116 protein-coding genes, 1 tRNA gene and 2 pseudogenes (1 of these 119 cut by a window edge) are annotated in these 114,119 nt (G+C 52.4%); 52 read left to right on the top strand and 67 right to left on the bottom strand.

Annotated elements, in window-relative coordinates:
- Positions 1-376, bottom strand: partial view of a phthiocerol/phthiodiolone dimycocerosyl transferase family protein gene (locus J2125_RS21880; RefSeq protein ID WP_026111829.1) — the 5' end (the start) only. It extends 884 nt beyond the left edge of the window; the window shows 376 of its 1,260 coding nt (coding positions 1-376); it begins with the start codon at positions 374-376; its stop codon lies off the left edge, out of view.
- A gap of 1,187 nt (positions 377-1,563) precedes the next feature.
- Here J2125_RS21880 and J2125_RS25225 point away from each other — a divergent pair.
- Together J2125_RS25225 and J2125_RS25220 are read left to right on the top strand one after the other, a co-directional pair.
- Positions 1,564-1,782: a type 2 periplasmic-binding domain-containing protein gene (locus J2125_RS25225; protein ID WP_338063266.1), complete on the top strand. Its 219-nt coding sequence runs from the start codon at positions 1,564-1,566 to the stop codon at positions 1,780-1,782.
- Entirely contained in the window at positions 1,782-2,024 is a 243-nt protein-coding gene (locus tag J2125_RS25220; protein WP_338063267.1) for a LysR substrate-binding domain-containing protein, read from the top strand. The genes J2125_RS25225 and J2125_RS25220 overlap by 1 nt, the downstream gene beginning before the upstream one ends.
- 467 nt (positions 2,025-2,491) lie before the next feature.
- Here J2125_RS25220 and J2125_RS21870 read toward each other — a convergent pair whose 3' ends face one another.
- The gene (locus J2125_RS21870) at positions 2,492-4,111 is read right to left on the bottom strand and encodes a hypothetical protein (RefSeq protein ID WP_157819456.1); all 1,620 of its coding nucleotides are present in this window, start codon (positions 4,109-4,111) and stop codon (positions 2,492-2,494) included.
- A gap of 186 nt (positions 4,112-4,297) precedes the next feature.
- Here J2125_RS21870 and J2125_RS21865 point away from each other — a divergent pair, with 186 nt between their 5' ends.
- Entirely contained in the window at positions 4,298-4,498 is a 201-nt protein-coding gene (locus tag J2125_RS21865; protein ID WP_017802053.1) for an RNA polymerase sigma factor, read from the top strand.
- 213 nt (positions 4,499-4,711) lie between these two features.
- Here the strand turns inward: J2125_RS21865 and J2125_RS21860 are convergent, their stop codons facing one another.
- On the bottom strand, positions 4,712-4,921 hold the full coding sequence (locus tag J2125_RS21860) for a glycine zipper 2TM domain-containing protein (protein WP_026111828.1): 210 nt from the start codon (positions 4,919-4,921) through the stop codon (positions 4,712-4,714).
- Positions 4,922-5,321: 400 nt separating this feature from the next.
- Here J2125_RS21860 and J2125_RS21855 point away from each other — a divergent pair, with 400 nt between their 5' ends.
- The gene (locus tag J2125_RS21855; protein WP_017802051.1) at positions 5,322-6,215 is read left to right on the top strand and encodes a LysR family transcriptional regulator; all 894 of its coding nucleotides are present in this window, start codon (positions 5,322-5,324) and stop codon (positions 6,213-6,215) included.
- 71 nt (positions 6,216-6,286) lie between these two features.
- Here the strand turns inward: J2125_RS21855 and J2125_RS21850 are convergent, their stop codons facing one another.
- From J2125_RS21850 to J2125_RS21820, 7 genes are all read right to left on the bottom strand, one after another.
- The gene (locus tag J2125_RS21850; RefSeq protein ID WP_017802050.1) at positions 6,287-7,138 is read right to left on the bottom strand and encodes an aldo/keto reductase; all 852 of its coding nucleotides are present in this window, start codon (positions 7,136-7,138) and stop codon (positions 6,287-6,289) included.
- 19 nt (positions 7,139-7,157) lie between these two features.
- The gene (locus J2125_RS21845) at positions 7,158-8,222 is read right to left on the bottom strand and encodes an alpha/beta hydrolase (protein ID WP_026111827.1); all 1,065 of its coding nucleotides are present in this window, start codon (positions 8,220-8,222) and stop codon (positions 7,158-7,160) included.
- Positions 8,223-8,330: 108 nt separating this feature from the next.
- Positions 8,331-8,921 carry a flavodoxin gene (locus tag J2125_RS21840; RefSeq protein WP_026111826.1) on the bottom strand — a complete coding sequence of 197 codons (591 nt, stop codon included), beginning with the start codon at positions 8,919-8,921 and terminating at the stop codon, positions 8,331-8,333.
- Positions 8,921-9,697, bottom strand: coding sequence for a carboxymuconolactone decarboxylase family protein (locus J2125_RS21835; RefSeq protein ID WP_017802047.1), 777 nt, complete (start codon positions 9,695-9,697; stop codon positions 8,921-8,923). Before J2125_RS21835 ends, J2125_RS21840 begins: the two co-directional genes overlap by 1 nt.
- Complete coding sequence (locus J2125_RS21830) at positions 9,675-10,154, bottom strand: (R)-mandelonitrile lyase (RefSeq protein WP_017802046.1); 480 nt, start codon at positions 10,152-10,154, stop codon at positions 9,675-9,677. The genes J2125_RS21835 and J2125_RS21830 overlap by 23 nt, the downstream gene beginning before the upstream one ends.
- Before the next feature lie 56 nt (positions 10,155-10,210).
- Positions 10,211-11,674 carry a heavy metal sensor histidine kinase gene (locus J2125_RS21825; protein ID WP_017802045.1) on the bottom strand — a complete coding sequence of 488 codons (1,464 nt, stop codon included), beginning with the start codon at positions 11,672-11,674 and terminating at the stop codon, positions 10,211-10,213.
- Between the two features lie 13 nt (positions 11,675-11,687).
- Complete coding sequence (locus J2125_RS21820; RefSeq protein ID WP_017802044.1) at positions 11,688-12,377, bottom strand: heavy metal response regulator transcription factor; 690 nt, start codon at positions 12,375-12,377, stop codon at positions 11,688-11,690.
- Positions 12,378-12,637: 260 nt separating this feature from the next.
- Here J2125_RS21820 and J2125_RS21815 point away from each other — a divergent pair, with 260 nt between their 5' ends.
- Positions 12,638-13,690, top strand: a complete 1,053-nt coding sequence (locus J2125_RS21815) for an alpha/beta hydrolase (protein WP_017802043.1) — start codon at positions 12,638-12,640, stop codon at positions 13,688-13,690.
- Here J2125_RS21815 and J2125_RS21810 read toward each other — a convergent pair.
- Positions 13,687-14,901, bottom strand: coding sequence for a multidrug effflux MFS transporter (locus tag J2125_RS21810; protein ID WP_017802042.1), 1,215 nt, complete (start codon positions 14,899-14,901; stop codon positions 13,687-13,689). The genes J2125_RS21815 and J2125_RS21810 overlap by 4 nt on opposite strands.
- Before the next feature lie 549 nt (positions 14,902-15,450).
- Here J2125_RS21810 and treZ point away from each other — a divergent pair.
- The 3 genes from treZ to glgX all read left to right on the top strand — a co-directional run bounded on the left by treZ (position 15,451) and on the right by glgX (position 21,915).
- A complete protein-coding gene (gene treZ, locus J2125_RS21805) occupies positions 15,451-17,238 on the top strand; it encodes a malto-oligosyltrehalose trehalohydrolase (RefSeq protein ID WP_017802041.1) in 1,788 nt (595 codons plus the stop codon).
- Positions 17,235-19,769, top strand: a complete 2,535-nt coding sequence (gene treY / locus J2125_RS21800; protein ID WP_017802040.1) for a malto-oligosyltrehalose synthase — start codon at positions 17,235-17,237, stop codon at positions 19,767-19,769. The genes treZ and treY overlap by 4 nt, the downstream gene beginning before the upstream one ends.
- A 70-nt stretch (positions 19,770-19,839) precedes the next feature.
- Complete coding sequence (gene glgX, locus J2125_RS21795; RefSeq protein ID WP_017802039.1) at positions 19,840-21,915, top strand: glycogen debranching protein GlgX; 2,076 nt, start codon at positions 19,840-19,842, stop codon at positions 21,913-21,915.
- A gap of 84 nt (positions 21,916-21,999) precedes the next feature.
- Here the strand turns inward: glgX and J2125_RS21790 are convergent, their stop codons facing one another.
- On the bottom strand, positions 22,000-22,749 hold the full coding sequence (locus tag J2125_RS21790; protein ID WP_017802038.1) for an SDR family oxidoreductase: 750 nt from the start codon (positions 22,747-22,749) through the stop codon (positions 22,000-22,002).
- Positions 22,750-22,908: 159 nt separating this feature from the next.
- Here J2125_RS21790 and J2125_RS21785 point away from each other — a divergent pair, with 159 nt between their 5' ends.
- A complete protein-coding gene (locus tag J2125_RS21785; protein ID WP_017802037.1) occupies positions 22,909-23,844 on the top strand; it encodes a LysR family transcriptional regulator in 936 nt (311 codons plus the stop codon).
- Here J2125_RS21785 and J2125_RS21780 read toward each other — a convergent pair.
- Positions 23,796-24,782, bottom strand: coding sequence for a UV damage endonuclease UvsE (locus J2125_RS21780; RefSeq protein WP_026111825.1), 987 nt, complete (start codon positions 24,780-24,782; stop codon positions 23,796-23,798). The genes J2125_RS21785 and J2125_RS21780 overlap by 49 nt on opposite strands.
- A 185-nt stretch (positions 24,783-24,967) precedes the next feature.
- On the opposite strand from J2125_RS21780, the gene J2125_RS21775 reads away from it, so the two are divergent.
- Positions 24,968-26,410 (top strand): MFS transporter, encoded by a 1,443-nt coding sequence (locus tag J2125_RS21775; protein ID WP_017802035.1) that lies wholly within the window; start codon positions 24,968-24,970, stop codon positions 26,408-26,410.
- Positions 26,411-27,040: 630 nt separating this feature from the next.
- The gene (gene proX, locus J2125_RS21770) at positions 27,041-28,039 is read left to right on the top strand and encodes a glycine betaine/L-proline ABC transporter substrate-binding protein ProX (RefSeq protein WP_026111824.1); all 999 of its coding nucleotides are present in this window, start codon (positions 27,041-27,043) and stop codon (positions 28,037-28,039) included.
- Positions 28,040-28,090: 51 nt separating this feature from the next.
- Here the strand turns inward: proX and J2125_RS21765 are convergent, their stop codons facing one another.
- The 3 genes from J2125_RS21765 to ascF all read right to left on the bottom strand — a co-directional run bounded on the left by J2125_RS21765 (position 28,091) and on the right by ascF (position 32,259).
- The gene (locus J2125_RS21765; RefSeq protein WP_017802033.1) at positions 28,091-29,173 is read right to left on the bottom strand and encodes a hypothetical protein; all 1,083 of its coding nucleotides are present in this window, start codon (positions 29,171-29,173) and stop codon (positions 28,091-28,093) included.
- A gap of 177 nt (positions 29,174-29,350) precedes the next feature.
- On the bottom strand, positions 29,351-30,781 hold the full coding sequence (locus J2125_RS21760; RefSeq protein ID WP_017802031.1) for a 6-phospho-beta-glucosidase: 1,431 nt from the start codon (positions 30,779-30,781) through the stop codon (positions 29,351-29,353).
- 14 nt (positions 30,782-30,795) lie between these two features.
- Positions 30,796-32,259: a PTS cellobiose/arbutin/salicin transporter subunit IIBC gene (gene ascF, locus J2125_RS21755; protein ID WP_017802030.1), complete on the bottom strand. Its 1,464-nt coding sequence runs from the start codon at positions 32,257-32,259 to the stop codon at positions 30,796-30,798.
- A 253-nt stretch (positions 32,260-32,512) separates the two neighbouring features.
- On the opposite strand from ascF, the gene J2125_RS21750 reads away from it, so the two are divergent.
- The 3 genes from J2125_RS21750 to J2125_RS21740 all read left to right on the top strand — a co-directional run bounded on the left by J2125_RS21750 (position 32,513) and on the right by J2125_RS21740 (position 35,689).
- On the top strand, positions 32,513-33,493 hold the full coding sequence (locus J2125_RS21750; RefSeq protein ID WP_017802029.1) for a GlxA family transcriptional regulator: 981 nt from the start codon (positions 32,513-32,515) through the stop codon (positions 33,491-33,493).
- Between the two features lie 77 nt (positions 33,494-33,570).
- Positions 33,571-34,581, top strand: a complete 1,011-nt coding sequence (gene gap, locus J2125_RS21745) for a type I glyceraldehyde-3-phosphate dehydrogenase (RefSeq protein WP_017802028.1) — start codon at positions 33,571-33,573, stop codon at positions 34,579-34,581.
- A gap of 85 nt (positions 34,582-34,666) precedes the next feature.
- The gene (locus J2125_RS21740) at positions 34,667-35,689 is read left to right on the top strand and encodes a LacI family DNA-binding transcriptional regulator (RefSeq protein ID WP_017802027.1); all 1,023 of its coding nucleotides are present in this window, start codon (positions 34,667-34,669) and stop codon (positions 35,687-35,689) included.
- Between the two features lies 1 nt (position 35,690).
- Here J2125_RS21740 and J2125_RS21735 read toward each other — a convergent pair whose 3' ends face one another.
- The 3 genes from J2125_RS21735 to J2125_RS21725 all read right to left on the bottom strand — a co-directional run bounded on the left by J2125_RS21735 (position 35,691) and on the right by J2125_RS21725 (position 39,294).
- Positions 35,691-36,713: a hypothetical protein gene (locus J2125_RS21735; protein WP_017802026.1), complete on the bottom strand. Its 1,023-nt coding sequence runs from the start codon at positions 36,711-36,713 to the stop codon at positions 35,691-35,693.
- Between the two features lie 160 nt (positions 36,714-36,873).
- The gene (gene exaC, locus J2125_RS21730) at positions 36,874-38,394 is read right to left on the bottom strand and encodes an acetaldehyde dehydrogenase ExaC (protein WP_017802025.1); all 1,521 of its coding nucleotides are present in this window, start codon (positions 38,392-38,394) and stop codon (positions 36,874-36,876) included.
- A gap of 189 nt (positions 38,395-38,583) precedes the next feature.
- Positions 38,584-39,294, bottom strand: a complete 711-nt coding sequence (locus J2125_RS21725; protein ID WP_017802024.1) for a glutamine amidotransferase — start codon at positions 39,292-39,294, stop codon at positions 38,584-38,586.
- 219 nt (positions 39,295-39,513) lie between these two features.
- On the opposite strand from J2125_RS21725, the gene J2125_RS21720 reads away from it, so the two are divergent.
- The 6 genes from J2125_RS21720 (at position 39,514) to J2125_RS21695 (ending at position 45,318) form a co-directional block, all read left to right on the top strand.
- Positions 39,514-40,410, top strand: a complete 897-nt coding sequence (locus tag J2125_RS21720; protein ID WP_017802023.1) for a DMT family transporter — start codon at positions 39,514-39,516, stop codon at positions 40,408-40,410.
- A gap of 180 nt (positions 40,411-40,590) precedes the next feature.
- Complete coding sequence (locus J2125_RS21715) at positions 40,591-41,067, top strand: NanQ anomerase/TabA/YiaL family protein (protein ID WP_017802022.1); 477 nt, start codon at positions 40,591-40,593, stop codon at positions 41,065-41,067.
- Between the two features lie 173 nt (positions 41,068-41,240).
- Entirely contained in the window at positions 41,241-42,455 is a 1,215-nt protein-coding gene (rbsK, locus tag J2125_RS21710) for a ribokinase (RefSeq protein WP_017802021.1), read from the top strand.
- A gap of 53 nt (positions 42,456-42,508) precedes the next feature.
- Positions 42,509-43,432, top strand: coding sequence for a dihydrodipicolinate synthase family protein (locus J2125_RS21705; protein ID WP_017802020.1), 924 nt, complete (start codon positions 42,509-42,511; stop codon positions 43,430-43,432).
- An 81-nt stretch (positions 43,433-43,513) separates the two neighbouring features.
- Complete coding sequence (locus tag J2125_RS21700; RefSeq protein ID WP_017802019.1) at positions 43,514-44,002, top strand: NanQ anomerase/TabA/YiaL family protein; 489 nt, start codon at positions 43,514-43,516, stop codon at positions 44,000-44,002.
- The gene (locus tag J2125_RS21695; protein WP_017802018.1) at positions 44,002-45,318 is read left to right on the top strand and encodes an MFS transporter; all 1,317 of its coding nucleotides are present in this window, start codon (positions 44,002-44,004) and stop codon (positions 45,316-45,318) included. Before J2125_RS21700 ends, J2125_RS21695 begins: the two co-directional genes overlap by 1 nt.
- Before the next feature lie 47 nt (positions 45,319-45,365).
- Here J2125_RS21695 and J2125_RS21690 read toward each other — a convergent pair whose 3' ends face one another.
- The 4 genes and pseudogenes from J2125_RS21690 to ghrA all read right to left on the bottom strand — a co-directional run bounded on the left by J2125_RS21690 (position 45,366) and on the right by ghrA (position 48,185).
- Positions 45,366-45,911 (bottom strand): TorD/DmsD family molecular chaperone, encoded by a 546-nt coding sequence (locus J2125_RS21690; RefSeq protein WP_017802017.1) that lies wholly within the window; start codon positions 45,909-45,911, stop codon positions 45,366-45,368.
- Between the two features lie 36 nt (positions 45,912-45,947).
- Positions 45,948-46,685, bottom strand: coding sequence for a phosphatase (locus J2125_RS21685; protein WP_026111823.1), 738 nt, complete (start codon positions 46,683-46,685; stop codon positions 45,948-45,950).
- 174 nt (positions 46,686-46,859) lie between these two features.
- Positions 46,860-47,015: pseudogene (locus J2125_RS25065) on the bottom strand (DUF29 domain-containing protein); the annotation flags it as partial.
- A gap of 228 nt (positions 47,016-47,243) precedes the next feature.
- Complete coding sequence (gene ghrA, locus J2125_RS21675; RefSeq protein ID WP_017802014.1) at positions 47,244-48,185, bottom strand: glyoxylate/hydroxypyruvate reductase GhrA; 942 nt, start codon at positions 48,183-48,185, stop codon at positions 47,244-47,246.
- Between the two features lie 242 nt (positions 48,186-48,427).
- On the opposite strand from ghrA, the gene J2125_RS21670 reads away from it, so the two are divergent.
- The 3 genes from J2125_RS21670 to J2125_RS21660 all read left to right on the top strand — a co-directional run bounded on the left by J2125_RS21670 (position 48,428) and on the right by J2125_RS21660 (position 50,799).
- A tRNA-Ser gene (locus tag J2125_RS21670) sits at positions 48,428-48,515 on the top strand.
- Positions 48,516-48,679: 164 nt separating this feature from the next.
- A complete protein-coding gene (locus tag J2125_RS21665; protein ID WP_017801994.1) occupies positions 48,680-49,651 on the top strand; it encodes a protein kinase domain-containing protein in 972 nt (323 codons plus the stop codon).
- A 383-nt stretch (positions 49,652-50,034) separates the two neighbouring features.
- On the top strand, positions 50,035-50,799 hold the full coding sequence (locus tag J2125_RS21660; RefSeq protein WP_017801993.1) for a COG4705 family protein: 765 nt from the start codon (positions 50,035-50,037) through the stop codon (positions 50,797-50,799).
- A 293-nt stretch (positions 50,800-51,092) separates the two neighbouring features.
- On the opposite strand, the gene phoA is transcribed toward J2125_RS21660, so the two are convergent.
- From phoA to J2125_RS21635, 5 genes are all read right to left on the bottom strand, one after another.
- Positions 51,093-52,499, bottom strand: a complete 1,407-nt coding sequence (phoA, locus tag J2125_RS21655; protein ID WP_017801992.1) for an alkaline phosphatase — start codon at positions 52,497-52,499, stop codon at positions 51,093-51,095.
- A 117-nt stretch (positions 52,500-52,616) separates the two neighbouring features.
- Positions 52,617-53,924: an MFS transporter gene (locus J2125_RS21650; RefSeq protein ID WP_017801991.1), complete on the bottom strand. Its 1,308-nt coding sequence runs from the start codon at positions 53,922-53,924 to the stop codon at positions 52,617-52,619.
- Positions 53,921-54,556 carry a DUF4286 family protein gene (locus tag J2125_RS21645; RefSeq protein ID WP_017801990.1) on the bottom strand — a complete coding sequence of 212 codons (636 nt, stop codon included), beginning with the start codon at positions 54,554-54,556 and terminating at the stop codon, positions 53,921-53,923. The genes J2125_RS21650 and J2125_RS21645 overlap by 4 nt, the downstream gene beginning before the upstream one ends.
- 36 nt (positions 54,557-54,592) lie before the next feature.
- Positions 54,593-55,942, bottom strand: a complete 1,350-nt coding sequence (locus J2125_RS21640) for an amidase (protein WP_017801989.1) — start codon at positions 55,940-55,942, stop codon at positions 54,593-54,595.
- A 10-nt stretch (positions 55,943-55,952) separates the two neighbouring features.
- The gene (locus J2125_RS21635) at positions 55,953-56,645 is read right to left on the bottom strand and encodes a DUF2848 domain-containing protein (protein WP_017801988.1); all 693 of its coding nucleotides are present in this window, start codon (positions 56,643-56,645) and stop codon (positions 55,953-55,955) included.
- Positions 56,646-56,775: 130 nt separating this feature from the next.
- Here J2125_RS21635 and J2125_RS21630 point away from each other — a divergent pair, with 130 nt between their 5' ends.
- From J2125_RS21630 to J2125_RS21615, 4 genes are all read left to right on the top strand, one after another.
- Positions 56,776-57,426: a GntR family transcriptional regulator gene (locus J2125_RS21630; RefSeq protein WP_017801987.1), complete on the top strand. Its 651-nt coding sequence runs from the start codon at positions 56,776-56,778 to the stop codon at positions 57,424-57,426.
- A gap of 165 nt (positions 57,427-57,591) precedes the next feature.
- On the top strand, positions 57,592-59,274 hold the full coding sequence (gene treA / locus J2125_RS21625) for an alpha,alpha-trehalase TreA (RefSeq protein WP_017801986.1): 1,683 nt from the start codon (positions 57,592-57,594) through the stop codon (positions 59,272-59,274).
- A gap of 92 nt (positions 59,275-59,366) precedes the next feature.
- On the top strand, positions 59,367-60,632 hold the full coding sequence (locus tag J2125_RS21620; protein ID WP_017801985.1) for an MFS transporter: 1,266 nt from the start codon (positions 59,367-59,369) through the stop codon (positions 60,630-60,632).
- Between the two features lie 258 nt (positions 60,633-60,890).
- A complete protein-coding gene (locus J2125_RS21615; protein WP_026111820.1) occupies positions 60,891-63,011 on the top strand; it encodes a TonB-dependent siderophore receptor in 2,121 nt (706 codons plus the stop codon).
- A gap of 33 nt (positions 63,012-63,044) precedes the next feature.
- Here J2125_RS21615 and J2125_RS21610 read toward each other — a convergent pair whose 3' ends face one another.
- Positions 63,045-63,659, bottom strand: coding sequence for a TetR/AcrR family transcriptional regulator (locus J2125_RS21610; protein WP_017801983.1), 615 nt, complete (start codon positions 63,657-63,659; stop codon positions 63,045-63,047).
- 216 nt (positions 63,660-63,875) lie between these two features.
- Here J2125_RS21610 and J2125_RS21605 point away from each other — a divergent pair, with 216 nt between their 5' ends.
- On the top strand, positions 63,876-65,033 hold the full coding sequence (locus J2125_RS21605) for an MFS transporter (protein WP_198510901.1): 1,158 nt from the start codon (positions 63,876-63,878) through the stop codon (positions 65,031-65,033).
- 78 nt (positions 65,034-65,111) lie between these two features.
- Here J2125_RS21605 and J2125_RS21600 read toward each other — a convergent pair whose 3' ends face one another.
- Both J2125_RS21600 and J2125_RS21595 read right to left on the bottom strand, forming a co-directional pair.
- Positions 65,112-65,360 (bottom strand): GlsB/YeaQ/YmgE family stress response membrane protein, encoded by a 249-nt coding sequence (locus J2125_RS21600; RefSeq protein ID WP_017801981.1) that lies wholly within the window; start codon positions 65,358-65,360, stop codon positions 65,112-65,114.
- Positions 65,361-65,370: 10 nt separating this feature from the next.
- On the bottom strand, positions 65,371-65,568 hold the full coding sequence (locus J2125_RS21595) for an ElaB/YgaM/YqjD family protein (protein ID WP_017801980.1): 198 nt from the start codon (positions 65,566-65,568) through the stop codon (positions 65,371-65,373).
- Positions 65,569-65,775: 207 nt separating this feature from the next.
- On the opposite strand from J2125_RS21595, the gene J2125_RS21590 reads away from it, so the two are divergent.
- On the top strand, positions 65,776-66,510 hold the full coding sequence (locus J2125_RS21590; protein WP_017801979.1) for a flagellar brake protein: 735 nt from the start codon (positions 65,776-65,778) through the stop codon (positions 66,508-66,510).
- Positions 66,511-66,555: 45 nt separating this feature from the next.
- On the opposite strand, the gene zigA is transcribed toward J2125_RS21590, so the two are convergent.
- Together zigA and J2125_RS21580 are read right to left on the bottom strand one after the other, a co-directional pair.
- Positions 66,556-67,779 carry a zinc metallochaperone GTPase ZigA gene (gene zigA / locus J2125_RS21585; RefSeq protein ID WP_017801978.1) on the bottom strand — a complete coding sequence of 408 codons (1,224 nt, stop codon included), beginning with the start codon at positions 67,777-67,779 and terminating at the stop codon, positions 66,556-66,558.
- 79 nt (positions 67,780-67,858) lie between these two features.
- On the bottom strand, positions 67,859-68,896 hold the full coding sequence (locus J2125_RS21580; RefSeq protein ID WP_017801977.1) for a LacI family DNA-binding transcriptional regulator: 1,038 nt from the start codon (positions 68,894-68,896) through the stop codon (positions 67,859-67,861).
- A 136-nt stretch (positions 68,897-69,032) separates the two neighbouring features.
- Between J2125_RS21580 and J2125_RS21575 the strand changes: the two genes are divergently transcribed.
- Entirely contained in the window at positions 69,033-70,046 is a 1,014-nt protein-coding gene (locus J2125_RS21575) for a Gfo/Idh/MocA family oxidoreductase (protein WP_017801976.1), read from the top strand.
- Positions 70,047-70,079: 33 nt separating this feature from the next.
- Here the strand turns inward: J2125_RS21575 and J2125_RS21570 are convergent, their stop codons facing one another.
- From J2125_RS21570 to iolE, 3 genes are read right to left on the bottom strand one after another with little or no spacing between them, the layout of a single operon-like run.
- Entirely contained in the window at positions 70,080-71,120 is a 1,041-nt protein-coding gene (locus J2125_RS21570; protein ID WP_017801975.1) for a Gfo/Idh/MocA family protein, read from the bottom strand.
- 28 nt (positions 71,121-71,148) lie between these two features.
- Positions 71,149-72,324, bottom strand: coding sequence for a Gfo/Idh/MocA family protein (locus tag J2125_RS21565; protein ID WP_017801974.1), 1,176 nt, complete (start codon positions 72,322-72,324; stop codon positions 71,149-71,151).
- On the bottom strand, positions 72,324-73,241 hold the full coding sequence (gene iolE, locus J2125_RS21560) for a myo-inosose-2 dehydratase (RefSeq protein WP_026111819.1): 918 nt from the start codon (positions 73,239-73,241) through the stop codon (positions 72,324-72,326). Before iolE ends, J2125_RS21565 begins: the two co-directional genes overlap by 1 nt.
- A gap of 162 nt (positions 73,242-73,403) precedes the next feature.
- Between iolE and J2125_RS21555 the strand changes: the two genes are divergently transcribed.
- Complete coding sequence (locus tag J2125_RS21555; RefSeq protein WP_017801972.1) at positions 73,404-73,703, top strand: Rdx family protein; 300 nt, start codon at positions 73,404-73,406, stop codon at positions 73,701-73,703.
- Positions 73,704-73,745: 42 nt separating this feature from the next.
- Here the strand turns inward: J2125_RS21555 and J2125_RS21550 are convergent, their stop codons facing one another.
- Positions 73,746-76,139: a TonB-dependent receptor domain-containing protein gene (locus J2125_RS21550; protein ID WP_017801971.1), complete on the bottom strand. Its 2,394-nt coding sequence runs from the start codon at positions 76,137-76,139 to the stop codon at positions 73,746-73,748.
- A gap of 261 nt (positions 76,140-76,400) precedes the next feature.
- Entirely contained in the window at positions 76,401-77,027 is a 627-nt protein-coding gene (gene emtA / locus J2125_RS21545) for a membrane-bound lytic murein transglycosylase EmtA (RefSeq protein WP_017801970.1), read from the bottom strand.
- Positions 77,028-77,316: 289 nt separating this feature from the next.
- On the opposite strand from emtA, the gene ldcA reads away from it, so the two are divergent.
- Together ldcA and J2125_RS21535 are read left to right on the top strand one after the other, a co-directional pair.
- A complete protein-coding gene (gene ldcA / locus J2125_RS21540; RefSeq protein WP_026111817.1) occupies positions 77,317-78,240 on the top strand; it encodes a muramoyltetrapeptide carboxypeptidase in 924 nt (307 codons plus the stop codon).
- A 28-nt stretch (positions 78,241-78,268) separates the two neighbouring features.
- Positions 78,269-78,931, top strand: coding sequence for an MBL fold metallo-hydrolase (locus J2125_RS21535; RefSeq protein ID WP_017801968.1), 663 nt, complete (start codon positions 78,269-78,271; stop codon positions 78,929-78,931).
- On the opposite strand, the gene J2125_RS21530 is transcribed toward J2125_RS21535, so the two are convergent.
- Together J2125_RS21530 and J2125_RS21525 are read right to left on the bottom strand one after the other, a co-directional pair.
- Positions 78,928-79,347, bottom strand: a complete 420-nt coding sequence (locus J2125_RS21530) for a GNAT family N-acetyltransferase (RefSeq protein WP_017801967.1) — start codon at positions 79,345-79,347, stop codon at positions 78,928-78,930. The genes J2125_RS21535 and J2125_RS21530 overlap by 4 nt on opposite strands.
- A gap of 75 nt (positions 79,348-79,422) precedes the next feature.
- A complete protein-coding gene (locus J2125_RS21525; protein ID WP_017801966.1) occupies positions 79,423-79,806 on the bottom strand; it encodes a hypothetical protein in 384 nt (127 codons plus the stop codon).
- 207 nt (positions 79,807-80,013) lie between these two features.
- Between J2125_RS21525 and J2125_RS21520 the strand changes: the two genes are divergently transcribed.
- A complete protein-coding gene (locus J2125_RS21520; RefSeq protein WP_017801965.1) occupies positions 80,014-80,226 on the top strand; it encodes a KTSC domain-containing protein in 213 nt (70 codons plus the stop codon).
- A gap of 230 nt (positions 80,227-80,456) precedes the next feature.
- The gene (locus J2125_RS21515; RefSeq protein WP_017801964.1) at positions 80,457-81,176 is read left to right on the top strand and encodes a dienelactone hydrolase family protein; all 720 of its coding nucleotides are present in this window, start codon (positions 80,457-80,459) and stop codon (positions 81,174-81,176) included.
- Between the two features lie 42 nt (positions 81,177-81,218).
- On the opposite strand, the gene J2125_RS21510 is transcribed toward J2125_RS21515, so the two are convergent.
- Positions 81,219-82,238 carry an alpha/beta fold hydrolase gene (locus tag J2125_RS21510; RefSeq protein ID WP_017801963.1) on the bottom strand — a complete coding sequence of 340 codons (1,020 nt, stop codon included), beginning with the start codon at positions 82,236-82,238 and terminating at the stop codon, positions 81,219-81,221.
- A 135-nt stretch (positions 82,239-82,373) separates the two neighbouring features.
- Between J2125_RS21510 and dld the strand changes: the two genes are divergently transcribed.
- Entirely contained in the window at positions 82,374-84,068 is a 1,695-nt protein-coding gene (dld, locus tag J2125_RS21505; protein ID WP_017801962.1) for a D-lactate dehydrogenase, read from the top strand.
- 53 nt (positions 84,069-84,121) lie between these two features.
- On the opposite strand, the gene J2125_RS21500 is transcribed toward dld, so the two are convergent.
- Positions 84,122-84,358, bottom strand: coding sequence for a YgdI/YgdR family lipoprotein (locus J2125_RS21500; RefSeq protein WP_017801961.1), 237 nt, complete (start codon positions 84,356-84,358; stop codon positions 84,122-84,124).
- 201 nt (positions 84,359-84,559) lie between these two features.
- Between J2125_RS21500 and J2125_RS21495 the strand changes: the two genes are divergently transcribed.
- Positions 84,560-84,883 (top strand): hypothetical protein, encoded by a 324-nt coding sequence (locus J2125_RS21495; RefSeq protein WP_017801960.1) that lies wholly within the window; start codon positions 84,560-84,562, stop codon positions 84,881-84,883.
- 8 nt (positions 84,884-84,891) lie between these two features.
- Here the strand turns inward: J2125_RS21495 and J2125_RS21490 are convergent, their stop codons facing one another.
- Complete coding sequence (locus tag J2125_RS21490) at positions 84,892-85,071, bottom strand: hypothetical protein (RefSeq protein WP_017801959.1); 180 nt, start codon at positions 85,069-85,071, stop codon at positions 84,892-84,894.
- A gap of 209 nt (positions 85,072-85,280) precedes the next feature.
- Here J2125_RS21490 and J2125_RS21485 point away from each other — a divergent pair, with 209 nt between their 5' ends.
- Positions 85,281-85,616 carry a hypothetical protein gene (locus J2125_RS21485; RefSeq protein WP_017801958.1) on the top strand — a complete coding sequence of 112 codons (336 nt, stop codon included), beginning with the start codon at positions 85,281-85,283 and terminating at the stop codon, positions 85,614-85,616.
- A 350-nt stretch (positions 85,617-85,966) separates the two neighbouring features.
- Here the strand turns inward: J2125_RS21485 and J2125_RS21480 are convergent, their stop codons facing one another.
- A complete protein-coding gene (locus J2125_RS21480; protein WP_017801957.1) occupies positions 85,967-86,398 on the bottom strand; it encodes an OsmC family protein in 432 nt (143 codons plus the stop codon).
- Positions 86,399-86,495: 97 nt separating this feature from the next.
- Complete coding sequence (locus J2125_RS21475; RefSeq protein WP_026111814.1) at positions 86,496-87,692, bottom strand: MFS transporter; 1,197 nt, start codon at positions 87,690-87,692, stop codon at positions 86,496-86,498.
- A 121-nt stretch (positions 87,693-87,813) separates the two neighbouring features.
- Here J2125_RS21475 and J2125_RS21470 point away from each other — a divergent pair, with 121 nt between their 5' ends.
- The 4 genes from J2125_RS21470 to J2125_RS21455 all read left to right on the top strand — a co-directional run bounded on the left by J2125_RS21470 (position 87,814) and on the right by J2125_RS21455 (position 91,473).
- Positions 87,814-88,764 (top strand): AraC family transcriptional regulator, encoded by a 951-nt coding sequence (locus J2125_RS21470; protein ID WP_198510899.1) that lies wholly within the window; start codon positions 87,814-87,816, stop codon positions 88,762-88,764.
- A gap of 288 nt (positions 88,765-89,052) precedes the next feature.
- Positions 89,053-89,463 carry a GNAT family N-acetyltransferase gene (locus J2125_RS21465; RefSeq protein ID WP_017801954.1) on the top strand — a complete coding sequence of 137 codons (411 nt, stop codon included), beginning with the start codon at positions 89,053-89,055 and terminating at the stop codon, positions 89,461-89,463.
- A 29-nt stretch (positions 89,464-89,492) separates the two neighbouring features.
- Entirely contained in the window at positions 89,493-90,182 is a 690-nt protein-coding gene (locus J2125_RS21460; protein ID WP_017801953.1) for a helix-turn-helix transcriptional regulator, read from the top strand.
- A 22-nt stretch (positions 90,183-90,204) separates the two neighbouring features.
- Positions 90,205-91,473 carry a cytosine permease gene (locus tag J2125_RS21455; protein ID WP_017801952.1) on the top strand — a complete coding sequence of 423 codons (1,269 nt, stop codon included), beginning with the start codon at positions 90,205-90,207 and terminating at the stop codon, positions 91,471-91,473.
- 44 nt (positions 91,474-91,517) lie between these two features.
- Here the strand turns inward: J2125_RS21455 and J2125_RS21450 are convergent, their stop codons facing one another.
- Positions 91,518-92,246 carry a YoaK family protein gene (locus J2125_RS21450; RefSeq protein ID WP_017801951.1) on the bottom strand — a complete coding sequence of 243 codons (729 nt, stop codon included), beginning with the start codon at positions 92,244-92,246 and terminating at the stop codon, positions 91,518-91,520.
- Positions 92,247-92,471: 225 nt separating this feature from the next.
- On the opposite strand from J2125_RS21450, the gene J2125_RS21445 reads away from it, so the two are divergent.
- Entirely contained in the window at positions 92,472-92,795 is a 324-nt protein-coding gene (locus J2125_RS21445) for a hypothetical protein (RefSeq protein ID WP_017801950.1), read from the top strand.
- A 4-nt stretch (positions 92,796-92,799) separates the two neighbouring features.
- Here the strand turns inward: J2125_RS21445 and J2125_RS21440 are convergent, their stop codons facing one another.
- Positions 92,800-93,033 (bottom strand): DUF1272 domain-containing protein, encoded by a 234-nt coding sequence (locus tag J2125_RS21440; protein WP_071590516.1) that lies wholly within the window; start codon positions 93,031-93,033, stop codon positions 92,800-92,802.
- A gap of 111 nt (positions 93,034-93,144) precedes the next feature.
- Here J2125_RS21440 and J2125_RS21435 point away from each other — a divergent pair, with 111 nt between their 5' ends.
- Together J2125_RS21435 and J2125_RS21430 are read left to right on the top strand one after the other, a co-directional pair.
- Complete coding sequence (locus J2125_RS21435; RefSeq protein WP_017801949.1) at positions 93,145-93,300, top strand: hypothetical protein; 156 nt, start codon at positions 93,145-93,147, stop codon at positions 93,298-93,300.
- 301 nt (positions 93,301-93,601) lie between these two features.
- Complete coding sequence (locus J2125_RS21430) at positions 93,602-93,793, top strand: hypothetical protein (protein WP_017801948.1); 192 nt, start codon at positions 93,602-93,604, stop codon at positions 93,791-93,793.
- Between the two features lie 29 nt (positions 93,794-93,822).
- Here J2125_RS21430 and J2125_RS21425 read toward each other — a convergent pair whose 3' ends face one another.
- A complete protein-coding gene (locus J2125_RS21425; protein ID WP_017801947.1) occupies positions 93,823-94,263 on the bottom strand; it encodes a cupin domain-containing protein in 441 nt (146 codons plus the stop codon).
- 583 nt (positions 94,264-94,846) lie between these two features.
- On the opposite strand from J2125_RS21425, the gene J2125_RS21420 reads away from it, so the two are divergent.
- A complete protein-coding gene (locus tag J2125_RS21420) occupies positions 94,847-95,386 on the top strand; it encodes a DUF2058 domain-containing protein (protein WP_017801946.1) in 540 nt (179 codons plus the stop codon).
- 118 nt (positions 95,387-95,504) lie between these two features.
- Here the strand turns inward: J2125_RS21420 and J2125_RS21415 are convergent, their stop codons facing one another.
- A complete protein-coding gene (locus J2125_RS21415; protein WP_017801945.1) occupies positions 95,505-96,203 on the bottom strand; it encodes an RluA family pseudouridine synthase in 699 nt (232 codons plus the stop codon).
- 332 nt (positions 96,204-96,535) lie between these two features.
- Here J2125_RS21415 and J2125_RS21410 point away from each other — a divergent pair, with 332 nt between their 5' ends.
- Together J2125_RS21410 and J2125_RS21405 are read left to right on the top strand one after the other, a co-directional pair.
- Positions 96,536-97,018, top strand: coding sequence for a cold-shock protein (locus J2125_RS21410; protein ID WP_017801944.1), 483 nt, complete (start codon positions 96,536-96,538; stop codon positions 97,016-97,018).
- 417 nt (positions 97,019-97,435) lie between these two features.
- A complete protein-coding gene (locus J2125_RS21405; protein WP_017801942.1) occupies positions 97,436-98,461 on the top strand; it encodes a glycosyltransferase family 9 protein in 1,026 nt (341 codons plus the stop codon).
- On the opposite strand, the gene J2125_RS25060 is transcribed toward J2125_RS21405, so the two are convergent.
- The 17 genes from J2125_RS25060 to J2125_RS21325 form a co-directional block, all read right to left on the bottom strand.
- Positions 98,462-99,706, bottom strand: a complete 1,245-nt coding sequence (locus J2125_RS25060; RefSeq protein WP_017801941.1) for a phage baseplate protein — start codon at positions 99,704-99,706, stop codon at positions 98,462-98,464.
- Positions 99,703-100,329, bottom strand: coding sequence for a hypothetical protein (locus tag J2125_RS21395; protein WP_017801940.1), 627 nt, complete (start codon positions 100,327-100,329; stop codon positions 99,703-99,705). Before J2125_RS21395 ends, J2125_RS25060 begins: the two co-directional genes overlap by 4 nt.
- Positions 100,313-101,539, bottom strand: a complete 1,227-nt coding sequence (locus J2125_RS21390; RefSeq protein WP_026111812.1) for a baseplate J/gp47 family protein — start codon at positions 101,537-101,539, stop codon at positions 100,313-100,315. Before J2125_RS21390 ends, J2125_RS21395 begins: the two co-directional genes overlap by 17 nt.
- A gap of 119 nt (positions 101,540-101,658) precedes the next feature.
- Positions 101,659-102,006: a hypothetical protein gene (locus tag J2125_RS21385; protein WP_017801938.1), complete on the bottom strand. Its 348-nt coding sequence runs from the start codon at positions 102,004-102,006 to the stop codon at positions 101,659-101,661.
- Complete coding sequence (locus J2125_RS21380; protein WP_017801937.1) at positions 102,003-102,707, bottom strand: hypothetical protein; 705 nt, start codon at positions 102,705-102,707, stop codon at positions 102,003-102,005. The genes J2125_RS21385 and J2125_RS21380 overlap by 4 nt, the downstream gene beginning before the upstream one ends.
- Positions 102,700-103,713, bottom strand: coding sequence for a hypothetical protein (locus J2125_RS21375; RefSeq protein WP_017801936.1), 1,014 nt, complete (start codon positions 103,711-103,713; stop codon positions 102,700-102,702). The genes J2125_RS21380 and J2125_RS21375 overlap by 8 nt, the downstream gene beginning before the upstream one ends.
- A 1-nt stretch (position 103,714) precedes the next feature.
- Positions 103,715-103,981: a hypothetical protein gene (locus tag J2125_RS21370; RefSeq protein WP_017801935.1), complete on the bottom strand. Its 267-nt coding sequence runs from the start codon at positions 103,979-103,981 to the stop codon at positions 103,715-103,717.
- Positions 103,978-104,640, bottom strand: coding sequence for a hypothetical protein (locus J2125_RS21365; RefSeq protein WP_017801934.1), 663 nt, complete (start codon positions 104,638-104,640; stop codon positions 103,978-103,980). Before J2125_RS21365 ends, J2125_RS21370 begins: the two co-directional genes overlap by 4 nt.
- Before the next feature lie 2 nt (positions 104,641-104,642).
- Positions 104,643-106,433, bottom strand: coding sequence for a transglycosylase SLT domain-containing protein (locus J2125_RS21360; RefSeq protein WP_017801933.1), 1,791 nt, complete (start codon positions 106,431-106,433; stop codon positions 104,643-104,645).
- Positions 106,434-106,527: 94 nt separating this feature from the next.
- Positions 106,528-107,112, bottom strand: coding sequence for a hypothetical protein (locus J2125_RS21355; RefSeq protein ID WP_017801932.1), 585 nt, complete (start codon positions 107,110-107,112; stop codon positions 106,528-106,530).
- Positions 107,112-107,552 carry a hypothetical protein gene (locus J2125_RS21350; protein WP_017801931.1) on the bottom strand — a complete coding sequence of 147 codons (441 nt, stop codon included), beginning with the start codon at positions 107,550-107,552 and terminating at the stop codon, positions 107,112-107,114. The genes J2125_RS21355 and J2125_RS21350 overlap by 1 nt, the downstream gene beginning before the upstream one ends.
- Positions 107,553-107,566: 14 nt before the next feature.
- A complete protein-coding gene (locus tag J2125_RS21345) occupies positions 107,567-108,895 on the bottom strand; it encodes a hypothetical protein (RefSeq protein WP_017801930.1) in 1,329 nt (442 codons plus the stop codon).
- The gene (locus J2125_RS21340; RefSeq protein WP_017801929.1) at positions 108,895-109,836 is read right to left on the bottom strand and encodes a hypothetical protein; all 942 of its coding nucleotides are present in this window, start codon (positions 109,834-109,836) and stop codon (positions 108,895-108,897) included. The genes J2125_RS21345 and J2125_RS21340 overlap by 1 nt, the downstream gene beginning before the upstream one ends.
- Positions 109,837-109,972: 136 nt before the next feature.
- Entirely contained in the window at positions 109,973-110,302 is a 330-nt protein-coding gene (locus tag J2125_RS21335) for a phage holin, lambda family (protein ID WP_017801928.1), read from the bottom strand.
- Positions 110,303-110,513: 211 nt separating this feature from the next.
- On the bottom strand, positions 110,514-111,092 hold the full coding sequence (locus tag J2125_RS21330; protein ID WP_026111810.1) for a DUF1133 family protein: 579 nt from the start codon (positions 111,090-111,092) through the stop codon (positions 110,514-110,516).
- The gene (locus tag J2125_RS25330; protein ID WP_017801926.1) at positions 111,092-111,328 is read right to left on the bottom strand and encodes a DUF1367 family protein; all 237 of its coding nucleotides are present in this window, start codon (positions 111,326-111,328) and stop codon (positions 111,092-111,094) included. The genes J2125_RS21330 and J2125_RS25330 overlap by 1 nt, the downstream gene beginning before the upstream one ends.
- A gap of 51 nt (positions 111,329-111,379) precedes the next feature.
- Entirely contained in the window at positions 111,380-111,586 is a 207-nt protein-coding gene (locus tag J2125_RS21325; RefSeq protein WP_017801925.1) for a hypothetical protein, read from the bottom strand.
- Positions 111,587-112,022: 436 nt separating this feature from the next.
- Here J2125_RS21325 and J2125_RS21320 point away from each other — a divergent pair, with 436 nt between their 5' ends.
- Both J2125_RS21320 and J2125_RS25325 read left to right on the top strand, forming a co-directional pair.
- Positions 112,023-112,388, top strand: coding sequence for a hypothetical protein (locus J2125_RS21320; protein WP_017801923.1), 366 nt, complete (start codon positions 112,023-112,025; stop codon positions 112,386-112,388).
- Positions 112,389-112,766: 378 nt separating this feature from the next.
- Positions 112,767-112,925 carry a DUF1482 family protein gene (locus J2125_RS25325; protein ID WP_157819454.1) on the top strand — a complete coding sequence of 53 codons (159 nt, stop codon included), beginning with the start codon at positions 112,767-112,769 and terminating at the stop codon, positions 112,923-112,925.
- 112 nt (positions 112,926-113,037) lie between these two features.
- Here the strand turns inward: J2125_RS25325 and J2125_RS25055 are convergent.
- Positions 113,038-113,181: pseudogene (locus J2125_RS25055) on the bottom strand (NADP-dependent isocitrate dehydrogenase); the annotation flags it as partial.
- A gap of 217 nt (positions 113,182-113,398) precedes the next feature.
- On the opposite strand from J2125_RS25055, the gene J2125_RS21305 reads away from it, so the two are divergent.
- A complete protein-coding gene (locus J2125_RS21305; protein ID WP_017801920.1) occupies positions 113,399-113,683 on the top strand; it encodes a BrnT family toxin in 285 nt (94 codons plus the stop codon).
- A complete protein-coding gene (locus J2125_RS21300) occupies positions 113,670-113,984 on the top strand; it encodes a BrnA antitoxin family protein (RefSeq protein ID WP_017801919.1) in 315 nt (104 codons plus the stop codon). Before J2125_RS21305 ends, J2125_RS21300 begins: the two co-directional genes overlap by 14 nt.
- The last annotated feature ends 135 nt before the right edge of the window (positions 113,985-114,119 follow it).

Below are 114,119 nucleotides of genomic sequence, written 5' to 3'. Positions count from 1 at the left end.
GATCTTCACTATAGAGAAGTGCGGCTTTTAACAAAGCAACATCGCCTGTGCCGAATGGCGCCGAGAATTCTCTTTTAATTTCATTTTCAACAGACACGATTTTATTCAGGTGAGCGATACGCAGCGGGATGTCGATAGCCTGGCCATGGAAAAAATGCAGTCGACCATCTTTGCCGGTATCAACTCTGGCGTTGATCAGTGGATGCCGTGATTGAACTTTTTTAAGCGCTGCTGACCATTCATCTAACGTCGTACTGCCTCCCACCTCAGCAGACATCGTAAAATGCTTAGGACTGGTAGTGTCGCTCTGCCATGCATAGTTTTCAAGCGCACCAAGAGCACGAAGAGTTGATTCTTTGTGTGATATATTTTCCATTTACCTATCCAAAATTAATGTTTATGAGAAAAAGTCAAACAACTATTCATTTAAATAATTGACATCTACGCAATAAACACCTCCATTTTAACTTCAACAGAAATTAATTTGGCGAAAGGTTCCACACACTATTCTGCAACAGAATATGCCAGAATTTATCTTTAAGTATTAGCCACCAACGTTAAAGCCAGTACATCACTATAATGGACTCGTTACTTTTCAAATAACAATCACACTTTCCTGCTGAAAAATCCATTCAGTAAGGGAAATATTTTAAATTGACAGCATTGCGGCCCTGATCCACGGCGAGAAGCAAAATAACAGCATCCTCTCCTCACCGGACATAAAAGAGACTGGCATATCACCGCCTTAAATAACATGCTGAAATATATATCCTTCTAAACCATAGCGCCTCCACCATTGACATTCAATAGTTTTATACGTTTTTATTTATCATTTAACTCTTAATTTAATGCAAGCAGTTTCGCTGGTTTCTGCAGTTTTATCTGAAGCAAGATTTTCGCTGCTCGAAGAAAAAACCAAACCATATTCATTGAATAATAAACTGTCTTACTGAATGAAAATCCAGCAATGAATTTATATATTACAAAAAGTAAAAAAACATCACCATCGATGATACCTGCATGGCACTTTTCCTAAAAAACACCATAAATCGACAGCATACTGACAGTCTTCTGTTTTGCTATACCACTCAGAGAATCCAGACATACAACATCCTTATTGATAATGCAGAACAGCGTTAAAAACAAATAATGACAGGAAATCATTATTTCATTACGTTATTAGTATCCACGCAAGTAAATATGCCAGCCCTCTGGACAAGGTTAACAATATATTAATTAATAGTTCAAAAAATGTGTGAATTCAATTAAATCTTAAAATTATTTTTTATTACTTTTTAACGACGTTCACTACAGGGCCTTTCGATCATGTTGTGGTCAATGATGAGCGTTATGGCGTCTGCCCGACAAGCAGCTTTACATGAGAATAAACAGTGCTGATTCTGCAATGTTGCAGAGTCATCCCTTCTTTTACAGCCACATACTTTCCGTCGACGATGGCGGGGACTACGGAAAGCTCACCGTTCTGAACGGGATCAACGTCACCACAGTCGGGTCGATCTTGTTCAGGAAGGATTTGATTGTGTTATCCGATTTGGGCCAGTTGTGGATGAAACCCTTATTGCGCGCCCCCTTGGGCAACTGCGAATGATAAATGTGGCAAGCCCTGAATATCTAAAACGCCATGGCATACCCCACGCGATTAACGATCTGATTAATCAAAAACATCAGATGGTTCATTACACACGACATTTGGCTCCAGACTTGCAGGATGGGAGTATCCCGAAGACGGTGGATATTCATCGATTCGGCTGTCTGGCGTGATGCAGGTTAACCGTGTTCAGACTTATCATGAGGCCGCTCTGGCAGGTATTGGTTTAATCCAGGCGGGTCACTGGGCACTAAGACACCATCCCGAACGAGGTACGCTGACAGAAATCTTGCCCGACCTGCGGCCGTCGCCTCTCACCGCATCACTTGTTGTCGCTCATCGGCGTAACCTTTCCTGTCGGGTACGTGTATTCACCAACTGGATTGAAACTGTACTGAAGCCCTGGTTAGATTGATGAAATGACAACCGGATTGTACAGGGCAGATCGTTGGTGTACATTGACTGGCGCTTCGCATCCATGCAGAACTGTATAAACTTACGGGCGGCCTCCTGCTTCGGACTGCCATGTGGAATGGTTAAGCCATCAATATTGTACAACCCTTGACCCCATGCGATGGAGGCTGGGTTACCGGCGTCAATGGCGGTCTGAGCACGGGTGCTTCAGATCCAGTTCACCGCTTTGCAGCATCTGCCAGTGGCTGAGGCTGGGTGGAGGGCAGCCTGTAAGAAAATGCGAAAAGTGTTTGTTCTGTGTCAGATTAACCAACTTATGAAACATTTATTTAAATAAGGTTTGCGAGCTCTAATCCTTTTCATGTTCTGACAGAACAAATATAAGCATAGAACTCAACACCAGCGATCTATCTATAAAGTAATTATTACCGCCGACTTAGATTATCCGCGAGCAGGATTGCGCGAGTATTACTTACACCGTTTAACATCTAAATTATACTCATCCGGTGAGACATCGCGCATGATATCCATTTTCTGACTTTGATTAAGTTTTAAAAATTTATTAATATATTCGCCTGCTAAAGATTCCAGCACTGAAATACACCCATTATCATGGACGCTAATTTCTTTGTGGAGTCCATAATGCATTATATGAAAGTTAATTTTTTTAAGAGAATCATAAATCGTTTCTTTAACACCCTGAACAGGCGAAACTTCAAGATTCTTACTTGTAAACTTTTTCGCCAAAAAATAAGACTTTAGTATTTTTTCTAATGGACGGAGCGGATTACAATATTCAGCATTTATTTTACCTTCGTCTACCGATCGGTTATAGCTTCGTATTGCTAATGCAAGATTGACTTCCCTTACTGTAAGATCAGATGGAATATAATTTTCAAATGGTGTTTTGAATTCGAAGTACCATATATTCCTTATATTTTGACAATCAATGTAATAATTAACCAGTGGTTCGAGTAAGTTATAGTTTACCGATTCCTGCTGCCTTAAGGTCAGTACAATACCAAACATTGCAATATACAGCCCATCCTCTCCAGATTGCCTGTCGCTAAGCAGCTCAATGATTCTTGTAAAATTACCAGCAGTACCATTTATTAACCTTCCTTTGTTAATATCGCTATACAACTGCTCACGCATGCAGTAGCTCAAAAAAACCTGATTATCATGCCCCCATAACGCTCTTGTATCATGCTGCTTAAGATAATTCACCGGGTCCTGCTGTTGTATTAAACGCAAAAAGTACTCTCTGCATGCTATATAATCATTATCATCTTCAATCGCTGAAAGATCAGCCCCAGCCTTTTCATGCAGAACAGTGTTATTAATAAAATCCGATGCTTTATTTTGAATAGCCAAATCATATAATGAAAGTTTCATGGGACTTTCACCCGCACCTTTTCTCAGGTGAAATATAACCCGACAAGCCAGCAGAATTGTATAAATTTTAGAAGCATAACATTCAGCTGACTTCTCTTTTAAGAAAACGGCCTCTCTGCAAAAATCTTCTTTCAGTTTTATTATTGAACTGACTTTCGGGAAGGAACGCTTATCAAGTCTGGCTAAATATACTGATAAGCTGCTTGCCAGCTTTCTATTTTCCAGTACATTGACAACTTCCTCTTTGATTATTTTCCTGGCATGTAATAAAAGCGCATCAACTGATATCGGCTTTGTAAAATCGCCCCCTGACATTCGGTGAAAATAATTAACGAAAGGGCTGGCGTTTTTATTTGCCATTTCAGATGCCAGATTAATAAAGAAAACATAAGTAAATAAATTAAAGAAGCTATTTGATGCCTGCGCAGGCGCTGTGGTTGAATAAACAGGAATATTTGCCAGAACAGAAAGAAGATTCTCCAGCCTTGATAAAACCCCTGACAGATAATTTTTTTCGCCATCAGTTATCTCTAACCGTTGCTGCAGGCGTGCTGAAAAATCCTGGTAGTAAATTTGTTTTTGATAAAAGGTTCTTGATTCAGAAAGTGCACGTTTTCGGCTTTGATCATGGAACAAATCAAGAACAGTCGCCAACTCATCTATGAAAGAATAGAACCTTGGAGTTTTATACATAAACAGCCCCACAGCTATTTTTAAAAGTGTATCTTATTGATTATTATACATTAAAAAAGAAGACAACAAAATCCACCCGCCTCCTCAAATTTCCGGTATAACCATTCAGCATCTCCAGGCACAATCAGTCTTGTTCAGCATACAGGCGAACATAGTATTCATCAGAGACGAACACCAGGAGAACATATGTTTGGTATTGGCATTCAAAAAACTATTAACCGTGGCAGCCTGAAAAACATGCCTCGCCGCGATCAGGACGCTTTACTGCAATACGTGTATGATCAAGGGTATTCAGTTAAAGAGATCAGCAATGAGTACGCTATTCCTGTGCAAACGCTGTATACCAGAATCACAGCACACCGTGGTCGTGGGCCGCTGCCTGCTTAATAAATTACTGTCAGACCTCTGACACCGCAGACTATGCAGCTTAACAAAGCCCCGCACCAGGGCGCGGGTAATAACAAAAAATCCACGCAATTGCGTGGATTTTTATTTTATAATACTTTCTGCTGGTGCGGCATAAAATAACTACGAAGGTGAGTATACTCTACCAGTTTCAACGCCATCGTTCAGGCAGGCAAAACTGATAACACGCTGAAATTAGCGGCTTACCTCATGTCCAATCAGGCCGCCGATCGCCGCGCCGCCCAGGGTGCCAAAGGTGCTGCCGCCGGTTAATACCGCGCCGCCGACGGCGCCGACACCCGCCCCGATGGCGGTATTCCGGCCACGATGGGACATCCCGCATGCTGAAACAGAAAGCGTGACCAGTAAAACAATAGCAACAGTACAACTGCGTTTTAAAAGCATCAAAAACCCCATCACCATTAATATTAATGGAATGTAATAGCGCAAACAGGATTGTATTTTTACACGCCAACTCCATGGCGTCTGGCCATTTCCTTCGCGGCAAATTTACTGTGTTTTCGCTTCTTTCAACAGGTAAAAATTCCTGGTTTAGTGCGACGCCATTAAAGATTTTAAAATGTTTACTGCTGATGCTTTTACCAGCAGTTTTGATTCAATCGTCTGCCCCGTCAAAGCCCGCGTTTTTCACCACAACCCGCGGTTGACTCACGCCCTTCCCGCTAAACTGGGCCGTTATAATTGCATTACCATTCATGCACCTTAACAGGCTAAAATAGCCCCATCTGTGAATAATATTCATCAGCGCTATCAGCAGTGACGATATCAATAAGGAAAACGCGCAATGCTTAAAGAAAATTTTAATGAACTTCAGATCTTTCTTGTCGTCGCGCGTGAACGCAGTTTTACCAAAGCCGCAGGTAAGCTCGGGGTTTCACAATCGGCGCTGAGTCACGCAATAAAGGCGCTTGAGGCACGTTTAAATCTGCGACTTCTGACCAGGACCACGCGCAGTGTCGCGCCAACAGAGGCCGGCGAAAAAATTATTAATTGCCTCGAACCCCGCCTTGCCGATCTTGAAGAGGAGCTGGGGGCCTTGCTGCAGCTGAATGGCACGACATCAGGCAATATCCGCTTGTCGGCCGGGGAACATGCTGCAAGCAGTCTGCTATGGCCAAAACTGAAACCATTTCTGCTTGAATACCCGGATATCAATGTCGAACTGGTGGTGGACAATGGTTTTGTTAATATCGTCGAGGGCCGTTTCGATGCCGGGATTCGTCTGGGAGAAAGCGTCGATAAGGATATGATCGCCGTCAGAATTGGCCCCGATATGCGGATGGCAGTGGTAGGCGCACCGTCATATTTCGCTGCGCATGGTACGCCGCAGACGCCGCATGAACTCCAGCACCACCGCTGTATTAATATGCGCCTTCCCACCGCTGGCGGGTTATATCACTGGGAGTTTGAAAAGGACGGTAAACCGCTGCGGGTTCGCGTGGAAGGACAGCTGATCTTTAATCATCTGGCAGAACGGATAGATGCCGTCATCTCCGGCTTTGGCATTGCCTGTATTCCTGAAGACCGGGTGGCGGCAGCCGTTCAGTCAGGCAAACTGATTCAGATCCTCGACGAGTGGTGCCCGACGTTTCCCGGCTATTACCTCTATTATCCGAGTCGCAAGCAACATCCACCCGCCTTTGCGTTAATGATTGAAGCGTTACGTTTAACCGCCTGACAAAGGTGCGCCCCCCGACGCCAGGTGCCGCATACCGGGATCACCCCAGTGCTGCGGCGCACTGCATCGGATTAAACATCAAGTTTACGCGCTGTCAGCCACTCAACCATCGCCGGGTTACGATGCGAGAAGAAGGCGCTGGTTACGGTATCTAAGGCGGTGATTTGCAGCATTTCATCGTCGCTAAGCGCGAAGTCCAGAATATTGATGTTTTCTTCCATTCGTGGTTTACGCACGGTTTTCGCCAGCGAGACAATGCCACGTTGCAGAATCCAGCGCAGTACAACCTGCCCCACGCTTTTGCCCTGTTTTTCGCCAATCGCGGCCAGCAGCGGGTGCTGGAACAGACCGTTCTTCCCTTCCGCAAACGGCGCCCATGCTTCAGGCTGAATACCTCTGCTCTTCATCCACGGCACGGCGTGCAGCTGCTGATTGAAGGGGTTAACTTCAACCTGATTGACCGCCGGAACAACGTGATTAAAAGCGATAAGATCGGCAAGTCTGTCAGGCTGGAAATTACTGACGCCAATGGCGCGGATTTTACCTGCCTGATATAACTCCTCCATCGCACGCCATGCGCCATGGACATCACCGTATGGCTGGTGAATCAGATAGAGATCGACATAATCCAGCTGCAGACGGTTCAGTGAACGTTCAAACTGCGCTTTGGCGCCAGCATAACTGGTATCCTGTAACCATAATTTTGTCGTCACAAATAACTGATCGCGTGCGATGCAGCTCTGTTTCAGCGCATTCCCCACCTGGGTTTCATTCTGATAAGAGGCCGCGGTATCAATCAGGCGATAACCGGTGTCAATGGCATCGATAACCGCACGCTCACATTCAGCGGCATCCGTCATCTGGAATACGCCAAACCCCAGCAGGGGCATTGCGATACCATTATTCAGTTTTACCGTTTGCATATCATGATCCTTGTTGGCGTTATTGCAGGTTTTTTTCTTGAATAAACTGGCTGACCTGATCGGCAATCTGAATATTGTTCAGATCGGAGAAAGGAAAATGCGTATTGCCTTTAATTCCGATTTCCGGCAGGTGGAGCACGTTGACATCACCGCCATGTTGATTGACGACATCGCGCCATTTACGCGCCATCGCCAGCCGCACGCGCCAGCTATCCTGGGCAGGCATTGCCACGGGTTTATCCGGAATGTTATCGCCGTAAATGATCAGAACAGGAATTCTGGTTAATGCCAAAAACTGCTCCATGGGCACCGGTTCACCTTTCAGCGTATCAAATGCGCTGGGCATCGGCGCCGGCAATTCATTCTCAGGAAAGACAAAGTTGCTGCCAGGCTCAAATGCGACTATGGCTTTCACCTTGCTGTTTCTTATTGCGGTGTACCAGCCCGGCCCGCCGCCCTGAGAGTGGGTAAACAGAATGGCCGGACCGGCTTTATCCACCACCGCCGACATGGCAGCGGCGATAACGTTAATATCAAAAGGCCCGGTATTGGGCGTCATCTGGCGGAAATACTGGTTAAGCGCCTGTTTATCATCAGAGAACTGCACGCCTTTAAAAAACGCTGGCCAGACGCCAAGACGGAACTGATTAAACCACATCTGCTCATCCGGTTTCGGCGTCACACTACTTTCGACCATACTGCGGCCCGCACTGGCCCGGCGTGGCTGATCGACCAGATAAGTGGAAAATCCCCGACGCAGAAAAATGTTCTGAAAGCCTTCCCGGCCATCCGCAGTGGTTTGCCAGCTGCGTGAAGACTGCCCGGCGCCGTGCAACATAATAATGGGATATTTATGTGGCTTCTGCGGCGTTTGCCAGAACACATTAGCATGATCGCCATGATAGCTCTGTCCGGCCGAATCCAGCGGTTTTTTGGCATCAAACTGTCCAGCCGCTGTCGTCACCGCGCCACCCGCCGCAAAGCTGCCTTGTTGCTGAATAACCAGCGGTTCACGCTCCGCGGAATGCGCAACAGCGCCTGCCGCCAGCAGCGATAAACTCAATATTTTTAATAGTAGCTTCAAGGATATTTCCTCTGTGATTTTCAGCGTTTAAATCATAACGCTATTTGCAGCAATAATTATGTAGTCAGGCAGATTGGCCTTATTTACCGGTTTCATTAATAACGCATATTAGCTACGAATCGCTTCCAGCCAGCTGGTTACAGCTTCCGTGGTTTTTCTTTCCTGATAGCACTCAATAACCAGTGGTTTCTCGCGCCTGGCGGCTGGCGCCAGACGGCTTAAAATCACCTCGCTGTCACCGATGCCATATCCGCCATGGGTAATAAAAGGAATCAGCAGCTTACCGGTGAGGTTACAGTTACTCAGAAAGGTCTGGACCACCGGTGGCACAGTGGTGCCCCAGATCGGAAAGCCTAAATAGATCGTCTGGTATTGTTCGATACTGGCGACCTTATTTTTTAACGCAGGTTTTACGCCACCATCGCGCTGATTTTTCGCCAGTTCTACCGTCCGGAAATAGTCTTGCGGATACGGCGTCGCGGGTTCAATTTCGAACAGATCGGTATGAAGGCTGCGATGGATCACCCCGGCGATCACCCGCGTATTGCCGCTTCTGGAAAAAAACACCACCAGGGTGCCGCGGTTATCTGCGGTGTTCAGCGTACTGGCCGCGGCAGGCGGCAGAATAACCTTCGACAGCGTTATGCCCGCCAGCGCGCTAAGCAGCATTCGGCGGTGGGAATCATGCGAGTCCGCCATCATTTACTCTCCTTATCGGCGCTGGCCTGCGCGCTAAGCAGTGCCTGTTCAGCGCGTGCCGCGGCCTGTGGTTCACCGTTATCACGCAAAATTTTCACCAGCTGTTGCAGTTGCCCGCGGCTGAGTCCCACGCGCAGACTGGCGCGGGTGTGGGACAGTAGCTGTGCTTCCACACCCGGCGTGGCGGCTAATGCGCCGACCGTTGCCAGTTCACGGCTTTGCCAGTCAAGATTGTCGCGGGCAAAAATATCGCCAAACAGATGGGTTTGCAGAAACTGATTGATCACCGGAACAAACTCGAAAAGCGGCCCCTGCACTGGTGCGCCAGAGATTCTGGTCTGGTTCTCCGTACCTGTACGGCGAAGTTCATCGCCAGCCGGAACAGGTTTTACTGGCTCTTTGCCCTGAATATCATGGATGCCGCGTTGCTTACGCGCCTGCGTAACCTGCATTAAGACATTCAGCGCATTCAGGCTGCGCGGAAAGCCGGTATAGGCGTAAAGCTGTACCAGAATTTCTTTGGCCTCGTTGACGGTTAATCCGGCATCCAGACCCTGATTAAGTGCTTTATCCAGTTTTTCCATCTGGCTGCTTGCCATAAATGCCGCCATCAACGGGATGGCCTGCTGGCGTGCCGTTAGCGTCTCGCCAGCCGCTTGCGACTGATTTATCGATGCGGTCGCCGCGTCACTGGTTGCCGCCTGCGACGCCAGGCTACAGCTACAAATCAATAAAATCGCCGGGGTAAGCTGCTTAATGCGCGTGATATTGTTCATCTGACACTTTCTCCATCCATTTTACGCTGTTGCCTGCCACCAGACCGGTCACGGCAAGATGCGTCATTGCACTGTCGGGGGCGGCGCCATGCCAGTGTTTAACGCCCGGCGGACAAGTGACCACATCTCCGGGGCGGATAATCTGCACCGACTGCCCTTCCTGCTGGGTTAAACCGACGCCGGAGGTGACGATAAGTCGCTGACCTGCAGGATGTGTGTGCCAGGCTGAGCGCGCCCCCGGCTCAAAGGTGACATAGGCTGCCGAAGCCGCAATCGCGTTATCCGCCACAAACAGCGGATCGACCCGCACGCGGCCGGTAAAGTTCTCAGCCGGACCGGCAACCGGTTTCTGACTGCCGGCGACTGCGATATGCCCTGAAGCGTGTTGCGGCTGCGCGACAGATGAGAAAGTGATAACCGCCAGCAACAGCCCCAGACAGCGTGGTTTTCCCGTCATACATTGCGTCCATGTGGTTAAAACGTGGCAATGATTGTAACCACCGGTCGATGTCGTCAGGCTGACGGTTTGCTGACAATCCTGTCAGTAAGTGCCTGAAACAGAGGTTGCGACTGCTCTGCTGTCGGGTGTTGCTGCTCGCTGGCGGAAGAGAGAGCAAAGCTCAGGCCAAAGGTATTGATGCCTCGCTCACTACGCGCGAAGACATTTCCCCGATGCATGATCGCCACCGCGCGAACAATCGATAACCCGAGACCGTGATGGGTATCGCTTCTGGCGCGCGAAGAGTCGACGCGGTAAAAGCGCTCAAACAGACGGTGTAAATGCTCAGGCGCAACCGGGGCGCCGGGGTTTGATACCGCTACCGTGGCATGGCTATGGGTTGCGCTTAAACTGACGGTCACCGTACTCTGCGGCGCAGAGTGGCGTGCACTGTTTTCCAGCAGATTGGCCAGCGAACGATGGAATAACCGCCGGTCAATATGGGCCAGCGCATCACCCTCAACCGCTAATAAAAGCTGCTTTTCAGCAAAAGAAGGCTCAACGTATTCAGCGGTTTTCAGGGTTTCTTCGCGTAAAGAAACCTGCGTAAGTTGTGACGCATGCTCGCCCGCATGCGCGTGCGACAGGAACAGCATATCGTTTACGATGGAGGTCATCCGCTCCAGCTCTTCCAGATTGGAACCCAGTAACTCTTCAAGCTCCTCCGGCGCACGGCGGCGGGATAATCCCAGCTGCGTCTGACCAATCAGATTGGTCAGCGGTGTGCGCAGCTCATGGGCGACATCAGCATTAAAACTCTCCAGCTGTCGCCAGGCGATTTCCTGCCGTTCCAGTACGCCGTTAAATGAGGAAGCCAGCTGCCTGAGTTCCTCCGGCAACGCACTGGTTTCCAGTCGCCGGGCGTGATCGCCGGGAGCCAGATGATGGGCCTGCTGGCTTAATGCCCCCAGCGGACGCAGACCAAAACGTGAGACGCCATAGCCAAGTAATGCGACAATAAATACGCCAAAGGCGGAGATAACCAGCAGCGCGCGCGTAAAAGCATCAAGCGTTCCCATATAGGGTGTTGAATCGATGGCCACCACATAGCGCAGCGCTGGCCGTTCTCCTCTGGCCGGAATGGTTTTTACCAGCAGGAACAGCGAGCAGGAGCCGTCAGACGCGCCAGGTACTTTATTTAATCCCTCGTGAAGCGAGGCCCAGTTCACCTCCATCGGCGGCGCGCCGCCGATATTGAAACGGGCGTCGTCACTCAATATCCAGTAACGCACCCGCTCGCCTTCGGAACTGGCCAAATCGGTAAACTTATTCGCCAGAACTGACCATCCCTCAGCTGAGGTCCGCGCGGTTATCCATGGGCTCATCAGTGACTCACGAAACAGCAGCTCGTTATGCATCTGCTTTTGCAATGAGTTGTGTAATGAACTGCGTAACAGCAGACCCAGCGTCAGGACAATCAGCACAATGCTCAGAACAAACAGCAAAGCAAGACGCCCGGAAATGGAGCGCTTAAACATAATCAGTCTCCGTTTATGGCTGCGAATGCGACCTGACTTCCAGTACGTATCCCATCCCGCGCACGGTGTGCAGTAATCTGACATCAAAGGGAGCATCAATTTTGGCGCGCAGGCGCTTAATCGCCACTTCGACAACATTGGCGTCGCTGTCGAAATTCATATCCCAGACCTGTTCTGCAATCATCATCTTCGACAGGATTTCTCCCTGGTGACGGGCAAGCAGGCTGACCAGCGCAAACTCTTTGGCGGTGAGCTCCAGCCGGTTGCCAGCGCGAAATACCCGGCGCGCCAGAAGATCCAGATGCAGATCGTGGATTTGCAGTTGTGTAATATCCACCCCATCTGTCGCACGACGACGAACCAGCGCCTGGATGCGCGCGACCAGCTCAATCAGTGAAAAGGGTTTCGGCAGATAGTCATCCGCGCCGAGTCGCAACCCTTTAACCCGTTCATCGACCGATCCGCGAGCAGACAGCATCAGTACTGGCGTCTGTTTACTGCCGCGAATCCCTTCCAGCACACGGTAGCCGTCGATACCCGGCAGCATGACATCCAGGATTACCGCGTCATAATCGAACTCCAGCGCATAGTGCAGACCTTCCGCACCGTCGGCGGAGACGTCAACGGTAAAGCCGGACTCTGCCAGCGCGCGGCTGACATAGGATGAGGTTTTCTCTTCATCCTCAACTAACAATAAGCGCATAGCGCGTACTTCCTTATCTGTAACGAGATTTTTAGCGCGCCAGGCGCTGAACAGCCTGTTGCGCTACCTCACTTTCTGCTCTGTTTGCCAACAGCAGGCTGACAATTTGCTGACAAAATTGTCAGAAAACCCCTGCTGCTGCTGGCGACAGCGATAACTGACAAAATTGTTACGCTCTGGTCATGATGCTGACAGACCTCTCTCCCTAAGCTAAGCGGGCACTATCACTGTCGCGCCGCGACGCTACCCCTGGAGATAACATGAAACTCAACGTTTTAAATGCACTACTGCTGACAGCAATGGCCGGACTGGCTTCAACCGCTCAGGCCGCGGATTACAAGCAGAACCCCTTTACCCTGGTGTATGACGGGGCGATTCGCGAAAATGTTCAGGGCAAGGTCAATATTCATCCGGTGAAATATGATCTGCACGGCATTCAAATCGCGGCCAATATCTATACGCCTGCCAGTTATGATCCGGCGAAAAAATACCCTGCGGTGGTGGTGGCGCATCCAAACGGCGGTGTTAAAGAACAGGTTGCCGGATTGTATGCACAGCGACTGGCAGAACATGGCTATATCACTATCACCGCCGATGCGGCTTATCAGGGCGCCAGCGGCGGCATGCCGCGCAGCGTGGACAAACCAGCTAACCGCATTGAGGATATTCACGGCATGGCCGACTATATCAGTCAGTATCCGGGCGTTGATGCCGGACGTATTGGCCTGCTCGGTATCTGTGGCGGCGGCGGTTATTCACTCAAAGCCGCCCAGACAGACAAGCGGTTTAAGGCGTTAGCCACCCTGAGCATGTTTGACTCCGGCCGCGTGCGCCGCAACGGCTATCAGGATTCCCAGCTGGCAACGATTCAGGATCGCCTGAAAGTGGCCACAGACGCGCGAATCAAAGAGGCCACGACCGGTGAAATCACTTACTCAGGCGATGCGAATCTGACAGATGAGCAAATCGCCAGACTGCCTTTTGATCTCTATCGTCAGGGCTATGAGTATTACGGCAAAACCCATGCCCATCCGAATTCTACTTTCCGCTATACCACCAGCAGCCTGCTCGACCTGATGCGTTTTGACGCCCAAAGCAATATGGCGTTGATCAATCAGCCGCTGCTGATGATGGCAGGCAGCAAGGCCGACTCACTCTATATGACCGAAAGTGCGTTTAAGCAGGCCACCGGCACCAGTAACAAAAAGCTGTATCTTATCGAAGGCGCGACCCATATTGAGACCTACTGGGTGCCTCGTTATGTCGATCAGGCGATGAGCCAGCTGGATCCCTTCTTCGATAACAATATTTAGCTAACGGGTTTAACCGTCCCAGGTGCCGTTAACGCCATTACGGCACTCGCCAGGGTAAATAGCGCGATTATCCAGCTCATGGTCCAGGGAGTGCCGTCACTTAATAACGCCAGCAGCAAAGAAGAGATAATGCCGCTGCCGTACTGAAGAGATCCAATTAATGCGGATGCGGAGCCAGCCATATCTGGCACAGCATCCATCGCCGCCGCCGTTGAAGTGGCGGCGATAATTCCATTCATGGCAAAGAAAATAAACACCGGGATAATAATCATCACTATCCCGCCGAAAGCCAGTTTTATGCTGATTGCCAGCGTGATGGCGGCAGCAGCGGCAATCACCGCCGCAAATTTAAGCAGTGACTCCAGCGGATAGCGATGAACCAGACGTCGGTTCACCATACTCACGGCCATTAAGCCCATCACATTGACCGCAAACAGCCAGCCATAGTGCTGCGGATCGATGCCGAAGTAAGAGATATAAACAAAAGGCGAACCGGTAATAAACGCATAGGCGGCGACGTAGTAGAAGGTCACACAGAGCGTAAAGCGCATAAACTGGCTAGTTTTCAGCAAGTGGTAATAGTTGCTGAATGCGCCAGCCAGAGAGGCTTTAACCCTTTTCTCTGCTGCTAAGGTTTCCGGCAGCCAGCACACCAAAACCAGCATTAAAGCGCCGATTCCCGCCAGCAACCAGAATATGCTGTGCCACGAGGTCACCCTGATCATCTGGCCACCCAGCAGCGGCCCGGCAATCGGCGCGATAGCCATAATCACCATCAGGGTTGAGAGCATTTGCGCGGCCCGGGTGCGGCCAAACAGATCGCGAATCATCGCGCGAGCCAGCATCGGGCCGGTACAGGCGCCCAGCGCCTGGAAAACGCGCCAGAAAACAATTTGCATGATATCCGTTGACAGCGCACAGCCTGCTGAGCCGACCATAAATAACACCAGACCAATAAACAGTGGCGTTTTACGGCCAAAATGGTCGCTGACTGGCCCCCATATCAACTGCGCGAGACAAAAGCCGATTAAAAATCCGGTGATGGTAAGTTCGGCATCACCCTGCAGCTCTTTTGCCATCACTGGCATGGCGGGCAGGTAAATATCGGTGGATAACGACGTAAAAGCCATTAATGCGCTAAGAATAAGAACAAAAGTAAACCCGCTCGATTTCACAGTGAAGGTGTTGATACGCTGGTGTGCGTTATCCATTATAATTTCCAGGCAGAATGAATGAGCTTATGTTATCAGCTGGCAGTCGCCGGATAATGCATGACAGAGCATTGCCGTTATGAGCCAGATTCATCAATAGGTGCTTATCTGTAAATCAGACAGATATCCCGATAACCTTGATGATCAGCCTGCAATAAGTAATCTGATATGTTGTTTTTTCTGCGCAAAGTCCCTTGAAGCGAGGGTTTTATGACCGTGACGATTGTCAGTTTACTTCGGTAGAAGAAGTGCTGAACACCTACCGCCAATCAGTTCACCGCCACCTGCCGGACAAAATAAACCCGTGCGTGTCGGTCACCCTCCGGAAGATCCCCTCCCGGGTCGGCGTGCATCTGCGATGCCGGTTCTGGTGAGTAGTGAGCAACAAGAAATGATAACCGATCAGCAGATGCAGGCTTGTCGATTTCTTAGTCTATGATTATTGGTGGTATGTCGCCTGAGGCCGGGCCACTTCGGCATCCGGATTACCGGAACCACTACCACGGGCTGTCATCCGTTGCTCACTGCTGGATTAAAAGAGGCCATTGCATGGAATCCAAAGCATTTCTGAAAAGCTGGGGCGCAGAATTCGTTGCCCCCGGTACGGTTCGCTTTCGTCTCTGGGCCACCGGCCAGCACAGCGTTACACTCCGGCTGTCCGGCGAAGATCTGCAGATGAACGCGAATGGCGATGGCTGGTTCGAACTGCAGGTAACCGACGTTTTACCTGACGCAGAATATAATTTCGTCCTCGCCGATGGCATGGTGGTGCCGGATCCGGCCTCCCGCGCGCAAAAAACCGATGTAAACGGTGCTTCGCTGGTTATCGACCCCAGCCGCTATCACTGGCAGCACAGCGAATGGCGCGGCCGTCCGTGGGAAGAAACCGTCGTCTACGAGATGCATATTGGCGCCTTTACACCGGAAGGCACATTGCAGGCCGCGATAGCAAAACTGCCATGGCTCGCTGAACTTGGCATCACCATGATTGAGATTCTGCCGCTGGCGCAGTCTGGCGGCAACCGTGGCTGGGGCTATGACGGCGTGCTGTTTTACGCGCCCCATTGCGCCTATGGCACACCGGATGATGTAAAAGCCTTTGTCGATGCCGCCCATGGTTATGGCCTGTCGGTGGTGCTGGATATCGTGCTCAACCATTTCGGCCCGGAGGGTAATTATCTGCCACTGCTGGCGCCGGACTTCTTCCATAAAGAACGGATGACGCCGTGGGGCGCAGGTATTGCCTGTGATGTCGATGCGGTGCGCCGCTATATCGTTGAAGCGCCACTTTACTGGCTGACGGAATTTAACCTTGATGGCCTGCGCTTCGATGCGATTGACCAGATCGAGGATCCTTCCGCTAAGCACCTGTTAATCGAAATCGCTGAACGTATCCGCGCAGCGATCACTGACCGGCCTGTCCATCTGACCACCGAGGACAGCCGCAATGTGATTTTCCTGCATCCGCGTGAACCGGACGGTTCAGTACCGCTGTTCAGCGGTGAATGGAACGATGACTTCCACAATGCCATGCATGTGTTCGCCACCGGCGAGACCCATGCTTATTACCAGGATTTTGCCAGCGAGCCGGAAAAGCTGATCGCCCGGGTACTGACGGAGGGGTTCGCGTATCAGGGTGAGGTTTCACCACACAGCGGCGAGCCGCGCGGCGTCAGCAGCGCCAGCCAGCCGCCGACCGCCTTTGTCGATTTTATCCAGAACCATGACCAGACAGGCAACCGCGCGCAGGGCGAAAGGCTGATTGCGCTGGCTGGCGTCGATCGCACCAGACTGCTGCTAGCCACGCTGCTGCTGTCGCCGCATATCCCGCTGCTGTTTATGGGCGAAGAGTATGGCGAAACCAATCCTTTCCTGTTCTTCACCGATTTTCATGGCGACCTCGCCCGCGCCGTACGCGAGGGGCGCGCCAGGGAGTTTGCGGACCATGCGGGTCACGAGGGCGAAAGCGTGCCCGATCCCAATGCCCGCAGCACCTTCGAAAAGTCGAAACTGGACTGGCGCAAGCCAGAGAGTAACGAGGGTAAGGCATGGCTGGCGCTGAGCCGTGAGCTGCTGGCGCTGCGTCAGCAATATATCGTGCCATTGCTTGCCAGCGCGGGCGGCAATGCGGGCAATATCGTCGCGACCGCGCCAGGCTTTTTTGCCGTCAGCTGGCGTTTCCCGCTGGGCACGCTGTCGATAGCGCTGAATATCGGCACCCACGCCCGACCGCTTCCCGACCAGCCCGGCGACATCATCTTCGCCTCGCCGCAGGCGACCGATAGCCTGCCGCCGAATGCCATTGTCGTCCGCCTTGCTTCAGGAGCCGCAGCATGAATATTCCTGGCGCCACTTACCGTATTCAGTTCCGCAACGGCATGACTTTCGACCGCGCGGCAGCGCTGGTGCCCTATTTACAGCGGCTTGGCATCACCCATCTGTATGCTTCGCCGGTTTTCACTGCCACATCAGGCTCCACCCATGGCTACGATGTGACCGACGTTAACCAGCTCGATCCGTCAATTGGCGGTCGCGCAGGCTTTGACCGTATGGTAACGGCGCTGCACAGCGCCGGTCTCGGTCTGATCCTTGATATCGTGCCAAACCATATGGCGGCCTCGCTGGAAAACCCGTGGTGGCGTGATGTGATCGAGAATGGCGAAAACAGCCGCTTTGCCCGCCATTTTGATATCGACTGGTCGCGCCGCCTGACCTTGCCGTTCCTTGGCGATACCTTTGCGGCGCTGCTGGAAAACGGCGAAATTACCGTTAAACCTGATCCGCACAGCGGCAAGCCCGCTTTCGCCTGTTACGACAACTTCTACCCGCTGACCCCGACCAGCTGGCAGGGTCGCGAAGCCGAAGTGCTGAATCTGAGCGACAACACGCAGATTGCTGAACTGCACGATCGCCAGCCGTGGCGGCTGATGTGCTGGCGCGATGCGTCGCACGACCTCTCCTATCGCCGTTTCTTTGAGGTGACCGGACTGGCTGGCATGCGGGTGGAGGATCGGGCCGTATTTGACGATACCCACCGGCTGATTCTTGAACTGGTGGATTGCGGCGCGGTCGACGGTTTGCGCGTTGACCATATCGACGGCCTTGCCGACCCGAAAGCTTACCTCGATCTGCTGCGTCAGCAGGCCGGGCCTGCCTGCTATATCACGGTCGAAAAGATCCTTGGCGAAGGTGAACATCTTCCGCCAGAGTGGCCGATTTCCGGCACCACCGGTTACGAATTTATGGCCGCGCTCACCGATGCGCTGGTGGATGGCACGAAGATCAACAGCCTGCGCAAAGCTTATGAGGCCGTGGTGGGCAGGCCGGTAGATATGAAAGCCGAACTGCGCGCGGCGAAGCTGCTGATGGTGGATAAGAATTTCGCCGGTGAATTTACTACGCTGCTAAAGCTGGCGACCAGAATTGCCAGCAGCGATACCCTCACGCTGGACGAGAACACCGCCCGTGCGGCTCTGCGCGAGCTGCTGATCGCCTTTCCGGTCTATCGCACCTATGGTACGCCGCAAGGGATGACCGCGGCTGACAATCAGCTGCTGCAAAAGGTGGCGAATAAGGTTAAAGCCAGCGGCAGTGCGCCGGATCCTGCGGCACTGGATGTTATTCTCCGCATTCTTCGCGGTGAAGTATCAGGCACGGCTGCCACTGATGCCGCCATCTTCCGCACCCGATTCCAGCAGCTGACCGGCCCGCTGATGGCGAAATCGGTGGAGGACACCCTGTTCTACCGCCAGAATATGGCGCTGGCGCTTAACGAAGTCGGCGCTGAACCGGTGCCGACTGCCTTCTCGCTTGATCGCTTTCATGCAGAGATGAAAACACGACTGCAGCAGCAGCCAGACGCGCTTTCCGGCACCTCCACCCATGATACCAAGCGCGGCGAAGATGCCCGCGCGCGGCTCTGTACGCTGACCGAAGCGCCGCAACGCTGGGCCGACTGTATCGCGCGCTGGCGCGAGATGAACCACGCCAGCGTCAGGGTGCTCGACGATGGCGTGGCGCCAAAACCGCAGGTCGAATGGATGCTCTATCAGGCGCTGGCCGGTGTCTGGCCGACAACGCTGCAGCCCATCGACGAGACGGGCCTGAAAGCGCTGGAAGAACGTTTTGTGGTGTATGTAGAGAAGGCACTGCGGGAAGCCAAGCAACGCACCAACTGGGGTGACAGCAACGACGCTTATGAGCAGGCGGTGATCGACTATGCCCGCCAGCTGCTGTCACCGGCCAACCAGACCTTTTTGCAGGATTTTGCCGCCGCATTGCAGCCGTTTATCCGCGCCGGGCTGGTCAACAGTCTTACCCAGACCATCGTCAAGTTAACCGCGCCCGGTGTGCCGGATATCTACCAGGGTAGCGAGGCGCTGGATTTCAGCCTTGTCGATCCCGATAACCGGCGTGAACCCGATTTCGCGGCGCTGGCCCTGCAGCTGGCTGAAAATGAAAAACCAAATTTCTCCGCGCAACCGAACTGGCTGAACGGTCGTCTTAATCAGCATATTATCGCCAGGCTGCTGCGCTGCCGCCAGCATGCGCCAGCGCTGTTTCGTCACGGTGACTACTTACCGCTGGCCGCCAGCGGCCAGCAAGCGGAAAACGTTATCGCCTTCGCCCGTGCAGAAAACGACGATGCGCTGATTGTTATCGCCCCTCGCCTGATGTTTGCAGCGCTTGAATCGAGTCCGGCCGGGCCTTATGCAATACGCTGGCCGCAGACAGAAATCCCCCTCCCCGCGCGGCTGGCGAATCGCCGCTACCGTGACATTCTTTCCGGAGAAGAGATTGTTACCGATGACCATATCAGGCTGGCGCTATTTGAGGGTAGTGCAGCAGTTATCCTGCTGAGTGAATGACACTATTGAAATAAAAACGTTATAAATCAAAGTATTTAGTGAACTTTCTTCATTTAATGGCGAGGGACGAATGTCAAATGATACTGTTTTCACCATCACCAGCGGGTCTGGTCACCCTCTCGGCGCCAATTTTGATGGCGAGGGCGTTAATTTTGCGATCTTCTCGGCACATGCGCAGCGGGTCGAGCTTTGCCTGTACGATCCGAGCGGCAAAATCGAAATCGCAAAACTTGAGCTGCCGGAGTACACCCATGAGATCTGGCATGGCTATATACCTGGTCTGCAACCCGGCGCGCTGTACGGCTATCGCGTGCATGGCCCTTATGACCCGGAAAATGGCCATCGTTTTAACCCGAATAAGCTGCTTATCGACCCCTATGCGCGCGAACTGGCTGGCGATATCGAGTGGGATGATGCGCACTTCGCCTATGACCTGCTGCATGAAGATAAAGACCTGAGTTTCGACACACGCGACAGCGCGCCGTTTATGCCCAAGTGCCGGGTTATCGATCCAGATGAATTCGACTGGCATGACGAGAACCGTCCGACCGTTGCCTGGCCGCAAACGGTGGTGTATGAGACCCATGTAAAAGGTTTTACCCAGCTTAATCCCGCTCTGCCGGAAGCGTTGCGCGGAACGTATGAAGGCATGGGTCACCGGGCGTCGGTTGATTATATTAAAAGCCTCGGTATCACCTCGGTTGAACTGCTGCCGGTTCACTGGTTCCCCGACGATCATCATCTGCTTGATAAGGGGCTGAAAAATTTCTGGGGTTACAACACCCTCGCCTTCTTTGCGCCAGCATCCCGCTATTTCGGTCCAAACGGTATCCAGGGCTTTCGCGATATGGTGCGGGCGTTCCATGATGCCGGTATCGAGGTGATCCTTGATGTGGTCTACAATCACACCGCAGAAGGCAACGAGCTGGGTCCCACGCTGTCGCTAAAAGGCATTGATAACTTCTCCTATTACCGCACTATGCCTGAGCAGCACCGCTACTATATTAACGATACCGGCACCGGTAATACCGTTAATACCTCGCATCCGCGCGTGTTGCAGATGATTATGGATTCGCTGCGTTACTGGGCGGAATCGATGCATATCGACGGCTTCCGCTTCGATCTCGGCACCATTCTTGGCCGCGAACCGGAAGGCTTTGATGAACGCGGCGGCTTTTTCGATGCAATAATGCAGGATCCGGTGCTGTCAAAGCTGAAGCTGATTGGCGAACCCTGGGATATCGGCCCGGGGGGCTATCAGGTCGGCGGCTTCCCGCCAGGCTGGGCCGAGTGGAACGATAAATATCGCGACACGGTGCGCGAATACTGGCTGGGAGACAATGTTTCCACCGATTTCGCCGCCCGTCTGCTTGGATCAGGCGATCTCTACGATCAGCGCGGGCGTCGGCCGTGGGCGAGCGTCAACTTTATTACCGCCCATGACGGCTTTACGCTTAACGATCTGGTTTCGTACAACGAAAAGCATAACGAGGCGAACGGCGAAGATAATAACGACGGTCATAACGACAATCGTTCGTATAACTATGGTGTCGAAGGCCCGACGACGGATAACGAGATCAATACGGTGCGCGAGCGTCAGAAGCGCAATTTTCTCGCCACGCTGTTCTTTTCTCATGGCACGCCGATGCTGCTGGCTGGCGATGAGTTTGGCCGCAGTCAGCTGGGCAACAATAACGGCTATTGCCAGGACAGCGAGATTTCGTGGATCCATTGGGATAATTTGCCGGAAAGCAGCGAGTCGCTACGCGAGTTCACCCGCCAGGTTATCCGGCTGCGGGCCGAACAGCCGCTACTGCGCCGCGAGAGCTGGCGCGATGGTATGGATATCAAATGGTTTAATGCCGGCGGCGGTTTCCAGCAGTCTGAACACTGGGATGAGGGATCGACACTCGGTGTCTATATCGGCCGCCCGGATCTGCAAACTGAAGAAGGCATCTGGCACGACGTTCTGATGCTGCTTAATCCCTTCGAAGGTACGGTGCCGTTCCGTATTCCCCAGTTTGGCGAGGGCGGCTGGGTGCTGGAACTCACCACCTGTGACAGCGCACAGCACGGCATGGTTATCACCCGGGAAAAGGATTTTGAGCTGGCAGGCCGCAGTATTGCACTGTTCAGGCGGCCTTAAACCAGACCCATTAAAAATCCACGCAAATGCGTGGATTTTTCTTTTCAGCGGCGTTCCCCGTTCACCTGCCCGGCTAAAGCAGATTCAGACCTGCGCCATACCACCATCAACAAACATTTCACTGGCGTTAATAAAGCTGGCGGCATCTGAAGCAAGAAATGCCACCACTTTGCCGATCTCCTGCGGTTCTCCCAGACGACCAAGCGGAACCTGCGCAGAGAGCGCATCGAACAAGCCCTGCCGTTGCTCTTCACTTACCAGGCCACCGAGACCAGGCGTGCGTACCGGGCCGGGACTGACCACATTGACGCGAATGCCGCGACCTTTCAAATCCAGCGCCCATGAGCGGGCAAAATTGCGCACCGCAGCTTTGCTGGCGCTGTACACGCTAAATCCGGCGGTTCCCTGAATCGAAGTGGTCGATGCTGTCAGGATCACCGAAGCACTGTCGCTGAGTAAAGGCAGCGCTTTCTGTACGGTAAACAGTACGCCACGGACATTAGTGGCAAAAATACGATCAAAGTGTTCTTCCGTAATTGCGCCCAGCGCCTGCATATCACCGCCACCGGCATTGGCGAAGAGGATATCCAGTCGTCCCGCCTGTCTGGCGATGTGGGAATAGACTTCGTCGAGGTCGGTGAGCAGCGAAGCATCGGCGCGAATGCCTGTTGCTGCAGCGCCGATGGTGGCGACGGCAGCGTCTAGTTCCTGCTGGCGACGACCGGTGATAAACACCTGTGCTCCCTGAGCTGCCAGTTCTTGCGCGCTTGCCAGACCGATGCCGGTAGTGCCGCCGGTGACAAGGGCGATTTTTCCATTCAGTGGCTGATTCATCGTGTTCTCTCCAGATAAAGTAGTGGGTCAGAATATTCACCCGGCGTATCGTGCCGGGTATGAAGCTAATGTAGCGTTAACTTTTTTAGGGAAAAATACGGTAAAATGGGAATCACTATTCACCTGCGTGGATAATCAACACGCCAGAGGAGGACGCCAATGGATCAGTTGCAGGCAATACGGGCTTTCGCCCGGGTGGTGGAAACCGGAAATTTTACGCGTGCAGCAGACTCGCTGAATATGCCTAATGCGACACTCAGTAAAATGGTTCAGGAACTTGAAGCACATCTGGGGATCAGATTGTTACAGCGCACCACCCGTCGTGTCACGGTGACGCCGGAAGGACATGAATATTACGAGAAGGCGACCCGCATTATGCGCGATCTGGAAGATATCGACGCCTCATTTACCGCGGTGCAGAGTAAGCCCCGTGGACAGCTTCGCATTGATATTGGCGGTTCGACCGCGCGCGACGTGCTGATTCCGGCGCTGCCAGACTTTTTTTCTCGTTATCCTGATATCCACATTGATCTGGGCGTATCTGACCGTCCGGTCGACCTTATCAGCGACAATGTCGATTGCGTAATCAGGGGCGGGCCGCTTCATGATTCCACACTGATTGCCCGCCATATTGGTGATGCCACGCTGATTACCTGCGCCACTCCGGCGTATTTAAAAGCATATGGTGTGCCAGCGTATCCGGAAGAACTTAAAAATGGTCACCGGCTGGTCAGCTACCTGTCGCCACAGAGTGGTCGGGCGTTTCCGTTTCGTTTCGAGCGTGACGGCGTAAAGAGTGAAATTAAAACCGGACACCGGATAGGGGTGAATGAAAGTAACGCCCACCTCGCAGCAGCGCTTGCCGGACTGGGGATTATTCAGACCTTTACTTACGCGCTGGATCCGCTGTTGAAAGACGGCTCAATAGTGGAGATTCTGCAAGCCTGGCGACCAGCCCCCTATCCTTTTCATGTCGTCTATCCGCAAAACCGCCATGTCACTTATCGTCTGCGGGTGTTTATCGACTGGCTGCTGGGGTGTTTTCCTCAGCGGCTGGCGAGCGCAGCGGACGGCAGTGCATGCAACCGTGCATAATCATATAAACGATCTCTGGCGATATTTTTCATTTTCACTTCACACATAATATCAAACTCAGTAAATGATAAAGCCCAGTCATTCAGCGTATCGTTAAAATAGTAATCGGAATGCGCCCTGAATTTGGTTTTAGATAAGCCGGATATCGTCTGGTCCGGGAACCCTTGTGCGGGAATCAACCCCTCCTGAGAGATCGAATAGTGCAGCACCGGCGTTACGCCGCGCCATGACGCTTTGATTAAGGCGATACGCGGATCATCAGGAAGGATAAATGTATTTTCCTTTACCCAGTGATGATGAATATCCAGCACCACCGGACATAACCCGGCGGCCTGTAACACGTCGTCCAGCGAACAGGAAATCTCATCGTTTTCTACCGTTAACATCCGCTTTGCTGCAGGGCTCAATTTAGCAAAAGCAGTGCTAAACCCGGCGAAACCCAGTTTGCCATTCATATGAATATTGATTTTGAAATCCTGAAAATGTTTCCCATAGCCCATAAGCTGTGCGCACAGCGCATGATACTCAACATCTTCAATCGCTCTTTCGACCACTAATGGGTTATCTGATGCCAGCACCGTATACTGACCAGGATGAAAAGAGAGCCGTATATTATGTTCGCGGGCAATATCACCACACTCGGCAAACAGGGGATATAACTCAGGCAAAAAGTCATGATATAAAATGGTGGCTTCCGGCACGGTATAGAGTGGCAGCAGATCACTGCCGATCCTCATCATCCTGAGTGCTTCCGGCGCTAAAGCCAGCTGTCTGAGAACCTGCAACAGGTTGGTCAAATTGAAGGCTGAAATTTCAGATATCAATGCCATCCGCTCTTGATTATTTAGTCCCAAAAACCTTTTACGCGTCGTCGCTCTGAAAGGAAAAGGCTGCGATAGTTCTGCATTCAGGAATTTACAAGCAAAGCCCAGTTTCATAACAACTCCCATTTAAAAACTCATATTAGTTTAACAACTAACTGAGATTTCGTGGGTTTTTATTAAACTGCTAATTATTTAATCGAGCGGCTACCGACGCATTTGCGCATTTTTTGGTGTAACAGGTTTTCAAACTTATCATACCTTTGTTGGCGCGCGGTTATTGGACAGGCAGAGGATGTGGAATGGGTTTAGCAGAAAGACCACCACACCGGCAGCAGCCGGATGCGGATGCGGGGCGTATTTCAGGGGTGGCGCTACTGGTTGCCAGCGCCTTTTTTATGGAGTTCCTTGATGGAACGGTAATTGCTACCGCCTTACCAGAGATGGCTAACGCCTTCGGCGTCAGCGCTGTCGATCTTAATATCGGCATTAGCGCTTATCTGTTAACGCTGGCGGTGCTGATCCCTGCCAGCGGCTGGGTTGCCGAGCGTTTTGGCGGCCGCAATGTATTCTGCCTCGCGCTGCTGATTTTTACCCTCTCTTCCCTGTTCTGCGGCCTGACGCATAACGTCAGCGAATTTGTGCTGATGCGCATTTTGCAGGGCATTGGCGGCGCGATGATGGTGCCGGTCGGACGGCTGGTGGTGCTGCGCACCACCAAAAAAGAGCATCTGATTAAGGCGATTGCCACCTTAACCTGGCCAGCGCTGGTTGCGCCCATCCTTGGCCCGCCGCTGGGTGGTTTTATTACCACCTGGGCCAGCTGGCACTGGATCTTCTTTCTGAATGTGCCGCTGGGCATTATCGCCATGATACTGACGCTGCGTATCATGCCGAACCAGAGCGCCGATAAGCAGCGCCCGTTTGATGCTATCGGCTTTGTCTCGCTGGGTATCACCATGCTCTGTCTGGTGGCGGGCCTGGAGATGTTTAGTCAGGAAAATTTGAACCCTGCGTCGGCAGTAGCGCTGATGGCGGCCGGCCTGCTGGCGCTGCTCTGGGCAGTCAGACATTTGCGGCGCAGCCAGTCGCCGCTTGTCCGTCTGAACGCGCTGGCGGTTCCCTCATTTCGCATTACGATGCGTGGCGGGTTTATCCTGCGCGCCACCATCAGCTCAGCGCCATTTATGTTGCCGTTAATGTTTCAGGTTGGTTTTGGTATGGATGCGTTTCAGGCCGGTACGCTGGTGCTGGCGGTGTTTGCCGGTAATCTGGCGATGAAACCGGCCACCACCCCGCTAATCCATCACTTTGGCTTTAAAAAGCTGCTGATGGTCAATGGCATTGTCTGCGTATTGTCGCTGCTGGGCTGCGCTTTTTTGACGCCTGACTCGCCAGAAATCATCACGCTGGTACTGCTGTTTATCGGCGGGCTAAGCCGTTCGATGCAGTTCACCGCCATCAGTTCGCTGGCGTTTGCGGAGGTGCCGCCGCAGGAGATGAGCTCGGCGAATACGCTATTCAGCACCTCGTTGCAGCTCGCCAGCGGCCTTGGCGTAACGCTGGGGGCGCTAAGTATTCGCACCGGTGCCTGGTTAACCAGCTGGCTGCAACTTCCCGCCGGACGCGGCATGGATTTCAGGCTGGGGTTTGTGGTTATCGCCGCGATCACCGCCCTTGCACTGTTCGATATCAGCAAACTTGCCGCGGATGCCGGGCGAAATATTTCCCGCAAGACGCCATAACTCACCACTCCCCTTTTGCAGAAAGAATTTACACGGCGGCTGCTCCGGCAGCGCCAGCAGGTTAATCACCTCCGCCTCACCTGCGGCGACCAGCGCACAGACAAAGACGCGTCCCAGCGGCGCGGCACGGTAGTCCGTTGCAGCAGAAATGATCATCGACTCTCCTGGCTATGATGCTAAACCGGAAGTGTAGCCGATAAAAAAGCTGATAAATCAAACCGGTATCGCAAGCTGGCAAAATTACGCGATGCCCTTTCAGACCATTACCCCACCGGATAATCAGCGCTATGGCGGCAGTAACACTTGCCAGCCCGGCTCAGTGTGTTAGGGTATAAACAAACCGATAACATATAACCAGGAAGAATAACGGTGAGTCTTACCCGCTAAACGATAACCCTGTAAGACAGCGCTCACCCCACATTACCCGCATGATATTTGCTAATAATCAGCGTTACCCTGACCCTCAGCTCTCACCGCATGCATTTCACTGTCTGCAACTTATCCTGTTGCTGATCAGATATACCCGTCTCGTCACTCCCCATTTTCAATTTTCATTCCCAACAAAACCACAATCCGGGAATATTCCTGCCACTACAGGCTTAACTTGTGAAAAATAATAAGGTTCTTATTATGCGCACCACTGGAATTAACGCCATCACCCTTGCCATTCTGTTTGCCGCTCCGGCCGCCTTTGCCGCCGATTTACCCGGGAAAGGCGTAACAGTCAATCCGGTGCAGAGCACCCTGCCGGAAGAGTCCTTTCAGACTGAATTAATTAATCATGCGCTGGTAAAACTGGGTTACGACGTACAACCCACTCAGGAAGTGGATTACAGCGTGGCTTACACCGCGATTGCCAAAGGCGATGCCACTTATCTGGCCGTAAACTGGGATCCGCTGCAAAAAGATATGTATGAGACCGCCGGTGGCGACCAGAAATTCTATCGTCAGGGCACCTATATTAGCGGCGCAGCACAGGGCTATCTGATCGATAAAAAAACCGCCGATAAATATCACATCACCGATATTTCGCAGCTGAAAGACCCCAAGCTGGCAAAGCTGTTTGATGCCGATGGTGATGGCAAAGCCGATCTGGCGGGCTGTAATCCGGGCTGGGTTTGTGGTTCGGTCATCGAGGCGCAGGTGAAAGCTTATGGTCTGAGCAATACCGTGCAGCAGAACCAGGGAAATTATTCGGCGATTATTGCTGACACCTTAACTCGCTATAAAGCGGGTCTGCCGGTGCTGTATTATACCTGGACACCTTACTGGGTCAGCAATGTGCTGAAGCCGGGTAAAGATGTGGTCTGGTTAACCGTGCCGTTTTCCGCCACGCCAGGCTCGCAAAAAGATCTCGATACCAAATTAGCGAATGGCAAAAATTACGGTTTTATCGCCAATAACGAACATGTGGTGGCCAACAAACAGTGGGCGCAGAAAAACCCGGCAGCCGCGAAACTCTTTGCGATTGTCAAACTGCCGCTGGCCGATGTAAATGCGCAGAACCAGCGCATGCATGACGGCGAATCCTCCGCCGAACATATCCAGCAGCATGTCGAAGGCTGGATTAAAGCGCATCAGGCTACCTTTGATGGCTGGGTGAAGCAGGCCGCCGCGGCCGCGAAATAACCGGTTTAATCCGCGCCACGGCGCGGATTTTTCTATCACCGCGCAACGCCACTACTGCTGGTTTTGATAGTGCTGCTTTGCTTTCTCAAGCAGTGGAAAATCAAAGATGGGAACTCCGTAGGTAAAACTTGGTTCAATCCGATGCTTCTTGCCGGGCTTTGGCGCGTAATGCTGATGATCGGGTCCCCAGGGAACGTCCGGATGGTCAGGAGCAGAATCTATTCGATGTCGCTGCTTGTCGTCGGCATCAAACAACATATATGCGTAGTCCATTAGTGAGTTAATGCGTAATCGCCATGACCAGCCATCTGCCATACAAAATTTCACATTCCATCCTCGTGACCTTTTCTCTGGCGGCGTAAAGGTGGCCTGTAAATTTGCCGCAATCAGCGCAAACATCGGTTCTGTCAGCGTCTCCGGAATATAATCCAGCTTAATAAGATCCGGGATATCCAACTTCAGAAAAAATAAACTCGCAAAAAAAGCCAGTACACAAGGATGTTGTTGCACGTCGTTTTCATGCTGCGCGCACAGCGAAACCGATAACATTACCGCCTGTTCAGCGCCCATGGTGGTTGAGGCGCGATGCGTTGCAGCATCACCACAAATAGCGCAGCCATTGCCTTTAGCAACAATTATAGCCTGAGAAACCGCGGTATTAGCCAGTCGTCCGCGGGCAAAATCAGCCGGGATACGGTTGACTTCCAGCTGATGTTTTTTCCATTGCTCAAACACAAATACCGTTGCTTCAGTAGCCAGCAGCGCAGCGAGTTCCGACTCACTCTTTATCGTCTGCCAGTTCCCTTCAGACCAGGGCGTGGTTTTAGTGTGGTCGGTAGTCGCAGATGGCTTAAACCGATATAAACGGATAAAACCGCAGGATGTGGTCTGGCGGTACACTGCCCAGCCATAACCTTTATCTTTAATCCACAACAATTGATCTGCAGAATGAATTAACCGCCTCCACCAGGCAGGATTATGCGTCACTAACTCCAGAATCTGCGCTGTTCTTTTCGGGAATTCGAGGAAGTTGAATGACATCGACTGGATATAAGCATCCATCACCGCCGCCGTCACTTCACTGTCGTTAAGGGTGGCAAAGTTACTGTCAATTGCCAGAAGAGGAGTGTCCATGTATGTCCTTTATTTCGATTATTAAATCGAACCTCACTGTCCCACTGGCGGTGATGCGGTTTAACGTGGAAAACGCAGTTCAGTCGATATTAATCACCTGATATCAGGCCATCTTAATCACAGAGCAAAGCAGATTACAGCGGGAATCTCACTTTTCAATGCGATCCCCGCAGCGGGCTAACCTAAATCCGCGCCATGACTGGCAATCACTTTCTGATACCAGTAAAACGACTTCTTACGCATCCGGTTTAATGTCCCCTGCCCCTGATCGTCACGATCGACATAGACAAAACCATAGCGCTTACTCATTTCACCGGTTGACGCAGACACCAGATCAATACAGCCCCATGAGGTATAGCCCATCACCGGAATACCATCCTCAATCGCATCCGCCATTGCTTTAATATGCTCGCGCAGGTAGCTGATGCGGTAATCGTCGTTGATTTCGCCCTGCGGGTTAATTTCATCTTTGGCGCCAAGTCCGTTCTCCACCAGAAACAGCGGCTTCTGATAGCGGTCATACATCATATTCATGGTAATGCGCAGACCCAGCGGATCAATGCCCCAGCCCCATTCGCTGGCCTCGATATGCGGGTTTTTCAGCGACTTGACGATATTGGCGGCGCTGCTGTTGTGTTCATTCATATCGGCCGAAGCGCAACGCGATGCATAGTAGCTAAAGGAGACAAAATCGACACTGTGCTGCAGGATTTCGTTATCTTCTGGCGCAGTAATCAGTGTCACGCCTTTCTCTTTGAATAACCGTCGGGTATAACCCGGATAAGCGCCGCGTGCCTGTACATCAATAAAGAACAGATTTTCGCGATCTTTTTCCAGCGCCGCCCAGACATCTTCCGGCTTGCAGGACCACGGGTAGAAATTCCCCCCCGCCAGCATGCACCCTACCTGATTATGCGGGTTCACCTCATGGGCAATTTTAGTGGCTAAGGCGCTGGCCACCAGCTCATGGTGCGCCGCCTGATATTTTACCTGCTGCTGATTCTCTCCCTGCTCAAAGACCAGACCAGCACCAGAGAACGGGCTGTGCAGCAGGATATTGATCTCATTAAAGGTCAGCCAGTACTTCACCAGCCCGTCAAAGGCTTCAAAGCAGGTGCGGGCATAGCGGGCGAAGAACTCCACCATTTTGCGATTGCGCCAGGAGCCATATTCGGTCACCAGATGCATCGGCACATCGAAGTGACACAGGGTGACCAGTGGCTCAATATTGTATTTCTTACATTCACTGAACATATCGCGGTAAAAAGCGATGCCTTCAGCGTTCGGCGTCAGTTCGTCGCCATTGGGATAGATGCGACTCCACGCAATCGAGGTGCGAAATACGGTGAAACCCATCTCCGCCATTAAGGCGATATCCTCTTTATAGCGGTGGTAAAAGTCGATTGCCTGATGGCTGGGATAAAACTCATCCGCCTGCAGCGCCACGCGCTTCTGCTGGCCAAGTTTTATTGCCAGACGCTGCGGCCCGTGAGGGATCATATCAACCGTGGTCAGCCCTTTTCCGCCTTCAAATGCAGCGCCTTCGGCCTGATTTGCGGCCAGTGCGCCGCCCCATAAAAATCCATCGGGAAATGTTGCTGTTGACATAAAGTCCTCTTATCTCAGTTAACTTTTACAACGTCTGGCGATGCGGCATAAGGGGCAGCCGGTACGCTGTCATTTGCTGGCTGTTCAACCGGAATATCCTCGAAGCCCAGCAGCAAGGTGGTGATAAAGGAGAGCACCACTGCCAGGATCATCACCGCAAACACCCAGACGATACTCATTGGATTTGTCGGATCAAAAAACTGCACGCTGGTAAACAGTCCTGGCGACGCCATTGAGTGGCTGGCCAGTCCGCCAATACCGGCGACAGCGCCGCAGATAAAACCACTGATCAGACAGGCAACCAGCGGACGTTTCAGTCTGAGCGCGACACCATACAACGCGGGTTCAGAAATCCCGGCCACAATCGCCGATGCCGCCGCGGCCAGCGCCGTCTGACGCAGTTCCGGGTTTTTAGTACGCCAGGCTACCGCCAGTGAAGATCCGCCAAGCGACAGGTTAGCGCCGATTTCCGATGGCATAACCATGCCCTCTTTACCGGTTTCCGCAATGGTCTGAATTATGGTTGGGGTAAATACGCGATGCATACCAGTCATGACCAGCAGTGGCCAGATGGCGCCCATAATCGCCACCGATAACCAGCCGAGATAACTGTGTACGGTATAGACCAGCGCCGAGATGCCGCTGCCAATCCAGATACCCAGCGGGCCGATAAACATAATCGCAACCGGCGCAGCAATCAGCACGATCAGCATCGGTTTCAGGAAGTTTTTGGTAACAGCTGGCGTAATACGGTCGACCCACTTCTCAATATACGACAGCAGCCAGGTCATGCAGAGCGCCGGAATCACGGTATAGGTGTACTTCACCGCGGTAATATCAAAACCGATAAATGACACCTGCTGCCCCTGCGCCGCTTTTGCCATCAGGTCGACAAAATTAGGGTGTACCAGCACGCCAGCAATCGCAATCGCCAGCGACATATTGGTTTTAAATTTCACCGCCGCTGAGGCCGCCACCATCACCGGCAGGAAGAAGAACGCGCCATCGCCGATCACATTGAGAATAATCAGCGTCGAAGCGCCCTTCTCAAAGATGCCGGTCATATCGAGGATCATCGCCAGCAGTTTAACCATCGAGCCGCCGATAATCGCCGGGATCAGGGGTGACATGGTGCCGATTAGCGCATCAAGAATGCCCGCGCCGATGCGTTTCAGAGTGATTTTATTTCTGCCATCCACGGCGGTTGCACGCCCGGCGACCGCGCCTGCCGGCAGCAGTATCACCACTTCGGCATACGCTTTTGCAACATTATTACCAATAATCACCTGACACTGGTTTTCATTATGTACAACGCCCATTACGCCTTTAATCGACTTCAGCCGGGCGCTATCCACCGCGCTGTCATCATGCAGTACAAAGCGTAAGCGCGTCATACAGTGCGTCACAGCAGTAACGTTTTCCACGCCGCCAATGGCATCGACAATCGATTTTGACACTTCAGTAAAATTCTGTGACATCAGTGATGACTCTCTGGTTAGTAGTATCAGCGACCGGAAAACCGCTGCATCGCAGAAAACATGAGCGAACCAGGTAACCGGTTCCACACGAGAATGTTTATATGCGATCAATAGTTCAAGATAATTAAAATGATATTTTCAATTTTGTGATAATGATCGCTATTGGCTGTGACACGCCGCTTTGCTTATCAATTGGTCAGCCGCTTAAGCGTTTGTAACTTGACTTATTTTGTCAGTTTTGTATTTTCAGGACATGAAAACCATTCTGATTATCGTCCCCGATGGGGGCATGCTATTTGAAGCGGCGGGTATCGCCGATATCCTGATGCAAGCCAACCGCCTGCGTGCGGAAAGCGCAAATCAGCCGCTGTATCAGCTGACGATTGCCACCACCCAACCCCATCATGTGATTCACGGCCAGTCGGGTCTCAATTTACTGGCGGACAACCGGCTGGCGGAACTCGATCCGACCCAGCCACGCGACACCATTATGATTACCGGCAGAGGCGTCAGCGCGGAGGAAGGTGACGCGGTGGTCGACTGGCTGCGTTATGCCGCACCACATGCGCGGCGGGTAGTATCCGTCTGCGGCGGCGCGATGCTGCTGGCGCAGAGCGGACTGCTGGACGGGCGTAACGCCACCACTCACTGGCGGTTACTGGAAACCCTGCAAAGCCGTTACCCGCAGGTGAAGGTCGCCAGCGGACCGCTGTATGTGCAGGATGGGCCGTTCTGGACGTCAGGAGGCGTCAGTACCGGCTTCGACCTGACCCTCGCGCTGGTAGAGGAGGATTACGGCTTCAGTCTGGCGCGCGATGTGGCGCAGGATCTGGTGATGTATCTGCGCCGCCCTGGTGGCCAGGCGCAGTTCAGCCGCTTTCTGCTGAATCAGGCGCGCAGACCCGGCCCGATTAACGATCTGCAAAGCTGGATCCTGGCAAATCTCGCCGGTGACCTGTCAGTTGAGAAGCTGGCGGAACGCGTCGCCATGAGTCCACGCAATTTTACCCGCGTCTTCACCCGTGAAACCGGCGCAACGCCCGCCAGATATGTGGCCGAAGCCCGTCTGGCCGCCGCCCGCCAGCGCCTGGAACAGAGTAGCGAAGGGCTGGAGCAGGTGGCGAGCGCCAGCGGCTTCGGCAACAGCCTCAATCTGCGGCGGGTGTTTGAGCGGAATCTGCAACTGACGCCCGGTGAGTACCGCGAACGCTTCTGCGCGCGCAGCCTGGCGTAAATTGATCCTTATTTGTCATTTACGCCAAACCTTTACCGGCCTAGATTGGTATCAGACAGCTAACAAAGGAGCTCATCATGGTAAAAGTAGGCATCAACGGCTTTGGCCGTATCGGTCGTAATGTGTTGCGCGCCGCACTGGGCCGCGACGACTTTCAGGTGGTGGCGATTAATGATCTGACGGACAGTAAAACCCTCGCCCATCTGCTGAAATACGATTCTCTGCTGGGTAAGCTACCCGCGCCGGTGGAAGCCGCTGAAGGTCAGCTGGTGGTTGACGGCAAAACTATTAAGGTATTCTCCGAGCGCGATCCGGCACTGATTCCATGGAGCAGCGTCGGCGTGGAGATCGTGATTGAAGCCACCGGTTTCTTTACCGAAAAAGCTAAAGCCGAAGTGCATATCAGCAAAGGCGGCGCTAAACGGGTGATTATCTCCGCTCCCGGCAAAGATGATGATATTACGGTGGTGATGGGCGTTAACCACCAGCAGTATGACCCGGCTCAGCATCGGGTAGTCAGTAACGGTAGCTGTACCACTAACGGGCTGGCCCCGGCGGCGCAGGTGCTGCATCAGGCATTTGGTATTGAGCATGGCCTGATGAACACCACTCACGCCTACACCAACAGCCAGGCGCTGCATGATCAGCCGGAGAAAGATCTGCGTGGCGCACGTGCTGCCGCGCTGTCGATTGTGCCCTACTCCAGCGGCGCCGCGAAAGCGCTGGGCAAAGTGATTCCGTCGCTCGATGGCCGCCTGACCGGCTATTCGCTGCGCGTTCCGGTGCCGGTGGTGTCGATTGTCGATCTGACGGTGACCCTGAAACGCGATGTCACCGTCGATGAGGTCAATAACGCTTTCCGTCAGGCGGCGGAATCAGGTCCGCTTCAGGATATTCTCGGCTACAGCGACGAACCGCTGGTTTCCAGCGACTATCGCGGCGATCCACGGTCATCGATTATTGATGGTCTGTCGACGCTGGTGATCGGTGGCAAAATGGTCAAAATCCTCGCCTGGTATGACAATGAGTGGGGGTTCTCAAATCGCCTGGTTGATCTGGCGCTGTGGATGGAAAAACGCGGGCTGTAATGGCTGCGGGCGGCGAAAAACGCCGCCCGTTACCCTGCTGAAATGTGTAGAATAACGCGAATATGAATCAATTCAGGAAGTAGCGATGTCTACCATGCAGCAAGTGGCAAAGAAAGCTGGCGTCTCAAAGGCCACGGTCTCCCGTGTGCTGTCAGGTAAAGGCTATGTCAGTGAAGCCACTAAACAGCAGGTATTTCAGGCTATTGAAGAGGCCGGCTATCGGCCCAATCTGCTGGCGCGCAATCTGGCCAGCAGCAAATCTCAGTGTATTGGCCTGGTGGTGACCAACACCCTGTATAACGGCAGTTACTTTAACGAGCTGCTGTCGCAGGCGGCGAGAAAGTTAGAAGCCAACGGTCGTCAGCTGATTCTGGTGGATGGCAAACACAGCGCCGCCGAAGAGCAGCAAGCGATTCAGTTTCTGCTCGATTTACGTTGCGACGCCATTATTCTCTATCCGCGCTTTTTAACCGTCGATGCCCTCGATCTGATTGTCGAACAGCATAAACAGCCGGTTATGGTGGTCAACCGCAGACTGCGGAAACATCAGAGCCACTGTATCTGCTGCGATCATCAGGGTTCCAGCGATCTCGCTACCCGCTATCTGCTGGAGCATGGCCATCGGCAAATCGCTTTTATTACCGGTTCACTGGATTCCCCGACCGCCATGGAGCGCCTTACCGGTTACAGACAGGCGTTAAGCAGTTATGCAGTGACGTTTCAGCCGTCGCTGGTCGTGGAAGGCAAATGGACTGCGGCCAGCGGCGCGGCGGCCGCCGAAGCGTTGCTGGCTACGCAGCAACCCTTTAGCGCGCTGATTGCCAGCAATGATGATATGGCGATTGGCGCAATCAAAGCGCTGAACGCAGCGGGCATTAAAGTGCCGGAGCAGGTGTCGGTGCTCGGTTTCGACAATATCCCCAATGCCCCGTTCCTTAATCCGGCGCTCTCCAGTGTCAAAGATCCGATCAGCGATATGATTAATGAAGTAATTAATCGTCTGATCTCCATGCTGGATGGCGGCTACTTATCCAAAGAGAATATCTTTTTATCGGATCTGATTATCCGCGATTCGGTAATTGACGGGCCCTTTCTGCGGCCCGCATAATTTAACTGCCATTGGCGGCCATGCGCTGATTAAGCCGCCGGATATCGCTGGCGTATCTGATGTCATTTAACTTATAGCTGCCATCCGGCTGACAGATCACCGTTTCTACGTAAACGCCGCCCTGTTTTTGATAAATCGCCCGGTATTCCCCCTCGGCCACTTTGATATAGCCAGCCTGGTCACCCAGACGCGGGATAATATGGTACTGCTGTTTACAGGAAAAGGTGGTGCGGGTATCGAAATGATAAAAATAGCCGGTCATGGCATTACCCAGCACCGGCAGTTTAGTGGTAATCAGCAGCAGTAGCGACATGCCAAACAGCAGCGTGGTGACGGTTACGCTATCAAACAGCGCCATCATCGCCTGACGCCGGCTGCGTCTGGCGACGCGCATAAAGGCGCCATGGATTAACAGCACAAAATAGCTTACCGGCGACATCAGCAGTAGCACCATAATCAGCGAAAACGACCAGCGGGTAAAATTCAGCCGTGCCGGTTCAATATCAAATGCCTCAAGAATAAACTGTGACGAAAGCATATTGGCGAAGAACAATATTGCAGAAAAACAGATCGCCAGTACTTTCCAGCTGCGGGCGCGATATTCCGCACCAATCTGCTGATAGTGCAGAAACCAGAAGTCTACAATCACCATCACGATGACAATGCTGGACAGCATTAATAGCGCCCGCGCCGCGGTATTATCCTGCGCAAGAAACAGCAGTGTTGCCAGCAAATACAGTATCAGTGAATAGCGTGAAGACTTAATGACGCCGTGCAGGCGTCCCTGTTTATGCAGCAGAAAAAAAGTGGCCAGTTTGTCGGCTTCGCGCTGTTTTCTCTCGCCGCTTGCCACCCCATAACTGACAATATAGAGCACCAGTATCAGCATGCTGGCAAATATTGCGCAGGGAATCAGTTCGTCAGCCGGTGATTTTTGCTGGATAACAATGGCGATAAAAGCCAGTGCATAAATAAATATCGCGATCCATATCAACAACGGCGCGAAAGATAACGCTTTTTTCACCCGTTACTCCTGTTTTTTGCCTGTATCCCTGATTATTGACTGGCAAAGTATCATATTTCTTAGCGGGTAATAAACCACCCATGCAATGTGCTAACGCACGGATATGATCGGCAAAAAAAACGGGGCGAAGATTCGCCCCGTGACTTAGCAACGCGCAGACTCAGAAGAAACCAAGCGGCTGCACGCTGTAGCTGACCAGCAGGTTTTTGGTTTGCTGGTAATGATCGAGCATCATTTTATGGGTTTCACGCCCGATACCGGATTTTTTGTAGCCACCGAAAGCGGCATGCGCCGGGTAGAGGTGATAACAGTTGGTCCAGACGCGTCCGGCTTTAATCGCCCGGCCGACGCGATAAGCGCGGTTAATATCCCGCGTCCAGACGCCCGCGCCAAGGCCGTAGATCGAGTCGTTGGCAATCGCAATCGCCTCCGCTTCATCCTTAAAGGTGGTGATCCCCACTACCGGTCCAAAAATCTCCTCCTGGAAGACACGCATGCTGTTGTTGCCCTTCAGCAATGTCGGCTGAATGTAGTAGCCGGTCGACAGCCCGCCTTCCAGCTTTTCAATGCCGCCGCCGGTGAGCACTTCCGCCCCCTCCTGCTGCGCAATCTCCAGATACGAGAGAATTTTATCGAACTGCTGCTGTGACGCCTGCGCGCCGACCATGGTTTCGCTATCCATCGGGTCGCCACGCTTAATGGTTTTCACCCGTTCCAGCACTGCAGCCATAAAGGGTTCGTAGATCGATTCCTGCACCAGCGCACGCGACGGACAGGTACAGATTTCCCCCTGATTAAGGAAACCGAGCACTACCCCTTCCGCAGCTTTTTCAATAAATGACGGCTCGGCCTGCATAATATCTTCAAAGAAGATATTCGGCGATTTACCGCCCAGCTCAACGGTGGAAGGGATCAGACTTTTCGCCGCCAGCTGCAGAATATGACCGCCGGTGGCGGTGGAGCCGGTAAACGCAACTTTGGCGATACGCGGATGCGACGCCAGCGCTTCGCCCGCTTCGCGACCGTAGCCATGCACCACATTCAGCACGCCCGGCGGCAGCAGATCGTTAATCAGTTCCGCAAACAGCGTGATCGACAAAGGCGTCTGTTCCGCCGGTTTCAGCACCACACAGTTACCGGCCGCCAGTGCTGGCGCCAGCTTCCATGCCGCCATCAGCAGCGGGAAGTTCCACGGAATAATTTGCGCTACGACGCCCAGCGGTTCGTGGAAGTGATAGGCGGCGGTAAACTCATCAATCTCCGCCACGCTGCCTTCCTGCGCCCGCAGGCAACCGGCAAAATAACGGAAATGGTCGACAGCCAGCGGCAGATCGGCAGCCAGGGTTTCGCGCACCGGTTTGCCGTTGTCCCAGGTTTCATTAATCGCCATCCGTTCAAGATTCTGCTCCAGACGGTCGGCAATTTTCAGCAGGGTTAACGAGCGTACCTGCACGGAGGTTTTGCCCCAGGCTTCGGCAGCGGCATGAGCCGCATCTACCGCGTTATCGACATCTTCCAGGGCTGAGCGGGGAAACTCGCCGATAGCTGAACCGTTGACGGGTGACGTATTGGTGAAATATTCGCCATTCACCGGTGGGACAAATTCGCCGTTGATATAGTTGCCATAACGTTGCTGGAGAGCGATCAGCGAATCTTTGTATCCGGGATATGCATAGCGCATGGCTATTCTCCTGCCTGTTGATTAGTGTTTTTATTAACAATCGAATAACGAATATTTAACACTGGCAGAGGGTATGGCGAATGTCAGTTAACTTGAGATAAAAATGTGAAGCAGGCTTTAATATTTCGGCAAAACGGTTATATAACCTGTGACCTTCAGCCATTGACTGAAGGTCACAGGATAAGCATATCAGCCCGTCTGCACCTGACGCGGCTGCGCGCTGCGGTAGAAGGTTTCCAGCAGGCTGCGCGCCCAGTCGGCGCCCTGCAACCCGACGCCATCATCACTGACTCCGGCGGGCAGGCAGGCGGTCATAATCTGCGCATCAAATTCCGGATGAAACTGCACTGACAATGCCGTCGGCGAGTAGCGAATAATCTGACACTCATCAAGCGCGGAGCGCGCCAGCACCTGCGCGCCGGCAGGCGGCTGTACGACCGACTGACGATGTGAGAGCCAGGCTTCAAACTGCGCTGGCAGTGCTGACAACAACGCATCGCCCGGCGCCAGATTTTCCACCGGCTTTAAGCCCCGCTCCCAGCCACGCGGATTGTCCGCCACTTCACCCCCCAGCGCATAGGCCATCAGCTGATGACCATAGCAGACGCCCAGCAGCGGCAACTGCTGCTCAATCGCGCCCTGCACCCAGGCCGCAGTGCGTTCACTCCAGTCAGCGTGGTCGGTCACCATCGCCCAGGAGCCACTCAGAATGGCGGCGGAGAGTTGATCAAAATCGGGAAGCTGTTCGCCCAGATGTGGACGCACCACAATATAGTCTTGCGGCTGTAACTGTAGCGCCTGCACAAACCAGTGGCTCTGCTCACCAACCTGCGCGCTGACATCGGCAGGAGGCACTTCCAGTTGAATAATAGCTAAAGGCGCTTTGGCTAAATAAGACATGCCGAATCAGGATCCTTGTCGGTTAACGCAAAATCAGCGTGCGGAGTAAGTCAGGTATCGGTAAACCAGTTTGCCAGCTGTTAGGCTGCGCGTCTCATAACTTTTTCTGAGGACCTTATGCCGCTGCGGTTAAAAAATTACTGTTTCGTTTGCCCCGTGCAACAAATATTCGTGTCATGATGAGTCGTGAGTTAACAACGCAAAACTAAGGACTGCGTCGTGGCACTGCGTCATTTTTTTCTGGTTTTACTGGTGGTATTTCTCTGGGCATTTAATAACGTCGCCATAAAGTGGGGCCTGCTGGATCTGCCGCCGCTGTTTATGACCTGCATGCGCTTTGTGGTGGTGGCTGTTCTGCTGATCCCCTTTACCCGGGTGACGCGCGAACAGCTGCGCTATCTGGCGCCGCTGGCATTTACCTTTGGCTTTCTGCACTTTTCGCTGCTGTTTGTCGGCATCAACTATACCGATGCCGGCACCGGGGCGATTGTGGTTCAGCTCGGCACGCCGTTTGCGATGTTGCTGGCGATGGTGATCCTGAATGAGAAGCTGACGCTGATGCAGATTTTTGGTATTGCCATTTCGCTGACCGGCGTGGTGGTGCTGACCGGCAGCCCGACCATTCCCAGCTGGTGGGTGCTGTGCCTGTTGCTGTGCAGCGCCGCAGGCTGGGCGATAAGTAATATGATTGTCAAAAAGTCGCCGCCGATAAAACCGCTCACCATGACCGGCTGGATCTCGTTTCTCGCCATCCCAATTGTCGGCCTCGCATCCTGGCTGATGGAGTCGGATCAGCTTAACGCGTTAACCCATTCCAGCTGGCGCGGCTGGTTCGGTATTTTATACAGCGCGATCGGCTCATCGATTGTCGCTTATTCACTGTGGTATGCGCTGCTGAAGAAATATAACGTCAATCTGATTATGCCCTACTCGCTGTTAACGCCGGTGCTGGCAGTGATTATGGGCGTGGTGGTGCTGGGCGACAGTATGAATCTGTTTAAAGTGGCGGGCGCACTGCTGGTGATTTTCGGCACGGCAATTTCGGTGATCAATCTGCGTAATCTACGTATGCATGCCCGCTTTCCACGTCTGCCGCGCCGACGTAAAACGGAATAATCCCGCGCGGCGCCTGCGGGTTCCGCGCACCGGCAATGGCTGCATAGCGGCAATTAATCACCCGGTAACCCCGCCGATGGTAATAAATATGATCGCAGTCATTATTTCCCGGCGGTCTCTCCCTTAGTCTCCTGATGATACAGACCAATAAACCATCAATCACTCTACGGGGACTGCCACATGATTATTTGCGATCGTGACGACTGGGCGCGCGAACAACACGCCTTTCATCCGGTGATAGAACAGGCAATCAGCTGGATTGCCAGCACTGATTTAAGCGCGCTGCCCACCGGCAAATATGACATTTTGCCCGACAATCAGATGTTCTGTATTTTGCAGGAGATGAATACCGAACCCGCCGCCGACCGTCCTGCGGAAGCGCATTTTAACTATGTTGATATTCAGTACCTGTTAAAAGGCAAAGAGAGTATCGGTGTGGCACGCGCGAATACGGCGAATGTAATTACCGAAGATTATGCGCAGGAACGCGATATCGTGTTTTACCAGCAGGTGGTAAATGAGTCGATGATTCACCTTGAGCCAGGCATGTTTGCAGTTTTCTTCCCCCATGATGTACACCGTCCCTGCTGTCAGACCCATGGCACTTCAGCCATCCGTAAAGCAGTGATCAAAATCAACCTGAACCTGTTCAGTTAAACCGCCACTTTGCCGGGCGGATCGACTGCCACCCGGCAAGGTGTGATCTACCCCTCATTTCTTCCACCTGGTTTCATTTTTGTTTCCTTCCGTTTTTCACCGCCACATATGATCGCTGTCACTTTTTACCCGCAAGCGCTCCCTTAGGCTTTAACTAACTTGCTGAGGTGACAATGTTTCTTGAAGAACGCCGCGAAAAAATTATCGATTATCTGGACGATCTGGAACGCGTCAGTGTGGCCTGGCTCGCCGCAACGTTTGCGGTCACCAAAGAGACCATTCGCAGCGATTTAGGCGCGCTGGCACGGATGGGTCTGGTCCAGCGTTGCCACGGCGGCGCGATTATTGTGCGCCGCAACTTGCAGGCAAAGTTAATTAGCGAAACCGGCGGCAATTTTGAAGTGCTGCTTAAACGGCTGGGAGATCAGCGTCAGAAAAACCAGCATCAGCGCAAACGGAGTAAAAGTATGAAGGGAAAGGTCTGTATTCTTGGCTCGTTTAACGTCGATATCGTGGCCAAAGTGGCGCGTTTTCCCAAAGGCGGTGAATCACTGCTGGCGCTCGGCAGCACTTTAGGTCCGGGCGGCAAAGGGGCAAATCAGGCGATGGCCGCCAGTCGCGCCGGTGCGCGCGTACATTTTGTCTCCAAAGTGGGCACTGATCAGTTCAGTCAGTTCGCCTTTGACCATCTGTCCGCATCCGATATTCACTCTTTTAAGCTTTATCAGACCGATGTCGAACCCACCGGCAACGCGATTATTTATGTGTCACAGGAGAATGGCGAGAACATGATCGCCATCTACTCCGGCGCGAATAAAACCATCACCGATGATGAAGTGGCGGAGCTGACCCACGAGCTGTCGTCCTCTGATGTGCTGCTGTTGCAGCTGGAGAATAACTTCTCCGCCACCCTTAATGCGATGAAGCTGGCGAATACCCTTGGCGTGCAGGTGATTATGAATCCGGCGCCATTTTCCAGCGACATCATCGCCTGTCTGCAGTATGCCGATGTGGTGACGCCCAATGAAACCGAAGCGTCGCTGCTCTCCGGCATTGAAGTTACCGATCTGGAGAGCGCAAAAGAAGCGGCGCTGGCGATTGTGCGCCAGGGCGCGCGCCGGGTGATTATCACCATGGGGTCGCGCGGCGCCCTGCTGTATGACAACCATCAGTTCCAGCATATTGCCGCCTTCCCGGCGCTCAGCGTCGATACCACCGGCGCCGGTGATGCCTTTAATGGCGCTTTCGCGGCGGCGATTGCCTCCGGCGACACCATTGCGCAAGCCGCCACCTACGCCTCGGCTTTCGCTTCACTGGCCGTCGAACGCGAAGGCGCATCCAATATGCCCGATCATCAGCAGGTCGCTACCCGTCTTGCCCAGCGCTGATAGCGTCACTATTTAACCATTTGCGGCAGAACCTCTGTCGCCAGGAGAGAACAATGAAACAGATTGAAGGCATTGTGCCGGTGATGTTGACGCCTTTTACCGATGATAACCAGATTGATTATCCCGGTCTTGAGCGCCTGATTGAGTGGTATCTGCAACAGGGCGTTGATGCGCTGTTTGCGGTCTGCCAGTCGAGCGAAATGCAGTTCCTTTCCTTGCAGGAGCGCGTGGAACTGGCGCAGTTTGTGGTGAAAAAGGTTGCCGGACGCGTGCCGGTGATTGCCTCCGGCCATATCAGCGATGCGATTGAGCAGCAGATTGCTGAGCTGACCGCAATGGCAAACAGCGGTATCGATGCGCTGGTGCTGGTGACCAATCATCTTGATGCGAGAAATGAAGGCAGTGAGGTGTTTTATCGCACCCTGAACCAGCTGCTGGAAGCGCTGCCATCCTCAATGCCGCTTGGCCTGTATGAGTGTCCGGCCCCTTATCGCCGTCTGCTCAGCGATGAAGAGTTTAGCTTCTGCGCCAGCAGCGGCCGCTTTGTGGTGCTGAAGGATGTCAGCTGCGATCTGCCGACGGTTGAGAAGCGCGTGCGCCTTGCTGAAGGTACTCCGCTGAATATTATTAACGCCAATGCCGCGATTGCCTGGCCCGCGATGCAGGCCGGTTCGAAAGGATTTAGCGGCGTATTTACCAATTTCCATCCGGAGCTGTATCACTGGCTGTATCACCACGGTGCTGAACAGCCGGAGCTGGCGCATGAACTGTCGCTGTTCCTCTCTCTTTCTGCGGTCACCGAAACCCTTGGCTACCCGAAAAACGCCAAGATCTATCACCAGCGTCTCGGCACCTTCGACAGTGAATTTTGCCGGGTAAACAAAGATAACGTGCTGGAGAAATTCTGGGGCCTTGGCGTGTTGCTGGAGCAAATCCAGCAGGGCACGGCGCTGTGGCAAAAGAAAATCGCGGGTTAACCCTGTGGAAGGATGGCGCAGCAATGCGCCGTCCGCTGTACCCAAATACCCGCTAACGATAACTATACGGGAATACAAACCATGATTATTTGTGATCGCCAGGATTGGGCGAGGGAAAAACATGCCCTCCATCCGGTCATCAGCCAGGCTATTAGCTGGATTAACAACACCGATTTTACTGCCCTGACCACCGGTAAATATGACATTTTGCCGGACAATAAAATGTTCTGCCTGCTGCAGGAGATGAATACCGTGCCTGCCGCTGAGATGCGCGCCGAGTCGCATTTTAGCTACGTTGATATTCAGTATCTGTTACAAGGCGAGGAGAGCATTGGCGTCGCGCGTGCCCATCCTGAACACCGTGTAACCGAAGACCGCGCTGCGCAGCACGATATCGTGTTCTATCAGCACACCATTAATGAATCGATGATTGCCCTCGAACCCGGCATGTTTGCCGTGTTCTTTCCGCATGATGTTCATCGTCCCTGCTGTCAAACCCACGGCGAATCGGCGATCCGCAAAGCGGTTATTAAAATTCACCTGAGCTTGTTCACCCACGAGAACCCATGATGAAAAACGGTCAATCAACTCTGGCTGCCGGCGCCCTGCCCGGCACAGCAGCAACAGCCGCGACGCCGGTGGTTACGCGTCTGCGCTGGGGCATTATTCTGATTCTGCTGACTGCCGCGGTGGTCAATTATCTGGATCGCGCCAACCTCAGTATCGCCAATACCACCATCGCTGCCGAATTTGGCTTCTCGCAGACTGAAATGGGATTACTGCTGTCGGCGTTTCTCTGGCCGTATGCGCTGGCAAACCTGCCCGCAGGCTGGCTGGTGGATAAATTTGGCCCGAAACGGATGTTCTCATGGGCGCTTGGCCTGTGGTCGAGTTTTACGGTGATGGCGGCGTTCGTTAACAGCTACTCGATGTTTTATGGCTTACGCATGATGCTGGGCATTTCCGAATCGCCATTTTTCACCTCGGGGATTAAGATCACCCACCGCTGGTTTGGCGATAAAGAGCGCGGTTTACCGACGGCAATTATTAATACCGGCTCGCAGATTGCCAATGCTATTGCGCCGCCGATTCTGACCGTCTTGCTGCTGACCCTTGGCTGGCGTGGGATGTTTATCGCCATCGGCCTGATGGGCATCCCGCTGATTGTGGCGTGGCTGAAGTTCTACCGCGACCCGACGGCGCGCGAAGATGCGCTGATCCATGCCGGACATCGCACCGTCGCCGAGCCAGATACGCAGGGCACGGTCAAAGTCAGCTGGGGCACGTTGTTTAAGCAAAGAACCACCTGGTTTATGGTGATTGGTAACTTCTCGATTATGTTTACCATCTGGGTATACCTGACCTGGCTGCCAAGCTATCTGGAAAAATCGCTCGGTTTCAGCCTGAAAGCCACTGGCTGGATTGCCTCAATTCCTTTCCTTGCCGGTATTCTCGGTGTGCTGGTGGGTGGTATGCTCTCCGACCGCCTGGTACGCCGTGGCATGGCAGCCATTGGCGCACGTAAGATCCCAATCGTGCTGGGTGCAGCGCTGGCGGCCTGTTTTGTTGCGCCGATCCCGTTTGTCAGCAGTACGCCGCTGGCGATTACACTGCTGTCACTGGGCTACTTCTGTTCACAGATGCCGCAAGGGGCAATCTGGACGCTGGCGACCGATATTGCGCCAAAAGAGCAAGTGGCGTCGCTGGGGGCGATTCAGAACTTTGGAGGCTTCCTTGGTGCGGCGATGGCGCCAATTGTGACTGGTATTATTCTGGATATGACGGGGAAATTTACTAACGTGTTCCTGCTGGGCGCAGCACTGCTGATGCTGGGGGCGATCAGTTATGGCCTGTTTGTGAAGAAACCGTTGCGGTTAACTAATTAACATTGCTACAGGGCGGCATAGCGTTATGCCGCCCTGTTATTACTCTTCTACTCTTCAGCTAACTCATCACGCATCGCCTGCACGGCTTCACGGCTGATTGCCGCCAGGGTCCGGTAAAAGACGCTGCTGGCATGGGCTTCCACTTTGCCAAGGAACTGACCGCACCACGGCATCAGATAGTCGTCAAACAGCGCAATCTGCGCCTGACTCTCATCCTCTTCCGACTGATCCTCCAGCCATGACGCCGCCAGCAGTAAAGCGCCAAAATGATCTACCGGCGCATCGCCGAGTGGCATGCCGCGCTGCTGTAAAAAAGCACGGACTTCTGCTTCCTGCGGGCCATTTTCCCACTGCGAAGCGTAAGGCGGCACTTTGCAGTCACTGCCGACAAACAGCGCATTGTAATCCGCAGCCAGCGCCTGTGGGTCGCTGTGCTGTTGCAGGCGGGTTAGCAGCTCATCCTGCTCCAGTGGCCAGTGCTGCTGCAACTTGCCTTCACGCAACATGGTAAACAGCGGCACCAGCAACGGATCCTGCGGCTGACGATTAAACAGCGAGCCGAGAATGCGGCAGATGATGGAAAACTCATTCATTGATATCAGTCCATTCAGAGGTTCAACGTGACAGCGTCACAAATTAGCGAATTCTTCAATATGCGAGCGCCCGCGCAGTTCAAGGAAATCCAGCAAGCGGCGCGGCGTGACATTTAACACGCGATCTTGCGGAAAATCTACTTCATGCATAATACGCAGGCAGTGTTCGAAATTACCGAGGGTAAACGCAGTATGGGAGTCAGAGCCAAAAGCCAGACGCCCGCCAGCATCACGCACTGCGGCGGCAATCGCCCGGCAGTTAGGTTCACTGCCCGCGCGCGAGGTGGTAAAAGAGGAGTTATTGATTTCCAGCGCCACATCATATTTAGCGGCAGCGGCGGCAATCGCCGGAATATCAACCGGGAACTTCGGGTTGCCCGGATGGGAAATAATATGCACATCGCCATTAGCCATCGCCGCAATCATCGCCTCGGTATGGGTGGCTTTATCCTGCGGTGGAAACACCGGCTCATGGAAGCCCGCCACCACCAGATCAACCGCGTCCAGCATCGGTCCGGTGCAGTCGATTTCACCGGCGGTGTTTTTAATATTGGCTTCAATACCGCGTAAAATCCCCACGCCATCCACCAGCCGCGGCCAGATACGCATATTAATAAAATGCCAGGCGTGCGGCGCATCGGCCATATCCGGGCCGTGGTCAGTAATGGCGAACAGTTTGATACCTTTGGTTCTGGCTTGCACCACGTAATCGTGCAGGGTGCTGTAGGCATGGGTGCTGGCAACGGTGTGCATATGAAGATCAACGGGGTACATAGTTATTTTCTCCTTACGGGTTAACGCAAGGATAGCATCTTTCAGTTACAGCCAGCTGAAAAACGCTGTCTCAGAACAGCGTTTTTGATATTCCAAATCTCTTACGATTCTGGATAGAAATCGTCCGAAAGTATCTTTTCCATAGACCAGATACACTTTTCGGGAAGAGCACTCAATCCGGCTTTCGAGTTCGCGCTTTTCACTTTTGCCCACGTCCTCTATCTCCTCGGCGATATGTTCAATATCGATCTGGGAGAATTTACCGGCACGTAGTAATGCCGCCTGTTCGGTTGACCAGGCGAGCACATCAGTTTCATAACGAGTTCCCACGGGAGCCTCCGGGATAGGGATAAAAGATAGCGATGATCTTCAGGTAGTTTGTCAGAGTATTTCATAGTCGTCAAAACCTCTGCTCAGCGCATCCACGGCCGGTTAAGCGGATATCTTTTAATCTTTCAATAAGGCTGTCAATATCGATACAGGTTACTGATTGGTATAATAAAAAAAGCGCCAGCAAGCTGGCGCCTTTGAAATCGCATTTACCAGGTTTTGCGCTAATTAATAGCCGCGTGCGAGATCAACCTTTCCTTCCGGCATCTCACCCGCTTCGCGTTGCAGAATCGATTTGGCGATATAATCCATCGCTTCATCCGGCAGGGTTACCGCCGCATTATGCGGGGTAATGGCTACACGCGGATGCGACCAGAGCGGGCTCTGTTCCGCCAGCGGCTCCTGGGCGAATACATCCAGCGCCGCCGCTTTGATCGCTCCCGCTTCCAGCGCCGCCAGTAAGTCATCCTCAATCAGATGCGCACCGCGCGCCAGATTCAGCACAAAGGCGCCATCATTCAGCTGGCTAAGCAACTGTCGGTTAATGATGCCAACGGTTTGCGGGGTATTTGGCAGCAGGTTAATCAGTACCTGCGTGCCGTTCAGGAAATCATTAAGCTGATCGTCGCCATGATAGCTGGTGACTCCGTCGATCTGCTTCGGCGAACGGCTCCAGCAGCGAATCGGGAAGCCCCAGGCTTTCAGGCTCTGCGCAACATTGCTGCCTAAAACTCCGGCGCCAAGGATACCGATAGTGAAGTTTTTGCGGCTGTAGTTTTCCAGCGGCTGCCATAGCGCCTGCTGTTTTTGCAGCTGATAGTCATCAAAGCGGCGGAACCAGCCAAGCACGGTGTAGACCGCATACTCCTGCATTTGCAGGCCCATACCGGTATCTTCCAGACGGAACAACGGCACATGTTCAGGCAGCATTTCAGGATGTTGTTTCAGCTGGGAAAGAATGTCATCCACGCCAGCGCCAAGGGCAAACACGCCTTTTAACTGATTGCGCCCCTGCAACATCGCCACGGGCGGCGTGCGGACTAATGCATAATCGGCCGGGGCCTCATCGCCCGGCAGCCATTTGCGGATAGTAGCCTGCGGCAGGCGCTGCTGTAACCCGTTGATCCAGGTAGTGGCGTTAAAGAATGGGTGATAAAAAATAATGTCCACAGTCGCTCCTCTTTTTTTCTCAAGGCTCAGGCAAAATCGTCGTGCTGGCAAGTAATAATTGATCTGAATCACACATTAAACGGCGAATGGCAGAACCGGGAAATCTGCGCTATTCGCTGAATTTCGCAACAATATGCTGCAAAACTGTCTGATCGCATCAGCAGATGAAGAAAGAATATTGACGCGATAAGCGGAAATCCCTACATTAGCGCCCGTCGACATACGGCTTGTTGACGACAAATGGTGAGGTGTCCGAGTGGCTGAAGGAGCACGCCTGGAAAGTGTGTATACGGCAACGTATCGAGGGTTCGAACCCCTCTCTCACCGCCATATTTAAGAGAAAGCCCGAACTCAGGTTCGGGCTTTTTTTGTGTTTCCCGCGAACGACGACTTGCCAGCGCAGGTTACCCCCGACAATAATTACCCGGTTTAAGCTGGGAGCGACGGGGAGCAAGGCTCCTCACTTCATTGGATATGATCCAGAGGTTGAACCTTTGAAAGTAAATCTCATTAAGCGAATTGGTGATGGCAGGTTTGGCGATGTCTGGCTGGGCAGCGATGAAATTGGCCGGCAGGTTGCAGTAAAAATATTGCGCGAAGAAGGGAAAGGTGTCTCGACTATATTGCAACATGCTCAGGCGCTGGTAAGATCCAAACATAAAAATGTTGTCGATATCTATTCTGTCGAAACATTGAAGATGCCAAAAGCTGGCGAAGATATTGGCACCCTCACGGAATATATTGAAGATACCTGTATCGTTATGGAACATATTAACGGTATAACCCTGCAGACGCGCCTCACACAAACGCTGACTAATCAGCAAGCATATAAACTGGGTCATGAGATCGCTGAAGGGGTTAAACATATCCATGCTCAGGGCCTGGTGCATATGGATCTGCATGATGAAAATATTTTAATTGATGCTAATGATAACGTTAAAATCATTGATATTATGTATCTTAGCTCATTAAAAGATGCTGCTGAAGCCACGCAGAAAACCCGGTTCAGCCATGATAAAACGCAATTAATGTTATTGTTAAGTGAGATTTGTAAACAATCCCCCCTCGGCGAAAGTGCTAATCAGGCGTTCCATAATCAGTTAAGCAACGATTCTGCTCTGCTGGAGATAACCCAGAGTTTTGAAAACGTCTTTACTCTGATTCGGTCAGACTTAGAGTATATGATTGAGGCCTTTGGTATTAATGGCGCTGCGGCCAGGCATTATAAATTCAGATCTGAATGTTCACATGATGTCGATGAACTGCGAAAATTAATGGGTGCGGATATAATAAGCATTCAGACACAAATGCAATACTTCCCTGATAATGATGTCGATTTAATCACCTCATTAAACCTTGATGAGGTTCGCGACAGAATGCGCCAGATAGTTGACGGGCATGTTATGCTGCAAACGGTTCAGTATTACTATAACTATACCGGCGAGAGAGATTATGAGCTGGAATAGAATAAATAACGTAAACAGCGCCAATATATTGACATGATTTCTCCCGCAGCGAGCCACTTTGAGCCAAATCTGCCAAACATTTGGCTCATGGCACAAGCGTTTTAACCAGATGCACTGTGTCAGCGAAGCACAAACATTGGCAACTGAAATTAGACTTAACATTCATCAGCCAGCTTCACTGTATTAAGAGATATTGCTCATAAGCTGGATGAATTCAACAGTACCTTAAGTTATTAATAGCAGCCAATGTGTTGACAGGAATGTACTTCACGTCATTACAGCAGCTTTATCCTGCCAGCAAAAATAAAGTTCTTCTTAAGTTTATCTTAATCCTGCGTGGTTATATTAGCCTTGACCAACCTCACCAGCGGAAGAAGAACATCATGCATTCAACACGTTTCGATATCGTCAGTAAAGTACCGGAAATCACCATGATGTTCTGGTTGATTAAAATTTTAGCCACCACGCTGGGAGAAACTGGCGGCGATGCGCTCTCCATGTCGATGGAGCTGGGCTACCTTGTCAGTACCATTATCTTTGCCGCCATCTTTATTGCCGCTGTCACCTTTCAGGTGAAAGCCACCGACTATAAACCAGCACTCTACTGGTTTACGATTATTGCCACCACCACCGTCGGCACCACGCTGGCCGATTTTGCCGACCGCTCAATAGGCATTGGCTATGCCGGGGGGTCAGCCCTGCTGTTAACACTGATGCTGATCTCATTTGGCGTCTGGTATGTATCAGTGGGTAAAATTGACTGCGATAATATCACTACCCCTAAAGCAGAGCGTTTCTACTGGCTGACCATTATGTTTTCTCAGACATTGGGCACCGCGTTGGGTGACTGGATGGCCGATGATGCAGGCTTTGGTTATGCGGGCAGTACCGTGGTCTTTGGTGGCGCATTAATCGCGCTGGCGCTGGCTTATAAGTTCACCCGTCTTTCCCGCACATTGTTGTTCTGGGCAGCATTTATTCTCACCAGACCACTCGGCGCCGTCATTGGCGACTTCCTTGATAAACCGTTAAGTAAAGGTGGATTAGAGCTAAGCCGCTATGGCGCATCAGCCACACTGCTGCTGGGAATTGTTGTGCTGGTGACACTGTCAGTGATGATGCAGCGAAGGAAAGCGATAACCGTTTAATCCTGTAAGTTTTGCTTCCTGCCGATTACAGAAGAGATCGCTGCAATGGCGATCTCAAATCATTTAGCTAAGTTTTATTTGACGAAAATATATTTCATCGCCGCAATAAATGCCGCCAGCCCTGGGGCGTCGAGGGGAATCGCAACCATCAGTAATACTCCCTTAATCTATGCATAGCGCAAATAATCAGCAAATTCGCCACGCAATGCAATATTCCTCCCGGATATTTCACTTATCTTTACTTATCTGTCAGAGACTTAACCCCTCCCACATTTCTGCGGGAGGGATCTGCATTACTTAATGCCCATTGCCGCACGCATGGTATAGAACAGGTCGGTCTGATCGGTCAGTCCCACCACATTCGCCGCATGCGGGCCGTAAGCCGCAATACGCAGCTGGGTGCCGGTGTGGCCCTGCGAATCCTCTTCCGAGTTACCGTAGCTGATGGTCATCAGGCCACCCTCTTTGGTATTCAGTGTCTGGGTCAGACCCGGCGCTTTGCTGTCATTGGCAATAATCTGGCTGGAGTGCGCATGATCAGCGGTAACAATCACCAGCGTATTGCCATCTTTACGCGCAAACTCCAGCGCCTTCTGCACCGCTTCATCCAGATCCACGGTTTCACCAATCTGACCACAAGGATTGGCCGCATGATCCTGCTTATCAATCGACGCGCCTTCAACCTGCAGGAAGAAGCCATTCTGATTTTTACTTAACAACTCAATGGCTTTATCCGTCATCTGCGCCAGCGTGGGTACAGCAGCCGGACGTTCAGCATTCACTTCGCAGCTCACAGGTTTACCCTCAAGATTCGCGTGATAGCTGGCTTTTGGTCCCTTCCAGCGCACCGGCATATTGCCCGCAGCGAACAGACCGAGCAGCGGTTTATCCTGATCTGCGACGCTGATGGCGTTCATTCCGTCAAGATCGTTGACCAGCTGATAGCCTCGCAGTTTAGCCTGCTCTTCCAGCGTTTTGCCCTGCCACTCCCCGGCTTTTGCTGTTTCGCCAAAGGTTTTCCCGCCGCCACCCAGCGTCACATCTGCGCGGGCATTCAGTAGCTGCTCAGCGATAGAACCTTTACCGCCTTTCTCCAGCGCATTAGTGGCGCAGACTTCGGTGGTTTTTTCCGGGCCATAACATTTGCGTGAGGTGACATGCGCAATCTGCGCAGCTGGCGTGGCATCTTCCAGTTCGGCAGTGGAGACATTGCCGGTCGCTTTACCTGCCGCTTTGGCCATCTCCATAATGGTCGGGTGATCTTTACCATTGACATCAACGCCAATCGCACCGTTATAGGATTTTACCCCGGTGCTCCAGGCGGTGGCGGAAGCGGCGGAATCGGTCACGTAATCAGGCTTGTGCGTTTTTTTATCCAGCGCGTAGTGGGTGTACTGACCGGTCAGCGGCAGCGCATCAATGCCTTTAAAGAAACCGCCCGCACCTTCGGCATAGTTACGGGCTGCAGTAATTTCAGAGTCGCCCATACCATCGCCAATCAGCAGAATAACGTTTTTCGCCGTGCTGTTTTTTAACGACGCCTTTAATGCCTCGGTCTGATCTGCCGTCAGACGACGCGCACCACCCGGCTGAGTGAGATCACCCTGCGCGGCACGGCTATAAGCAGCAACATCAGCATAACAGTGGGCGGAAAAAAGCGTGGCGAGCAGCGTGAGAGTAAACAGTTTGTTGTTTTGCATTACGTCGTATCTCCATGAAAAAGTTTTGCCAAAGGTTTCAGGGAGCCAGTTTGCGACACAACCATGACAGTTTTGTGTCATGGTTGTGTCAATCAGATGTCAGTTATAACAATGTAATTACAAGGGCTTATGAGCAGTCTCTTGCGCTTTCCATAACGCAACGAAAGTAATCAGCAGCGCCAGCACTACGTACAGCGATACCCACAGCGTGCTGCCCGTCTCTTTAAACAGCGTGGTAATAATCAACGGCGCGAATCCGCCACCAATAATTCCCGCCAGCGTATAGGCCAGTGAGGAACCAGCGTAACGTACATGGGTCGGGAACTGTTCGGTAACAAATGCCGCCTGCGGACCGTACATTATCGCGTGGATCAGCAGGCCACCAATCACGCCGAGGCAGATTAACCACGGCTGGGCGCTGTCGAGCAGGGCAAAGAATGCAAATGCCCAGATCATCGCCAGCACTGCGCCAATCATATACACCGGACGGCGACCAATACGATCCGACAACGCGCCAAACATCGGTACGGTAATCGCATTGCCTACCGCGCCGAGCATGGTGGCCAGCAGCGCCAGCGGACGCGGCAGATTAAGCACCGTGGTGACATAGGTCAGGGTAAAGACCACCACCAGCGCATACAGCACATCGGAACCAATGCGCGAGCCGCCAGCAATCAGCAGCGCCCGCGGATGCTTAACAAACACTTCTTTCAGTGGGGTATGAGTGGTTTTTTTGCTTTTCTCCAGCTTCAGGAACGCTGGCGTTTCGCCCACGCCACGACGCAGCCAGAGTCCAAACAGCACCAGCACCAGACTCAGCAGGAACGGGATACGCCAGCCCCACTGCTGAAACTGTTCGGCGGTCATCATCACGGTAATCAGGGTGATCAGGCCGGTTCCCATCAGCGTGCCGCATGACGGCCCGACCTGCGCAAACGAGGCGTTTCGGCCACGCTGATTCGGTTTACCGTGCTCCATAGATAGCAGTACTGCACCCGCCCACTCGCCGCCAAGGGCAATCCCCTGCACAAAGCGCAGCGCCACCAGCAGTACCGGACTCCAGATACCCCAGCTGGCGTAGCCTGGCAGCAGCCCCATCAGCGCGGTGGTAACCCCCATAATCACCAGCGTGGTCACCAGCACAAAGCGGCGGCCAAGCACATCGCCGAGATGACCAAATACCATGCCGCCAATCGGACGTGAGATATAACCAACTGCATAGGTAGAAAACGCCAGAATCGTCCCTACCAGCGGATCAAACGACGGGAAAAACACATGGTTGAAGATCAGCGCCGCCATAATGTTATAGACGGTAAAGTCATACCATTCGAGCGCGGTGCCAATTGAGCTGGCGGCGGCCAGCCGTCCGGTTTTCGGCGTAACTTGCGCTTCACGCTCGGGATTATCAGTATTTAACAGCGTCATGATGGCATCTCCTGCTTGGTCAGCTGCCAGCTAAGCGCGTAAAAACTGGCGTGGGCATTAAGTAACTCACCGGCAAGCGCGGCCAGACGCTGGCTGGCGTCGGCGCTGCTGCTTTCAATTAACATCATCGGTAATAACTGGCGGTTTTCGCGCGCCTCTTTCGGCAGCGGCGTGCTCAGTTCACTGTCCGGCAGCAGCAGGCTGGAGCTGATAAAACCCGCTTCGGCAAACAGGCGCTCTCCCAGATGGCGCACGCTGGCGCTGTCCTGCTCTGCTTTCAGCGTCAGAATGGCAAGATGACTGCCGCTGCCAAAACCAACTTTCGCCTCAATGGCGCACACCCGGCGCATCGGATCGATCATTTTATTCAGATTGCTGACCGACCAGGCGGTCTGGCGGGTAAAAGCGGCATGATAGGCATCGCTGGTGAAATCGGCCAGCGAACCCGTTTTATACAGACCGAGATATTTACGGCTGCCGTCAAGCGCCTGATAACGCGTGCCGCTTAAAAAGCCGCTGATCGCCACACGTTCTTCCACGTGTTCACGGTCATACCACTGGTTAAAGTCAGCTTCATCAGCCGGATTAACATCCGTTGCAACAAACAGCATTCCCTGGACAGAACGATTCATGATTTTTTCTCCTGCAATATGCCCGGTAAATAAAAATTACGCCCTTGTCAGGGCCTGTTCGATACTCAGCGCCCAGCCCATCAGTTCGCTGTCCTGCATCGGTAATGCGGAAACCATCAGACCAACCGGCGCTTCACCCGCTGGCTGACAGGGTAGAGAAATGGAACAACCGTCAAGGAAGTTGATAATCGACGGATTGCGCAGCATCGCGCCATTAACACGGAAGTAGCGCTCTTCATCGGCTTCCAGTTCGGCGATAGCTGGCGCAATGGTCGGCACTGTCGGCATCAGCAAGGCGTGATAGCCGCTGAGCTGAGCGCTGACGCGCTGCTGCCAGTCGGCGCGCTGCTGTTCAAGGGTGATGCGGTCGGCATCTGTCAGTTCAGCGCCACGACGGATCCGCGAGATCACCCGTGGATCATATTTTTCCGGCTGGCGGGCAATCAGCGACTGATGCCACTGCCAGGACTCCAGCGCGGTAAAACCGCCGCCTGCATTGATGGTCGCCAGCTCCGCAAATTCGCTTAATGGCAGGCTATCCACGGTAGCGCCCTGCGCTTTAAGCTGGTCAATCGCCTGATAAAACGCGCTGCTGACCGCTTCGTCCAGCCCATCCAGCGCCAGGGTTTGCGGTACAGCAAAACGTGCATGACGTAAATCCTGCGCCACCGCCGCTAATGGCTCACCGGCAATCACGGCATCCAGCAGCAGGCAGCTGCTGACGTTATGCGCCAGCACACCGATGGAATCGAGTGACGGCGAGAGCGGTTGCAGACCGGCGGCATCAATACGGCGCGCCGTCGGTTTAAAGCCGGTCAGTCCGCATAGCGCCGCAGGAATACGCACCGATCCCCCGGTATCGGTGCCCACCGAGCCGAGACACATGCCGTCGGTCAGCGCCACCGCCGCACCGGAAGAGGAGCCGCCAGGAATACGACGGCTGGCGCGATCGAAAGCATTGGCTGGCGTGCCGTAATGCGGGTTGATGCCCAGACCCGAATAGGCGAACTCAGTCATATTGGTTTTGCCGACAATCACTGCACCGGCCTGCAACAGGCGATCAACCACTGCCGCATTGGCGCTGGCGGCGTCTGCCGTTGCAAGGATCACTGAACCGCCGGTAGTGGCTTCGCCCGCGACATCAAACAGATCTTTAATGGATACCGTAATGCCATCCAGCGCGCCGAGCCGCTGTTGTTGCGCATGGCGCGTATCGGCGGCCAGTGCCTGCTGCGTGGCGCTTGCGGCATACACGCGGGTAAACGTCCGCTGGCCTTCGCCATCCGGCGCGGTAATCCGGCTCAGCGCCTGCTGCAGTAATTCGCTGGCTTGCAGGCTGCCCTGCGCCAGCTGTTCACTGGCCTGTTTCAGAGTCACTTTTTTCATATGCGGCTCCTCAGGCGACAACCGGCAGCACAGTGCTGCGGTACTGATGGCTGATGGTGCGGCCAAGGGTTTCATCCACCAGCTCCATACGGAACTCGCTGGCCGGACGGATACCGCCGATAGCGCCAAGGGTGCCGCAGGTCATCGCCAGACCATTGGCGGGGATACCACCGGTCGCCGCTGCGCTGGTGTAACGATCCAGCAGATCCAGCGGCGTGCGCAGCGTGGCCAGCGTGCCGTCCTGATACAGTACCCATTCGCCCTGCTCACGGATCCAGGAACGTAAAATCAGGCTATCCCAGTGACCGGCCACCTCTTTCATCGCCCAGGCCTGCTGCGCCACCGGCTTAACGCAGACCTGTTTGGACATCGCCACGCTGTAAGTTTCCAGCTGACGATCGGTGTGGTCGGAGGCCAGTGAGACATACAACTCGCCCTCAACGGTAAAGATCAACGGTTCCGCTTCGCCGGAGGTGTGTTCACCCACAACTTCTATGCAGTCAGCCTGCGTCAGCTGATTACTTGCGACACGATAAAACAGCGGCACTGCACCAGGACGGGGCACGCCAAGCGCCTCCAGCTCACTGATATGGTGCATAATTGCCTGATGGTCACGACCGGTCCAGCCAGCAATAACCAGCTGATTTACATCGGTATTTAGTGTATCAGTCTGATTTGCAGGTAAACTAAAGCTCAGTTTCATCACATCTAATCCTTATTTGAAATCACTGTGAAATTTCACACTAACCTTAAATAAGCGATTTTCATGCCATGTTTTTGTGTAGAATGTGAAAGAGTTCAAATCGTCGGAGTGAAATGTGAGCAGCGACACTATGCAATTGGGTGAAAACCCGCGCGCATTATCGTTAAATGAACTGGCTTATTTACGCTTTAAGCAGGCGCTAATCACCCTGAGCTATAAGCCTGGCGATTACCTGAATACTGCGCAGGTGATGGCGGATCTCGAAATGGGTCGTACGCCGGTTAACCAGGCGATTCATCGTTTAGCCGGTGAAGGACTGCTACAGGTGATCCCCCGTAAAGGGGTGATGGTGGCACCACTGTCGATTGATGACGCACTGGAGCTGATTGAAGTCCGGCTGGCCAATGAGTCTCTCTGTATCGCCCTCGCCTGTCAGCGCATCACCGACAGTGATATTGCCGCGCTGCGCGCGATTAATCAGCAGATTGCCGCCGCCAGTCAGCAGCGCGACCGCATCAGTATGATGCTGCTCGATCGCCAGTTCCACCATCTGCTGGCCAGCATCGCCGGCAACAGCCGGTTGATTGATATTCTTAGCGTTATCCATGCCCAGGCGCAGCGCTTCTGGGCGACAACCCTGTCGCACGAAAGCCATATGCAGGAAGTGATTGCCGAACATGAGGCGATCATTGCTGCGCTGGCGTGTCAGGATCGTCAGGCCGCCGAAGCCGCAAATCGTGAGCATGTTTTGTCGTTTAAACGTGCGTTACTGACCGGCTAAACACCGGCGCCGGGCCTGGCAACCCTGCGCATTGCGAAACGCTAAATTCATTAGCTACCTCACACTTCACACCCTCATTACAGCCAGTTGCTCAAATTTCGTCTAAAGTTTTTCGCATGGTCAATAACTTACAGATCATGCTGGTCTGGACAAGGAGAACTGCCGATGATGAAACGAGTTGATAGCCGTCAATGGAGAGCGGCATTAGTCGTACCACTGATATTAAGCGGTGCGCTGGTAGGCGTTACGTTAACTGCCCATGCGGATGGGGAAAATAACCAACAACGCATGTTAAGTAGCGTGCCGCAACCCCCTGATGTGCGACTTGGCCCGCTGTATCACGCGGTGCAATCGGCCAAATTCTTCCCCGATCAGAAGACCTTTGCAGATGCAGTACCGAAATCGGATCCCGCGTCGATTGTCGCCGACTGGCAGATGCAGAAATCGCAGCGCAATTTCGATCTGCGCCGTTTTGTGAACACTAATTTTACCCTGCCCGCAGAGGGTGAAAAATATGTTCCACCGGCAGGACAGAGTCTGCGTGAGCATATTAATGGCCTGTGGCCAGTACTGACACGCACCACCGATAAGGCCAGCCAGTATGATTCGCTGCTGCCGCTACCGAAACCCTATGTGGTGCCCGGCGGACGTTTCCGCGAGGTCTATTACTGGGACAGCTACTTCACCATGCTCGGCCTTGCCGAAAGCGGGAACTGGGATCGCGTGCAGGATATGGTCGATAACTTCGCCCATGAGCTGGATAAATATGGCCATATTCCCAACGGCAACCGCAGCTACTATCTCAGCCGCTCCCAGCCACCGTTCTTTAGCCTGATGGTTGAGCTGCTGGCGAAACATGGCGGCGAACAGGTTTACAGCAAATATCTGCCGCAGTTGCAGAAAGAGCATGATTACTGGATGGCGGACGCCGCGACGGTAAAAGCCGGTGAAGCCAGCAAGCGGGTAGTAAAGCTGCCAGATGGCACCCTGCTTAACCGCTACTGGGATGCGCGCGATGTGCCGCGTACCGAGTCGTATATGGACGATATCGCCACCGCCAGCAAAGCGCCGGATCGTAATAAAGCGGAGCTGTATCGCGATCTGCGTTCCGGTGCGGCATCGGGCTGGGATTTCAGTTCGCGCTGGTTTGATAAACCGGGCGATCTGTCAACCATTCACACCACGCAGATTATTCCGGTCGATCTTAATGCGCTGCTGTTCCAGCTGGAAACAACCCTCGCCCATGCCAGCAAAGTGGCGAAACAGGATGACGCCAGCCAGCGCTTTACCGATCTGGCGAAAAAACGTCAGGCAGCGATAAACCACTATCTGTGGGATGAGCAGGATGGCTGGTTTGCTGACTACGACTGGAAGAAAAACAGCGTGCGCAAACAGCTGACCGCCGCCACGCTGTTCCCGCTGTTCCTGCAGGCGGCTGATAAAGATAAGGCTAATCGTACTGCCACGGCGGTAGAGAAGCAGCTGGTCAAAGAGGGCGGACTGGCTACCACCAATGTGAATAATGGCCAGCAGTGGGATGCCCCCAACGGCTGGGCGCCATTACAGTGGGTAGCGGTGGAAGGTCTTAATCACTATGGTAAGCAGACGCTGGCAAAAGATATCGGCATGCGCTTCCTGAATAATGTGCAGGGCACTTACGATAAGCAGCATAAGCTGGTAGAAAAATATGTGGTGGAAGGTAAAGGCCTTGGCGGCGGCGGCGGCGGTGAATATCCGTTGCAGGACGGCTTTGGCTGGACCAATGGCGTCACCCTGAAACTGATGGATATGTATTGCCCGAAAAATGTCACCTGTAATAACGTGGGTGATATCACTAACACACGGTAAATGTTGTGGGCGGCGTTATCGACGCCCTGTATCAGCTTTGTCGTAGGGGCGGCGTTATCGCCGCCCGCCTTTTTATAAACCGTGGAGCAAACATGCAAAGCTCAAACCGCCGCGCGCTGGTCGCCGGTTCGGTCGGTAACTTTATCGAATGGTATGAATTTGGTGTTTACGGCTTTCTTGCCACGGTGATTGCCGGTAATTTCTTTCGGCTGGAAGGTGAAAGCGAAATCACCAGCCTGATCCTCACCTACGCCGCTTTTGCCCTTGCCTTCTTTTGCCGCCCCATTGGCGCGATTATTTTTGGTCGTATCGGCGACCGCATTGGCCGCAAGCCAACGCTGATCGCGGTATTAATTATGATGACGCTGGCGACCGCCGCCATCGGTCTGATGCCGACCTATGCCACGCTGGGCGTTGCCGCGCCGCTGTTGCTGACACTGCTGCGCATGTTGCAGGGGCTGTTTGCTGGCGGCGAATTTGGCGGCGCGGTGGCGCTGATGACCGAATTTGCGCCGCGCGGCAAACGCGGCAGTTACGGCGCCTGGCAATCTTTTACCGTGGCGCTGGGTTTACTGGCCGGGGCCGGGATTGTTGCGCTGCTGGGAGCTCTGCTCAGCAGCGCGCAGCTACATAGCTGGGGCTGGCGCATTCCGTTCCTGCTGGCGTTGCCGCTGGGTCTGGTCGCGCTGTGGCTGCGATTGCAGCTGGACGAAACGCCAACCTTTAAGCAGGCGCAGCAGCAGACGGCCAGTGCGCCGCTGCCTGGCGTATTCAAAGCCATTGTGCTGGGGATTGGCCGCATGATGGGCTGGTCAGCGGCAGGCTATACCTTTCTGGTGGTGATGCCCTCGTGGCTGCAAACCTCGCTGCATGCCAGTTTTCAGCAGGCACTGGTCGCCACGGTGTTGGGTAATATTGGCTTTGCCCTGACCATTTTACCGGCCGGTCGCCTTAGCGATCGCTATGGCCGTCGCCGGATTATGCTGCTGGCGATTAGCGCCGTGATTGTGTTTACTTTCCCGTTACTGGCGATCTTACAGCAACCTGAGGCGTCACTGTGGCTGAAAGGGCTGGCGGTAATGCTGGCTGGCGCGGTGGTCGGTCTGCTGGCCGGGCCCGGTCCGGCGATGCTGGCCGAAATGTTCCCCACCCGCGTGCGTTATACCGGTTTAGGTCTCGCCTATTCGCTCTCCAACGCGGTGTTTTCCGGTTGTGCCGGTCTGATTATCACTTCGCTGATTAAACAGACCGGCAATATCAATATTCCGGCTTACTATGTGGTGATTATCTCGCTAATCAGCTTGCTGGCGATCCTTACCCTGCGCCCCGACGACCATTTGCGCGACCTGGAAAGCTAAATCCTGCCCTCAGGCGCGCATCGCGCGCCACTGTAACCTTTTGACACACTTCCTGCCCGTTTCCACGCCATTTGGTTAATACCCCGATCTTATTGTGTGAATAGTTAAGTAAAATCAATGCTTGAAACCACAAACGAGAAAGATAATAATTATCATTAGACTGATAAAAATCTGCTCAATTGCTATAAATTTGCGCCTTAGCCGCGGTTCCCCCTCTGGAGTGTGGCTCAATCACCATAAAATAAAGGATAGGAAATAATGAGAATGTCTTTTACTTTAAAGCGTTCTGTTCTGCTCTGTTCACTTGCTGTTACCGCTCCCAACCTTTCGTTTGCTGCCGAAACCATCGTCGTCAGTGCGCAACCCGCCGAAACCGCGGACTCTCCGACCTCTGGTTACACCGCGACCACCAGTAAAGGCGCAACCAAAACCGATGAGCCACTGATCACCACCGGCCAGTCCGTTTCGGTGGTCACCCGCCAGCAGATCGACGATCAGGGCGCCAGCAACCTGAATCAGGTGCTGAACTACACGCCGGGCGTATTTACTAACTTCGCCGGGGCAGCCTCACGTTTCGATACCATCTCGCTGCGTGGTTTCCATGGCGGCGACACCGATAACACCTTCCTTGACGGACTGCGGGTAATGAGTGATGGCGGCAGCCACAACGTCCTGCAGGTTGATCCCTGGTTCCTTGAGCGCGTCGATATTATTAAAGGCCCCTCCTCCGCGCTTTATGGTCAGACCGTACCGGGAGGGCTGGTCAATATGACCTCCAGGCGGCCGCAATTTACTGAAGAGGGGCATTTCCGCCTGTCGGCAGGCACGCAAAATACCAAAGGCGGCGCTTTTGACTATACCAATGCGATTAATGACCAGTGGGCGTTTCGCATTACCGGCATGACCCGCACCAGTGATACCCAGTACGATCATACCCGTGAAGAGCGCTACGCCATTTCGCCCGCGCTGTTATGGCAGCCGACCGAAGACACCTCACTGTTGCTGAAGGCCTATCTGCAGAAAGATCCTTCCGGCGGCTATCATGGCTCGGTGCCACTTGATGGCACCACCAGTTCGCACAACGGCAAAACCCTCAGCCGCAGCTTCTATGAGGGCGAGAGTTCAGTCGATCAGTACAAGCGTAGCGAGCAGATTTACAGCTATGAGTTCGCCCACCGCTTTAACGAAACCTGGGCATTCCGCTCCAACGCCAGCTATACCCACTCCAATATCAATCTGGATCAGGTCTATCAGGCCGGCTGGGTCAGCCCTGACAGCGATGAGATGCGGCGTTATTACTCCGGTAACCGCTCCAGCCTCGACGCACTGGCGATTGATAACCAGCTGGAAGCCGATTTTGCCACCGGCGATCTGCAGCATAAAGTGGTGCTCGGCGCAGAATATCATCAGTACAAAAATGATATGTGGGATGGCCAGGCTACCGCCAGTAATCTGAATCCCTTTACCGGGGTGTCAGGCGGTACAGCGCTGAATTTCTATGAAAATGATGATATTACCCGCCGCTACCATCAGACCGGGCTGTATCTGCAGGACCAGATGAAACTGGATAAGTGGCATCTTGATCTGTCCGGCCGCTATGACCGTATTGTCTCTAAGCAAGTCAACGATACCGATGAAACCTCACGTCGCCGCTCGGACGATCATATCAGTGGCCGGGCTTCACTGCTGTATGCCTTTGACAGTGGTGTTTCGCCCTATGTCAGTTACAGCCAGGCCGTCACGCCAAGCTCGCTGTCCGGCCCGGATGGCAATCTGCTCAAACCGAGCACCGCCGAGCAGTACGAGGCCGGGGTGAAATATCAGCCGGTGGGTACCTCAGATATGTACACCATCGCAGCGTACGATCTGACGCAGAAAGATATCTCTAACCGCGATGTGGTATCAGGAATTAACGTACCGGCCGGTAAAGTGCATTCGCAGGGGATCGAGCTGGAGGCGCGCAATCAGTTAACCCCGCGCCTGAGCACTATCGCCGGTTACACGCTAAACCATGTGCGCTTTAAAGAATCGCCAGATGGCAACAGCGGGCATACGCCTTATATCACCCCTAATCAGATGGCCTCTGCCTGGGCGCATTATCAGTTTGATTATGGCATCAGCGTCGGCACCGGCGTGCGTTATCTCGGCAAACAGTGGGCGGACAACGAAAACACCACCCGTCTGCCTTCGGTGACGCTGTTTGATGCTTCGCTGCGCGCCGATCTTGGCGCATGGGACAGCCAGTTAAAAGGCGCATTTGTGCAGGTGAATGCCAACAACCTGACCGACCGCGAATATATCGCCGCCTGTTACGGCACCGGTTACTGCTACAAAGGGGCAGAACGCACGGTGATGGCTACCATCGGCTACGATTTCTGATAAGCGAAAGGGAGACATCATGTCTCCCTTGTTTCACCGGCACGCCGCCGTATCCCATAGCTGCAAAATTTGCGTGATGGCCGCCGCAAACACCTGATGCTCAACACCATCCCTTGCCAGCGTAGACAGCCCCAGCAGAAAACTATCGAATACCGCCGCCATAACCCGCGCATCCGTTTCTGCTGGCAATTCACCACGGGCAATGCCGCGTTCGACACAGGCAATAAACCCGGCGCGCGTCCGGCTACGCGATTCGGTCAGCGGCCTGACAACGTCGGCGTACTCCGCCGTTGGCGCGCTCATTATCCCCAGCGCCACCATACATCCCTTCGGATGACCTGGTTCACACTGCATGCTGGCCGACTGCCTTAATGCCTGCTCAATTGCCCGGCGCGGTGCCAGATCGTTGTCCCACAGACACGCCGTCACCTGTGCATAGCTGGCTAAATAACACTGCGCCGCCTCAGCAAACAGCGCCTCTTTAGAAGCGAAAGCAGCATAAAAGCTGGGCGCAGAAATGCCGCCGCCGATTGCGGCCTTTAGCTGGCTCAGCGAGGTGGATTCATAGCCCTGCTGCCAGAAAAGGTGCATTGCCTGTTCAACAGCTTGTCTCCGGTCAAAGCGGCGAGGACGCCCCATCTGCGCCATAGCAAACTCCTTATGATGATTATTTATATACTAATCGATACAAAAGTCATTGACAACCCGCCAGCGATCCCCCAACAATTATACCGATCGATACATAAGTGATTTTCTCCCTTATTCTGCACCTGCAAAAGGAATGTTGTTTTGACTATTTCACCTGCATCATCGGCACGATCCTCCAGCGATCGTCTGCCGGTTTCCGCGCTACTGGCGCTGGCAATGACCGGTTTTATCTGCATCGTTACTGAAACCCTGCCCGCCGGACTGCTGCCGCAAATCGCCCAGGGGCTAAGTATTTCGTCATCACTGGCCGGACAGATGGTCACTGCCTATGCGCTTGGCTCGCTGCTGGCCGCCATCCCGCTAACCATTGCCACACGCGGCTGGCGCCGTCGCAATGTGCTGTTGTTAAGCATCGCCGGTTTCCTGCTGTTTAATTCGATTACGGCGCTGTCGCCACATTACGGCCTGACGCTGGCGGCGCGTTTCTTCGCTGGCGTGGCCGCCGGACTGGCATGGAGTCTGCTGGCAGGTTATGCACGACGCATGGTGGCGCCGCATCAACAGGGACGCGCGATGGCGCTGGCAATGGTGGGAACGCCCATCGCGCTGTCAGTTGGCGTGCCATTGGGTACCTGGCTGGGCGCGCTGCTGGGCTGGCGCACCACCTTCGGCGCGATGTCCCTGCTCACCCTGTTGCTGATTATCTGGGTGCTGGTCAAAGTGCCCGACTATCCGGGACAGCAGAGCAATCAACAACTGCCGCTACGCAGGGTATTTACTCTGCCGGGTGTGCGTCCGGTACTGGCGGTGGTGATTGCCTGGATGCTGGCCCATAACCTGCTGTATACCTATATTGCGCCTTTTGTCACTACCGCCGGGCTGGCGGAAAAGGTGGATCAGATCCTGCTGGTATTCGGCCTCGCGGCGCTGGCAGGCATCTGGGTAACCGGCAAAATGGTGGATCGTTTTCTGCGCGCGGCGGTACTAATCAGCATGGCGAGTTTCGCCGCCATTTGCCTGCTGTTTGGCTTGCAGGCCGCCTCACCGCAGGTGATTTACTGTGGTGTGGCGCTATGGGGGCTGACCTTTGGCGGCGCCGCCACGCTGTTGCAGACGGCGCTGGCGGATACGGCGGGAAGCGCAGCTGATGTTGCATTGTCGATGAATGTGGTGGCGTGGAACGGCGCGATTGCAGCGGCGGGAGTGATGGGTGGTCTGCTGCTGGATAGCTGGGGCATCACGGTATTTCCGTGGGTGGCGGCGCTACTGCTGGCGGTGGGGATCGTGATTGCGATGACGGCGCGGCGGCATGGTTTCCGCCCGGGTCAGCGAGCTGGAAGCGCTGATGACGCAGTAATGGCTGACGCCAGATAAAGTAAGCCCGGGTGACCGCAGGCCACCGCATCTGCTGATGGCCACTTTCACCCGGGCTTGAGTTCTTGCAGTCAGTGGTTAACTTCTGACTTTACGATAAATCCACAGCACCAGAATGGCACCGAGCACTGCGATGACCATACTACCGAAGTTGAAGCCATCTACGGTGCCAAAACCCAGGCGAGTACTAATCCAGCCGCCAACCACTGCGCCAATAACGCCTAAAATCACAGTGATAATAAAACCACCGCCATCTTTACCTGGCATAATCCATTTCGCAATAATCCCGGCAATCAGACCAAAAATGATCCACAAAAAAAATCCCATTTTCTGCTCCTTATTTTTTGCTAATTAACACGCCAACCACCAGACCCAGCGCGGCACCGATGCCAACGCCAGCCCACGGATTTTTTTTCAGGTAGTCGCAGGAATCACTGGCGACACTTTTCAGTTCACCACAAAGTTCACTGCCCTTCTCACGGGAATATTCCTGCACCTGCTCAAGATTGTTACGGGCTTCACGCTTAGAAAACATTACACTCTCCTTTATCCAGGCTGACGGCTATCCCGTTGCCATTACTGGGAATAAGTATAGGCGAGATTTCTAACTCTGTGATTTGAATCCAAACTTTGTCGTTAAAAAGCCTGACGGCAAAAGCAAAAGCGTTAAAGTCTGCTGGATTAGCGCCGATAGTGACTGGATAAGTGCAATAACCTGTGATTAACCGTAGCGGAGCAGGATGTGAAACAGGAAGATAAAGAGCAGTATCTTAAGCGTGGCACGCTGGCGGTTCTCGGCGTGCTGCGCGATCTTGAAAAACACCAGACCCCGGTAAGGGTTGCCAGTTCGCGCGGACAATTTATCAGCCGCCTGCTGTTTGTCGATAAAGAGCAGGTGGTGGTCGATTACGGCAGTAGTCAGTATGACAATCAGCTGGCGTTGCAGTCAGAAGATCTGCAGATTTCAGCCGAAACCCGTGGGGCAAAAGTTGAGTTCTCTCTGCCCTCACTCAGTGCGACTGAACATGAAGGTTTACCGGCCTTTGCCGCCCCGCTGCCCGATGAGCTGTGGATGCTGCAACGCCGGGAGTTTTTCCGCGTTAATGCGCCGCTGGAACCGGTGTTCTTCTGTGAAACCCAGTGGCCCGACGGCAGCAAAGCGCGTTTTCGTCTGCAGGATCTTTCCCTTGGTGGTATCGGCGTGCTGGTGGTTGGCGCCCTGCCGGAGAAACTCAGCAGCGGCGATATTCTGCGCAATCTTTATGTGGAGCTGGGGGAGTATGGTCAGTTTACCGTTGATGCTCAGCTGATACATATCGGTGAGCGCACCACCGTCAGCAGTAAAAATGAAACGGTGAGCACGCCGCGTCTGAGTTTTCGCTTTGTGGCGCTGACTGCGGTGCAGGAGCGTCAGTTGCAGCAGGTGATCTTCGCCCTTGAGCGCCTGGCGCGCGATAAAGCGATGCGTTTCCAGTAAGCGCTTTCATCCGGCTGGCTCTGCCTGAACCAGCCGCAAAATGATTTAATGAATAAACCAGTCAGGAACCGGGTCGTCAAACGCCACCCACTCCGCAGGTCCCATCGCCATCTCGCGCTCGGTTAACAATGCAGCATGCAGCTGCCGCCGCAACTGCGCTTCATCCATCTCAATGCCAATAAACACCAGCTCCTGGCGCGCATCACCGCTGCCTTCGACCCAGTTCTGCTTAATCATCTCCAGTGACGCTTGATCCTGTGGCCAGCGCGCTTTCGGTACACTTGCCCACCACATCCCGGCCATGCCCTGCCGCGCCACACCGCCAGCCTGCGACCAGTTACCGGCATAACCCGGACGGCTGGCCAGCCAGAAATAGCCTTTGGAACGAATCACGCCAGGCAGATCGCCGCCGAACAGCTGCCAGAAGCGCTGTGGATGAAAAGGACGACGTGCACGGAACACAAAATTGCGGATGCCATACTCTTCCGTTTCCGGCGTATGGGTACCGCGCAGCTCCTGCAACCAGCCCGGTGCCTGCGCAGCAGCATCGAAGTCAAACAGACCGGTGTTCAGCAGACGATCGAGCGGCACGCGACCAAACTCGGCTAACTCGACTTTTGCACGTGGATTCAGACTGTGCAGAATCGCCAGCAATGTCTGGCGCTGCGACGCATCGATTAAATCGATTTTATTCAGCACCAGCACATCACAGAATTCAATCTGGTCGGTCAGCAGATCGACCACCGTGCGCTGATCTTCTTCCCCCAACGACTCCCCGCGAGCCTGCAAACTCTCATGCGCCTGATAATCGCGCAGAAAATTACCGGCATCCACCACCGTCACCATGGTGTCCAGCCGCGCCACTTCTGACAGGCTGCTGCCATCCTCATCGGCAAAGGTAAAGGTTTCCGCTACCGGCAGCGGTTCAGAAATACCGGTGGACTCGATCACCAGCTGATCGAAGCGCCCTTCTTTCGCCAGTCGCGTCACCTCAAGTAGCAGATCTTCACGCAGCGTGCAGCAGATGCAGCCATTGCTCATCTCAACCAGTTTTTCATCCGTGCGCGACAGCTGCGCGCCGCCCTCTCTGACCAGCGTCGCATCAATATTCACTTCGGACATATCATTAACAATCACCGCTACCCGACGGCCTTCGCGATTATTAAGAATGTGATTTAACAGCGTGGTTTTACCTGCGCCGAGAAAACCGGACAGTACGGTAACCGGCAGGCGGCGTAGCGCAGTATGCTCTGCGATAATCTGTGACATGATAACTCTCCTGATTCAGCATCCAGCATGCTTTATTGTTATGTTATAACATAACAATTAATGATGCCAGTGCCACCCATCAAGTTACCGTCAGCGCCTGATTGTAGTTCTCACCGGTAAACAGCATAAATTCGACCTTGCCGCTGGCGTAGGTTTCCGGCAGATCACCACTGTCGAGATGCCTTACCATAATATCGGTAGCCAGCTGGGCATGCTGGCGGGTGTTCTGGTCGATAGTCAGGGAGATCGCTTTTTTTGCCAGCAATTCGCGGGTGGAGCGATATAACTCATGGGTAATAAACACGCTTTTATCCAACATCCGGTGGCGCGCCAGCGCCTCACTGATTTCGCGGTTACCAAGGCCGGTGTTATAGATGCCGGTGATTTTGCCCGCCTGACTCAGCTGTTTTTCCAGCAGCTTGCTGATGGTATCGCGTTGCTCCTGCCCCGCCAGCACTTCACGCAGACCGATATGCGGAAAATCCTGCTGCAATACATCGCGAAACCCCTGAATACGCAAGCGGTGCGCAATGTAATCAAAGCGGCCGCTGATCATGATCACTTCACCGGCCGTATGCAGCATTTTTCCCATTAACAGCCCGGCGGTACGCCCTGCCTGCAACTGGTTAATACCGACGTGGCATAAGCGTTCAGCACCCGGCAGATCGCTGACAATGGTAATCACCGGTACACCACGCTGTTTACATAACGCCAGCGCATCATAGATGGCAGCATATTCGTGGGCAAAGACGATCAGACCATCGCGTTTATGGCTACAGGCAACAATATGAGCGGCCAGTTTATCGGGACGCGATTCCGGGATAAAGGTGCGGTGCAGGGTCAGGCGGCGATAACCGAGGCCGTTGGCTACCTCGCTAAAATCCTGCGCCAGCTGCTTAAAGAAAAAGGAGTCATTACCGCTCAGCACCACTTCCAGTTGCCAGGGATGGCGATGCTCTTCCGGCAAAATACGATTCAGCCCCGCAGCGCGCGCCGCTTCCAGTACTTTTCGCACGGTGGCTGGCGAGACGCCGCCACGTTCGTTCAGCACCCGATCCACTGTGGCGACGCCGACACCGGCGGTTTTAGCCAGCGCTTCGAGGGTAATTTTTTTCATCCTGCCCATTTCATCCCGCACAGCGTTGAGGGGATTCCATCAAAAACCACGTTCTTCAAGTGTATCGGCTGAAGGTATTTTCACAATGTACGCTGCACGATAGCGCTCACATTATTCAATATCCGGAGTCAAAAAAATGGCAGCAAAGCAACGATTTGCCCTGTTGGGCAGCGGTTTTATCGGTCAGGTTCACGCACAGAATCTGGCGGCGCATCCGCAAGTGGAACTGGCGCTGGTCGCCGATCCTGATGCCGCACGCGCACAAGCCGTTGCCGGGCGCTATGGCGCGCAGGTGGCGGACGTCACCCAGGCGATTAACAGTGATGCGATTGATGCGGTACTGATCGCCAGCGCCACCCCAAGCCATGCTGAACTGCTGGCCGCCGCCGCCCGCGCGGGAAAAGCGATCTATTGCGAAAAACCAATCGACCTGTCGCTGGATCGCGCAAAACGCGTGGTGGAAAAGGTGCTGCCATTTAATCTGCCGATCACTGTTGGCTTTAACCGGCGCTTTGATAACAGCCATCAGCAGCTTAAGCGCCATCTGCAACAGGGCGCCATTGGCCGTACCGAGCTGATTCAGATGGTATGCCGCGCCTCTGAAATGCCGCCGCTCAGCTATCTGCAAGCCTCCGGCGGTCAGATGCGCGACCAGGCGATTCATTTTTTCGATCTGTTACGCTGGCTGACGGAAGATGAAGTCAGTCGTGTTGGCGCGCTGGGTGCGGCGCTGGCATTGCCGGAAATCAGCGCGTTTGGTGATGTTGATACTTCAGTGCTGATTATGCAGATGAACAGCGGCGCGCTGGCGCAGCTGGATAACACCCGACGCACCGGTTATGGCTATGATGAACGTATCAGCGTGATCGGCGAGCGCGGAATGGCGGAGTCCGCCAGTCAGTGTCCACAAGGGGCGACACTATGGCAGGGTTCGCAGGTCACCCGGCCGGGCCTGTGGCCGGACTGGTTTAGCCGGGTGCGCGAGACGTACTATCAGCATCTGGATGCTTTTGTGCGTCAGCTAAACGGTGAGGCGGTGGCGGATCTGCCAGGATTAGTGGATGGCTTGCAGGCGCAGGCGATTGCCGAAGCGGCGGTGCAGTCACTGGCGGAGAAACGCTTCTGTAATATCGAACGGATCGTATTTTAAGCGGAACGGGCGGCGTTCTCGCCGCCCGTGCGGTTAACCTGCTACTTTCTCTTCATTAAAAACAATGCCCATCTGCCGACGCGCTTCGTCCATCACTGACAGCGTCAGCAACGCGCTATCCAGCGAGCGGATCGGTGAGTCGTTAAGGCGCTGGCCGACGCACCAGGCAAAATGTTCCGCTTCATGGCTCAGCTGGGCATAACGGTTGTTCGGCTCTTGCCAGCGTAAACTTTTGCCCCCCTGGCTGGCGGTCAGGGTAAAGGCGCCAGGTGCGTAGAACTGCCCGTCAATCAGTATAGTGGCGTCACGCCCGGCAATCACCGCACCGCCGGGGGTATTGCTAAACAGGGTAGTGTTTAATACTGAGTGCATGCCGTTAGCATGGGTCAGTAACATCGATGCCTGACCATTAACGCCACCGGGCGCCGGCTGGCCGCTGGCGACAATGCTTTCCGGCGCGCCGCCAACTTTCATACTCAACGCAATCAGATAGCTGCCAAGATCCAGCATCGGGCCACCGGCCAGCTCGGGATTAAAGATACGGTGATCGGGGGTAAAAAACTCGCCGTGATCGGCAATCAGGGTATGCAGGTCGCCTAAGACACCATCTGCCAGCAGCTGACTCAGCACATCATATTTTGGTGTAAAGTCGCACCACATCGCCTCCATACAGAGGACGTCCTGCTGCCTGGCGCGCGCCTGAAGTTCCGCCCCTTCACGCGCATTTAGCGCCAGCGGCTTCTCAATCAGGGTATGTTTACCGGCACTGAGCACTTTCAGTCCGTCCGGATAGTGGTGATTATGCGGCGTGGCAATATACACCGCATCAATATCCGGCCGCGCCAGCATCTCATCAACACAAGTAAACACCTGCGGAATCCCCCAGCGGGCGGCAAAGGCATCGCCTTTCTGCTGACTGCGTGACGCCACCGCCACCAGCTGCTGCGCACTGTATTCACACAGCGCTCTGGCAAAGTGATCGGCAATCCAGCCGGGACCGATTATCCCCCAGCGCAGTGAAGGAATAGCGCCTGCCGCCGGGCGACGGGGTACGGGTAATGAGGAAGGAAACATAGTCTCTCCTGTGGTTGTTTTTATCAGATTACTCGCCTGCAGCAACCTGCACCCAGCGGCGTGACGCCATTGATTGTTCAATGGCCGTCAGGATCTGCTGGTTTTGCAGGCCGAAGGCAAAATTCGGATAGCAGTCATGGTCGCTACAGATGCCCTGCACCAGGTCGTGGACCTCGATCACTTTGATATCAAAGTACCCCAGCCCGCCACCGCCAAAATCGAAGCCAAAAAAACCGGCATAGGCCGGGATCTGGCTGCCAGCCAGCAGGGTTTTAAAACCGCGATCATGCTTATCATCATTGAAGCGATAAACCTGCAACTCGTTAAAGCGCTCGCCGTCCATATACAGTGTGCCTTCGGTGCCGGAGACTTCCCAGTACACGCCGAAAATACGCCCGGCGGCAATACGGGAAGCTTCGATCACCCCGGAAGCACCACTGTCAAAGCTCACCAGACACTGCACCTGATCGTCATTTTCCACTTCACGCATTTCGGCATTAGCATCGGTACGGCTGGCGTAACCGGCATCCACCTGCGGCACCGGACGCTGACGCAGATATGTCTGGGCGCTGGCGGTGACCTCACTGATGCCGCCCATCAGAAACTGGGCGACCGAGAGCGTATGCGCGCCCAGATCGCCGAGCGATCCGCTACCACCGAGGGTTTTCGAACAGCGCCATGACCATGGCAAGGAGGGATCATTGTAGAAGCCCTGATCAAAGGTGCCGCGAAATCGCACCGGCGTGCCGATGTCACCGCGTTCGATAATCTGCTTCGCCAGCAGCGCGGCTGGCGTTTTAATATTGTTAAACGCCACCATGGTTTTGACTCCGGCGCGGCGTGCCGCAGCGGTCATCTCCTGCGCCTGCTGCGTGCTGACCGCCAGCGGTTTCTCGCAATAAACATGCTTACCGGCCGCGATGGCGGCAAGCGCCATTTCACAGTGCAGATGGTTTGGCGAGGTGATATCCACCACATCCACCTCAGGATCGTTAATCAGCTCACGCCAGTCGCCAAAGGCTTTCTGCGCGCCAAAACGTGCCGCCGACGCCTCCGCCATGGCCTGATTCTGATCCGCCACCGCATACAGCAGCGGCTGCTTCGGCAGGTTGGGATAGATCATCGCCGCGCGCCGGTAAGCATCGGCATGGGCCTGCCCCATAAAGCCTGAGCCAATCAGGCCAATATTCAGGGTATTCCGCATTATGCTGTCTCCTTAAGGCTAAGCGGCAGCTGAAATTGCTGGCTGACCCAGTGAGCGGCGCGGGTGGCGGTTGCCAGTGGTGGCGCCTGTTGCGGATCCTGCTCAGCTTCAACAATCAGCCAGCCCTGGTAACCCGAGTGGCTGACAAATTCAATAATCGGCGCGTAATCAATGCAGCCTTCGCCCGGAACGGTAAACAGTCCGGCGCGCACCGCATCGTTAAAACTTAAATCCTGCTGATAAACGCGCTGCAAAATCAGCGGCCGCACATCTTTCAGATGGATATGCACAATGCGCGAACCATATTTCTGCAATACACGGGCGATATCCACACCGCCGGCGTAGCCATGGCCCGTGTCCAGCACCAGACCAACATTGCTGCTGGTGTGCTGCATAAAACTGTCCAGTTCGTCATCGTGTTCCACCAGCATCATCAGATGGTGGTGATAAGCGATTTTCAGGCCGTAATCGCGTAGCAATATATCGGCAAATGCATTGACTCTGGCGGCATAGCGGGCCAGATCGATGCTACTGAGCGCCGGCGATCGCGATATCGGCTCATCCAGCGGCGTCGCGCCAGGCAGCTGACCGCATTCGCCATAGACCATCACTGTAGCGCCCAGCTGGCGCAGTAAATTCGCATGATCGCGCACGGCGGCAATCTCTTCCTCTACGCTGCGATCGGCGAGAAACCCGCTGTGCCAGCCCGAGGCCAGCTGCAAACCGACCGCGGAGAGCAGCGGCGCCAGCGCGCTGACGCTGCGCGGAAATTTGCGCCCCAGTTCAATTCCCTGATATCCGGCTGCCGCTGCCTGTTGCAGACAGTTTTCCAGCGGGATTTCACCGCCAAGATCCTCCAGCACATCATTGGTCCAGCACAGTGGACTTACGCCAAGTTGTACCCCTGCTGTTGTCATCTGCTTGCTCCCGAGTGGTAATGCAGGCGACCACTATAATCAGCAGCCTGACGGCCTCGGTATCACTTTGATGATGGAAAACCATCAGGTAAAAATGATGATGATAAGGCGACAGCTATCGGGCACACTGGCGGTATTACTGTTGATGCAGGATTTGCCACCATGAAAACCCTTCCCAAAGTCACGATTACCTACTGTTCACAATGCAACTGGCTGCTGCGCGCTGCCTGGATGTCACAAGAACTGCTGAGCACCTTCAGTACCGATCTGGCGCAGGTAACGCTGATTCCGGCGACAGGCGGCATTTACCAGATTACCGTTGACGATCAGCTTATCTGGGATCGCAAAACCATGGGCGGCTTTCCGGATGCGGCGGAGATTAAACGACGGCTGCGGGCGCAATGTTTTCCCGATCGCGATCTCGGACATAACGAGAAGAAAAGCGACAATCCGCCGCAATAAAAAAGCCGCGCAGTGCGCGGCTTAGAATCTGATATTTCCCTGTCAGAAATCGACATTAACCCCTAACTGGAAGGTACGGCCCGGCATTACCGCCAGCGCCTGATCGTTCGCGTCCTGGGCGGTGCCGCTGGTCAGGTCGCGGCTGCTGAGGTAGTCCCAGTATTTGCGGTCGGTGATATTATACAGGCCCCCGCTCAGCTTGACGTTTTTCGTCGCCTGCCAGTATGCGGTCATATCCACCATGCCATAACCCGGCACGCGCATATATTCGCTGCTGGAGTCGGTAATCGCACTGCCGCTGTTCGAGTAGCTTTGGCGATTGGTGGCGGTCGCCTGTTTGCCTTTAACAAAGGTCGCGGTCACCGCCGTGCCCCAGGCTTTCGCCGGCGCATCCCATGCCAGTCCGACCACCGCTTTCATCGGCGCGACGCTTTCGAGGTCGACATATTTGTCACCGGCGTAACTCGATTTCGATTCACCTTTGCTGTACGCGAAGGCCAGTGCGGCGCTGAGTCCTTCAGCCTGCCGGAACCAGGTGCCAAGGTTCAGGCGCGCGCTGATATCACCACCATAGATAAAGGCTTTATCGCGGTTTTCTGACTGATAAATAGTGTAAATATTGGATGGCACATTGCTGAAGCGGTCCGGGTTAGCGGCACGGGTATAGCGGCTGTAGGCGATAAAGTTTTTGTAGGTGTTGTAATACAGTGAACTGCGAAGAGTAACGCCGTCGGTCACTTCCCCTTTCATGCCCCACTCAAAATTATTGCTGGTTTCAGTCTTCATATCGGGATTGCCGATCAGCGCATACTGCGCGCCAGGAATATAGTTGGAACCGAGATTCCATGAGCCGTACAGCTGGCTGGCATTCGGGAACTGCGCGCCGCGCTTATACTGGATATATGTCATCAGCTTTGGCGTCAGATCGTAGTTAAAGCTAATGGAAGGCAGCAGCTGGGTATCGGCGTTGGTCTCACCATAGAGCGTTTCTACGTCAGAAGTGGTCAGCACGGTGCTTTCCGTGGTCAGGCTGCTGAGGTTTTGCGCCTTGGTACTTTGATGGGCGACGCGCAGACCCGGCACCACGTTAAAACCGTGTCCGTCGAGATCAAACTGGATTTTATCCTGCACAAACGCACCCAGCGTATAGCTGCGGCTGTCCGCTTCCGGCTGCATAATGGTGCTGTAGATACTCTGCACCGGTTCCTGGCGGAATGGACGCTCAGTCTCACTGATGCGCCCGTTCAGGCCGCCGCTCAGCTGATGACGGCCAAGGGTTTTCGCCAGTTGCGTCTCAAAACCATAAGTATCAACATTGTAATCAGAGTAGACGCGCTTCATACCGTTGCTGCCGTCCGGCATCCAGGTATTATCATGCGCCTGGGTCTGCTGATAAAATACTTTGCTCAGCAGGCTGTCGACAAAGTCATTATACGGCGTCCACTCATCCTTCAGGCTGATGCCCCAGCGACGGGTATTACTCTGCTGCACGGCGGTGCCCAGCACGCTGTTGCCACTGCTGTCCCAGCTGTCATAGTGGGTATGGTTGGTTTTATCGTAGTAATCAATGATGCCGGTGAGTTTATGCTCATCGTCTGGCTGCCAGATAGCCGAGGCCTGCAATGCATTGGAGTGCCAGTTAGCCGGGTATGCAGATACCGAATCACTGTTATTGCGTGTTTGCTGGCCATCACGTCGGCTGTAGACCAGCATGCCACGCAGGTATTCATCGCCCGCGGCGGCGGTAATGCCGTTGTGCCAGCTGTGGCTGGCGGAGTCGTAGTCACTCTGGTAGCCAAAGTAAGTGGGTCTGGCTGGCGAGAGATAATCATCCGCCGATTTCGGCAGGAAGGAGACCGCGCCGCCAATGGAAGTATTCGCGCGTGAGACGCTGGTGGCGCCGGCTTCAATCTCAACCTGGCCATACATATAGGGGTCGAGATAGTCTCTGCCGATACCAAAGGTATTCAGACCGGCGCGGCTGACATAGCTGCGACCGGTGGCATCCGGCTGCGGAATCCCGTCAACATCAATCCCCACGCGGTTGCTTTCCAGCCCGCGAATATTAAAACCGGTATAACCACTACGATCGAAACCGCTTTTTCCCGACGATGAACCGCCGTTTACGCCCATCGCACTGATAATGGTTTCATAGCGCATGACCGAGCCGAAATCATTGGCGCCCTTCTTCTGCAAATCTTCGGCGCTGTAAACCACCTTACTGCCCGCTTCTTTTTCCGGTTCACGCGCGGTGACGGTCATTACCGTTTCACTCTGACGCTTAGTGGTGATTTTCAGGGTGGTGTTTTGATCGGCGGCGTTATTACTGGTTTTATCATCTGCACGGGCCAGGCTGACGTTAAACGTTGCCGTCAGCAATACCCCGGTTAACAACGATGTTTTTACTAACATCTGGTGTGGTGTAAAAGTGCGCATAGCAATATCCTGCTTAATTATTGGTATGTGCTCAGCAGTGACTTCCATCAAAAAAAGACAAACAAAAAGCGCCCTTCTGCGCAAACGACAGAAGGTGAAACGAACGATCTGATTTTTATGTCGGCCATAATATATAAATGATAATGATTATCAATACATTTATAAGCATTGTTATCACGTTTAACACTAAACGGTAAAAAGCGTTGAATTATGGAGAAATTAAGCAGAAGCACGCGCCACCTTGCAGCAGGTGGCGGCAGGTCAGATGGTGCGGTAAGCGGTGGTCACTTTCCACAGGTAACGCGGCGCCTGAGCGGCCGGATGTTTTTCCTGCACATGCTGGTAAAACTCCTGCGGCGTCATGGTATTAATCATCGCAATCGCGCGGTCGCGGTTACGGGAGAAGGTTCGCAGCAGCGCCCCGGCGCCATTCGCGTAGGAGACAATAGTGGCATAGCGCAGGGTTTCCGGGTCACGGATGCCAGCCAGCTGTTGTGACTGCAAAATACGCAGATAAGCAGTGCCGATATCAATATTGCGTGCCGGATCGCGCAGCTCAGATCCGCTCGGCTGACCGTGCTGACCGCGCGCACGGTACACTTCGCGACCGGCGGTGGAGGCTTTGATTTGCATTAACCCAATGGCATTCGAACGGCTGACTACCGTTGGATTGCCACCGGATTCGACGCTGATAATGGCGTTAATCAGCCGTTCATCAACGCCATAATGGCTGGCCGCGTCTTCAGTAAACATTGACCAGGCCTGAGAAACTTTTTCCGGCGGCGCTTTGGTTAACGGTGTTTGCCGCTCGGGTGGCGCATGTCGCGGGGTTTCACTGGCGCATCCCGCCAGTAACAGTGCACATAAAATCAGCGATCGGGTTTTCACGCTATTCTCTTCCTCGCAGCCACTTATTCGCGTTCAATCATACTGACTGGCTTAAAGTTAAATATTGCCGTTTATCTGAATTGCCTGGAAATCCGGGGCCGGAGGTGACTTCGCGCCCACTTTTCGTCATCATCAGCGTGTCCGGACAGCGCAATGCGCGAAATCATCCAATCTGCGCGGTGCGAACAACAGACATTATTACAGCAGGTCGGTTGCCGCGCCAGGCTGTCTGGCCATGACTATTCACACCATTCGTCGTCATTGACCGCTTAGAGGGAGATAACTGAGCATGAGGTCTGGAACTTCCCGACTTTTTCATCTGGTTGCGCCATCGGGTTATTGTCACAACCAGGCTGCCGCCCGGCGGGGTATCGAGCGGCTAAGCGCAGCGGGCCATCGCGTGGAGAATCGCGCCGTTATCAGCCGCCGTTTTCAGCGTTTTGCTGGCGATGACCGCGAACGTCTGCAGGATATTAATGCGCTCGCCACCCTGTCCGCGCTGCCGGATATTGTGCTGGCGGTGCGCGGCGGCTATGGCGCCACCCGCCTGCTTGATCAGGTCGATTATCCGGCGCTGCGTCAGCTGGCAGGACAACCGCTGGCAATCTGCGGCCACAGCGATTTTACCGCCCTGCAACTGGCGCTGCTGACGCAAAGTGGCCTGATAACCTTCAGTGGTCCGATGCTGTGCAGCAATTTTGGTGCTGAGCAATTGTCTGATTTCACCATCGAACACTTCTGGCGGGCGATCACTCAGCCGGAATTCAGCGTAGAGTGGCAGACAACCGCACCCGATACGCAGGTCAGCGGGACGCTGTGGGGCGGTAATCTGGCGATGATTGCCTCGCTGGTCGGTACGCCATGGCTGCCGCAGGGTGATGACGGCATTCTGGTGATTGAGGATGTAAATGAACATCCGTTTCGCACCGAACGGATGTTGTTGCAGCTGCATCAGAGCGGCATTCTGGCGCGGCAGCGCGCAATTATCACCGGCAGTTTTACCGGTGTGACGCTAAGCGAATATGACAATGGCTTTGATTTCCCCGATGTCTGGCAGCGCATACGCGAGCTGAGCGGATTACCGGTGATCACCGATCTGGCCTTTGGTCATCATCAGGATACCGTGACCCTGCCATTGGGGGCGCAAGCCGTATTACAGGTAAATCAGGGCTGTAGTCAGCTGAGCATTAAGGGACATCCGACGCTCAGATAATTTCTTTCTATGCATCAGGAAAATGACGATGAAGCCGCTGTATGAAGATCTGTGGATCTCCACACCAGAATTTCCCGCGGCTGAAACTGAGCCTGAATTAATGATGCACGGCTTTATGCTGAAGCATCCGCGCGGCAACCTGCTGATTGCGCGGGTAGAACATCCGGAAGATCATCAGGCATTAGCCGATCTGGGCGGCGTGATGCGCCACTACCTGACGCACTGGCATGAAGCGGCTCCCGGTGCGCTGGCGATCCAGCAGCGTTTTAACAGCGCGCTTTACTGCCATACGCGCGCGCTCGGTCCGGTGAGTCTGGTACTGGAGCCGGATGCTACTCTGAACACCATGGAGAGCCATTTTGGCGATTTCCATATTCTGCCGTCACCCGGCCATACGCCAGGCTGCTGTAGCTTTTTTTATCATTCGCCCTACGGCAGAAGTTACCTGTTTGTTGGTGATACGCTGACGCAGGATAAAGGACGCTGGATCACCGTCACCGTCGCCGACAGCAACGCCGCCGATCTGCAACAGACGCTGGCGCACTACCGTACTCTGCAACCGGATGTGGTGTTAATGAGCACCACGCGCGGTCATCTCTCCTGGCAGGAAGTGACGCGCGAGCAGTGGCAGGATGCGATTAATCAGGCGGAGCAGTCGCCGCTGGATATGCGCGACGCCCCGCACTATTAAGCCTGCAGGGATTTGGTCAGATAGTGGCGCTGATGCACGCGCGGATAATTATCCAGCGAGAAGCGCAGCTGATAGCCCTGCTTTTCATAGAACGGGCGTGCCTGGAAACTGGCGGTATCCACCTGCGCATAAATACAGCCGCGCGCACGCGCTTCCTGCTCCGCCGCCTGGATTAGCTGGCTACCGACGCCCTGCCCGCGTAAAGCGTCACTGACCCACAACATATCAATGCGCAGCCAGTTGCCGGAGGTCGAACCGGTCAGTCCCGCCTGCTTTTTACCCTGTTTATCGCAGACAAATACCGCTATCGATTTAATTTCATCGATATCAATATGTCTGGCGTTAAAGGCCATCAATCCCGCTTTTATTTCATCCAGATCCTGATGGCTGGGGGTGGCGGTAATTTTAAGTTCCATATACTGCTCCTTGACCTTGAGAAAATGCTGCGATCCAGCCTGGCACACCAGCATTAAACCAACGTTACAGATAGCTTAAGAGTGGTCTGTAGCCGAATCGGCGTAACGCTCCAGCGAGATGGCATCGCTTTCACGATCGCTGCTGCGGGCGCAGGGCACCAGTTCGTTGCTGTTATTAAAGGCGAAAAAAGTTTCATCACTGCTTTTATCGACAATCAGCTGATCGCCATTACGAAAGCGCGTGATAGTGACCCTATCGCCACCGTTAATTTGTGAACGCTGACGGCCAGAGGCAATCTGGAAGTGGTGGCCCGGCCACATGGCGGTGGTCAGACCATACTGCGCGCGGGAGATGGTCATCGTAGCGCGGCCCGGACAGGTAATTTGAAACTCACTGTCGGCGTGTGCCGGAAATAGGGTAAAAGCCAGCAGACACGCTGCCAGTGCTGAATAAGACATAGGTGTCATTCTCCGCTGCTGATTGTTTCTCTCTGAATTTATACGTTATTTTCAGCCACAGCTTAACATATCAAAAAACTATTTCCGGAAAAATCCTAAAACCGCAAAATGAGCTAATATTAATGAGCAAAAATTGATCAAAGTTAAGCCGTGGCGCAGCAGCAGGTTACAGGATAAAGCCATGTCAGGTAATAAGGAGGAATCGTTATGAAACGCCGAAATGTTAATTCCACTAAAATTCATACCGTTGGCTACGATATGGATAATAAACTGCTGGAAATAGAGTTTCAGCAACAGGAAATATATCGTTACCGGCATGTCCCGCTGACTATTTTCCATTTACTGATGGCAGCGAAGTCAAAAGGACAGTTTTTTGCCGAAAATATTAAAAATCAGTATCCGCATAATAAGGTAGCCTGATTATTGCGCATCCCGGTTAAATGCGCTCCCTTCGCGGCTCAGGCAGCACGGTAGCGGAAAGCTTCATCAGGCTTCTCCGCTACCCTTCCCCATGCACAACACCCGCTATGACACCCCTGCTAACCATTTAAATAGCTTGCTAACAATATACATATATTGCTATTAAGTGTGTCGTTTACAATTATCACCTGCAAAATCAATCACCCATAACAACAGCCGCAGAGGCCATTATGAGCAATATTGTAGTTAAAAGCGTCGATTATCAGGCCAATGGCCAGGCTTTACAGGGACGTCTGGTTTGGCAATCGGGTCAGGATGGCAAACTGCCAGGACTGGTGATGGCGCCAAACTGGATGGGCGTCAGCGATAAAGCGGTCGACCTGGTGCGCCAGGTGGTGGCTCAGGGTTACGTGGTGTTTATCGCCGATCTCTACGGCGCTGATGTGCGTCCCACCAATGCTGAAGAAGCGGGTGCGGCAATGATGGCGGTAAAAGATACACCGCTGGAGCGTACGCGTATGCAGGCAGCGCTGGATACCCTGGTGGCGCAAACTGATGCCCCGGTCGACAGCGAAAAACTCGCCGCCTTTGGCTTCTGCTTTGGCGGTCACTGTGTGCTGGAGCTGGCGCGCAGCGGCGCACCACTGAAAGCGACGCTGACTTTCCACGGTACGCTGGATACCACTGACCGCCATGGCGCCAGTAATATTACCGGTTCAGTGCTGGTGCTGGATGGCGCGGAAGATCCGCTGGTGCCACGTGAACAGTTACCGGCCTTTGCGGCAGAGATGAGCGCCGCCAGTGTTGACTGGCAGTTGCTGAGCTTTGGCGGCGCGGTACACTCCTTTACCGATCCACAGGCGAATGTGGCGGGTATCAGCATGTATCATGACCAGGCCAGCAAGCGCGCCTTCCGCGCGATGTATAACCTGTTGAGCGAAGTCATGTAAATCGCCCTGGCGGGCTGCCACAGTCCGCCAGAATTCCGCCACTTACTCCCTGCCTGGTGGATGCGTTAATGCCTCCAGCAACTGTTGATTGAACTTCTGCGGCTCTTCCATCTGGGGTGCATGTCCCATACCCGGGAAGCTGATCAGCCGCGCATGCGGAATCACTGCCGCCACCTGCTTGCCCAGAACCTGATAATTCCCCACCTGCGCTTTCACCTGTGGCGAAGCGATATCGCTGCCAATTGCAGTAGTATCTGAAGTGCCAATCATCAGGGTGGTAGGCATACGCAGATCTTTAAATTCGTAAAAGACCGGCTGGGTGAAAATCATGTCGTAGATCAGCGCCGAATTCCATGCCACGCGCTGTTTGCCCGGACCGTTATTCAACCCCGCCAGCATATCCACCCACTGGTCATAGCGCGGTTGCCATTTGCCAACGTAGTAGGTTTTCAGTTCATACTGCTTGATACTTTCCGCCGACAGTTTCAGCTCGCGCTGATACCACTGATCAACACTGCGCCACGGCACACCTTTGGCTTTCCAGTCTTCCAGACCGATAGGATTGACCAGCACCAGCTGTTCAACCTGTTGCGGATACATCAGGCTGTAGCGCGTCGCCAGCATCCCCCCGGTGGAGTGGCCGATAATAATCGCCCGTGAAATATGCAGATGTTGCAGCAGCGCCTGGGTATTTTGCGCCAGCTGCTGGAAGCTGTACTGATAAGCGGCAGGTTTGGTCGAGGTGCAGAAGCCAATCTGATCCGGCGCAACCACCCGGTATCCGCCCTTACTCAGCGCGGCAATCGTCTCCTGCCAGGTGGCGCCACAGAAGTTTTTACCATGCATCAGCACCACCGTATGGCCGTTGGCCTGCCCTTCCGGCGCAATATCCATATAGCCCATACTCAGCTGTTGTGACTGCGAGGTAAAACTGAAGTGCTGCAGCGGATACGGCATAGCGAAACCCTGCAACTCCTGACCGTATTGCGGTGCGGCCTGCGCACTGGCGGCAAAAGTGGTCAGTACCGTCGTCAGCAACAGATGACGCGTCAATTTCAGCATGCTTAAGCCCTTGTAAAAAAACAGTGAAAGCCAATTTTAGCACCGAAACGACATTTTTCTGCCGCGGCAATGGTTACAATGCCGCACGCGCGTTAATGTGAACCCTCGGTTTGATGAGCTCAGGAGCAGTCTGGCATGGCGAAGGATCAGGACATTATTCCGCAGTTGCAACGTCTGCTGGCAGCTGACCAGTTGCTGACCAGCGAAGACGATAAAGCGTACTACACCAAAGGGTTTCGGGTTGGCAAAGGTCAGGCGCTGGCGGTGGCCATCCCGCAAACGCTGATGCAGCTGTGGCAGGTTTTACAGGCTTGTGTCGCCTGCGACAAAATTATTCTGATGCAGGCGGCCAATACCGGCGTGACCGGCGGTTCAACGCCGGATGGCAGCGACTACGACCGTGAAATCGTGATTATCAGCACCCGACGGATTAAGGGCGTGCAGGTGATTGATGATGCGCAGCAGGTGATTGCCTTTCCCGGCAGCACGCTGACGGAACTGGAAAATGCCCTTAAGCCGCATCATAAAGAACCGCATTCAGTGATTGGATCCTCCTGTATTGGCGCGTCGGTGATTGGCGGCGTCTGTAATAATTCTGGTGGATCATTAATTCGGCGTGGCCCGGCGTTTACCGAAAAATCGCTGTTCGCACAAATCAATCACGACGGCAGCCTGTCGCTGGTCAACCATTTAGGCGTCGACCTTGGCGATACGCCGGAAGAGATGATCGCGCGGCTGGAGCAGCAGCAGTATGTCACCGGCGTCGCCGCCGACTGGCAGGGCAAGATCTGGGCGGATGATTACGCCTCGATTCTGCGTGATGTCGGTGCCGATACGCCAACCCGCTATAACGGCAATGTACAGTATCTGCATGACAGCGCCGGTAGCGCCGGAAAGATTGCGGTATTTGCCGTGCGCCTCTCCACCTTTGACGCCAGCGATAAAACCGCGACCTTTTATATCGGCACTCACCAGGAGAGCGAGCTGGTAGCGCTGCGTCGCTATCTGCTGGAGAACCTCGATGAACTGCCATTGCAGGCCGAGTATATCCATCGTAACGCCTTCGATCTCACGGTGAAATACGCCAAACATATGTACTGGGCGATTAACCGGCTGGGACCGGAAGCGCTGCCGTCGTTAATGGCAGGCAAGGCGAAGTGGGATCTGCGGGTGAAAAAGCTGCGCATTCTGCCGCACAACTTTGTCGATAAGGCGCTGCAACTGGTGAATAATCTGACGCCCAAAATGGTAGCCCGACGCCTTCTCGATTATCGCGATCGTTACGAACATCATCTGATGATTAAAGCCGAATCCCGCCACATCGTGCAGTTACAACAGCTGTTAACCACCTTTTTCAGCGCGCAGCCCGGGGCGTTTTTCCGCTGTGACGATCGGGAGGAAAAGGATGCGTTTCTGGTACGCTTTGGCGTCGGAGGCTGCACTATCTCTTACTGCGATTACTACGCCATTGATCCTGATAAGCGGCTGATCGCCTTTGACGTGGCGCTGCGACGTAATGACAGCCAGTGGCGCATTAATTTACCGCCAGAGTTGCAGGCGCAGGTGCAGGAAGATTCCTGCTGCGGCCATTTTTTCTGCTTTGTTAATCATCAGGATTATATTCTGAAGCCCGGCGTGGATGCCGATGCGTTTAAACATCAGGTGCTGACGTATCTCGATCAGCGCGGTGCGCGCTATCCGGCAGAGCATAATGTCGGTCATCTGTATCAGGCTTCTGACGAATATAAACTGCATATGCGCCATCTTGACCCAACCAACAGCTGTAATCCAGGGATTGGTAAAACCAGTAAGCGTAAGTTCTGGCAGTAAGGCGGGAGACCTCCCCTGAACGCCTGTCGCTCAGGGGATAATATCAGACTGACTTAATCGTCAAACTCAGACATCTCTTTAATTTCTGAGCGGTTAATCTGCTGCTGCTTACCCTGCTCATCGGTGTAGCTGATCATCCCGGTGTCTTTATCCACTTCCGGCTTGCCCGAAACCACAATGGTGCGCCCGTCATTGGTATGCATAACGTGATCATTGGCACAACCGGCGAGGAACAGACCCGCAGTCAGGGTTGCCGCGGCTAAAAGTGTCTTTTTAATCGTTAACGTCATGTTTCAGCTCCTTTGTCAGATTCACAGTAAGAGTAACAATTCCCGCCACGTATTTTTAGGCATTGGTGCGCAACATTATGGTTTACAGACAACTCTGAAGGGGGAAAAAGGTGAAGAGAGATAAAGACGACTAATATTAAAGTCGCAGGCTGGCTGGCCGATAATCTGACAGAGAGATCACCACAAGGCAGACGTAAGAAAATGAGGCATAAAATTCTGTTCGCGCTGGCGGCGTTGTTACTTTCCGGCTGTGCCTTAAAGCAGTACCCGCAATCACCGCAGCTCAGCGCTGAGGAGTCCGCCTCGCTGGATTGTCCGGCCATTGAGCGTGAGATCGCCAAATCCCACAGTGTGCAGCAGGAGATCTCCCGCACCGGCTCATTTGATGCACTGACAGTGGTGGGATTTATCGGTGATTTTGGTATCGGTAATGGTATTGCAAAATACCGCGCAACTGACAAAGCCGATGACAGGTTAAACCAGCTGGAGTCGTTAAAAGCAGCCAAATGCCCGATAACGGGCTAACTCTGGCTTTACTCTGCCGCCACTTCTGCGGCAATTAACATCAGTGCGATACCCGCATCTTCCTCATCGTACTGTCCCATCACATCACGGATGGCGCTGACACAGCCATTGACGCGCTGTTGCTGGTCTTCTGCTAAAGACGCCACGGCATTACGGATAATCATCAAACTGGCTTCTTCTTCTTTCATGCAGTCCTCCCTGTTAAGTCATTTCGCGCATAATGCTGTCAGCATACCGTTTCCCGCAGCTATTCGTCATCATTTATCAGCGCCAGTAATTACTGGTTTACCGTGCAACCGCGCGAAATAATCTACAGCTTCGGCGATATCATCGTTTATCCACTACGCTATACATGACAGGTCTGGGCGAGATAAAGATTTGCGTTAAGGAAGAGAAGATGAAGCTGTTGCAAATAACCCTGGTCGCCACAACGCTGACGCTGGCTGCCTGTTCCTCTGATTATCAGGGCAAGGAGTGCGTTGGCAGAGTGCAAAGTTTATCCGGACAGCCGCTGGGCCAGACGCAGGCGCTGGTCGTCGACCGCTATAGCTCGTTTACCGTGACCACCGCCGAAAGGAGTATTAATAGCGGGCCGCTACAAACCACCGACCGCCGGTTATATCTGCCCTCAGCGGTGACCCGTGAAGGCTATCTTGCCCAGCGCCTTTCTGATAACAGCTATTGCCTGATCGACTCGCCGAAAAATCAGATGGTGACTTATATCTGCCATTAGAGCAGATGCGGTTAACGCGAGGTTGAATCGCCAGCAACGCCTGAAGATGGGCCGGGACCAAGATGGAGAGTGTGCGCGCAATTGCCCGCAGATCGTATCTGGCTCAAAAGCGAAGGTTCAGCGCTATTATTTTTGCCATTGATATTCTGCACAGACTGGTAGCTAACTGTTTCAGGGGATGAAGGGGATGAACCGGAAGTTACAGATGACATAACAAGCTCCATTTGTTATTGATTACAGGTCAGTTAATTCAGCGATATATTTAGCCATACGTTGTAGCAGGCAACCGGTCGCAGCGATATCAATTTCCGCTCAATGCGCGCCTCATCGAGGCGCGCGGGCAACAGTAATTAGTTGTCCAGCTGATACTCAAGGGTGATTTCCGCCTTCAGCAATTTTGATACCGGGCAACCTGCTTTAGCCTGATTGATAATTTTATCAAAAGTCTCTTTATCAATGCCTGGCAGCTTAACCTGGCTTTTCAGCGCCACCTGGGTGATAGCGAATCCGCCATCAGCTTTATCCAGCGAAACGTCTGCGGTGGTATCAATACTCTCTGGCACAAAACCGGCGTCGCCTAACATTAACGATAACGCCATTGAAAAGCAGGCTGAGTGCGCCGCGCCAATCAGCTCTTCCGGGTTGGTACCGGCTTTACCTTCGAAGCGGGTATTGAATCCGTAGGGTTGCTGGCTAAGTGCGCCACTCTCGGTAGAAATATAACCTTTGCCCTGCTTGATATCACCTTCCCAGTGAGCCTGTCCTTTTTTATGAATGGTCATTTAATCCTCCGGTTGCTTCTGAATGTACTCTCAGTATAGAAGCTTCTCAGCAGAATGACGGCGCAGGTATCATTTGCCTGCGCCAGATGCAGATAAATTAAGCCATCGCCGGCTTTGGCCGTAACGCGATATAGATGGTCACCGTCGCAATCAGCAGCGCCAGCGCGCTACCGATAAACACCCCTCTGGCGCCCCCGAGATTAAATATCGCCCCGCCTGCTGCAGCGCCAACGGCAATCGCCAGCTGCACGGCCGCCACCATCAGTCCACCACCGCTTTCGGCATCATCAGGCATAGTGCGCGTCAGCCAGGTCGACCAGCCAACCGGCACCGCGCCAAACGCCATTCCCCACAGTGCAATCAGCAGCGCATCGATCATCGGAGCGAATCCCAGCAGCACCAGCGCCACGCCCATTATTCCCATCACCAGCGGCGTCATCATCAATGTCAGATTAAGATTGCGTTCCAGCAGCAGCCCGGCGAGCAACGTTCCGGCGAAATTGGCGACGCCAAAACCCAACAGAATCGCCGACAGCCCGTTCACGCCGACGCCAGTGACATTCTCCAGAAACGGACGCAGATAGGTGAAGAAAGCAAAATGGCCAGAGAAAACCAGGATAACGGCGAACATCGCCATCTGAATACCGGGTCGTTTTAGCACCGTTAAAAAATTACTGGTGTGGCCCGCAGCGGCCGGTGGCATTTTCGGTAAGCTGGCGATCTGCCAGACCAGTGCCAGCGCGCCAATGGCGGCAGCGGCGATAAACACATTACGCCAGCCGATCAGATCGCCAAAGTAACTGCCCAGCGGCGCGGCAGCGATAGTGGCCACGGAAACCCCGCTAAAAATAATCGACAGCGCGCGCGGGATAAGTGCTGCGGGCACCAGCCGCATCGCTGTCGCAGCCGACAGGGTCCAGAACCCACCAATCGCCACCCCCAGCAACACGCGCCCGGCAAAGACAAATGACAGCTGTGGCGCAAAGGCCACCAGCAGATTGGAGACAATCAACATCACAGAAAACGCCAGTAATACCCAGCGGCGATCCATTTTACGTGTGGCGCTGGCGCTGACAAAGCTGGTGATTAACGCCACGACGGCGGTAATAGTGACCGCCTGGCCGGTTAATGCTTCGCTGGCCTCGAGGCTGGCGGCCATCGGCGTCAGCAGACTGGCAGGCAGGAATTCAGCGGTAACCAGGCCGAAGACGCCCAGCGCCATCGAAAATACCGCCCCCCATGCCGGCTGTTGCTGCGCGGAAGACGTTGTCCTCAGGTGATTCGCGTTGTTCATTGGTGATATCCCGGCGAATTTAAATTAAGCCACAGGTTAAAGCGCTGGCGCCGGATGGTCTATGATGTAAAATCCGTGATTATTGATTATTCGTCCGGGAGTATGCCGTCCCATGTCAGAGATAAGCCAGAGTCACGATCTTGCCAGTGAATTGTTACTGGGAATGCGCCTGCTGGGCGTCCAGTACAAACGTATCGAAATGGCGCGGCCGTTTGGCATCCACTTTGCCAGTGCGCCAGGCCGCGCGCAGTTCCATTTTGTCAGCCGGGGACCCGTGCTGCTGCGTACCGCCAGTGGTGAACTCTGGACGCTGAACAGCGGCGATGCGGTATTACTGCCGCAAAGCGTCGATCACCTGCTGCTCTCTTCGCCTGACATCCCCGCCACCGATATCACCGCTTTTGACGCCACAGCAGTGTGCGACAACGTTTGTTGTATTCAATCCGGTGCGGATGGCGTCGGCAATGCGCCGGGTGCCCTGATCTTTAGTGGCTGTATGGAGTTTGATTTGGGGGGAATGCAGCCGCTGATCAGGGCGATGCCGGAACTGATGCTGGTCAGCACCCTGATGCATCAGTATCCCGAAGTTCAGCCAATGCTCGATGCGATGGAGCGCGAATCGCAGGCCAGGCGCGCGGGTTACGCCGGTATTCTCTCACGGCTGGCCGATGTGGTGGCGGCTTTTATCGTGCGCGGCTGGGTGGAAAACGGGTGTGGTAATACTGCTGGCTGGTTGCAGGCGCTGCGTGATCCACGGCTGGGCAAAGCGCTGGTCGCGCTGCATCGCGATCCGGGACGCAACTGGACGGTGGCGCTGCTGGCGGCAGAGATGGGAAGTTCTCGCACGGTGTTTGCTGAGCGATTTTTAACGGTGACCGGAATGACGCCATTGCGTTATCTGACAGAACTGCGCATGCAGCTGGCAGTACAGTGGATTAGTCAGGATGGTGAAGCGATTGAAACTGTTGCCTGGCGTCTGGGATACGGCTCGCTGGCGGCGTTTAGCCGCGCCTTTAAGCGTATCAATGGCAAAAGCCCAGGTGCGTTACGCAGTAAAGCCGCACTGAGTTAACTGATGGTTTACTACCACTGGCCCGCCATGATGGCGGATATCACGGTGTGCAGTAGCTGAAAATTCCCCGGTATGGCTTAAAGTGACGCTTTCCGCGATGGTAACTTTTTATCGCAGGAGGGCTTGTAGCCTCTCCCCATCGCGGTATATCTTAATCTTAAATATTTTTAACTAATCACGGAAGGGGTGCAATTCACCCTTGTAATCAAGATTAAAAAATGCATGGCGAATTAGCTGGTTAGAAAAGCCAATGATTTCAAACATCCTCATAACTAATCTGAAATCCAAATGAAAATTAATATTACCGATACACCGAATGCGCAGGACGAAGAATTTGTCATTGACAGCTTGTGGGCCCATAACGACACCATCGAGAAAGTCGATATCCGCCCGCTGTTTCTCACCTTCACCGACGATCAGCACAAAATCATTGCCGGACTGGTCGCCAGAACCTGGTGGGGAGGTCTGGAAGTGCAATATCTGTGGGTCAGTGAGGCACACCGTAAAAACGGCCTTGGCCTGCAGCTGATGCAGCAGGCGGAACAGGAGGCGATTAACCGCGGCTGTCATATGGCTTATGTCGATACCTTTAGTTTTCAGGCGAAAGGCTTTTATGAAAAGTTAGGTTATCAGGCTTACGGTAAATTAGGCGAATATGCCCATAAGCATGTGCGTTACTATTTAGCGAAGAACTTATAATCATTTTCAGACAGAAAATGAGGTGAAAGATGGATTCTTCTCACAAAGATAACGCACTCTATTTTAATACCCTGATTGCCATGACTGAGCATCTGAGTGAGCCGTGGGGAATTAAGGATTTAGAATCACGCCATGTTTATATGAATAAAGCGGCGTTTCTCTATACCAATACGCCAGCTGATTTTTCGATTGAAGGCAAGCTTGATAATGAATTCCCTGCTGACTGGGCAGACAGCGCTGATAATTTTATTGAGCATGATCGACAAACGGCGTTGACGCAGAATCGCGTGGCGGTGATTGAGACCCATTACTGGTATGGCAAAGACGCCCTGATGCCTTTTGTCAGCGAAAAGATCCCGGTTTTCAATGACCAAAAGCAGGTTATCGCGCTGGTGTGGAATGCACGGCCGCTCAATACCCTGTCGCCGTTAATCTATATCAACAAGCAAAAACCCAGTGTTCTGACCACCGAAGTCAGCACCGATATGTTTACTAAATCAGAGCTGGATATTATATTTTTGATGCTGCAACGTCTTTCAACCAAAGAGATTGCTAATCTTTATGATGTCAGCCATAAAACTATCGAAAACCGCGTCTACAATATTTATCAAAAAGCGGGCGTTCATACCTTGCGCCAGTTTGAAGGCTTCTGTAAGCATAACAATTTAGATAATTATATCCCTGACCGTCTGATCGCTAAAGGCATCCTGTTTATTTAAATTAAATCAAGGAAAGAATATTGTGCTAAAGATTGAAGATTATCCTTTAAGCCGTGTGCCACAGGATAAGAGAGTCTCCTTTCTCAGCGTTGCTGTCGTGCATATGGGTATGCTGACCGCATTAGATCAATTTATGCTGGGTGCAGTGCTCGGCCACTCAATGACCTTAACCGATGCGTTCACCGCTATTTTTATTGGCAGCCTGATTTTTGGCATTGTCACCTTTGGTCTGGGATACGCCGGTATGCGTGAAGGTATCTCCGGCAGCCTGTTAGCGCGCTGGTGTGGCTTTGGCCGTCTCGGCTCGGTGCTGATTGGCGTGGTGATTGCCGTCAGCCTGTTAGGCTGGTTTGGTATTCAGAACGCCATCTTTGCCCGTTCGCTGACCTTTGCCCTGCACGACAATATCAGTTTCCCGTGGGCCGCAACCCTGACCGGGGTTTTCCTGACTATTCTGGTGGCCTTTGGCTTTAAGGCATTGCGTATTACCGCCAGAATTGCGGTGCCGCTGTTTATTCTGCTGGTGGCATTTATCTCAGTAACCACCCTCTCCGGCATCAATATCCATCAGGTGTTTGGCCTGCTGCCACCGGGTGAGCCGATCTCCATCAGCGCAGGAATTACCATGGTGGTGGGCGGCGCAATTGTCGCCAGCCTGATTACACCGGATCTCACCCGCTACTCAAAGAATGGCAAGCAGGTATTTAATATCACCCTGCTTACCATTATCGCCGGCGAATTTATTGTTAACGGTCTGGCGATCCTGATTGCAAAAACCCTCGGTTCTGCGGATGTCGTCACCATTATGGCGCAAACTGCCGGAGGCATCGGCTTGCTGGTGGTGGTGTTCTCCACCCTGCGTATTAATGACATTAACCTCTATTCATCCGCGCTGGGCATTGTCAATGCGGTCGAAGGCATTACCGGCAAAAAGCTGCGCTATACCACCACCACTGTCGCTATCGGCCTGATCGGCACCCTGCTGTCGGTGTTGGGTATTCTCGATCGATTTGTGGATTTTCTGACGGTGCTTGGCGTGGTATTTCCACCGATTATCAGCATTATGCTGGTGGATTATTATCTGTTACGCAGCCACAGAGCGGCACTGGATGCATCGCGCAAAAGCGGCGTACTGCCTGAAGAGCTGCCAGTGATTGGCTGGAGCGCGATTATCGCCAGCATCATCGGCAGTATCGTCGGTCTTAATGTTGAGTGGGGCGTACCAACGATAACCTCGCTGGTGGTTGCCGGGGTGATTTACTGGATAGCCAAAAAGCTGCGACTGCCGTAATCATTAACAAGCACCTCTGCGGAGGTGCTTTTTTTTTGCCGATCTTATTGCGGATTCACCAGCAGATTACGGGTTTTGAGAATCGCTGATAGTGCAATCAGCAACAGCGTCAGGCCAAATAAAATCAGAAATGCATAGCCCATCATACGATACAACCAGATCCCCGCTACGCCGCCAGTCAGAAAAGCCAGCACGGTGCTGCTATGCAGCGCCAGCTTTTGCAGCCAGGCCGGAGCATCCTTCGGCGACTCTTTGCGCAGCAGAATATCAATCAGCATCGCCAGCTCAATGCCGATATCGGTTGAAGTACCCGAAACATGGGTGGTGCGCACCCGCGCATTGGATATCCGTGTGACCACCGCATTCTGCAATCCCATCAGAAAGCTGAGACTGAGAATCAGCAGCACACCGGCAGAGTCCGGATGCAACCAGCATTCGATGATGCCCAGCGTCGTCAGCAAACAGGCTTCGATCAGAATATTCAGCGCATAGATGGAACGAATATTGCGCCGCCGTCCGGCATTGATCACCATCGCCGAAAACAGCGAGCCGAGGATAAACAGGCCGACAATCTCAAAGAAAAACCAGCCGCCCTGCAATCTGGCATGGGCGAGATTATCGGAAAGTGAAGAGACATTGCCGGTCATATTCGCTGAGAAGAACCCCACAGCTTCAAATGCAGCAGTATTCAGTGCGCCGGCAACAAAGGCTAAAGTACAGGCTAAACGACTATCAGTAATAATCGTTCTGGCTTCATCAACTCTAATCAGCATTGGCAAACTCAGTCAGTCAACAGCAGAGACTGTATGTTGTGCCCGATCGCTGTCCGCCACAATATCGTAACGAAACTTTTTAACTAAAAAATTGATCTTACTTAGCAAAGGCTCGCCAGCCACGGCTGATTTACTTGCCAAAAACGGCCTGGCTATGGCTATCTGTACTCTTTTCGATTAAAAGGTAAGTTATCAAGGGCAATACTCAGCAGCAGGGGCAACATATTGATTCAGCACACATTAACTTTACGGCTCTCCTGGGGAGTCAGCGATATTCTGCTGCAGGATCTGCGCGCGCTGCTGCCTGCGGCCGCTATCCAGTTTTTCTCCAACGAGCTTGATGAGCGCTGGCATTACACTCTGCTCTGCATGCAGGGAGGAGAACACTGCTCGTTAATCGTGTCGGTAATTATCGTCTGGCGTCAGCTGGGGCGGATAACTTCAATGCAATACAGCAATCCTGATTGTACCCGGGATATTTCTGCCGCCAGCCAGAAGGAGATGTTCGCTTTGCTGAAAATCCCCGGCGCAGTACTGCATATTTCCTGAGGGCTTATGCGTATGGTTTTCCAACACGTTGTGTGGAGGGCGGGAACTTAGCCAGCTTGCCGGCTGGCCTGACGGGGCGCCGCACCAGCTCGCCGCCACAGTTTGGACAGGCGCCCTGCAACTGGTGGTCACAGCAATCAGCGCAATAAGTGCATTCAAAAGAACAAATCCTTGCTGCTAATGAGTCGGGCGGCAGATCTCTGTCGCAACGTTCACAATTTGGTCTGAGTTCCAGCATTTCCTTTACTCCTGAACTGTAGTTAACAGATAATCACTGTAATGTTGTTAATTTACCAGACCATTTTAAGACCAAAACGGGCAGAAAAAGGACCGGAATTAAGGAGAGAGTATGTCAACATTTACCCTGATCGCTATACCGTTCTTTATCAACGCGGTAGTGATGTTTATCGTTGCTGCATCGAGTAAACATAAAGCCTTTTTGTATGCCGGAAGCTGTTTCATGACCGCCGCAGTGATTAATGCCGCGATAGGGTTGAGCGCTTGACAGATTTTCGTATTAATACATTTATTTATGACAGCATCTACTTTGGCACTTATTGCATTGAAATAATTACCAATCGATTAATTTAAATATAAAAAAACAGTGTCAGGAAATTCGAGCCACTTCTCAAAAAAACAATGAAACATCCCGGGTAATGCATAAATCTGGTGATATTACTTCTGTAATCAAGTCTGTGATATTTTTTCTTTGATCAACCACTAGTCGTATCATCCTTACATCAGGTAATATAAAAGCCAGTTTTATTCAGGGCATATACTTTAATGATGACAAGGAAGGAGGCGGTATGCCTGAAGTTCGTTTAGCAATGCTTGAATCGAATGTCGAGCATATGAAAGATTCAATAAAAGGTATTAATGATGACATCCGCGAGATCAAGCGTGATGCCAGAACAGATTTTCGTATGCTGTTCGGTGCAATGATTACTGTCGCCATGGGGCTTGCCGGGATGATGGCAAAAGGCTTTCATTGGTTGTGAAAGCGGCGGGGAAATCCCGGCGACCGTATTTATTCAGCAGGAGCAGAAAGCGGTATCCCTTTTTGCCCTGCATAGAAAACCACGAGGGTAACGCCCTCTTTACCGGTGTAGCCGCGATGAGCACTGTTAACCATCTCAGCTAATACCTCTCCAGCTTTCAAAAGGCGCTTTTCGCCGGTAGCTTTATTTTCTACCGTTAATTTCCCACTCAGCACATAGCCTGCATTAGGTATTGGGTGTTCATGCCAGGCAAGCCAGGTATCAGGTGCAATAGTAATTTTAAGCACCGAAAGCTGAGGAGTTCCTTTAGGATAAGCCGTATAAAATACGCCATCCCAGGATTGTTCTGTTTCAAGAAGTTTTTCAACTTTAATGCCAGCAGTACTACTCCCCTGCGCCATTGTGAAAAATGGCGTAATAAGAAACGCGACAGACGTACAGAATGAGAAGATTTGAGTAATCAGACGCATGCAGGATCCTCGCATATAATTCGGGAAAATGTTTGGGCAAAACCGTATCACATCCACTATAAACGGTGAAGAGCCAGGTATTAATCAACCACCCCAAAAATATATCTAAACACTAATTTTACAGATTAGTTTAATCAAAGCCGATTTATAATTAGCACGGTTATAAATAATACCATTTTCATCTGCATGCCGAAGCAAGGATTTTTTTGCATATTGCCACCAATAACATATTCCGGAAATGTTACCCCAAGTGCCTGACAAAAAACTTGTTACTGTCTCTATTGAACTCTTCCTGAATGCTGACGCGGTCTGCAACCGCTTTCCTGCACTGTGCTCACATGTTTTCACCCGAAACCAGTCCTGTTCAGGCTGTTCGGTATACTGACTCAAGCTCGATCTGACACTTTCGCTGATTTGAGTACAATCTGATGTTACAGACTGCCACGCGCTTCTGGCGATAGATTTGTCTCTGATCCTGAGAGCCGCTCATGCCACCACACAGTGATCAGCTCCTGCGGTCTGGTGCAGACTCAGGAAATACAGGTATAATCCCACAAATTATTCAACTGGTTTAGATACGAAGATGACAAAACTCACCTTACAAGAGCAGATGCTAAAAGCTGGATTAGTGACCAGCAAAAAAATGGCCAAAGTCCAGAGAACCGCTAAAAAATCCCGGGTTCAGGCTCGTGAGGCAAGAGAGGCGGTGGAAGAAAATAAACAAGCACAACTTGAGCGTGATAAACAGCTAAGCGAACAACAGAAACAAGCTGTTTTATCTAAAGAATATGAGCATCAGGTGAAGCAGCTGATTGAAATGAACAGAATCGACGTTTCAAAAGGTGATATTGGTTTCAACTTCACTGATAATAATTTAATTAAAAAAATATTTGTGGATAAGACTACTCAGACTCAGCTGATTAGTGGTCGTCTCGCCATCGCGCGTCTGGTTGTTGATAAAAGTGGTAAGAGTGAATACGCGATTATTCCTGCGAGCGTAGCTGATAAAATTGCGCAGCGAGATGCGAACAGTATTATCTTAAACAGTGCGCTGAGTCAGGAAGAGCAGGATGAAGAAGATCCGTATGCTGATTTTAAAGTGCCTGATGATTTGATGTGGTAATTCATTTTTGCAGATGTCGGGTTTGTACAATCGAAATCCCTTGATCAGGCATTTTCGTATCCATTCTGCCGCCACGCCCGGCGTCTTCGCGGCGACATCGTTACAGAGACTTCCGCGGTCAGAACGGGCAGGCATGGCGGGCGTTGATTCGCTCTTCGCTGATGGGATGAACGAAATGCAACTCACTGGCGTGCAGCATCAGCCGCGGCGTCTGTTCAGCACCTGCCAGCAGACGACCGCCATACAGATCGCAGCCCAAAATAGGATGGCCCAGCTGCTGGCAATGAATGCGTAATTGATGGGTGCGCCCGGTCTCTGGCGTTAACTGTACTCGCGTCAACGGCAGTAATCTTTTGTCTTCCTGCTCATGATAAAAGCGTTCAACGACCCGATAGCGGGAGCGAGCGGGCTTACCATGGATTGAGCAAATCGACATCAGCGGGAACAGCGCCGGGTCTTTGGCAATCGCAGCGTCTATCACCCCTTCATTTTTATCCAGATGTCCGCAGAGCAATGCGCTGTACACTTTGGTCACTGTGCGCTGACTGAACTGCTGACAGAGGGCGGCATTAACAGCCTTATTGCGGGCAACCACCATCAACCCGGAAGTCCCGAAATCAAGGCGATGGACCAGGGTGCAGCCGGGAAAAATCTGAACCAGCCGACGATGTACCGAGTCGAGATTTTGTGGATTTTTCCCTGAGAGGCTGAGCAGCCCGGCGGGTTTATTAATCAGCACCAGATGCTCATCCTGATAGAGAATCTCTATCTGCTCATGGCACGGCGGGGCAATAAAGCTATCGTAAATCACAGACATCAGGCTGCCCGGCTGGAGAGTGGGAGCGGATAATAACTAATTTTCAGCCGACAGGCGAATCTGGCCGTCCGGCAGATGCCGAAGCCCTGTTATTTCGCGATCATATCAGGTTATGAATCCCGCAAAATGCCCGTTTCTCGCGCTTGCCATTGGTCAGATTCAATCTGAGCACAGCATTTCACCTTACGTCGCTTACAACTTCACCTGCAGTCGCCCCTCGCGTACCTGAAATTTATCATCCAGACTTAAACCAAAGACGTAGTCTGCGCAGGCAATGTGTTTTACACTGCGCGCTGCAAAAACTGAGTAGATAAACGATTTAACAGGCGGTAATGGCGATGAACGGAACGATCACAACCTGGTTTAAAGATAAAGGTTTTGGATTTATCAAAGATGAGAACGGTGATAACCGATATTTTCATGTGATAAAGGTCGCCAATCCTGAGCTGATTAAGAAAGATGCGGCGGTGACTTTTGAACCTACGACGAATAACAAGGGTTTATCAGCTTATGCGGTGAAAGTCGCAGCGGAAAGCAAATACATCTATATCGCAGGTGAGCGCCTTAAGCTTACCTCGCTCAAGTCTTACGTGGTTTACAGCGAAGAAGTGCCTGCCGATACCCGTATTGATAAAGAAAATGCGGTGCTGTCTGTAGGGGTGTTGATGAGTAGTATCAGGCCGAAATCATCCGCTAAGCCGGGTGAAATGCGCTCACTGAAAAAACTGGCGATTACCACTTTCCAGGGGACGACATTAATCTTCTCAGAAGATGAGATTGACGTGGATGCCACGGTGAAAATGCTCAAGCTCTGAACCTGTGCCGAAATTCTGCGCCATTTATCAGCAGGATTTCGGCATCACTTACTAATCTCACTTACGGCACTTTCGCAAACGCCGCCTGCAGCCAGACCATATCATGTAACGCCCCCGAGTAATGTTTTCGCTAGATTAAGCTATTACCCTGCATTTAATAAATCAGGGTGCGATATACTCAGCAGCCATATTCATCCAGTTAGAATACACATATATTACGCGTAATTTTAACCCCAATGATAATAATGGATGATTTATAATTATCATAGCTATAAATTGATCTCATTTTTATCAGCATGCCGAAACGAGGCAGCATTTTTATCGCGCCTGTCCGCTGGTAGAATCTTCAGACGATTTTATAAAAAACGCCTGACAAGAAACAGGTTGTTTCTTCTCTTCAATACCAAAGGAATGGGAATGAAAATACTTATTATACGCAGGGATAACATCGGTGATTTAGTGTTAACCACTCCGCTGATAGCCTGCATCGCGCATGTTTACGGCACTAAAGTCGATGTTTTAGTTAATACCTACAATCAATCTGTTCTGGACAATAATCCGCATATTGGACGCAGACATCTTTATAGCAAACTACACCATCGTAAACCTCACCAGTCAGCATTGGGCGTGATCCTGCGCCGTCTGAAAACCTGTGTTGAGTTGCGGCTTGCACGTTATGATGTGGCGATAATCGCACGCGAAAAATGGGATAAACGCCCTCTTCAGTGGGCCAGATTATCCGGCGCCAAAAGGGTAATCGCTATCGGTAATAATTCACCGGCGGCGATTACAGACCTTATCCCGCAGCCGACAGAAAGGCGTCATATCGTACAGTTACTTGCCGAACTGGCAAAACCCATCGGCGTTTACCGGGAGCCAGGGCCACTGGAGCTTTATATCACAGCGGAGGAAATCAGCTTCATACAAACCCGACTGTCCATTCCTGAAAATTTGCCAGTGTATGGGTTACAGATCAGCGCCAGAAAGCCAATGCAACGCTGGCAGGCAGAAAAATTCGTCGAAATCGCGCAGCGGCTGAACCAGCGTGAAAAATGCCATATTCTGCTCTTTTGGTCACCAGGCAAAACCAGTAATAAAGAGCACCCCGGGGATGATAATAAAGCACAGCAAATCATCGCGGCATTAGAGGGTTCGTTTATCACTGCTGTCGAGACTAAAAGCCTCAGAGAGCTGATGGCGGCAATGTCACTCTGCGATCAGATCCTTACAAGCGACGGAGGTGCATTGCATATTGCTGCTGGGGCTGGCGTCCCGACTGTTGCCATGTTTGGCGACAGCGACGCCTGGTTCTGGGGACCATGGGGGGTTGCAAACGAAATGTTAGAGGCTCCGGAAAGGAATGTCGGGTTATTGAGCGTTGATGAGGTTTACAACCGATTTATTGCATTGCGCTCACGCGTTCTGGCTCACAACCAGACATAATCAGGCGCTTCTGTACCACCCCATAAGTTTCACAAAGGTGTTAACAACCGAAAATGCACTATCGCCTCCAGTGTTTTCGGTTGTTCCTGATACGCTATGAGCATGCGCACCTATGCCTGTTGTATGGGTGTGCGCCCCGATAGCGACAGTATGCGTATGCGCTCCCGCGCTATTGGTAGCGGCCACGTTATTGCCGAACCATCGATCATGCAAAGAAATTCTGTAACTTTGTACCGCCCCATCTAAGGTAAACTGCCAGGCATTATGGGTATGCGCCCCCGCAGAGTTAGTCGTTTTGGTCCCATAGTCAAAACTACTGCTGGTCTTCGTACCGTAATCAAAGCTGCTGGTATTAGCCGAGAAACTATGACTATGTGCCGGTAAATTCCCAGAAGCCAGCGTAACGGCATCAGCACCGCCGGTTGTCATAATATCGGCGCCATCTGCCCTTGCTAAGCGTATCGTTCTGTTCTCACCGATATATACCCAGCTTGTGCCGGGGAATAATAGGTTCGGATTTTTATTCTGTGCAAACCAGGTCACGATTCCTACTGGGTACATCTGATCAACCGAATAGTGATATAAAGCGGTAGGGTTTATCACATTAAAGAATTCTTTGCTCTGATCGAGTAAACAGCAAAACGGCACCCCACTGACTAAATCACCGCTATCAAGTTCCCTTCGGTTACCTTTATACAGTGGAAATATGCCGAGTACGATCCCTGAAAGCGTTACCTGCAATGTAGCGCTCCCCGTATTCGCTGCTGTCGGGGTAATAATCAGCGGCGTTTTTAACTGCCAGTCTGTCGCGCTGTTATTAAAATACGTTGAGGGCAGAGAAACCGTCAGGGCGTTCGCCGTGCCGCCCGCGCTGGCGGTCGTGAAGTCTCCCGCCTGCAGCTGCTCAATCTGCACATAATTTTGTTCGGAACCGCGTGTCGCAAAGTTTGCTACCGCATCATTTAACGACCAGCCCTTCGCCCTGGTTCCCTCCTGTCCGCGAATGACGGTTAAGGCGTCCTGTGATACCGCCATCAGATGGCAGATTTCAAACACGGTTTGCTGAGCATCCGTGAGCGTAAGCTTTGCATAAATTCGATGCAGACTGTCGGGATTGGCAATATCCGTCGTCAACAATTTAGCAAACTGCTCGCCTGAGCCAGGTTTTACTGCAAATATTGTCTGTGTCGCGGTGATATCAGATGCGAGCGAAGACACCACATTATTACCGAATCCTGTAATCATGGTTTATTTACCGTCACATTGAAGGTGTAAATAAAGGGAAGATTAACTAACCCTTGCTCAATTGCCGTTTTCAGAAATTGCCCAACCCCGTCACCATATTCAGGCACCGTGAGATTAAAGGTTCCGGCTGAACTCGACACACTGATATTGAATGCACTCTGAAGGGTAAAATCCCCACCTGACTTGCCATATATAAACCTTGCTATACGCCGCTTTAACCAGCCGGTACAAAACTGAAAACCATCCCCTTTATAAAAATTCCACGTCAGTATGCGCTTAAAGTATTCATCTGGCAGATATTGTGTTTGTCCCGGCCAGTAGCTTTTTAATTTTGCATAAGGGACCGTGTTATACTCCACGCTGTTATAGGCTCCCTTCGCTATACTTTCCGTGGAAATTTTCAGATACGGTCTGCCATGTCCATATATACCTGCTGTAATCCAGTCGAGCAGATAGCCATTGATACCATCGTCTGGCCAGTAAGGTAATGTCAGTTTATTAAATGCGGTCAGGTAGTGTTGCGCCATTGTGTTGTATGCAGTAAAAAAGGCCACAACATTTGGATCATCGTTGTATTGCACAAATGGATAGGATGGAATGATTTTATCAATCGGATTTGCCATATCGTTGCACCGTAACGCGTGATGGGTCTGTGGTGAAATAACCATACTCACCACCGTATATCAGCCCCGTCCCGGTCAAGGGTGGGACAACAACGCCGTTGATACCGATACTGACGTCAATCAGTGATATCTGCGTAGGGCTGATCAGGGGCGAGATTGCGCTGAGAAATATCGACTTGATCTGATATGTGTTTATCGGCTCGCCGATGGGAATATCATTGATATAGTCCACCAGTGGCGTAATGGCGACGACAGAGACGCTATCAGGATCCAGTTGATCAGCAACCCGAATATTCCATGTGAGGATCACCGATGCCATTTGCGACGTCGGCAGGATAACCGGTATATTATAGTTATCCGGATAATCCGTTATTGTAATGGTAATACTATCGGGTTTATTCCCCTCGCCATCGAGCACGTCCGCAGTCAGAACCGAAATATCAGGGATAGCATTATAGACGGCCAGTCCGACTTCGTAGGGATCGCCGCCGCCGACAATAAGCGCCCATTTGCCGGTGCTCACATTCCTGTAGGCGATCAGATTACTTTTAACGCCGGATACTTTTTGCAGCAGGGTTTTCAGAAAGCCAGGCACTCCCTGAGCGGTTACCATCCCGGCCTGCATAACCTGAGCGCGATACGAGGATTCGGACTGTTTCTCCGCGCCGGGAACCCCCGCAGTGACGTTGGTACAAGTCAAAGTAATGGTGCCGGGCACTGAGGTAATAATCTGCGTGACCGAGCCGGCAGGCACCGCCCAGCTCCCTCCGGTTGTCGCCAGACAGTAAACGGGCTTCGTTTGCCCGCCGGTTGGCACCACAGTATTATTTTGTACCACATACTGGTAGTTTCCATCAGAAACAATAAAACCTTTGGGGATCACAAACCCCGGCAGGCTTATAAAGGTGACATTAACCGAGGTATTATAGCCTTTTCCCTGCGGAATGCCGTAGATATGCCCCAGCTGCATCAGCATTGGCAGATTAGCACCGTAGGGCGTGACGGCGTTAATAGTCTCTACCATCGCGCTGTCGATAAGGGCAATTGCACCGGTGGCCGTGCTGGCTAAATCAGTAATTAAACCAGCAGGCAGATTTGCAGTGTAACCGGGGACGATTGCGGCAACATGGGTAATAAGGTTGGACAGCAATGTCCTGGGCGGTGTGGGTTGTGCGCCGGATTGAGTAATAATGACGGGGAGATCTGACATAGATTACCTGTTATATGCATAAGGATGTTTAACGAGATGGAACCAATATTTCACCGAGATTAATCAGCAATCCATTTACCTTTATCGCGGTAATGGTGCAGGGTTAGTCAGCTTCAGGACTAAACCGCGATACGCTCGCTGAATGATGCTCCGTTAAGAAACACGGCTTGTATCTCATAAGTGGGACGGTCAGCCCCCTCTGTTTTGCTGATCGATAACGAGGCAAAGTAGCCAGCAAACTGCTGCTGCGTGATGTTGACATAGTAATCGGGATGTATTTGCGTAACGATTGACTGCTGCGTCGGCATACCGTACTGGGCGTAGAACGGGGATTCACCCAGGCTAAGTTTTAGCGTCTGGATCAGCGTGGTTAACCAGCCCCAGGAGAAATCCCCTTTCTCATCGGCTTCCACCGCAATCCATTTTGCCTGACCGTGTTCGTCAGTGATTCTTCCCCAGGTTCTCATTGCCTGCCTCCGGAATTGGGTTTTTCTGAAGTAATGGTGCTGCTACCGCCCTGCACATTTTTGATGTCATGGCCGTGCTGGCTGACGCTGACACCGTTGATGATTGCATCGTGCTGTACGCTGAGCGGGCCAATTAGTGATGCGGCAGTATCGCCGCTAATCTGCTCTGCATCCTGAACAATCTGGCCGTTAAGATGAATTGTCCCTTCAAGGCAGATATGGGCAGCTTTCAGTGTCACTTTACCTGGCTCAATGATTACCGATGCATCCCCGCCAACAGTTTTACAAATCACCCCTTCCGGGCCATACAGGGTGACCTTTTGTGAGTCTTCATCAGACCAGTTGACGTTAGCGAGCGGAACAAAAAACAGCGGCGTCAGTGAAGGCGACAGAGACAGGCTGGCAATGCCTGTACCCAAACCGGATACCCCGCGTAGCGAGACATCGGCGGGAATCGTGACACCTTTATCACCGGGCTGAACCGGATAGCGAATATAAGCAAAGGTTGCGATCGGTATGGTTATCTGCGGGTAGTGAACCCCCTCAGGCAGCAGATCGAACTGGACAGTAACAATCTGCCCTTTTACTGCCACTACATGGCAGGGTAATGCACGGCCGCGTAACGCGTCATTATTCTGCCCCGCAGTGGTGAGAATATTGGTTAGTGCTTTAGCAAAGGGGAATTTCTGCGCATCACTCATTTTCGGCCTCACGATGCTGCGCAAGCGCTTCATAAATGGTAACCCAGGCATTACTGCTGTCAGCTAAAAGGTACTTGCCGACATGACGCACAGAGGAAATCAAAAATATTCCGGAGAAATTCACATTATTCCGCAGCATGGGGCTGGAGTGTTGGTTATTAACCGACAGCAAAGATGAAGGGCCGGAAATAATATTTTGCGGCAGGCTAATCTTTTCGCCACAGCGCAGATCGGCTCTTAAAGGGCATGTAAAAGAAACCTGGTTCAATCCTGCCCATGTTGGCTGGCCGATTAATTCCTGCGGCAATATCTGTTTAGCGTCGTCCCTGCTAACCCACCAGTTATCGAAAATATGAATAGCCCCGTTTTGCCTCACGATCTGCACGCCGCTATAGCCATCGTCTTTAATGATACTTTTCGACAGACTGCGTACCATGGTGGAAAATGGTTCCATTCGTGGGCAAACGCCAGTGGCATCCTCTGGTAATGCTAATTTGTTGCTGACTGTGGTTATCACATCAGTGTTTGGGTAAGCTCCTTTTAGCGCCTGTTTCACCACCTCACCAAGATTATCCCCTTTCTTTCCCGACAGCGTAATACAGAGCGCTTGCCCTTCGTCGTTAAATAGCGGACAGGGGTTAACGATAAAATTCAGTGACTGTTCTGTACCGATCCAGTTCGCATAACAGTTATAAATCTCACCACTGATTATCCAGTCTGCCTGATTCCGATTCGCTAAAGGCAATCCCGCAGTAAAACCGGCCTTAAGTTTTAAATAGTATCCGCTAAGCTGGACGCTTTGACTCAGCATTGAAACGGGCAAACCGTACAGGGTAATCCTGGTTCCGCTTTTAACAATATCGTAACCGGCAATCGTCGCATCGAAATCAATATGCAACCCACTGCCTGCACTGACTGATGTGTCGAATGGCCCGATTAACGTGCCGTCGCGGGCGATTGCCGGTCTGCCATATTTGTCGGCGATTTCCAGTCTGTAATATCTCATCCTAAGTTACCTCAAACTGGCGGCTGCTAGCACGATAAACCAGTGAACCCGGCGCCCAGGGCAGCGCAAGATTGATGTCGTAATCATCCGGTGAATCTATCAGAGGAAGATACACGGCAGTGTTTCCCTGGCCATCGACCAGTTTCAGATAGAAACGATTGGCATAAAGGTTAAACGGCACAGAGGCAAAAAGATCCACGCCACCAATTGTTGCCTGAAACGAAAACGGTAGCTGGTCGTTGGGTCTGAACGGAATATAAGTGGTCATAATGGCGGTGGCCCCGCTAATTGAGTTCCATGGGTTGTCCAGCCCAGCCCGCCGGTTGCGGGCAAACCTGATTCAAATTTGTTCATCAGGTTACCAAGCACCGCCTCAAGCTGGGACAGGGTTAACAGCGGCTGCTCAAACTCAAACATCCAGGCGTGCTGCACCTGTTTGTTCTGGGTTGAGAAACCAGAGTTATCTGTTACTGCGCGCAACAGGCATCCGGTATAGATAAAGGCCGGAGTAAGCACGTTATAGCTGCCGCCGCACTGATTATGTTTATCAAGCGCCATTTTCAGTGCGGTAAACGTCAGTGATTTTGTCGCATAGCCGCCGTCGCGGGTGGCGACGGGACGCTGCATTTGCATCAGGATCCGATTGGGTTTGTTCACGACGGCATTAGCTGCCGTTGTCTGGTTATAGAAATTGAGATTGCCGATATCTTGTTGAATAAGAGTGGTCCCGGCCATCGGCATAAAACGTGCGGTAGGTCCGGTGCCGAGTTCACCGTGTAAAAGCCCATTGACAACACTTAGCCCTTCCGTAAACGCCGCAATGGGTAATGTGCCGCCGGGAATAGTGGCAGCCAGCCCATCAACCAGCATGATTGGTGAGATTTCAAATGCCAGTTGCCAGGCCTTGCCGAAATAATTTAATGCCATTTTTACCCCGGAGTGTTGTACATGCCTTTCACCTGGGCGCTGATATCGGATCCCGGCATCTGGTTAATATCAAGTTGAATGGTGGCGCGGACGTTGTCAGGCGCGCGCGCCAGTGCGTAACTCGCCTCTCTTAATTTGGGTATGATGCCGGGGTGCTGCGCCAGCCCCCCCTCCACTTGCGGCAGAGTTTTCAGCAGATAGTCTACGGTCTGTTTTTTAAGGCTCAGGTTGCCGTCCTGATCAATTTGCCCGCCGTTATACTGCGCCAGAGTCTTTGCAATATCGCCGTTATAACGCTGCATGTTGTGCTGCAAATATTTTGCTGCCGCCAGAGTGGCGTTATTGGGATCAAAAGCCTGCTCTTCACTCAGGCTGTAAGCGGCAGCGGTTGTTGGCAGGAGCTGAAATAAACCGGCGGCGCCGGATAACCTATTTCTGGCCAGCGGATTCCAGGAGGATCCGGTCTGCGCAATCGCCGTCATCAACCCTTTGGGTAATTTCGCCGTATCATTCATCTGCGCGACAAAATTCTTAATGTTTTTTTTCAGACCGTCAGGCATCTGATAATTGTCGTACACCCTCTCCTGAGAAAAAATACTGGTGTACTGGTTAAGTGGATTAGCACCAGGCAGTTTGCCACCCAGATACTTATCGCCAAAATTCACCAGTTCAGGAGCCGCACTGTTTCGCCCGGTTCCGCTGCCGCCAGGTTCAACACTGGATACTTTGCCGGCGATCCACCCAATCGCTTTTGCCAATACGACAACAATGGTTTTAATGTTGTCGGCAAAGGTTTGCAGATCCTTCTGGAACTGTTCGCTGCCAAGCCAGTTACTTAACGAATTCAGTCCCCTGCCCAGCAGCTCGAAAAGCGCTTTACCGTTCTCACCTCGGATAAATTGCTCCAGACCAGAAGTGATTGAATCGGAAAATTTTATTATTGCGGGCGCAAGGTCGCTGAGTGATTTAATCAAAGTGTTGCCGAGCCGATCTGCGTTATACGCAAGGCTGGAATACACCTGCTGCAGCCTGCCCTGGCTACCATCGCCAATCGCTGCATCCAGATAGAGTGACCGTTCATGATATTGCTGATTAACCAGAGGCAGACTGTCGCGATTTGCCATCAGCTGATTAGCATCGGCAGCACGAATAAAATCCAGCCCTTTTGCATGCAGAATGGCTTGTGCAGTGCCGGTATCTTGATGCTTCTCTAATAACCCGGTGATTTTGGTGAGAAATATTGGCAGATTCTGGTAAACACTGGCATTGGGATTCATACCCAGAGACATAATTCCACCATAGGCAGGATGGCCGGGATTATTGCGGGCAGCGGCCAGAGCCTGCATGATGTTATCCGTAGCAGAGATACGGGAGCCATAAACGCTTTTTGCCGCCTGCAACTGCCCGGTCGTCACCCCCAGTCCCTGGGCATCCCGGTGCTGGCTGGTTGCCTGCCTGGCGAACAGGCCATAGCCAAATGGCCCCGCAACCCTGAACGAAACCAGTCTGCTGCCCCATGATAAGGTTGTTGCGAAGAGTCCTTTTAAAGTTCTGGTGGTGACCTCCAGTGTCTTATTGATCAAAGCAAAAGCTTTCAGGGTGTCCTGAGTCTCTTGATTAAGATTTTGCAGAAACGTATTAAATCCGATATCGATGTTACTGCTTCGCAGCCTGTCAGATCCGCCAGGACCTACACTGAAAGCTGCCTTAAATTTTTCCGCTACTTTCTGCAACTGGCGAATCTTTGCGTCATCGATATCAAGGGTAACAACGGGGAGCGGGTTTCCGGCCATTAAAAGCCTCCGGGAGGGGTGCATTTCAGCAGTTCACGTAGCTGGGCTGCTGTTTTCAGGTTCAGCGGGGTATCGATAAATAACTGGCGAAAACCTACACCGGCACAGTAGTCGAGGATGTCGCTAACGACGTGTTCTCCATCCCGCCAGAATTGCCGCCTGGTTTCGATATCACTAATGAATCGATCCAGGCCATAAGGCTCAATGATGTGGTGGCACTGTTCCACAGACCAGCCACCACCTCCATAAGTCCCCTCGCCTGATCCGGTTTGTTTATCGCAGAGACACAGGTAAAAAAAACCAGTTCACCAATGATCTCATCCAGCACAACGATGCCTTTTTCGATAGCCACATCCAGCGGTTGAGTCTGCCAGCCTTTTCCTTCCTGCGCATAAACGAGGTTTGAAAGGCGGATAATTTCCCCCACCAGCGTATTGCGCACACCATTCGCACCGTCCCAGACACCCGCTTCAACAGCTATTTTCTCCAGCATCAGACAGGCGACTCGCGGCCCGGCCACGGTGCCTAACCCTTCGGTAAAAATGGCGGCAAAAGTTTTGCTGAGGATCAGGAAATGCTGTTTGTAAATCTCCCGGGAAATTGGCGTTGAATGGATCCAGCCCGCTCCCGACTCCGTTTCTACCGGCACAATCAGATTCATTACACGCGAGATTTTCATCAGAGCTCCCATAAGGCCGAGTTGATGTAATAAGTACCCGTAAGCGTAATCACCACCCCCGGGTCTCCTCCGGCAAAGGTCATATCGCCAACCGAAGTAATCGCGGTATTGGCCATATCAAACTCGCCAAAAGTACTGCTGTCGGTATAAAGACGCACATCCCCGATAAGACCATCATTTTCGATCTGCTTCTTATACCGAGCCGCCATCGCCTGGCTGCGTAACAGATGAATTTTGGCCTGCACCAGCACATAAGGCTGAGGCGACTGCACGATTCCGGTCATTGCCGGTAGAGCTTCAACGATATTGCCCTGAAAGGTTATCTCGACACCTTCCTTCGCGAGAGAGGAGGCGGAGACATTCAGTTCAGGGTGATCGGTAAATTTAGCGCTGGCCCTCACACGATTAAGCACGCCGGGGCTGATCATTGGATTATGCATTGTTCAGTTCCTTTTTAAGACAGCTGCATCGTCACGTTAATGTTGAAGATAATTTCCACAAAACCGCGCATAGGGGTATAAGTCGCAGACAGCCCTGCGTAACGGCCAATTCCGTAATCGTTGGGGTTATTCGTTACGTAGGTTTTAAATGGTACGGCGTTAACCGCGGTGTGACCGTTAACCAGGCCGTAAGCCATACCGGTATTAAATACGCCCTGGGCAACCATCTGCAGACGATCGATGCCATCCTGATCGTAATACAGTGGGTTAATCGGATTATTGCTGCCGTTGATTACCGCGTTCGCCAGCATCGTATCGACGTTGATCTGCACCCAGTCCACTGAGTACCAGTACGTCATATCGTTGCCGTCGCTGGTCACCCCTTTAACCAGCATGGTATTGGCGATCCCTCCTTCTGCGCCAGTGCCGACGTAGTTGATATGATTCTTTAGCATGGTGGTAAGAAGTGACGGTTTTGCCTGGCAGGCATTGACCGCCAGCAGAAAGCGAAAAGCCATCGGTGGGACTTTATTGATTTCGCCAGGCGAGGCGGAAACCAGATTCCACATTACGGCTGCCGCTGCGTTGGTCACCGGCCAGCTGTCATCGCAAACCGCGACAACCGATTTGATATTGGCGTATGGACTACTGTAACTGGCTTCAGTCGGTGCGGCGGTCAGCGTGAAAAAATAGTGCATCGCTTCATTACCGGTATATAACCTGGCCAGTGCAATAAAATCAGCATCGCCGTCCCAGTGAGACGGAACCAGCCAGGCATAAAAGCGCTTAGCTGGTTCTTCCAGATAACGCTTTAACGCGGCGACCTGTGCTGATGTTTTCCCGCCCTGATCACCCAGTTCCAGCAGATAAGTACCAACAGAATTCCCCTGGGCGAAAAAAGTATTTACCGCCGTAACCAGCTCTTCACTGCTTGCCAGCGTAAATACACCCAGCGTTACTGGTTTTCCTGACAACGTTGAAGGGGCGATGGTCCATTTCAGCATGCCATCGGCGGTCAGCGTCGCGGTATATTTACCGTTCCACGCCGATGGCGCGCAACCGCTAATGATGATATCAATTTCGCTCCCCGTATCGCGCTCAATAACCTCCCCCGCAGGCAGGCGCAGTGTCACATCTGCGCCGGATGAGGAGGGTTCCGCCTCCAGCGAACCGATGGTATTTTGCACCAGCCCGGTGATTTCAGCACTGTGCGTAATCAGTAGCGGATTGCCATTTTTTTGCAGCGTGGCGCCATGCGAGATAATAGCGGACATCTGTTGCAGGCTTGACGGCGTTGCACCGATAGTTTGTGAAACGTTAACAGTAACAATGTTGTAACTCATTATTTTACCTCATAGTTAAAGATGACTTCTTTAATCAGCTGTCTGGCGATGTCCCGCGCGGCAGACTGGTAATAGTTGGCGGAAAAATCGATAAATTTTCTATTCTCCAGCACGTCAATCTCTGTCTGATTTGATATGTCATCGGTGATGACCGGGATATTGGTTATGCCGAAATTTCCATCCTCCAGCGCGCTGTGCACGACATAGTCGAGGTATTCCAGCGCGACGGAGTTATTCAGGCCATACAGGGTTATACGTACCTGATCCTGTGCGTGCTGCCAGCGGCCCGGGCTATAAGGCGCGGCCTGCAAAGGCTGGCTCTCGCTGATATCGGCAATCATATACGGCGGCTCCAGCCTGGCTGGGTTGAGAAATGACGGATAAACCGGAGCAAACTGATTGAGACTTAACCAGATCGGCATACTGTTGGATAACACCTGCTGATCAGAAATATCCTCAGGGTCAGTGATAAGTTGCCTGCGCATCGTCGGTACTATTGCCGTGCCCCGATAATGAAAGATCCCCGCCTGGCCGTAAGCGCTATCCATACGGGCAAAGGCAAACTGTGTACCGGAAAATTCCGCTAACCAGATCGCATCGGGGCTTTGCAGATTAAAATCATCAATCTGCTCAGTCGGCGTAAAGATGATGCTGTTGAGCATGCGGGAGACGGCTTCTGCTGGTTCCGGGATCAGCTGGCGGTGAAGGCTGCCGTTAATCGTTATTGTGAAACGGTTATTGATATTCAGACGCTTTAGTACGTCCCGATTGATGATTGCCGCGCTAACCCAGCAGGCAAAACCATCCAGCGGCAGCAGCTGTTTTATATAAAGACGAAAAGTGATTTGCTGGTTTGAGGAGAGGATTTCGCCTGCTGGCTGAAGTACAGAGGCAAGCTGGTTACCGGTGTTCCCGGCAATGTCGTCAAGGCTCGGCATCATTATCTGTCCATGCAAAAAAGTCAGGGTAAATAATCAGCAACTGAGTTCATCCTGCATCGGGCGGGATCAATTCCAGCGCACAGTAAGTCCGGCGCGGAAAACAGCCACCAGTTGAATGACAAAAAAGAAACGAAAATTATTTTTCTGAATTGTCCATACGAGTGCGGCGCGCAATAAGTGTCAATGCGATATCGCGCAGGCGATCCGCGCCAATAAACCCCACCAGCGCGCCAACAAAAGCACCAGAGTTTGCCGGAAGCCCGAGATACTCTAATAAAACTGAAATAGCCAACGCGAAGATGCCGCAAATCAATGCGCCCGTAGCGGTATACAATTTTGATTTCCCGGCGCGCACATCGATTAAGGCGGAAATGCCCAATGCACAGAGACCGGCATAGATTGAAGGTAAATTAATTGCTATCCATTTTATTATTTGTTCCAGCAGTGCCGACGGCGTGGAGTGCATCCTGTCCTCCCTGAATGAGCGGCTTTGCGTACGAAGGGGAAAATAAACCAGTTCAGAAAGGGATAATATATTCCCTTACCTTATTCAGACATCAGCATGCCCAAATTATTAATCAGATAAATTAAAATCGACCAATAAAAAAGCCCTGACATATAATCAGGGCCTTGATTTTCGCTCTCAGTAAATACAGCTTTGCGAAGCGTATATAAAGTTAATCACTATTTGCGCAGCCGTGCAAGCGAAATCTTTCACTGTTTATTTCGAACGCATCGCACATTGGCCGGTAAAGCATAGACTCTGCAATATTAAGCCAGATATCGATTCGAGTTTCACAGGTTCTCAGGCTCCGCTCGGGATGGCTGTTATTGAATTCACGCGCTAACTGCTTTTTGCTTTTGCCGCGTCCGTCGAAACGGTCATGCAGCAATCTGATAAGCTGCGGATAATGGAAAAGAACTTCGCTAACGACTCTGTCGATAATCATCGCTTCGTGGTCGGTACAGAATACCAGCGAGCTTTTGTGTTTACTTGCCAGAAGCTCACGAAAGTAAGCAGCTAATTCATCTTTACTTAATCCGGATTTTTTCAGATTGTGCAAAATTTCACTTATCGCCTTTTGGGTTATTTTTCCCGAAGCAAGCAACTGATTAAACATATTACTGACACTCCCTCCCCCTATATAAGACCATCGCCCCCACATTCTTAACTTGCCTTGTATCCAGACAGTTTCGAGAGTACAGAGTCGAATGTCACTGGCATCGGCTTTACCGACAGTGGATGGATAAATCATCATACTGCCTCCTCGCGTAGCATTTCCGTTATGCGGAAAATGCCCACAGCAAGCCGGAAGATACCGGATATGCTGTTAAGGCGAAAAAGATTATTAGACAATTTATTATTGCGTCCAGGTATAAAATCGTCATCTGACCCGGCGCCAGCTTTAATGCTGTGCAGGAGCTCACTGGCCGCGGACATTGCCGGGGTGAATATATTTTGACTTATCTGTATAAACTGAAGCTGCGCCATCATATCCTCCGAAGGCACAGCAGTCACTCAGCACTGGTTGTTCAGGCCAGTTTATTTAGCAGTGTAACGTTGGTCATTAGGTATGACAATATGACATTTATAGCCCGCCGCGCGGGCAATTTCAATAAATTCAGCAACAGTTGCAATATGTTCACTGTTGCTTAATGACCGTACTGAAATAATCTTTCCATCGCCCGTATGTACGACTGTCATACCGTTTCGAGGGAGATTTTTGATCAGTTGTTTTCTGTCAATCATTTTACCTCTCCATGCAAATTTACAGCTTGCTGTTGGTTCCATTCCAACCCTGTAAAATTAAGATATTCTTAACCCTCAGTACAAAGTGGCAGAGTAAAACGATTCTGTTTTTTTACTTGCACTGTAAACCTGTCGTTATAAATAGATAAAAATATAATTATTAATTTAATAAATATCAAAACGTTAAAATAATAAACCTTTACCTGAGCCGGTTTCGCCCAGACTTATCTGGCTCTGTGAGTGAACCTGAGCCGCGCGGGTGTTAACAGAGTGAAGGTGCCAGACACTTTGCTGAATTAACTGCCGCATCCTGCTTACGCTGATGAGCAGACTGTTTAAATGCATTTTTTGCTGCTGTAAACACCACAAAGTTTACTAAACACTAAACTAAACATCAAGCATTTGCTTATTTGGCACATTGTTATCAGAATGAGTTATGGACATAAGAGAAATCAGGCGAATCCGCCTTAAAGAGTGGTTTACTGGTAAACCGCTTCCGGAAAATGAAAAGAGCTATTTATCACAACTGATAAACGGCAAATCGTCTTTTGGTGAAAAGGCAGCGCGCAGAATTGAGCATGATTACGGGATGCCGCTGAAGCACCTCGATACGTTGATGAACGGCGTCGATACTGCATTTCAGCTGGAGCTAAGCGCGCCTGAAAAGGAATTAATCGGCTATTTCAGACGTTTTCCTGACGCAGGTAAGCAAGAGGTGCTTACTCTTTTCCGCGAGAAAGCTGAAGGATACGATAAACTATTTGATGAGCTAGCCCGCCTTCGTCAGGCGGCTCAAACCTGAGCCTGCGCCCTGCAATACAGAAGCCAGCATAGCGCTGGTTTTTTTATTGTTGGTTCAATTTTGTTTATCATACACTTTACTTATGATTTATCGTTTAGTAAATTCAGTTTCAGCAAAGCATCCCTCGCGGCAAACTGAACATGCCGGGGCAATACCACGAGTTAACCCGGCGCAGTCTGAAGCTAAGTAGCCAGCCTGAGGCATATGAACATGACGGCAGGTGCGATATTGCAGGGTTTAACGGTCTTAAGCCTGAAACCAAAGCTCTTAATACGACCTTTTATGATGACCCAATAATCGCAGTCAATTTAAGCACAGCAGTAGCTCAGCGATTTGTTCTGACGGCGGGAAAGAACGCATCAATAACGAGGTAACTGCATGAGTCGGTTATTTGCCTTAATCATTACTGTTTGTCCAGCTGATGGCACAACCTGTGTTGAGGCATTGCTTAACTGGTATGAATCAAAACAATTTTGTGAAGAAGAGATAACAGAACACCGTATATTTACCGGAAATTGTTATTCTTTAGATCGGTAAGATCACGGACAGATGTTTTGATTAATGGTGAAAAGATGGGTTGATTACCCCCTGTGATTAATCGTTTTATAAACCGTTTTGGCAACAATATTGAAGATGTTCTGGCGATACGCTCTGAAGATTTCAGCAGCTTAGCGCCGTCAATCAGACGTTCAAAATCGTAAGTCACGGTTTTCGCTGCGATAGCGCCTGCCATACCTTTTACGATCAGATCGGCTGCTTCGAACCATTCCATATGACGCAGCATAATTACGGCCAATTGATTCTAATAAATCTTTATTTGGGTTCATTGACATGCAGAACGGGCATTCAGAGACGCATTAAAATACTATTATTACCAGTTAGTTAACTGTTTTTTTGCGGAAAGAAAATCGCTGCTTTAGAGGATTTCAATCTCCCGCAACGAAGCTGTAATATGGCATAGTAATGCTGTTCAGACTTTGAACTCCGCATTTAATGTAGGTACAATAAATATGGACATTGTTTTCGACCCGGCAAAGGATGCCAGCAATAAAGAAAAGCATGGCTATTCGTTGTCTGATGCAGAGAAACTCGACTGGAATGAAATGGTCGTTCTGGAAGACGACAGAATGGATTACGGTGAAACTCGCTATGTGGGCATAACCTATGGGCTTGCCCGGCTTGGTGACCGGATTTTTTCGGTTTGTTTCACCGAATCAGACGACTTTCAGACATGCAGGATCATCAGCCTGCGCCTTGCAACTAAACAGGAGGTGAAACGTTATGCCGAAGCTTAAACCCGGCACTATCTTCCCTACAGATGAAGAAGACGCAAAAATCCGTGAAGCTGTGGCGTCTGATCCTGATGCCATGCTTCTGGAAGATCCTGCGAGGAAACTGATACCGCTGAAGTCGCTGCGAGAAAAGAGCGGGCGTGGGCGTCCCGTAGCGGACACTAAAAAGGAAAAAGTAACGATCAGGTTTTCTCCTGACGTTATCGCGGCTTTCCGCGCGACTGGCAGCAACTGGCAGCCTCGTATTGATGCAGCATTGAAGGAGTGGCTAAAAGAACATAATCCTTCTGATGTGAAAATTTGAGATCTGGCTGTGTCGTCTTCCACGGCGCCGCGTTTTAGTGTACTTGTGAGTAAAATTATAATAGAGGATAATATTCCCCAAAACCTCTTGCGAGCATAGGGGCGAAGTTAAGGCCCCTCAATTATTTAGATATTT

It is taken from the genome of Winslowiella toletana (genome assembly GCF_017875465.1).
Classification (GTDB): Bacteria; Pseudomonadota; Gammaproteobacteria; order Enterobacterales; family Enterobacteriaceae; genus Erwinia; species Erwinia toletana.
Note: the sequence above shows the minus strand (reverse complement) of the source record. Positions and strands in the feature narration are given on the sequence as shown.

Bases quoted from the DNA above. Each gene is read 5' to 3' on its own strand.
- J2125_RS25220 (WP_338063267.1), top strand. From the start codon at position 1,782: ATGCAGGTTAACCGTGTTCAGACTTATCATGAGGCCGCTCTGGCAGGT.
- J2125_RS21870 (WP_157819456.1), bottom strand. From the start codon at position 4,111: ATGTATAAAACTCCAAGGTTCTATTCTTTCATAGATGAGTTGGCGACT.
- J2125_RS21865 (WP_017802053.1), top strand. From the start codon at position 4,298: ATGTTTGGTATTGGCATTCAAAAAACTATTAACCGTGGCAGCCTGAAA.
- J2125_RS21860 (WP_026111828.1), bottom strand. From the start codon at position 4,921: ATGCTTTTAAAACGCAGTTGTACTGTTGCTATTGTTTTACTGGTCACG.
- J2125_RS21855 (WP_017802051.1), top strand. From the start codon at position 5,322: ATGCTTAAAGAAAATTTTAATGAACTTCAGATCTTTCTTGTCGTCGCG.
- J2125_RS21850 (WP_017802050.1), bottom strand. From the start codon at position 7,138: ATGCAAACGGTAAAACTGAATAATGGTATCGCAATGCCCCTGCTGGGG.
- J2125_RS21840 (WP_026111826.1), bottom strand. From the start codon at position 8,921: ATGGCGGACTCGCATGATTCCCACCGCCGAATGCTGCTTAGCGCGCTG.
- J2125_RS21835 (WP_017802047.1), bottom strand. From the start codon at position 9,697: ATGAACAATATCACGCGCATTAAGCAGCTTACCCCGGCGATTTTATTG.
- J2125_RS21830 (WP_017802046.1), bottom strand. From the start codon at position 10,154: ATGACGGGAAAACCACGCTGTCTGGGGCTGTTGCTGGCGGTTATCACT.
- J2125_RS21825 (WP_017802045.1), bottom strand. From the start codon at position 11,674: ATGTTTAAGCGCTCCATTTCCGGGCGTCTTGCTTTGCTGTTTGTTCTG.
- J2125_RS21820 (WP_017802044.1), bottom strand. From the start codon at position 12,377: ATGCGCTTATTGTTAGTTGAGGATGAAGAGAAAACCTCATCCTATGTC.
- J2125_RS21815 (WP_017802043.1), top strand. From the start codon at position 12,638: ATGAAACTCAACGTTTTAAATGCACTACTGCTGACAGCAATGGCCGGA.
- J2125_RS21810 (WP_017802042.1), bottom strand. From the start codon at position 14,901: ATGGATAACGCACACCAGCGTATCAACACCTTCACTGTGAAATCGAGC.
- treZ (WP_017802041.1), top strand. From the start codon at position 15,451: ATGGAATCCAAAGCATTTCTGAAAAGCTGGGGCGCAGAATTCGTTGCC.
- treY (WP_017802040.1), top strand. From the start codon at position 17,235: ATGAATATTCCTGGCGCCACTTACCGTATTCAGTTCCGCAACGGCATG.
- glgX (WP_017802039.1), top strand. From the start codon at position 19,840: ATGTCAAATGATACTGTTTTCACCATCACCAGCGGGTCTGGTCACCCT.
- J2125_RS21790 (WP_017802038.1), bottom strand. From the start codon at position 22,749: ATGAATCAGCCACTGAATGGAAAAATCGCCCTTGTCACCGGCGGCACT.
- J2125_RS21785 (WP_017802037.1), top strand. From the start codon at position 22,909: ATGGATCAGTTGCAGGCAATACGGGCTTTCGCCCGGGTGGTGGAAACC.
- J2125_RS21780 (WP_026111825.1), bottom strand. From the start codon at position 24,782: ATGAAACTGGGCTTTGCTTGTAAATTCCTGAATGCAGAACTATCGCAG.
- J2125_RS21775 (WP_017802035.1), top strand. From the start codon at position 24,968: ATGGGTTTAGCAGAAAGACCACCACACCGGCAGCAGCCGGATGCGGAT.
- proX (WP_026111824.1), top strand. From the start codon at position 27,041: ATGCGCACCACTGGAATTAACGCCATCACCCTTGCCATTCTGTTTGCC.
- J2125_RS21765 (WP_017802033.1), bottom strand. From the start codon at position 29,173: ATGGACACTCCTCTTCTGGCAATTGACAGTAACTTTGCCACCCTTAAC.
- J2125_RS21760 (WP_017802031.1), bottom strand. From the start codon at position 30,781: ATGTCAACAGCAACATTTCCCGATGGATTTTTATGGGGCGGCGCACTG.
- ascF (WP_017802030.1), bottom strand. From the start codon at position 32,259: ATGTCACAGAATTTTACTGAAGTGTCAAAATCGATTGTCGATGCCATT.
- J2125_RS21750 (WP_017802029.1), top strand. From the start codon at position 32,513: ATGAAAACCATTCTGATTATCGTCCCCGATGGGGGCATGCTATTTGAA.
- gap (WP_017802028.1), top strand. From the start codon at position 33,571: ATGGTAAAAGTAGGCATCAACGGCTTTGGCCGTATCGGTCGTAATGTG.
- J2125_RS21740 (WP_017802027.1), top strand. From the start codon at position 34,667: ATGTCTACCATGCAGCAAGTGGCAAAGAAAGCTGGCGTCTCAAAGGCC.
- exaC (WP_017802025.1), bottom strand. From the start codon at position 38,394: ATGCGCTATGCATATCCCGGATACAAAGATTCGCTGATCGCTCTCCAG.
- J2125_RS21725 (WP_017802024.1), bottom strand. From the start codon at position 39,294: ATGTCTTATTTAGCCAAAGCGCCTTTAGCTATTATTCAACTGGAAGTG.
- J2125_RS21715 (WP_017802022.1), top strand. From the start codon at position 40,591: ATGATTATTTGCGATCGTGACGACTGGGCGCGCGAACAACACGCCTTT.
- rbsK (WP_017802021.1), top strand. From the start codon at position 41,241: ATGTTTCTTGAAGAACGCCGCGAAAAAATTATCGATTATCTGGACGAT.
- J2125_RS21705 (WP_017802020.1), top strand. From the start codon at position 42,509: ATGAAACAGATTGAAGGCATTGTGCCGGTGATGTTGACGCCTTTTACC.
- J2125_RS21700 (WP_017802019.1), top strand. From the start codon at position 43,514: ATGATTATTTGTGATCGCCAGGATTGGGCGAGGGAAAAACATGCCCTC.
- J2125_RS21695 (WP_017802018.1), top strand. From the start codon at position 44,002: ATGAAAAACGGTCAATCAACTCTGGCTGCCGGCGCCCTGCCCGGCACA.
- J2125_RS21690 (WP_017802017.1), bottom strand. From the start codon at position 45,911: ATGAATGAGTTTTCCATCATCTGCCGCATTCTCGGCTCGCTGTTTAAT.
- J2125_RS21685 (WP_026111823.1), bottom strand. From the start codon at position 46,685: ATGTACCCCGTTGATCTTCATATGCACACCGTTGCCAGCACCCATGCC.
- J2125_RS21660 (WP_017801993.1), top strand. From the start codon at position 50,035: ATGCATTCAACACGTTTCGATATCGTCAGTAAAGTACCGGAAATCACC.
- phoA (WP_017801992.1), bottom strand. From the start codon at position 52,499: ATGCAAAACAACAAACTGTTTACTCTCACGCTGCTCGCCACGCTTTTT.
- J2125_RS21650 (WP_017801991.1), bottom strand. From the start codon at position 53,924: ATGACGCTGTTAAATACTGATAATCCCGAGCGTGAAGCGCAAGTTACG.
- J2125_RS21645 (WP_017801990.1), bottom strand. From the start codon at position 54,556: ATGAATCGTTCTGTCCAGGGAATGCTGTTTGTTGCAACGGATGTTAAT.
- J2125_RS21640 (WP_017801989.1), bottom strand. From the start codon at position 55,942: ATGAAAAAAGTGACTCTGAAACAGGCCAGTGAACAGCTGGCGCAGGGC.
- J2125_RS21635 (WP_017801988.1), bottom strand. From the start codon at position 56,645: ATGAAACTGAGCTTTAGTTTACCTGCAAATCAGACTGATACACTAAAT.
- J2125_RS21630 (WP_017801987.1), top strand. From the start codon at position 56,776: ATGCAATTGGGTGAAAACCCGCGCGCATTATCGTTAAATGAACTGGCT.
- treA (WP_017801986.1), top strand. From the start codon at position 57,592: ATGATGAAACGAGTTGATAGCCGTCAATGGAGAGCGGCATTAGTCGTA.
- J2125_RS21620 (WP_017801985.1), top strand. From the start codon at position 59,367: ATGCAAAGCTCAAACCGCCGCGCGCTGGTCGCCGGTTCGGTCGGTAAC.
- J2125_RS21615 (WP_026111820.1), top strand. From the start codon at position 60,891: ATGAGAATGTCTTTTACTTTAAAGCGTTCTGTTCTGCTCTGTTCACTT.
- J2125_RS21610 (WP_017801983.1), bottom strand. From the start codon at position 63,659: ATGGCGCAGATGGGGCGTCCTCGCCGCTTTGACCGGAGACAAGCTGTT.
- J2125_RS21605 (WP_198510901.1), top strand. From the start codon at position 63,876: ATGACCGGTTTTATCTGCATCGTTACTGAAACCCTGCCCGCCGGACTG.
- J2125_RS21600 (WP_017801981.1), bottom strand. From the start codon at position 65,360: ATGGGATTTTTTTTGTGGATCATTTTTGGTCTGATTGCCGGGATTATT.
- J2125_RS21595 (WP_017801980.1), bottom strand. From the start codon at position 65,568: ATGTTTTCTAAGCGTGAAGCCCGTAACAATCTTGAGCAGGTGCAGGAA.
- zigA (WP_017801978.1), bottom strand. From the start codon at position 67,779: ATGTCACAGATTATCGCAGAGCATACTGCGCTACGCCGCCTGCCGGTT.
- J2125_RS21580 (WP_017801977.1), bottom strand. From the start codon at position 68,896: ATGAAAAAAATTACCCTCGAAGCGCTGGCTAAAACCGCCGGTGTCGGC.
- J2125_RS21575 (WP_017801976.1), top strand. From the start codon at position 69,033: ATGGCAGCAAAGCAACGATTTGCCCTGTTGGGCAGCGGTTTTATCGGT.
- J2125_RS21570 (WP_017801975.1), bottom strand. From the start codon at position 71,120: ATGTTTCCTTCCTCATTACCCGTACCCCGTCGCCCGGCGGCAGGCGCT.
- J2125_RS21565 (WP_017801974.1), bottom strand. From the start codon at position 72,324: ATGCGGAATACCCTGAATATTGGCCTGATTGGCTCAGGCTTTATGGGG.
- iolE (WP_026111819.1), bottom strand. From the start codon at position 73,241: ATGACAACAGCAGGGGTACAACTTGGCGTAAGTCCACTGTGCTGGACC.
- J2125_RS21555 (WP_017801972.1), top strand. From the start codon at position 73,404: ATGAAAACCCTTCCCAAAGTCACGATTACCTACTGTTCACAATGCAAC.
- J2125_RS21550 (WP_017801971.1), bottom strand. From the start codon at position 76,139: ATGCGCACTTTTACACCACACCAGATGTTAGTAAAAACATCGTTGTTA.
- ldcA (WP_026111817.1), top strand. From the start codon at position 77,317: ATGAGGTCTGGAACTTCCCGACTTTTTCATCTGGTTGCGCCATCGGGT.
- J2125_RS21535 (WP_017801968.1), top strand. From the start codon at position 78,269: ATGAAGCCGCTGTATGAAGATCTGTGGATCTCCACACCAGAATTTCCC.
- J2125_RS21530 (WP_017801967.1), bottom strand. From the start codon at position 79,347: ATGGAACTTAAAATTACCGCCACCCCCAGCCATCAGGATCTGGATGAA.
- J2125_RS21525 (WP_017801966.1), bottom strand. From the start codon at position 79,806: ATGTCTTATTCAGCACTGGCAGCGTGTCTGCTGGCTTTTACCCTATTT.
- J2125_RS21520 (WP_017801965.1), top strand. From the start codon at position 80,014: ATGAAACGCCGAAATGTTAATTCCACTAAAATTCATACCGTTGGCTAC.
- J2125_RS21515 (WP_017801964.1), top strand. From the start codon at position 80,457: ATGAGCAATATTGTAGTTAAAAGCGTCGATTATCAGGCCAATGGCCAG.
- J2125_RS21510 (WP_017801963.1), bottom strand. From the start codon at position 82,238: ATGCTGAAATTGACGCGTCATCTGTTGCTGACGACGGTACTGACCACT.
- dld (WP_017801962.1), top strand. From the start codon at position 82,374: ATGGCGAAGGATCAGGACATTATTCCGCAGTTGCAACGTCTGCTGGCA.
- J2125_RS21500 (WP_017801961.1), bottom strand. From the start codon at position 84,358: ATGACGTTAACGATTAAAAAGACACTTTTAGCCGCGGCAACCCTGACT.
- J2125_RS21495 (WP_017801960.1), top strand. From the start codon at position 84,560: ATGAGGCATAAAATTCTGTTCGCGCTGGCGGCGTTGTTACTTTCCGGC.
- J2125_RS21490 (WP_017801959.1), bottom strand. From the start codon at position 85,071: ATGAAAGAAGAAGAAGCCAGTTTGATGATTATCCGTAATGCCGTGGCG.
- J2125_RS21485 (WP_017801958.1), top strand. From the start codon at position 85,281: ATGAAGCTGTTGCAAATAACCCTGGTCGCCACAACGCTGACGCTGGCT.
- J2125_RS21480 (WP_017801957.1), bottom strand. From the start codon at position 86,398: ATGACCATTCATAAAAAAGGACAGGCTCACTGGGAAGGTGATATCAAG.
- J2125_RS21475 (WP_026111814.1), bottom strand. From the start codon at position 87,692: ATGAACAACGCGAATCACCTGAGGACAACGTCTTCCGCGCAGCAACAG.
- J2125_RS21465 (WP_017801954.1), top strand. From the start codon at position 89,053: ATGAAAATTAATATTACCGATACACCGAATGCGCAGGACGAAGAATTT.
- J2125_RS21460 (WP_017801953.1), top strand. From the start codon at position 89,493: ATGGATTCTTCTCACAAAGATAACGCACTCTATTTTAATACCCTGATT.
- J2125_RS21450 (WP_017801951.1), bottom strand. From the start codon at position 92,246: ATGCTGATTAGAGTTGATGAAGCCAGAACGATTATTACTGATAGTCGT.
- J2125_RS21440 (WP_071590516.1), bottom strand. From the start codon at position 93,033: ATGCTGGAACTCAGACCAAATTGTGAACGTTGCGACAGAGATCTGCCG.
- J2125_RS21435 (WP_017801949.1), top strand. From the start codon at position 93,145: ATGTCAACATTTACCCTGATCGCTATACCGTTCTTTATCAACGCGGTA.
- J2125_RS21430 (WP_017801948.1), top strand. From the start codon at position 93,602: ATGCCTGAAGTTCGTTTAGCAATGCTTGAATCGAATGTCGAGCATATG.
- J2125_RS21425 (WP_017801947.1), bottom strand. From the start codon at position 94,263: ATGCGTCTGATTACTCAAATCTTCTCATTCTGTACGTCTGTCGCGTTT.
- J2125_RS21420 (WP_017801946.1), top strand. From the start codon at position 94,847: ATGACAAAACTCACCTTACAAGAGCAGATGCTAAAAGCTGGATTAGTG.
- J2125_RS21415 (WP_017801945.1), bottom strand. From the start codon at position 96,203: ATGTCTGTGATTTACGATAGCTTTATTGCCCCGCCGTGCCATGAGCAG.
- J2125_RS21410 (WP_017801944.1), top strand. From the start codon at position 96,536: ATGGCGATGAACGGAACGATCACAACCTGGTTTAAAGATAAAGGTTTT.
- J2125_RS21405 (WP_017801942.1), top strand. From the start codon at position 97,436: ATGAAAATACTTATTATACGCAGGGATAACATCGGTGATTTAGTGTTA.
- J2125_RS25060 (WP_017801941.1), bottom strand. From the start codon at position 99,706: ATGATTACAGGATTCGGTAATAATGTGGTGTCTTCGCTCGCATCTGAT.
- J2125_RS21395 (WP_017801940.1), bottom strand. From the start codon at position 100,329: ATGGCAAATCCGATTGATAAAATCATTCCATCCTATCCATTTGTGCAA.
- J2125_RS21390 (WP_026111812.1), bottom strand. From the start codon at position 101,539: ATGTCAGATCTCCCCGTCATTATTACTCAATCCGGCGCACAACCCACA.
- J2125_RS21385 (WP_017801938.1), bottom strand. From the start codon at position 102,006: ATGAGAACCTGGGGAAGAATCACTGACGAACACGGTCAGGCAAAATGG.
- J2125_RS21380 (WP_017801937.1), bottom strand. From the start codon at position 102,707: ATGAGTGATGCGCAGAAATTCCCCTTTGCTAAAGCACTAACCAATATT.
- J2125_RS21375 (WP_017801936.1), bottom strand. From the start codon at position 103,713: ATGAGATATTACAGACTGGAAATCGCCGACAAATATGGCAGACCGGCA.
- J2125_RS21370 (WP_017801935.1), bottom strand. From the start codon at position 103,981: ATGACCACTTATATTCCGTTCAGACCCAACGACCAGCTACCGTTTTCG.
- J2125_RS21365 (WP_017801934.1), bottom strand. From the start codon at position 104,640: ATGGCATTAAATTATTTCGGCAAGGCCTGGCAACTGGCATTTGAAATC.
- J2125_RS21360 (WP_017801933.1), bottom strand. From the start codon at position 106,433: ATGGCCGGAAACCCGCTCCCCGTTGTTACCCTTGATATCGATGACGCA.
- J2125_RS21355 (WP_017801932.1), bottom strand. From the start codon at position 107,112: ATGAAAATCTCGCGTGTAATGAATCTGATTGTGCCGGTAGAAACGGAG.
- J2125_RS21350 (WP_017801931.1), bottom strand. From the start codon at position 107,552: ATGCATAATCCAATGATCAGCCCCGGCGTGCTTAATCGTGTGAGGGCC.
- J2125_RS21345 (WP_017801930.1), bottom strand. From the start codon at position 108,895: ATGAGTTACAACATTGTTACTGTTAACGTTTCACAAACTATCGGTGCA.
- J2125_RS21340 (WP_017801929.1), bottom strand. From the start codon at position 109,836: ATGATGCCGAGCCTTGACGACATTGCCGGGAACACCGGTAACCAGCTT.
- J2125_RS21335 (WP_017801928.1), bottom strand. From the start codon at position 110,302: ATGCACTCCACGCCGTCGGCACTGCTGGAACAAATAATAAAATGGATA.
- J2125_RS21330 (WP_026111810.1), bottom strand. From the start codon at position 111,092: ATGATTTATCCATCCACTGTCGGTAAAGCCGATGCCAGTGACATTCGA.
- J2125_RS25330 (WP_017801926.1), bottom strand. From the start codon at position 111,328: ATGGCGCAGCTTCAGTTTATACAGATAAGTCAAAATATATTCACCCCG.
- J2125_RS21325 (WP_017801925.1), bottom strand. From the start codon at position 111,586: ATGATTGACAGAAAACAACTGATCAAAAATCTCCCTCGAAACGGTATG.
- J2125_RS21320 (WP_017801923.1), top strand. From the start codon at position 112,023: ATGGACATAAGAGAAATCAGGCGAATCCGCCTTAAAGAGTGGTTTACT.
- J2125_RS25325 (WP_157819454.1), top strand. From the start codon at position 112,767: ATGAGTCGGTTATTTGCCTTAATCATTACTGTTTGTCCAGCTGATGGC.
- J2125_RS21305 (WP_017801920.1), top strand. From the start codon at position 113,399: ATGGACATTGTTTTCGACCCGGCAAAGGATGCCAGCAATAAAGAAAAG.
- J2125_RS21300 (WP_017801919.1), top strand. From the start codon at position 113,670: ATGCCGAAGCTTAAACCCGGCACTATCTTCCCTACAGATGAAGAAGAC.